This is a genomic window from Xanthobacter sp. NM-59, from assembly GCF_021401125.1.
Lineage (GTDB): Bacteria > Pseudomonadota > Alphaproteobacteria > Rhizobiales > Xanthobacteraceae > Xanthobacter.
Genome location: NZ_JACBFQ010000003.1, coordinates 114,073 through 228,529, shown reverse-complemented (window position 1 = coordinate 228,529; position 114,457 = coordinate 114,073). Strand labels below are relative to the sequence as shown.

96 protein-coding genes and 1 other RNA gene (1 of these 97 cut by a window edge) are annotated in these 114,457 nt (G+C 68.3%); 60 read left to right on the top strand and 37 right to left on the bottom strand.

The window, feature by feature from the left end:
• Positions 1–644 carry the 3' portion of an ABC transporter permease gene (locus L0966_RS08845; protein ID WP_234051525.1) on the top strand. It extends 526 nt beyond the left edge of the window, so 644 of the gene's 1,170 nt are visible here — the last part of the coding sequence; the start codon falls outside the window, past its left edge; it ends in the stop codon at positions 642–644.
• A 204-nt stretch (positions 645–848) separates the two neighbouring features.
• On the opposite strand, the gene L0966_RS08840 is transcribed toward L0966_RS08845, so the two are convergent.
• From L0966_RS08840 to L0966_RS08830, 3 genes are all read right to left on the bottom strand, one after another.
• Positions 849–1,295: an Rrf2 family transcriptional regulator gene (locus tag L0966_RS08840; protein ID WP_234051524.1), complete on the bottom strand. Its 447-nt coding sequence runs from the start codon at positions 1,293–1,295 to the stop codon at positions 849–851.
• Positions 1,296–1,364: 69 nt separating this feature from the next.
• Positions 1,365–1,964, bottom strand: a complete 600-nt coding sequence (locus L0966_RS08835) for a septation protein A (protein ID WP_234051523.1) — start codon at positions 1,962–1,964, stop codon at positions 1,365–1,367.
• A 145-nt stretch (positions 1,965–2,109) separates the two neighbouring features.
• Entirely contained in the window at positions 2,110–2,781 is a 672-nt protein-coding gene (locus tag L0966_RS08830; RefSeq protein ID WP_234051522.1) for a biosynthetic peptidoglycan transglycosylase, read from the bottom strand.
• A gap of 194 nt (positions 2,782–2,975) precedes the next feature.
• Here L0966_RS08830 and L0966_RS08825 point away from each other — a divergent pair, with 194 nt between their 5' ends.
• Together L0966_RS08825 and L0966_RS08820 are read left to right on the top strand one after the other, a co-directional pair.
• Positions 2,976–3,902: a polyprenyl synthetase family protein gene (locus L0966_RS08825; protein WP_234051521.1), complete on the top strand. Its 927-nt coding sequence runs from the start codon at positions 2,976–2,978 to the stop codon at positions 3,900–3,902.
• A 443-nt stretch (positions 3,903–4,345) separates the two neighbouring features.
• Positions 4,346–5,713, top strand: coding sequence for an NAD(P)/FAD-dependent oxidoreductase (locus L0966_RS08820; RefSeq protein ID WP_234051520.1), 1,368 nt, complete (start codon positions 4,346–4,348; stop codon positions 5,711–5,713).
• Between the two features lie 18 nt (positions 5,714–5,731).
• Here the strand turns inward: L0966_RS08820 and L0966_RS08815 are convergent, their stop codons facing one another.
• Positions 5,732–6,448, bottom strand: coding sequence for a sulfite oxidase-like oxidoreductase (locus L0966_RS08815; protein WP_234051519.1), 717 nt, complete (start codon positions 6,446–6,448; stop codon positions 5,732–5,734).
• Between the two features lie 209 nt (positions 6,449–6,657).
• On the opposite strand from L0966_RS08815, the gene trxA reads away from it, so the two are divergent.
• Together trxA and L0966_RS08805 are read left to right on the top strand one after the other, a co-directional pair.
• A complete protein-coding gene (trxA, locus tag L0966_RS08810) occupies positions 6,658–7,602 on the top strand; it encodes a thioredoxin (protein WP_234051518.1) in 945 nt (314 codons plus the stop codon).
• A 28-nt stretch (positions 7,603–7,630) separates the two neighbouring features.
• Positions 7,631–8,299 (top strand): LON peptidase substrate-binding domain-containing protein, encoded by a 669-nt coding sequence (locus tag L0966_RS08805; protein WP_234051517.1) that lies wholly within the window; start codon positions 7,631–7,633, stop codon positions 8,297–8,299.
• A gap of 44 nt (positions 8,300–8,343) precedes the next feature.
• Here L0966_RS08805 and L0966_RS08800 read toward each other — a convergent pair whose 3' ends face one another.
• Positions 8,344–8,691, bottom strand: a complete 348-nt coding sequence (locus tag L0966_RS08800) for a DUF6476 family protein (RefSeq protein ID WP_234051516.1) — start codon at positions 8,689–8,691, stop codon at positions 8,344–8,346.
• Between the two features lie 28 nt (positions 8,692–8,719).
• Between L0966_RS08800 and L0966_RS08795 the strand changes: the two genes are divergently transcribed.
• Both L0966_RS08795 and rpoH read left to right on the top strand, forming a co-directional pair.
• Complete coding sequence (locus L0966_RS08795; protein ID WP_234051515.1) at positions 8,720–9,808, top strand: RluA family pseudouridine synthase; 1,089 nt, start codon at positions 8,720–8,722, stop codon at positions 9,806–9,808.
• A gap of 108 nt (positions 9,809–9,916) precedes the next feature.
• A complete protein-coding gene (gene rpoH, locus L0966_RS08790; protein ID WP_234051514.1) occupies positions 9,917–10,900 on the top strand; it encodes an RNA polymerase sigma factor RpoH in 984 nt (327 codons plus the stop codon).
• A 182-nt stretch (positions 10,901–11,082) separates the two neighbouring features.
• Here the strand turns inward: rpoH and L0966_RS08785 are convergent, their stop codons facing one another.
• The 4 genes from L0966_RS08785 to L0966_RS08770 form a co-directional block, all read right to left on the bottom strand.
• Positions 11,083–11,559, bottom strand: a complete 477-nt coding sequence (locus tag L0966_RS08785; RefSeq protein ID WP_234051513.1) for a DUF1178 family protein — start codon at positions 11,557–11,559, stop codon at positions 11,083–11,085.
• Positions 11,556–12,440, bottom strand: coding sequence for a carbon-nitrogen hydrolase family protein (locus L0966_RS08780; protein WP_234051512.1), 885 nt, complete (start codon positions 12,438–12,440; stop codon positions 11,556–11,558). The genes L0966_RS08785 and L0966_RS08780 overlap by 4 nt, the downstream gene beginning before the upstream one ends.
• 309 nt (positions 12,441–12,749) lie before the next feature.
• A complete protein-coding gene (gene grxC / locus L0966_RS08775; protein WP_234051511.1) occupies positions 12,750–13,004 on the bottom strand; it encodes a glutaredoxin 3 in 255 nt (84 codons plus the stop codon).
• A gap of 67 nt (positions 13,005–13,071) precedes the next feature.
• Positions 13,072–13,863, bottom strand: a complete 792-nt coding sequence (locus L0966_RS08770) for a ComF family protein (RefSeq protein WP_234051510.1) — start codon at positions 13,861–13,863, stop codon at positions 13,072–13,074.
• A gap of 138 nt (positions 13,864–14,001) precedes the next feature.
• On the opposite strand from L0966_RS08770, the gene mutL reads away from it, so the two are divergent.
• Positions 14,002–15,906 (top strand): DNA mismatch repair endonuclease MutL, encoded by a 1,905-nt coding sequence (gene mutL / locus L0966_RS08765; RefSeq protein ID WP_234051509.1) that lies wholly within the window; start codon positions 14,002–14,004, stop codon positions 15,904–15,906.
• Positions 15,907–16,337: 431 nt separating this feature from the next.
• Here the strand turns inward: mutL and L0966_RS08760 are convergent, their stop codons facing one another.
• The 7 genes from L0966_RS08760 to tkt form a co-directional block, all read right to left on the bottom strand.
• The gene (locus L0966_RS08760) at positions 16,338–17,126 is read right to left on the bottom strand and encodes an inositol monophosphatase family protein (protein ID WP_234051508.1); all 789 of its coding nucleotides are present in this window, start codon (positions 17,124–17,126) and stop codon (positions 16,338–16,340) included.
• 168 nt (positions 17,127–17,294) lie between these two features.
• Positions 17,295–18,644 carry a tetratricopeptide repeat protein gene (locus tag L0966_RS08755; protein ID WP_234051507.1) on the bottom strand — a complete coding sequence of 450 codons (1,350 nt, stop codon included), beginning with the start codon at positions 18,642–18,644 and terminating at the stop codon, positions 17,295–17,297.
• Positions 18,641–19,270, bottom strand: coding sequence for a thiamine phosphate synthase (locus L0966_RS08750; protein WP_234051506.1), 630 nt, complete (start codon positions 19,268–19,270; stop codon positions 18,641–18,643). The genes L0966_RS08755 and L0966_RS08750 overlap by 4 nt, the downstream gene beginning before the upstream one ends.
• Positions 19,271–19,393: 123 nt before the next feature.
• Positions 19,394–20,419 (bottom strand): class I fructose-bisphosphate aldolase, encoded by a 1,026-nt coding sequence (locus L0966_RS08745; protein WP_234051505.1) that lies wholly within the window; start codon positions 20,417–20,419, stop codon positions 19,394–19,396.
• 109 nt (positions 20,420–20,528) lie between these two features.
• The gene (gene pgk / locus L0966_RS08740) at positions 20,529–21,731 is read right to left on the bottom strand and encodes a phosphoglycerate kinase (protein WP_234051504.1); all 1,203 of its coding nucleotides are present in this window, start codon (positions 21,729–21,731) and stop codon (positions 20,529–20,531) included.
• Between the two features lie 21 nt (positions 21,732–21,752).
• Positions 21,753–22,760, bottom strand: coding sequence for a type I glyceraldehyde-3-phosphate dehydrogenase (gene gap / locus L0966_RS08735; protein WP_234051503.1), 1,008 nt, complete (start codon positions 22,758–22,760; stop codon positions 21,753–21,755).
• Between the two features lie 102 nt (positions 22,761–22,862).
• Positions 22,863–24,854, bottom strand: coding sequence for a transketolase (gene tkt / locus L0966_RS08730; RefSeq protein WP_234051502.1), 1,992 nt, complete (start codon positions 24,852–24,854; stop codon positions 22,863–22,865).
• A 494-nt stretch (positions 24,855–25,348) separates the two neighbouring features.
• Between tkt and L0966_RS08725 the strand changes: the two genes are divergently transcribed.
• The 6 genes from L0966_RS08725 to L0966_RS08700 all read left to right on the top strand — a co-directional run bounded on the left by L0966_RS08725 (position 25,349) and on the right by L0966_RS08700 (position 28,611).
• Entirely contained in the window at positions 25,349–25,609 is a 261-nt protein-coding gene (locus L0966_RS08725) for a DUF4164 domain-containing protein (protein ID WP_234051501.1), read from the top strand.
• Between the two features lie 6 nt (positions 25,610–25,615).
• Positions 25,616–25,999, top strand: a complete 384-nt coding sequence (locus L0966_RS08720; RefSeq protein WP_234051500.1) for a cell division protein ZapA — start codon at positions 25,616–25,618, stop codon at positions 25,997–25,999.
• 92 nt (positions 26,000–26,091) lie between these two features.
• Positions 26,092–26,245, top strand: a non-coding RNA gene (gene ssrS, locus L0966_RS08715) — 6S RNA.
• A gap of 15 nt (positions 26,246–26,260) precedes the next feature.
• Positions 26,261–26,875 carry a 5-formyltetrahydrofolate cyclo-ligase gene (locus L0966_RS08710; protein ID WP_234051499.1) on the top strand — a complete coding sequence of 205 codons (615 nt, stop codon included), beginning with the start codon at positions 26,261–26,263 and terminating at the stop codon, positions 26,873–26,875.
• A 3-nt stretch (positions 26,876–26,878) separates the two neighbouring features.
• On the top strand, positions 26,879–27,703 hold the full coding sequence (locus L0966_RS08705; protein ID WP_234051498.1) for a TIGR00282 family metallophosphoesterase: 825 nt from the start codon (positions 26,879–26,881) through the stop codon (positions 27,701–27,703).
• A 155-nt stretch (positions 27,704–27,858) separates the two neighbouring features.
• On the top strand, positions 27,859–28,611 hold the full coding sequence (locus L0966_RS08700) for a YebC/PmpR family DNA-binding transcriptional regulator (protein ID WP_234051497.1): 753 nt from the start codon (positions 27,859–27,861) through the stop codon (positions 28,609–28,611).
• Positions 28,612–28,958: 347 nt separating this feature from the next.
• On the opposite strand, the gene L0966_RS08695 is transcribed toward L0966_RS08700, so the two are convergent.
• The gene (locus L0966_RS08695) at positions 28,959–29,438 is read right to left on the bottom strand and encodes a MerR family DNA-binding transcriptional regulator (RefSeq protein WP_234051496.1); all 480 of its coding nucleotides are present in this window, start codon (positions 29,436–29,438) and stop codon (positions 28,959–28,961) included.
• Positions 29,439–30,164: 726 nt separating this feature from the next.
• Here L0966_RS08695 and L0966_RS08690 point away from each other — a divergent pair.
• The 30 genes from L0966_RS08690 to L0966_RS08545 all read left to right on the top strand — a co-directional run bounded on the left by L0966_RS08690 (position 30,165) and on the right by L0966_RS08545 (position 65,241).
• Entirely contained in the window at positions 30,165–32,894 is a 2,730-nt protein-coding gene (locus tag L0966_RS08690) for a tetratricopeptide repeat protein (RefSeq protein ID WP_234051495.1), read from the top strand.
• Positions 32,895–32,994: 100 nt separating this feature from the next.
• Positions 32,995–33,522 (top strand): crossover junction endodeoxyribonuclease RuvC, encoded by a 528-nt coding sequence (ruvC, locus tag L0966_RS08685; RefSeq protein WP_234051684.1) that lies wholly within the window; start codon positions 32,995–32,997, stop codon positions 33,520–33,522.
• Positions 33,523–33,735: 213 nt separating this feature from the next.
• Positions 33,736–34,167, top strand: coding sequence for a DUF1772 domain-containing protein (locus L0966_RS08680; RefSeq protein ID WP_234051494.1), 432 nt, complete (start codon positions 33,736–33,738; stop codon positions 34,165–34,167).
• An 83-nt stretch (positions 34,168–34,250) separates the two neighbouring features.
• The gene (gene ruvA / locus L0966_RS08675) at positions 34,251–34,868 is read left to right on the top strand and encodes a Holliday junction branch migration protein RuvA (protein WP_234051493.1); all 618 of its coding nucleotides are present in this window, start codon (positions 34,251–34,253) and stop codon (positions 34,866–34,868) included.
• Between the two features lie 120 nt (positions 34,869–34,988).
• Positions 34,989–36,032 (top strand): Holliday junction branch migration DNA helicase RuvB, encoded by a 1,044-nt coding sequence (ruvB, locus tag L0966_RS08670; RefSeq protein ID WP_234051492.1) that lies wholly within the window; start codon positions 34,989–34,991, stop codon positions 36,030–36,032.
• 58 nt (positions 36,033–36,090) lie between these two features.
• The gene (gene ybgC, locus L0966_RS08665) at positions 36,091–36,636 is read left to right on the top strand and encodes a tol-pal system-associated acyl-CoA thioesterase (RefSeq protein ID WP_234051491.1); all 546 of its coding nucleotides are present in this window, start codon (positions 36,091–36,093) and stop codon (positions 36,634–36,636) included.
• Between the two features lie 368 nt (positions 36,637–37,004).
• Positions 37,005–37,727 (top strand): protein TolQ, encoded by a 723-nt coding sequence (tolQ, locus tag L0966_RS08660; RefSeq protein WP_370640689.1) that lies wholly within the window; start codon positions 37,005–37,007, stop codon positions 37,725–37,727.
• 4 nt (positions 37,728–37,731) lie between these two features.
• Entirely contained in the window at positions 37,732–38,190 is a 459-nt protein-coding gene (gene tolR / locus L0966_RS08655) for a protein TolR (RefSeq protein WP_234051490.1), read from the top strand.
• A 10-nt stretch (positions 38,191–38,200) separates the two neighbouring features.
• Positions 38,201–39,187, top strand: a complete 987-nt coding sequence (locus tag L0966_RS08650; protein ID WP_234051489.1) for a cell envelope biogenesis protein TolA — start codon at positions 38,201–38,203, stop codon at positions 39,185–39,187.
• Between the two features lie 137 nt (positions 39,188–39,324).
• Positions 39,325–40,662, top strand: a complete 1,338-nt coding sequence (gene tolB, locus L0966_RS08645; RefSeq protein WP_234051488.1) for a Tol-Pal system beta propeller repeat protein TolB — start codon at positions 39,325–39,327, stop codon at positions 40,660–40,662.
• 391 nt (positions 40,663–41,053) lie between these two features.
• Positions 41,054–41,545: a peptidoglycan-associated lipoprotein Pal gene (gene pal / locus L0966_RS08640; RefSeq protein ID WP_234051487.1), complete on the top strand. Its 492-nt coding sequence runs from the start codon at positions 41,054–41,056 to the stop codon at positions 41,543–41,545.
• A gap of 289 nt (positions 41,546–41,834) precedes the next feature.
• Positions 41,835–42,779, top strand: coding sequence for a tol-pal system protein YbgF (ybgF, locus tag L0966_RS08635; protein ID WP_234051486.1), 945 nt, complete (start codon positions 41,835–41,837; stop codon positions 42,777–42,779).
• Positions 42,754–43,779: a tRNA lysidine(34) synthetase TilS gene (gene tilS, locus L0966_RS08630; protein WP_234051485.1), complete on the top strand. Its 1,026-nt coding sequence runs from the start codon at positions 42,754–42,756 to the stop codon at positions 43,777–43,779. Before ybgF ends, tilS begins: the two co-directional genes overlap by 26 nt.
• Positions 43,780–44,069: 290 nt before the next feature.
• Positions 44,070–45,992 carry an ATP-dependent zinc metalloprotease FtsH gene (ftsH, locus tag L0966_RS08625; protein WP_234051484.1) on the top strand — a complete coding sequence of 641 codons (1,923 nt, stop codon included), beginning with the start codon at positions 44,070–44,072 and terminating at the stop codon, positions 45,990–45,992.
• Between the two features lie 861 nt (positions 45,993–46,853).
• Positions 46,854–47,342, top strand: a complete 489-nt coding sequence (locus L0966_RS08620) for a GNAT family N-acetyltransferase (RefSeq protein WP_234051483.1) — start codon at positions 46,854–46,856, stop codon at positions 47,340–47,342.
• Between the two features lie 373 nt (positions 47,343–47,715).
• Positions 47,716–48,000 (top strand): YtcA family lipoprotein, encoded by a 285-nt coding sequence (locus L0966_RS08615; RefSeq protein ID WP_234051482.1) that lies wholly within the window; start codon positions 47,716–47,718, stop codon positions 47,998–48,000.
• A gap of 2 nt (positions 48,001–48,002) precedes the next feature.
• Complete coding sequence (gene mdtN, locus L0966_RS08610; RefSeq protein ID WP_234051481.1) at positions 48,003–49,049, top strand: multidrug transporter subunit MdtN; 1,047 nt, start codon at positions 48,003–48,005, stop codon at positions 49,047–49,049.
• The gene (locus L0966_RS08605; protein WP_234051480.1) at positions 49,033–50,931 is read left to right on the top strand and encodes an FUSC family protein; all 1,899 of its coding nucleotides are present in this window, start codon (positions 49,033–49,035) and stop codon (positions 50,929–50,931) included. The genes mdtN and L0966_RS08605 overlap by 17 nt, the downstream gene beginning before the upstream one ends.
• 182 nt (positions 50,932–51,113) lie before the next feature.
• Entirely contained in the window at positions 51,114–52,688 is a 1,575-nt protein-coding gene (locus L0966_RS08600; RefSeq protein WP_234051479.1) for a TolC family protein, read from the top strand.
• A gap of 48 nt (positions 52,689–52,736) precedes the next feature.
• A complete protein-coding gene (locus L0966_RS08595; protein WP_234051478.1) occupies positions 52,737–53,252 on the top strand; it encodes a hypothetical protein in 516 nt (171 codons plus the stop codon).
• A gap of 511 nt (positions 53,253–53,763) precedes the next feature.
• A complete protein-coding gene (locus L0966_RS08590) occupies positions 53,764–55,041 on the top strand; it encodes an amidohydrolase/deacetylase family metallohydrolase (protein ID WP_234051477.1) in 1,278 nt (425 codons plus the stop codon).
• Entirely contained in the window at positions 55,038–55,895 is an 858-nt protein-coding gene (locus L0966_RS08585) for an alpha/beta hydrolase (protein ID WP_234051476.1), read from the top strand. Before L0966_RS08590 ends, L0966_RS08585 begins: the two co-directional genes overlap by 4 nt.
• Entirely contained in the window at positions 55,892–58,285 is a 2,394-nt protein-coding gene (locus L0966_RS08580) for a xanthine dehydrogenase family protein molybdopterin-binding subunit (protein WP_234051475.1), read from the top strand. Before L0966_RS08585 ends, L0966_RS08580 begins: the two co-directional genes overlap by 4 nt.
• Positions 58,282–59,160, top strand: coding sequence for a xanthine dehydrogenase family protein subunit M (locus tag L0966_RS08575; RefSeq protein WP_234051474.1), 879 nt, complete (start codon positions 58,282–58,284; stop codon positions 59,158–59,160). The genes L0966_RS08580 and L0966_RS08575 overlap by 4 nt, the downstream gene beginning before the upstream one ends.
• The gene (locus L0966_RS08570; RefSeq protein ID WP_234051473.1) at positions 59,157–60,341 is read left to right on the top strand and encodes a 2Fe-2S iron-sulfur cluster-binding protein; all 1,185 of its coding nucleotides are present in this window, start codon (positions 59,157–59,159) and stop codon (positions 60,339–60,341) included. Before L0966_RS08575 ends, L0966_RS08570 begins: the two co-directional genes overlap by 4 nt.
• Before the next feature lie 85 nt (positions 60,342–60,426).
• Positions 60,427–61,578: an ABC transporter substrate-binding protein gene (locus L0966_RS08565; protein ID WP_370640688.1), complete on the top strand. Its 1,152-nt coding sequence runs from the start codon at positions 60,427–60,429 to the stop codon at positions 61,576–61,578.
• Positions 61,579–61,849: 271 nt separating this feature from the next.
• Positions 61,850–62,722 carry a branched-chain amino acid ABC transporter permease gene (locus tag L0966_RS08560; RefSeq protein ID WP_234051472.1) on the top strand — a complete coding sequence of 291 codons (873 nt, stop codon included), beginning with the start codon at positions 61,850–61,852 and terminating at the stop codon, positions 62,720–62,722.
• Positions 62,719–63,750 carry a branched-chain amino acid ABC transporter permease gene (locus L0966_RS08555; protein WP_234051471.1) on the top strand — a complete coding sequence of 344 codons (1,032 nt, stop codon included), beginning with the start codon at positions 62,719–62,721 and terminating at the stop codon, positions 63,748–63,750. The genes L0966_RS08560 and L0966_RS08555 overlap by 4 nt, the downstream gene beginning before the upstream one ends.
• Entirely contained in the window at positions 63,747–64,544 is a 798-nt protein-coding gene (locus L0966_RS08550) for an ABC transporter ATP-binding protein (protein ID WP_234051470.1), read from the top strand. The genes L0966_RS08555 and L0966_RS08550 overlap by 4 nt, the downstream gene beginning before the upstream one ends.
• On the top strand, positions 64,537–65,241 hold the full coding sequence (locus L0966_RS08545) for an ABC transporter ATP-binding protein (RefSeq protein WP_234051469.1): 705 nt from the start codon (positions 64,537–64,539) through the stop codon (positions 65,239–65,241). Before L0966_RS08550 ends, L0966_RS08545 begins: the two co-directional genes overlap by 8 nt.
• Positions 65,242–65,385: 144 nt before the next feature.
• On the opposite strand, the gene L0966_RS08540 is transcribed toward L0966_RS08545, so the two are convergent.
• From L0966_RS08540 to L0966_RS08505, 8 genes are all read right to left on the bottom strand, one after another.
• Entirely contained in the window at positions 65,386–66,189 is an 804-nt protein-coding gene (locus L0966_RS08540; protein ID WP_234051681.1) for an ABC transporter ATP-binding protein, read from the bottom strand.
• A 17-nt stretch (positions 66,190–66,206) separates the two neighbouring features.
• On the bottom strand, positions 66,207–67,055 hold the full coding sequence (locus L0966_RS08535) for an ABC transporter permease (RefSeq protein ID WP_370640687.1): 849 nt from the start codon (positions 67,053–67,055) through the stop codon (positions 66,207–66,209).
• Between the two features lie 62 nt (positions 67,056–67,117).
• On the bottom strand, positions 67,118–68,113 hold the full coding sequence (locus L0966_RS08530) for an ABC transporter substrate-binding protein (protein WP_234051467.1): 996 nt from the start codon (positions 68,111–68,113) through the stop codon (positions 67,118–67,120).
• 61 nt (positions 68,114–68,174) lie between these two features.
• Positions 68,175–69,650 (bottom strand): aldehyde dehydrogenase family protein, encoded by a 1,476-nt coding sequence (locus L0966_RS08525; protein WP_234051466.1) that lies wholly within the window; start codon positions 69,648–69,650, stop codon positions 68,175–68,177.
• Entirely contained in the window at positions 69,647–71,260 is a 1,614-nt protein-coding gene (locus tag L0966_RS08520; RefSeq protein WP_234051465.1) for a GMC family oxidoreductase, read from the bottom strand. Before L0966_RS08520 ends, L0966_RS08525 begins: the two co-directional genes overlap by 4 nt.
• A gap of 389 nt (positions 71,261–71,649) precedes the next feature.
• Positions 71,650–72,189, bottom strand: coding sequence for a MarR family winged helix-turn-helix transcriptional regulator (locus L0966_RS08515; protein ID WP_234051464.1), 540 nt, complete (start codon positions 72,187–72,189; stop codon positions 71,650–71,652).
• A gap of 161 nt (positions 72,190–72,350) precedes the next feature.
• Positions 72,351–73,724, bottom strand: coding sequence for a diguanylate cyclase (locus L0966_RS08510; RefSeq protein WP_234051463.1), 1,374 nt, complete (start codon positions 73,722–73,724; stop codon positions 72,351–72,353).
• A 529-nt stretch (positions 73,725–74,253) separates the two neighbouring features.
• Positions 74,254–75,153, bottom strand: a complete 900-nt coding sequence (locus L0966_RS08505; protein WP_234051462.1) for a LysR substrate-binding domain-containing protein — start codon at positions 75,151–75,153, stop codon at positions 74,254–74,256.
• A 147-nt stretch (positions 75,154–75,300) separates the two neighbouring features.
• Between L0966_RS08505 and L0966_RS08500 the strand changes: the two genes are divergently transcribed.
• The 5 genes from L0966_RS08500 to L0966_RS08480 all read left to right on the top strand — a co-directional run bounded on the left by L0966_RS08500 (position 75,301) and on the right by L0966_RS08480 (position 79,553).
• Positions 75,301–76,095: a transporter substrate-binding domain-containing protein gene (locus tag L0966_RS08500; protein WP_370640685.1), complete on the top strand. Its 795-nt coding sequence runs from the start codon at positions 75,301–75,303 to the stop codon at positions 76,093–76,095.
• A gap of 35 nt (positions 76,096–76,130) precedes the next feature.
• Complete coding sequence (locus tag L0966_RS08495) at positions 76,131–76,793, top strand: amino acid ABC transporter permease (protein ID WP_234051461.1); 663 nt, start codon at positions 76,131–76,133, stop codon at positions 76,791–76,793.
• A gap of 5 nt (positions 76,794–76,798) precedes the next feature.
• Positions 76,799–77,449 carry an amino acid ABC transporter permease gene (locus L0966_RS08490; RefSeq protein ID WP_234051460.1) on the top strand — a complete coding sequence of 217 codons (651 nt, stop codon included), beginning with the start codon at positions 76,799–76,801 and terminating at the stop codon, positions 77,447–77,449.
• On the top strand, positions 77,436–78,164 hold the full coding sequence (locus L0966_RS08485) for an amino acid ABC transporter ATP-binding protein (protein ID WP_234051459.1): 729 nt from the start codon (positions 77,436–77,438) through the stop codon (positions 78,162–78,164). Before L0966_RS08490 ends, L0966_RS08485 begins: the two co-directional genes overlap by 14 nt.
• Positions 78,165–78,302: 138 nt before the next feature.
• Complete coding sequence (locus L0966_RS08480; RefSeq protein WP_234051458.1) at positions 78,303–79,553, top strand: allantoate amidohydrolase; 1,251 nt, start codon at positions 78,303–78,305, stop codon at positions 79,551–79,553.
• Between the two features lie 193 nt (positions 79,554–79,746).
• Here L0966_RS08480 and L0966_RS08475 read toward each other — a convergent pair whose 3' ends face one another.
• Positions 79,747–81,078 carry an aspartate aminotransferase family protein gene (locus L0966_RS08475; RefSeq protein WP_234051457.1) on the bottom strand — a complete coding sequence of 444 codons (1,332 nt, stop codon included), beginning with the start codon at positions 81,076–81,078 and terminating at the stop codon, positions 79,747–79,749.
• Between the two features lie 156 nt (positions 81,079–81,234).
• Between L0966_RS08475 and L0966_RS08470 the strand changes: the two genes are divergently transcribed.
• From L0966_RS08470 to L0966_RS08440, 7 genes are all read left to right on the top strand, one after another.
• Positions 81,235–81,783, top strand: a complete 549-nt coding sequence (locus L0966_RS08470; RefSeq protein WP_234051679.1) for a cupin domain-containing protein — start codon at positions 81,235–81,237, stop codon at positions 81,781–81,783.
• Positions 81,784–82,014: 231 nt separating this feature from the next.
• Positions 82,015–83,577 (top strand): cytochrome ubiquinol oxidase subunit I, encoded by a 1,563-nt coding sequence (locus tag L0966_RS08465; protein ID WP_234051456.1) that lies wholly within the window; start codon positions 82,015–82,017, stop codon positions 83,575–83,577.
• Positions 83,543–84,727, top strand: coding sequence for a cytochrome d ubiquinol oxidase subunit II (gene cydB / locus L0966_RS08460; protein ID WP_234051455.1), 1,185 nt, complete (start codon positions 83,543–83,545; stop codon positions 84,725–84,727). Before L0966_RS08465 ends, cydB begins: the two co-directional genes overlap by 35 nt.
• Before the next feature lie 11 nt (positions 84,728–84,738).
• A complete protein-coding gene (locus tag L0966_RS08455; RefSeq protein ID WP_234051454.1) occupies positions 84,739–84,990 on the top strand; it encodes a hypothetical protein in 252 nt (83 codons plus the stop codon).
• 83 nt (positions 84,991–85,073) lie between these two features.
• Entirely contained in the window at positions 85,074–86,837 is a 1,764-nt protein-coding gene (gene cydD, locus L0966_RS08450; protein ID WP_234051453.1) for a thiol reductant ABC exporter subunit CydD, read from the top strand.
• Entirely contained in the window at positions 86,834–88,507 is a 1,674-nt protein-coding gene (gene cydC, locus L0966_RS08445) for a thiol reductant ABC exporter subunit CydC (protein WP_234051452.1), read from the top strand. Before cydD ends, cydC begins: the two co-directional genes overlap by 4 nt.
• Before the next feature lie 138 nt (positions 88,508–88,645).
• A complete protein-coding gene (locus L0966_RS08440) occupies positions 88,646–90,268 on the top strand; it encodes an ABC-F family ATP-binding cassette domain-containing protein (RefSeq protein ID WP_234051451.1) in 1,623 nt (540 codons plus the stop codon).
• 4 nt (positions 90,269–90,272) lie between these two features.
• Here the strand turns inward: L0966_RS08440 and L0966_RS08435 are convergent, their stop codons facing one another.
• A complete protein-coding gene (locus tag L0966_RS08435; protein ID WP_234051450.1) occupies positions 90,273–91,517 on the bottom strand; it encodes an alpha/beta fold hydrolase in 1,245 nt (414 codons plus the stop codon).
• An 830-nt stretch (positions 91,518–92,347) separates the two neighbouring features.
• Here L0966_RS08435 and L0966_RS08430 point away from each other — a divergent pair.
• Together L0966_RS08430 and L0966_RS08425 are read left to right on the top strand one after the other, a co-directional pair.
• On the top strand, positions 92,348–93,604 hold the full coding sequence (locus L0966_RS08430; protein WP_234051449.1) for an efflux RND transporter periplasmic adaptor subunit: 1,257 nt from the start codon (positions 92,348–92,350) through the stop codon (positions 93,602–93,604).
• A 28-nt stretch (positions 93,605–93,632) separates the two neighbouring features.
• Positions 93,633–96,785, top strand: coding sequence for an efflux RND transporter permease subunit (locus L0966_RS08425; protein WP_234051448.1), 3,153 nt, complete (start codon positions 93,633–93,635; stop codon positions 96,783–96,785).
• A 166-nt stretch (positions 96,786–96,951) separates the two neighbouring features.
• Here the strand turns inward: L0966_RS08425 and L0966_RS08420 are convergent, their stop codons facing one another.
• The 4 genes from L0966_RS08420 to L0966_RS08395 form a co-directional block, all read right to left on the bottom strand.
• Positions 96,952–98,268 carry an HlyD family type I secretion periplasmic adaptor subunit gene (locus L0966_RS08420; protein ID WP_234051447.1) on the bottom strand — a complete coding sequence of 439 codons (1,317 nt, stop codon included), beginning with the start codon at positions 98,266–98,268 and terminating at the stop codon, positions 96,952–96,954.
• Positions 98,265–99,992 carry a type I secretion system permease/ATPase gene (locus tag L0966_RS08415; RefSeq protein WP_234051446.1) on the bottom strand — a complete coding sequence of 576 codons (1,728 nt, stop codon included), beginning with the start codon at positions 99,990–99,992 and terminating at the stop codon, positions 98,265–98,267. The genes L0966_RS08420 and L0966_RS08415 overlap by 4 nt, the downstream gene beginning before the upstream one ends.
• A 130-nt stretch (positions 99,993–100,122) precedes the next feature.
• Positions 100,123–103,275 carry a cellulase family glycosylhydrolase gene (locus L0966_RS08400; RefSeq protein WP_255684193.1) on the bottom strand — a complete coding sequence of 1,051 codons (3,153 nt, stop codon included), beginning with the start codon at positions 103,273–103,275 and terminating at the stop codon, positions 100,123–100,125.
• Positions 103,276–103,433: 158 nt separating this feature from the next.
• Positions 103,434–104,183: a hypothetical protein gene (locus L0966_RS08395; protein ID WP_234051445.1), complete on the bottom strand. Its 750-nt coding sequence runs from the start codon at positions 104,181–104,183 to the stop codon at positions 103,434–103,436.
• Between the two features lie 278 nt (positions 104,184–104,461).
• On the opposite strand from L0966_RS08395, the gene L0966_RS22495 reads away from it, so the two are divergent.
• On the top strand, positions 104,462–105,574 hold the full coding sequence (locus tag L0966_RS22495) for a sensor histidine kinase (protein WP_370640674.1): 1,113 nt from the start codon (positions 104,462–104,464) through the stop codon (positions 105,572–105,574).
• Positions 105,559–106,287 carry a LytTR family DNA-binding domain-containing protein gene (locus L0966_RS08380; protein WP_234051444.1) on the top strand — a complete coding sequence of 243 codons (729 nt, stop codon included), beginning with the start codon at positions 105,559–105,561 and terminating at the stop codon, positions 106,285–106,287. Before L0966_RS22495 ends, L0966_RS08380 begins: the two co-directional genes overlap by 16 nt.
• A gap of 288 nt (positions 106,288–106,575) precedes the next feature.
• Here L0966_RS08380 and L0966_RS08375 read toward each other — a convergent pair whose 3' ends face one another.
• From L0966_RS08375 to L0966_RS08350, 6 genes are all read right to left on the bottom strand, one after another.
• A complete protein-coding gene (locus tag L0966_RS08375) occupies positions 106,576–107,274 on the bottom strand; it encodes a LytTR family DNA-binding domain-containing protein (protein ID WP_234051443.1) in 699 nt (232 codons plus the stop codon).
• Positions 107,262–108,299 (bottom strand): sensor histidine kinase, encoded by a 1,038-nt coding sequence (locus tag L0966_RS08370; protein WP_234051442.1) that lies wholly within the window; start codon positions 108,297–108,299, stop codon positions 107,262–107,264. Before L0966_RS08370 ends, L0966_RS08375 begins: the two co-directional genes overlap by 13 nt.
• A 190-nt stretch (positions 108,300–108,489) precedes the next feature.
• On the bottom strand, positions 108,490–110,262 hold the full coding sequence (locus L0966_RS08365) for a methanol/ethanol family PQQ-dependent dehydrogenase (RefSeq protein WP_234051677.1): 1,773 nt from the start codon (positions 110,260–110,262) through the stop codon (positions 108,490–108,492).
• 294 nt (positions 110,263–110,556) lie between these two features.
• Entirely contained in the window at positions 110,557–111,030 is a 474-nt protein-coding gene (gene ybaK / locus L0966_RS08360; RefSeq protein WP_234051441.1) for a Cys-tRNA(Pro) deacylase, read from the bottom strand.
• A 142-nt stretch (positions 111,031–111,172) separates the two neighbouring features.
• Positions 111,173–112,195: an LLM class flavin-dependent oxidoreductase gene (locus L0966_RS08355; RefSeq protein ID WP_234051440.1), complete on the bottom strand. Its 1,023-nt coding sequence runs from the start codon at positions 112,193–112,195 to the stop codon at positions 111,173–111,175.
• 140 nt (positions 112,196–112,335) lie between these two features.
• Entirely contained in the window at positions 112,336–114,033 is a 1,698-nt protein-coding gene (locus tag L0966_RS08350; protein ID WP_234051439.1) for a methyl-accepting chemotaxis protein, read from the bottom strand.
• Positions 114,034–114,457: the final 424 nt, after the last annotated feature.

Below are 114,457 nucleotides of genomic sequence, written 5' to 3'. Positions count from 1 at the left end.
TGAAGATCCGGGTGGCGTTCAACCAGGGGCTCGAATCTTCCTGGTTCACCGGCACCATGGGCCTCATCACCAACATCACCATGCTGTCCGTGCTCCTGGCTGGCGCGGCGCTGATCCGCGAGCGTGAGCACGGCACGCTGGAACATCTCCTGGTGCTGCCGGTTCATCCGTCCGAGATCATGCTGGCCAAGATCTTCGCCAATGGCACGGTGATCCTTCTGGGCTCCACCTTCTCCATCGTGGTGGTGCTGAAGATGGTGATGGGCATGCAGATCGCTGGCTCGGTGCCCTTGTTCCTTGTGGGCACGGCGCTCTACCTGTTCTTCACGGCGGCACTGGGCATTTTCCTGGGCACGCTGTCGGGCTCCATGCCGCAATTCGGGCTGTTATTCTTCCTCATCGTGCTGCCAATGAACATGCTGTCGGGCGGCTTCACGCCCCTGGAGAGCATGCCCCAATGGCTGCAGACGGCCATGCAGGCCTCGCCTTCCACCCAGTTCGTGGCGTTCGCCCAGGCGATCCTCTATCGCGGGGCGGGCATGGATACGGTGTGGCCGCGCTTTCTCGCCACCTTCGCCATCGGCATGCTGTTTTTCATGGTGGCGCTGGTGCGCTTCCGCAAATTCCTCGCCGCCCAGCAGTGAGGGCGGTGGAGCGGGCGCCGTCGGCTCCCGCACACAAGGAGCTATGCGGGCGAGGCGGGCACCGGTTCGCGTGAAGAAAGCGCGCCAGCTCAATGGGCTGGAGCTCTGACTCGATTCCGTGAAACGCGGAGGCCCGCAGCGAGCTCCATTCCGCCTGGCAGAGTGGCCGCCAAGATCTACTGGCGCCAGCGGATCTCGCGGCCCTCAGATATAGTCGACGAACGAGGTCAGAGCCTCGTGCGACATGTCGCGCATCTGCGCCAGCGTCGTGGTGTCGAGCACGGTGCCGATGGCGTCGCGCACGCGCACCATCAGGATGCGGACCTCGCAGGTGGCCACGTCGCAGTCCTCGCACGGCTCATAGGCGTTGCGGCTGGCGCAGGGGAAGGGGGCGAGCGGCCCATCGAGGGCGCGGATCATGTCGCCCACCACGATGTCTTCCGGCGCCTTGGCGAGCCGGTAGCCGCCGAGCTTGCCCTTCTTGCTGGCGAGAAAGCCGGCATTGCGCAGCTCGCCCAGGATGACGTCCAGGAACTTCTTCGGAATGTTGTTGCTGTCGGCGATGTCCGCCACCTGGGTGGAGGCGCCCGCCGGCAGGCGCGCGAGATGCACCGCCGCCTTCAGCCCGTATTTGCCTTTTTTCGTCAGCATTCCTCGCCCTCTGATGGGCTTATGGGGATAGCGGGCGATGGCGTCAACCGCGTTCTCCCGCGCTCGCGCTCAATTGTGCGGGGCGAGATCCTCGGCCTCATCCTTCAGCTCGTAGCGCGCCATGAGCGGCGCCTGGGCCATCGCGAAGGCGAAGGTGAGCGGCAGGTAGCCGAAGGACTTGAAGGCGACCCAGGTATCCGTGGAGAAGTTGCGCCACACGATCTCGTTGGCCACCGCCATCACCAGGAAGAAAATGCCCCAGCGGATGGTGAGGGCCCGCCAGCCCTCGTCCGTCAGCTTCACCATGCCGTCGAAGACATAAGGCAGCAGCGGCTTTTTCGCCACCAGGCCACCCAGCAGCAGCACGCCGAAAACGGCATTCACGATGGTGGGCTTCAGCTTGATGAAGTGGTCGTCCTGCAGCCACAGGGTAAGCCCGCCGAACACCAGCACCACCCCGGCCGACACAAGGGGCATGACCGCGATGCGCCGCGCCAGCACCCACATCAGAGCCAGGGCGGCGAAGGTGGCCACCATGAAAACGCCGGTCGCCACATAGATGCCGCCATAGCCGTTGGCGGCGAAGAACAGCACCAGCGGACCCACCTCCAGGGCGATCTTCAGGATGGGGCTGATGGCGGGGCGGGGCGCGGCGGGGGCTCCGGACATTGGGGCTTCAGGCGTTGGGGCTTGGGGCATTGGGGCGGTGTCTCCTTGCGCCCATGTGGCGACAAAAAGGGGCACAATCAAGCTCGCCGCGCCGCCTGCGCCATTTCGCGCGCCGGCGCATGGGTGGCTCCGGCTCGGAAGGCTCCTAATCGCGCAGCCCGAGGCAGGCGATCATGTCCGGCGCCTCGCGCGGCACCCGTGCCTGGAGGCGATCGGCGAGGCGCAGCAGGCCGGGGCCGGGATTGGCGGCGCTGCGGCGTCGAGGGTTCGGCAGCATCACCGCCAGCCGGGCCGACTGGGTGGCATTGAGGCGCGCCGGCGGGATGCCGAAGGACGCCTGCGCGGCGGCGGCGACCCCGAAGGTGCCATCCGGCCCCCATTCGGCGATGTTGAGATAGATTTCCATGATGCGCCGCTTGCTCATGACGAGGTCGAGCCAGAGCGCCAGCGGCATTTCCAACAGTTTGCGCGGCACTTCGGGGTGTTGCCACAGGAACAGGTTCTTCACTACCTGCATGGTGATGGTGGAGGTGCCGCGCAGGTCCTCCAGGTCGTCCGCCCGCTCGGCCATGCGGCGCATTTCGGTGATGTCGATGCCGTTATGGCTGCAGAAGCGCGTGTCCTCGGAGGCGACCACGGTGCGCACCAGGGTCGGCGAGATCTGGGAAATGGGCGTCCAGATGCGCTCCACCCTCTGGCCGCTCGCCAGCCGGTAGAGCATGAGGGTGGAGGCGGGATTGCTGAAATTGTAGAGCACCGCCAGAACCATCGGGATGGCCAGAAGCGCCAGCGCGAGCTGGGCTAGGAACCGGATCATCGCAAGTCCTCTCGCGGTCGCCTTTCCATGCCGGTGGCCCCCGCTCCGGCGGCCACGCCGTTCGGCCGCGCCGGAAGCGGGCGCCTTGACCTTGCCTCCTGGTTGGGGCACCCGGATCGATGCGTCAACCGGGGGAAGGTGCATCGCCTGTGGTTCCGGCCGCCCGTCCCCGCCCGCTGCACGAAGGTTCCCCCGTGACCCCATCGCTCGCTTTGCGCCTTGAAGCCGCCGCCACCGTCACCGAGGTTCGCCTCGCTGCCGCCCTTGCCGATCCAGCCTTGCCGGGGGAGGGGGAGCGCCCGGCCCGCCTCTTGGCCGCCATGCGCCACGGGGCCCTCGGTGGCGGTAAGCGGCTGCGGCCGTTCCTGGTAATCGAGGCGGCCGCGCTGTTCGGCCTTCCGGTGGAGGCGTCGGTCACGGCGGCCGCGGCGGTGGAGTGCGTGCACTGCTATTCCCTGATCCACGATGACCTGCCGGCCATGGACAATGACGACCTGCGCCGGGGCCGCCCCACCGTGCACAAGGCGTTCGACGAGGCGAGCGCCATCCTCGCCGGTGATGGCCTGCTCACTCTGGCCTTTGACCTGCTGGCCGGCGAGGATACCCACCCCGACCCGACCGTGCGGCTGGAGCTGGTGCGGGGCCTCGCGCGCGGGGCCGGGCTCGGCGGCATGGTGGGCGGGCAGATGCTGGACCTTGCGGCCGAGGGGCGCTTCGACGGCGGGCGGCCGCTGGCGCTGCCGGTGGAGGCGATTCGCCGGCTCCAGGCCATGAAGACGGGCGCGCTGCTGCTGTTTTCCGTGGAGGCGGGGGCGATCCTTGGCCGCGCCGACGCCACCGAGCGCGCCGCCCTGGCGGCCTATGGGCTGGCGCTGGGCGCGGCGTTCCAGATCGCCGACGACATCCTCGACGTGGAAGGCTCCGCCGATGCGGTGGGCAAGAAGGTGGGCAAGGATGAGGCGGCCGGAAAAGGCACGCTGGTCTCCCGCCTCGGCCTGCCCGCGGCGCGGGACGAGCTGGCCGGCCTGGTGGCCCAGGCCGAGGCGGCCCTGGCCGGGTTCGGCCCGCGCGGCGACACCCTGAAGGCGGCGGCGCACTTCGTCGCCGAGCGCAAGAGCTGACTCCGAGGGGCGGAGATCCGGGGGAGGCGCAAGCGGCCGTGGCATGTGGTCCCGCGCCCAGGCCGCCAAGACCGGTCAGCCCCAAGACCGGTCGCCCCCCCCCAGGACCGGTCCCCCCCAAGCTCGATCGACGCCCCATGGGGCCGATCGACTGTGGCTAGCCGTGGCGAAGGTTAGGTCCCGCCAGCGGCTGTTCCGCACGTCCTGGCCCTCCCCCCGCGCGCTGGGGCGGGGCCCGAAGGTGGGGGAGAGCCCGGCGAGGCGGGGACGGGTCGCCGGGAAAGGCCAGTCCACCTTGAATGCCAGCCTCCCGCCCTATCGCGGAGGCCGTGCCGCAGTCCCAGCGCGCGGAGGAGGGGCGCCCGTTGCGCGCCTGTGGTTCCTGACGGTTGATCATGCCCAGCCCCTCGCCCGCGTGCGGGGGGCGTGATAGGTTGCGCGCCGTGTCGAAGCTGCCCTCAGATCCCCTGTCGCACGCCCTTGATCGCCCGCTCGACCGCCGCCGCCTGCTGAGGGCTGGCGCGGCGCTGGCGCTGGCCGGCGTGCCTTATGCCGCGCTGGGGCAGACCTCCCAGCCGGACGTCATCATCATCGGCGCGGGCGCCGCCGGCATCGCCGCCGCGCGCAAGTTGGCCGAGGCGGGAATCAGCTACACCATGATCGAGGCGGCCCACCGCGTGGGCGGGCGCGCCAGCACCGACAGCGGCACGTTCGGCGTGCCTGTCGATCTGGGTGCGAACCGCCTCGATTTTCCCGCCGCCACCCCGCTTCCCGCCCTCGGCCGCGCCGCCGGGCTGGAGGTGACCGCCGCGCCCGAGGCGGGCCGCCTGTATCTCGGCGGCAAGGAGGCGCGTGATCCCGAATATGAGGATTTCGTGGGCGCCGTGCGCCGGGGCGAGCGGGCTATCGTGGCCGCCGGCGATGCCGGGCGCGACATGCCTGCCACGCGGGTGATGCCGGAGCTCGGCCCCTGGTCGGCATCGGCGCGGTTCGTGGCCGGGCCGTTCCTGCGTGCGAGGGACCTGGAAGACGTCTCCACCGTGGATGTCGCCCATGCGGAGGAGCGCGGCGGCGCCAGTGTCTGCCGCCAGGGCATCGGCACGCTGGTGGCGAGCCTCGCCACGCCGCTCGCCGTGCAGCTGGACACGGCCGCGCGCTCCGTGGAATTCACCAGCCGGCAGCGTGTGGTGGTGGTCACCGGGCGTGGCAGCCTCACGGCGCGGTTCGTCATCGTGGCGGTGCCGCCCAGCCTCCTGGCCGCGGGCAAGCTGCGCATTCCCCAGCTGCCGGCGCGCCAGCGCGCGGCGGCGGAGAGGATTCCGCTCGGCATCTTCAATCACATCGTCTTTGAATGGCCCGGCGCGCCCGCCGGCTTCCTGCCCGACGAAACCATCTTCTTCCGCACTGAAGGGGCGCAGGCTTATGCGCTGCGGGCCCGCCTGGCGGGCAGCGCCCTCTACAGCCTGGAGGTGGGCGGGCGGTTCGCGCAGAATGTGGAGAATGCATCACCGCAGGGGGTGCGCGCGGTGCTGGCGGAGGCCATCGCCCGCGAATTCGGCGCCGATGCGGCCCGTCGCATCGGCCGCGTCCACAGCACGGCCTGGGGCCGCGAGCCGCTGGCGCTCGGTGCCATGTCGTGCGCCCTGCCGGGGGCCGGCAATATGCGCCGCGCCTTCCTGGAGGTGGTGGCGGGGCGCCTGCTGTTTGCCGGTGAGCATGCCCATGAGAGCCTGTGGGGCACCGTGGGCGGGGCCTGGCAATCGGGAGAGAGGGCCGCCGCGCAGGTGGCGACCCTTCTTAAGGCGCCGTGAGGCTGGGCGCCCTTGTGCTCAGTCGTCGGAATAGCGCTCCTCGGCCCAGGGCTCGCCGCGCATGTGGTAGCCGCGCCGCTCCCAGAAGCCGGCCTTATCGGCGGTGAGCACCTCGATCTTGCGCAGCCACTTGGCGCTCTTCCAGAAATAGAGGTGGGGCACCACCAGCCGCGCCGGCCCGCCATGGACGCGGGTGAGCGCTTCGCCCTCCCAGGAATGGGCCACCAGCGCCAGGGGATCGGCGAAATCCTCGAGCAGGAGATTCGTGGTGTAGCCGTCGTGGCTGCGCAGCATCACCGCGCGCGCATCGGCGGTGGGGCGCACCAGATCGAGGATGGCGCGGGTGGAGACACCTTCCCAGGCATTGTCGTAGCGCGACCAGGTGGTGACACAGTGGATGTCGCTGACGAAGCGGGTCTGCGGCAGCGCCATGAAGGCGTCCCAATCCCAGGAGGCCGGAGCCTCCACCGCGCCTGTGACATCGAGGCGGAAGGCCGCGAGCGGCACCTGCGGCTGCTCGCCCAGGTCCAGCACCGGCCAGTCGGTCACCAGGTGCTGGCCCGGGGGCAGGCGCTCCTTTCCCGGCGCGTCGCCATGGCCGGTGATGAAGCGCCGTTCCTCCGCCCACCGGGTCTTGGAGGTCGTCAGCTTGGTGGGCACGGCCGGGCCGGCATCCACCGGAAGGGGGTGGTTGTCGCGCGCGGGCGTTGAATGTTCACTGCTGTCTTCGCTCATGGGGGCAGCTCCAGGCGCGAGGGAGAACATATCATAGCGCCAGAATGCGGCGATGCGCGATCGCACGATGGCGACGCGCGAGCGTGCCTTACGCTCGCGAAGGGAAAAGGCTAGAAGGCGGGTGGAGCGATTGCGCGTCGCCGTCGCCGCCCCATCTAAGGGACGAAGCGTGGCCGCGACATCGCGGGCAGGGATCGAGGAGCCGACACATGCTGTTCAATCAGCCGGGCGCCAACGGCGCGGCAGCGGGCGCGGGCAATGGCGGAGCGGCGCCCGCCGGCGACATCATCGATGTCACCACCGAGAGCTTCATGAAGGATGTCATGGAGGAGTCCAAGCACCGCCCGGTGCTGGTGGACTTCTGGGCGCCCTGGTGCGGCCCCTGCAAGAGCCTCGGCCCGATCCTCGAAAAGGTGGTGAAGGCGGCCAAGGGCAAGGTGCGCCTCGCCAAGATGAATATTGACGAGCACCCTGTCATTCCCGGCAAGCTCGGCATCCAGTCCATTCCCACCGTCTACGCCTTCGTGGGCGGACAGCCGGTGGACGGCTTCATGGGCGCGCTGCCGGAAGGCCAGGTGAAGGGCTTCATCGAGCGCCTCCTGAGTGGCGGTGGCGGCGCGGAGGGCGCGGATGTCGCCGAGGTGCTGGCCTCCGGCGAGGCGGCGCTGGCCCAGAACGACCTTGCGGGCGCGGCCGAGATCTTCGCCGCCGTGCTGGGCGAGGACCCCGCCAACCTTGCGGCCCTCTCCGGCCTGGTGCGCACCCAGGTGCAGGCCGGCGCCCTTGAGCAGGCGAAGGCGACGCTTGCGTCCGTTCCCGCCGACAAGCAGAACGACCCGGCCATCTCGGCCGCCCGCGCGGCGGTGGAGCTGGCGGAGCAGGCGGCCGCGCTGGGCGATCTCGCCACGCTCGAGGCCAAGGTGGACATCGACCCGGCGGACTATCAGTCCCGCTTCGATCTGGCCCTGGCGCTCCATGCCCGTGGCCGCCGCGAGGACGCGATGGTTCACCTGCTCGACATCGTCAAGCGCGACCGCGCCTGGAATGAGGACGCCGCGCGCAAGCAGCTGCTGCAGCTGTTCGAGGCCTGGGGCCCCACCGACCCCCTCACCCTGACCGGCCGCAAGAAGCTGTCGGCGATCATGTTCGCCTGAAGGCCCTAGACGCGAAGGATCTCGACCCTTGGCTTCCAACAAGACATACCTGTCGCCGGCGGATCTGCCGCCGGTGATTCCGGTGTTCCCGCTCACCGGCGCCTTGCTGTTGCCTCGGGCCGAGTTGCCGCTCAACATCTTCGAGCCGCGCTACCTCGCCATGGTGGACGACGTGCTGGGCGGCTCGCGCCTCATCGGCATGGTGCAGCCGGACGAAACCGTGCCTGCCACCGGTCGCGGGCCGGCGCTGCACAAGGTGGGCTGTGTCGGCCGGCTGACCGAGTTCAGTGAAACCGGCGACGGGCGATATCTCATCACGCTCACCGGCATCTGCCGCTACCGCGTGATGGAGGAGCTGGACGTCACCACCTCCTACCGCCAGGCGAAGATCGACACGGCGCCCTTCGGCACCGATTTCGCGCCCGCGGGCGAGGCTGAGGTGGACCGCTCCGCGCTGCTGGAGGCGCTCGCGGCCTTTCTCGACGCCAATCAGCTCGAAGCCGATTGGGAGGGCATCCGGCAGGCCGGCACCGAGACGCTGGTGAACACCCTGTCGGTAATGTCGCCCTATGGGGCGCTGGAAAAGCAGGCCCTGCTGGAGGCGGAGACCCTGAAGGCGCGGGCCGACATGCTGGTGGCCATCACCCAGATGCTGCTGGCGCGCATGCCGGGCGATGGCGAGGGCTCGTTGCAATAAGCGGCTTTGGCGGGCGCGCTGGCCCGCCAGCGGCGGCTGGCGCCTCAGGGCTCCACGGCGAAGCGGAGCTTGCCGGCGGGCGCCAGGGTGTGCAGATCGAAGGTGCGGATCTCGGTGGAGCCGTTGATGTCGAGCACCACCACCACGGCGTCTCCGGAAACCGCGGTGGAGGTGATCTTCGCGCCCTTGGGCAGCAGCGCGGTGACCTCGCCGGTGGCCAGCGGCTTGGCGCGCATCATACGGTAGCTGATGACGCCGAGAACCGCCGCGACGCCCAGCACCATCACCAGGATGGACATGCTGGAAAAGCGCCGGAACTTGGTGATGACCCGCTCCTGCTCCGGCGTCAGCGCCTCTTCGGGGGTGTCGGGAGGGGGCGGGCGATGGAACATGAGCGGACCTTTGGCGGACCTGTGGTGAATGAAGAAGACTGACGCGCGGATGAAGCATGATGATGTCGCGGACGACATCCTCGATGACGGTCTCGATGGCGAGGCCGCGATCGAGCTCACCCTGACGGCCGGGGCGGAGGACCAGGGCGCGCGGCTCGATCGCGTGCTCGCGCGCCTCGCGCCCGACCTCAGCCGCACCCGCATCCAGCGCCTGGTGGCCGAAGGGCGGGTGAGCGCCGGCGGGCGTGTGGTAGGCGACGCGGCGGGACGGGTCAATGCCGGCGATGTCTTCACCTTGTTGCTGCCGCCCCCCGAGCCGGCCGAGCCGCAGCCGGAGGACCTGCCCCTCACCGTGGCCTATGAGGACGACCAGCTGATCGTCATCGACAAGCCGGCGGGCCTCGTGGTGCATCCGGCCCCGGGGCACGCCTCCGGAACGCTGGTGAACGCGCTGCTGCACCATTGCGGGGAGAGCCTGTCCGGCATTGGCGGGGTGAAGCGGCCGGGCATCGTGCACCGCATCGACAAGGACACGTCCGGCCTGCTGGTGGTGGCGAAGTCCGACAAGGCCCACCAGGGCCTGGCGGCCCAGTTCGCCGATCACGGCCGCACCGGGCCGCTGGAGCGCGCCTATCTCGCCTTCGTGTGGGGTGTGCCGGAGCTGCGCGGCACGGTGGATGCGCCCCTCGATCGCCACCCCACCCACCGGCAGAAGATGGCGGTGCGCGCCAGCGGGCGGCATGCCATCACCCATTGGCAGGTGCTGGAAACCTATGCGGGGGCCGATGGCACCGCGGTGGCCAGCCTCGTGGAATGCCGCCTGGAGACGGGCCGGACTCACCAGATCCGCGTCCATATGGCGCATGCCGGCCATCCGCTGCTGGGGGACGAGGTCTATGGCCTGGGTTTCCGCACCAAGGCGGCGCGGCTCGATCCCGCCGCGCGCGAGCTGCTGGCTGGGCTGGGGCGCCAGGCGCTCCATGCCGCGCGGCTGGGCTTCGCCCACCCGGTGACGGGGGAGCATCTCTCGTTTGAGAGCGAGCTGCCGGCGGACCTTTCCGCCTTGCGCGAGGCCCTGTCCATTTCGCACCGCACTCGCGATGACGTGAGGAATTGAAGCCTGTTCGGGCGCGCTGTCATTATGTATGGTTGAAAGTTGCGGCGGGCGTCACGCAGCTGCGCGCGGTCGCCCGCATCGGGACCGCAGAAACAGGAGGCATCCTCCATGGCCCAGGCCAAGACCATGAGCATCCCCTCCGCCGAGGGGGGGCTGACGCGGTATCTCGAAGAGATCCGCCGGTTTCCCATGTTGGAACCCGAACAGGAATATATGCTCGCCAAGAGCTGGCGCGAGCACGGGGACCGGGAAGCCGCTCACAAGCTGGTGACGAGCCATCTGCGCCTCGTGGCGAAGATCGCAATGGGCTATCGCGGCTATGGCCTGCCCATCTCGGAAGTCATCTCCGAGGGCAATGTGGGCCTCATGCAGGCGGTGAAGCGGTTCGAGCCCGAAAAGGGCTTCCGCCTTGCCACTTACGCCATGTGGTGGATCCGCGCCTCCATTCAGGAATACATCCTGCGCTCGTGGAGCCTCGTGAAGATGGGCACCACGGCGGCGCAGAAGAAGCTGTTCTTCAACCTGCGCAAGGCCAAGAGCCAGATTTCCGCCCTCGAGGAAGGCGACCTCAGGCCCGATCAGGTGGCGCAGATCGCCACCAAGCTGGGCGTGAGCGAGCAGGAGGTGGTGGACATGAACCGCCGCCTCAGCGGCGACGCCTCCCTCAATGCCCCCATCCGCGAGGATTCCGAGGGCGGCGAGTGGCAGGACTGGCTGGTGGACGAGCGCCTGGACCAGGAAGAGCAGCTCGCCGAAAGCGAGGAGCTGGACAATCGCCGCGCTGCCTTGGCCGGCGCCCTCTCCGTGCTTAACGATCGCGAGCGCCGCATCTTCGAGGCGCGCCGCCTGTCGGAAGATCCCATGACGCTGGAGGATCTCGCCTCCGAGTTCGGTGTCTCCCGAGAGCGCGTGCGGCAGATCGAGGTGCGGGCCTTCGAGAAGGTGCAGAAGGCGGTCATGGACCGCATGCGGAGTTCCGAGGGCGATGTGGATGGCGATCTGCCGGCCCCTCCGGCGAAGGCGCCCCGTTCCACGGCCAATGCGGGCTCCGGCAAGCTGGCCGCAGGCAAGGCGGCTCCCGCTCCGGTCTGAGCGGGGCCGCGGTCTGGCCACGCGCCGCGCCAAAGGCCTTAGATTGCCTGCGATTGTGTGGGGTGCCGCACCGGCGGGATGCGCCTTTCCGCGCCCTCGCGGATGGGCAATGGGCGTCATCCGGAGCGCTTCCCGCTTGAAACGCGGGCCTCGTCTGATGTCACGAAGGAAGCCGGTGCGGCTCAGTTGCGCTCGTCGGGCAGGATCGGCAGGGGGAAGACCTCGATCTCGTCCTCGTGCAGGGACTTCACTTCGTCAGGCGTGGCTTCCCCATAGATGGAGCGATGCTCCACCTCGCCCTCATGCATCTTGCGGGCGAGATCCGCGAACTCACCGCCCACATAATCCGACGTCTTCACCACATGCTCGCGCAGCCGGCGCATGAGATCGCGCAGCTCCGCCTCGGGCTGGGACAGGACGGGAAGAGCAGGCGCGCCCTCGGGTGCGGCCTCCGGCGCCGGGGCGGTAGCCTCGGCTGGGGGGCGGGGCTGGTCGGTGCGTGCCACGGAAGGGGCCATGATGGCCTTTTCCACGTCGGTGGAGCCGCAGGCCGGGCAGCTCACGAGCTGGCGCGCGCGCTGGTTCTCATAGCTGGAGGAGGAGGGGAACCAGCTTTCAAACCGGTGCCCCGCCGCGCACTGCAGCGCATAGAGAATCACGACGCGCTCCCCACCACGTGCAGCCGGCCCGCCGGCTGGGCGTCGGCCACCTCGAAGCGCCGGCCATTGGTGAGGGAGGGGATGCGCGCACGCGCCATGGCGACCTCCTTCATGTCGATTTCCGCCAGCAGGAAGCCCGGCTCCGCGCCGCCTTCCGCAATGACGCGGCCCCACGGGTCAACCACCAGGGAGTGGCCATAGGTTTCGCGGCCATTCTCATGCCGACCGCCCTGTGCGGCAGCCAGGACATAGGCGCCGTTCTCGATGGCGCGGGCGCGCAGCAGCACATGCCAGTGGGCCTCGCCAGTGGGCCGCGTGAAGGCGGCGGGCACGGTGAGCACCTTGGCGCCCGTTTCCGCCAGGGCGCGGTAGAGGGCGGGAAAACGCAGGTCGTAGCAGATGGACAGGCCCATGCGGATGCCGTCCACACCTGCCGTCACGGCGCGCTCGCCGGGCCTGTAGGCGCTGGATTCGTGGTAGCTTTCGCCATTGCCCAGATCCACGTCGAACATGTGGATCTTGTCGTAGCGGGCGGAAATCTCGCCCTCCGGATCGATGATGAAGGCACGGTTCACGGCCTTGGTCTCGGAAACCTTGAGGGCGAGAGAGCCAATGTGCAGGTGGATCTTCAGCTCGCGCGCCAGCTCCCGCATGGCGGCGAGGGTCGCGTCGTCCTGCTCCTCGGCCAGAAGCTCGAACAGCCGCCCGCGGTCCAGCTCCATGATGTTGGTGGTCTCGGGCGTCTGCACATAGCGCGCGCCTTCCCCGGCCGCCGAGCGGATCAAGGCCGCCGCCGCCTCGCGATTGGCAGCGGGATCGCGGCCCGTCCGCAGCTGCACCAGGCCGACGCGCAGGGTTTGGGCGGTGTCGAGGGAGGTCATTCAGGTTGCCTTCGCTATCTGCGGGCGTTTGCGTGGCATTGCCCCAACACATTGGAAGATAGTGAGCGCCCGCGCATTTTGCACGGGGCGTGGCGCGTGATCCGATCACCCGCGGCCCGCTCCGCGCGGCCTGGGCGCCAGCGCTGGACAGGGCCCGGCGCCTGACCCGGGATGGCGGCTGATGGGCCCTCGCAAAGAAGTGATGGCGGGACCCCGAAGACCCCGCGCGACAGCCTGGCCTTGCCGGGCTGTTCTCTCGCCGCCGGTGCCCCTGGAGCGCGGCTGCGCGCTCCTCCGGCGGCGAAGCGGTTACGCGGCGAGGGAATCGAGCTCGCCGGCGCGGTCCAAGGCATAAAGGTCGTCACATCCGCCCACATGGGTATCGCCGATGAAGACTTGCGGCACCGTGGTGCGGCCTCCAGCGCGGCGGGACATCTCCTGCTGGCCTTCGGCATCGGTGGTCACGTCAACCTCGGTGAAGGTCCAGCCTTTGCGGCGCAGCAATTCCTTCGCGGAGTGGCAATAGGGACACCAGCTCTTCGTATAAATGACAATCTGCTTCATGGGTCGTCACATTCGGGGCCTGTGAAACGGCAGAGGCGCCGTCACGAAAGTGACGTATCATAAGGCTTCATGCGAAGTCGACAACACGCGCGAACGTGAGCGCGTCCACATGGGTAGCGCCGGCGCGGCGCAAAGCGCGGGCGCACGCATCCAGGGTTGCGCCGGTCGTGTAGACGTCATCCACCAGCAGAATGCGCCGCCCGGCCAGCGTTGATGCCGCATCGCGGCATGGCGCGAAGGCATCCGCCACATTGGCCTGCCGCTCGCGCCGGCCGAATTTGGTCTGGGAAGGGGTGGCGCGGCGCCGGCGCAGCAGGTCCACCTGCACCGCGGCACCCTCCGCCGGGGCAAGCCGGCGCGCCAGCACGGCGGCCTGGTTGAAGCGCCGCCGCCACAGGCGCAGCGGATGCAGCGGCACCGGCACGATGAGGTCTGCCTCGGCGATCAGCTCGCGCCCGGCCAGGGCCATCAGGCGGGCCATGGGCACCGCCACGTCGAGCCGGTCTGCATATTTCAGGTTGTGCACCAGTCTGCGGGCCACGTCGCCGAACAGCACGGCGGATCTCGCGCGATCGAACGCCGGAGGATGGTCGACCGCCTCGGCGGAAAGGCGAGGGGCGGCGGGCCCGCCACCGTCGCCCTTCCCTTCAAGGGCGGGAAGGGGCGCGCCGGTGCGCTCGCACACAGGCGGGGTGATGAAGTCCAGAGCACTCCAGCAGCTGGGGCACAGTCCGCCTGCGTCGCCCGTGATCCGTCCGCAGGCGACGCAGGTCGGCGGCAGGGCGAAATCAAGCACCCCGGATGCCACCCGCCGCGCGGCGGCGCCGGCCCGCTTCAGCCGGCAGGAGAGCCCGTCCATTCCCAATGCCCCGTTCGGGTGGATCATGGCTGGCGCGCGCGCCTGCTGTAAAGGCGGGGATGGCGGGCGCGGCGTCCGTTCCCGCGCCATGATCCGCGTTAACATCCGCCTGTCCTCCCCTTGAGTCGCCCGGTGCCCATGACCATTCGCCGCCTTCCCCCCATCCTGATCGACCGCATCGCCGCCGGCGAGGTGGTGGAGCGGCCGGCGGCCGTGGTGAAGGAGCTGATGGAGAACGCCATGGATGCCGGCGCCACCGCGGTGGAGGTGGTGATTCACGGCGGTGGCCGCGAACTGGTGCGCATCACCGACAATGGCAGCGGCATGGGGCCGAACGACCTGGCCCTCTGTGTGGAGCGCCACGCCACCTCCAAGCTGGAGGGGGAAGACCTTTTGGCCATCTCCACCCTGGGTTTCCGGGGCGAGGCGCTGCCTTCCATCGGCGCCGTGGCCCATCTCGCCATCGCCAGCCGGCCCCGGGGCGCCGCCCACGCCTTCGAGGTGCGGGTGGATGGGGGCATTGTGACGCCGCCCCGACCGGCCGCGCTGGGCGAGGGCACGCGGGTGGAGGTGCGCGATCTGTTCTTCGCCACCCCGGCGCGGCTCAAATTCCTCAAGTCCGATCGGGCGGAGACGACGGCCGCGGTGGACGTGGTGCGCCGCCTGGCCTTGGCGCGGCCGGATGTGGCGGTGACCCTGGTGGCCGAGGACAAGCCGGCTGTCACCTGGCCCGCCCGCCCCTGCGATGCCGAGGGCCGGGCCGCCCGCCTCGCCGACGTGCTGGGCGCCGAGGTGGGGCGCAACGTGATCGCGGTGGAGGGCGAGCGCGGCGGCGTGGTGCTGGAGGGGCTGGCCGGGCTGCCCAGCTATTCCAAGGCCAATTCGCTCAGCCAATATCTGTTCGTGAATGGCCGCCCGGTGCGCGACAAGCTGCTGATGGGCGCCATTCGCGGCGCCTATTCCGATCTTCTGCCCTCGGATCGCTATCCGGTGCTGGCGCTGTTTTTCTCCCTGGATCCCAGGGAAGTGGACGTGAACGTGCACCCGGCGAAAACCGAGGTGCGCTTTCGCGACGGCGGCAATGTGCGCGCGCTGATCGTGCGCACCCTCACCGATGCGCTGGCGGCGCGGGTGCCGCGCACCGCTGCCACCATCGCGGACCGGCTGGTGGCCCTGGCCCGGACCCCGGAGCTGGAGCCGCCCGCGCCGGCGCTCGGCGCGCCCCAGCCGGGCCCGGCCGGGCCCACGACGGATTGGCGGCGCGCTGCGGCCTTCGCGCCCCGGGGGGGCTATGACTGGCGGTCCTCCGTCTCCCGTCCCGGCGAGGCCGCCAGTTTCGCGGAGACCGATGGCGCGGGCTATGCGCCGCGGGCGCAGGAGCCGGCGCAGGGCTCCTTCGACATCGCGCCCCCCTCCGCCGACGCGCGGGCCGATGCGGCGCCGGTGCAGGCGGGGGATCTCGATCGCCCGCTGGGCGCGGCGCGGGCGCAGCTGCACGAGACCTACATCGTGTCGCAGACCCGCGAGGGCTTGGTGCTGGTGGATCAGCACGCCGCCCATGAGCGGCTGGTCTATGAGAAGCTGAAGGCGGGGCTCGATCGCGACGGCGTCGCACGCCAGGGCCTGCTCATCCCCGCCGTGGTTGATCTCGACCCCGCCGACGCGGAGCGCCTGGGGGAGAAGGCTGCCGACCTTGCCGCCCTCGGCTTGGTGGTGGAGCCGTTCGGCCCCGGGGCGGTGCTGGTGCGCGAGGTGCCGGCGCTGCTGAAGGATGCGGATGTGAGCCGGCTGGTGCGCGATCTCGCCGAGCATGCCGCCGAGTGGGACGACGCCTTGCCCCTGGAGCGGCGATTGCTGCATGTGGCCGCCACCATGGCCTGCCACGGTTCGGTGCGCGCCGGCCGTCGCCTGCGGGTGGAGGAGATGAACGCTCTGCTGCGCGAGATGGAGGCCACCCCCAATTCCGGGGAATGCAATCACGGCCGCCCCACCTTCGTGACGCTCTCCCTCAAGGACGTGGAAAAGCTGTTCGCCCGGCGGTGAGGCATGGCGGGGCCGGAGGCGGACCCTGCAAGCCTGTCCCGCTTCGCGAAACCGGGGAAAGGGCTGGGGTGACCGAGCGGCCGCGTGATTTTCACGCGAGCTCCTATCCCCGCGCGAAACCACTGCCGATCCCGCCCACCAGCCGGCGACATGTGCCGGCTCCCGCCTAAGAGCGGGTTCGGGAGCGGTCTTGAACGAGGCGGATGCCAGTGCGCGTGTGGAAAACGCGCACGCTCAACGCGTCACGGCATTTCCCCGCCTCAGGGTATTCCCTCGCCGCTGCGAAACGGACGTGGCCCAGGGGGGCGCGTGCAGCCTGCGCGGGCTCGACCTCGGGCTCCAAAAAGCGCGAGGCCCAGAAAGCCCAAGGTCTTGGAGATGCGAGGTCCGGAAAACGGGAGGCTCAGGAGATGCGTGCCCGGACCTTTGGATCAGGCGCTCTTCAGCAGCCGTTCCAGGTCGCGGTGGATCAGCTCGTTGCCGGCGAGCACATGGCCCTTCTCCAGCACCTTGTCGCCGCCGTCCATGTCGGAGGCGAAGCCGCCCGCCTCACGCACCATCACCAGGCCCGCGGCCATGTCCCAGGGGGCAAGGTTGCGTTCCCAGAAGGCGTCGAAGCGGCCGGCGGCCACCCAGGCGAGGTCGAGCGCGGCGGAGCCGGTGCGGCGCAGGCCCGCCACCTGCTTCTGCACCACCGAGAGCTCGCGGTTGAACTGCTCGTGGTCACCGCGGCCCATGTGCGGCAGCCCGCAGCACACCACGCATTCCGCCAGCCTGCGCCGCCCTGCGACGCGCAGGCGCCGGTCATTGAGGTAGGCGCCCTGGCCGGCCTCGGCCACGAACAGCTCGTCATTGGCGGGGTTGAAGATGACGCCGGCCATGGGCACGCCATTGCGCACCAGCGCTACCGAGATGGCGAACATGGGGATGCCGTGCAGGAAATTGGTGGTGCCGTCGAGAGGGTCCACCACCCACTCATTGGCCTCGTCGCTCCCCTCCACGCGGCCGCGCTCCTCCATCAGGAAACCGTAGGTGGGGCGCGCCTTCGACAGCTCCGTGAACAGAACGTCCTCGGACTTGCGGTCGGCGGCTGAAACGAAGTCGGCCGGGCCCTTGGTGGAGACCTGCAGCTGCTCCACCTCGCCGAAATCGCGGATGAGGGCGCGGCCGGCCTTGCGGACGGCCTGGACCATGACGGTGATGAGGGGCGAGCGGATCATGCGCGGACTCTGATGGTGGGGCCGGCGGTACGCAAAGGCGGGTGCGGGCCGAGGATGTGTTGTGCCGACGTGTGCCCGCCTTGGGCTGCCACGTCAAGGCGGCTGGGCCGCTGCCGGCCTCAGCCCGCGGCTTTGCGCAAACGCGTTTCCGCGAAAGCTGAAAATGGCCTAGGGCTTGGCCGGCGGTGACTTGTCCGACGGCGGTTTGGCCGGCGGGGGCTTGGCAGGACTCGCGTTCGCGGGCTTTGCTTGCGCAGGCTTTGCGGGCGCGCTCTTGCCATCGGCCGGGGCGGTCTGGCCCGGCACGTAGTGCGTCTTTGCGTCGGCAGGCTGGTCGGCGCCCCAGCGGCGGGCCTGGTCCTCCGCCTTCTGGCGGTCGGCGGGGCTCAGCTTGTCCGCCACGCCGTCGAGCATGGGATCGCCGAGTCCGCGGCTCTTGGCCATCAGGTGCCAGGTGACGGCGGCCACCGGGTCGGGCGCCACGCCGCGGCCGGCGGCCAGCAGCCGGGCATAGCGGTTCTGGGCAATGGCATTTCCGGCGAGGGCGGCCCTGCGGAACATGGCCGCCGCCGCCGCTTCGTCCTTTGGCACGCCGATGCCGTTGAACTGCATGATGGCGAATTCCACCTGTGCCGTGACATGGCCCAGGTTGGCGGCGCGACCCATGAGCTGGGCGGCGCCGGGCAGGTCGCGCTCCACCCCATTGCCCGACTTCAGCAGAACCGCCAACGCGTACTGGGCGTCTTCGAGATCGCGTTCCGCGGCGATCTCGAACCAGTGGGCGGCCTGCTTCATGTCCTTCTGGACTTTGCGGCCCTGCATGTAGAGCAGGCCGAGATTATAGGCGGCGGCGGCGTTGCCCTTGTCGGCCGCCTTGCGGAACATCCTGGCGGCCTCCTCCTCATCGGCGGGCCGGCCGTCGCCGGTCAGGGCCATCAGGCCGAGCGCGAACTGGGCGTCGGACGAGCCTTTGTCCGCGGCCTTTTGATACCACTCGATGGCCTTCTTGGGGTCGTGGGGCACCCCGAAGCCGTGGGTGTAGAGCTCCGCCAGCAGCGTCATGGCCACCGGGTCGTTCTGCTCCTTGATGCGCCTGAGCGCTTCGTGGAACGCCGTGATGTAGAAGCCGCGCTGATAGGCGCCAAAGGCGAGGTCGCCGCTGCCGCCCATGGTATCCAGTTGCGGATAACGGCCGAGTGCGGCGGGAGACTGCCCGAGATGGCCGGGCCCGGCGGGCTGTGGCTGGGTATCCGCCTTCGGCGCGTCCGCGCCTTTCTGGTCGCCCTTCTGCTCGCCCTTGCCGTGGGGCGTCTTCGCAGGCTTGGTCTTGCTGCTGTTCTCGGCAAGCTGGATCGGGCGCTGGGCCCAGGCGGGCACCGCCAGCGGGCCGAAAGCGAGGAGGAGGGCGAGCGGGCCTGCCCAGAGCCTCAGGAGGGAATGGGTGTTCAGGCCCCGGTGTGCGGGAGCACCGTGCTGTCCGGTGGCCATTCCCCTGGGAGAGGGCGGACGGGTCATCATGCCGGGCCCGCGGCCGGGTCCGCCGCAGTCGAATCGATAATGGCCTGTGCCGCCGCGATGGTGGCGATGCCGTCCACGCCGCCGGTCCATTCCGCTCCGAGGGCGATAAAGTCGGCCCCGGCGCGGGCGAGGGCCTCCACTTCGTCGAGGGAACGGGCGACGGCGGCGCAGGGCACCTCGAACAGGGGGCTCCACCACGCCACCAGCGCGCAGGCGCGCGCGAAATCACTGCCGTCGAGGGAGCCGAACATCACGTAATCGGCGCCGCTTTCCCCGGCTTCCATGGCCTCGTGCCGGCCGGTGAGACCGCCCGCGCCGACAATGGCGTCCGGCTTCAAGCGCTTGACGGCGGCAGGCAGGCTGGTTGCGTCCTCGACGTGCATGCCGTCCAGGCCGGCCGCCTTGGCGGTATCGGCGTGATCCTCCAGCAGCACGGCGCAATCGGCCTTCTGGAGCGGCTGCGCCAGTGCCCGCAGGCGCGCGGCATCGGGCACCGCCGCGCCGCCGCGCACCACGACGGCGGCCACATCGCCCGCGGCGACCCGCGCCGCCGCCTCCCCGGGGGGCAAAGCGGAGGAGAGAATCAGCATCAGGCGGGCGCGAATGGGATCGGCGGATTGGGACATGGCAGGATCGGTCGGCCAAGAAAGGGGCAAATTGGCGGCGGCGGCCGCGAGTGCGCGCATCCGGGCATGAAAAAGGGCCGGCGGAGGCCGGCCCCTCATCTGCGGATGAATTCGGCCCGTGGATCAGGCGGCCTTCTTGCCTTCCAGCTCCGCGGACCACAGGCCCTTGGAGGCCAGCGAGTTCATGCGCGCGCGGTGGGTGAAGGCGGCCTGGGCGGCGGCCACGTTCTCGACTTTGCCCGACCACGCCTTCTGCGGCGCGGCCTGTAGGGCGCGGCCGTAGGAATAGGTGAGGGCCCACGGCAGGCCGCCCAGCTTCACCATGGCGTCGAGATGGGCGGTGGCCTCCTCGTCCGACTGGCCGCCGGAAAGGAAGGCGATGCCGGGAACCGCGCCGGGCACGCAATTCTTCAGCAGGCGCACGGTCTTCTCGGCCACCTCGGCCACCGAGGCCTGCTTGGCGGCCTTCTTGCCGGGCACCACCATGTTGGGCTTCAGCACCATGCCTTCCAGGCGGACGCGCTGATGGAAGAGCTGGTTGAAGGTCTCCTTCAGCACGAGCTGAGTGACCTCGTAGCAGCGGTCGATGGAGTGGTCGCCGTCCATGAGCACTTCGGGCTCGACGATCGGGACGATGCCGGCTTCCTGGCACAGGGCCGCATAGCGTGCCAGCGCCTGGGCATTGGCCTCGACCGCGCCGCGGGAGGGGATGCCGGCGGCGATGTCGATCACCGCGCGCCATTTGGCGAAGCGGGCGCCCAGATCATAATATTCCTTCAGGCGACCGCCGAGGCCGTCGAGGCCCTCGGTGATGGTCTCGCCGGGGCAGAAGGGCAGCGGCTTGGCGCCGGCATCCACCTTGATGCCCGGCAGCGCGCCCGACTGGGCGATGAGGGTGACGAGCGGGGTGCCGTCGGCGGCCTTCTGGCGGATCGTCTCGTCATAGAGGATCACGCCGGAGATGTAGTTCTGCATCGCCTCGGTGGAGCGGAACAGCAGCTCGCGGTAATCGCGGCGGTTGGCTTCCGTGGACTCCACGCCGATGGCGTCGAAACGCTTCTTGATGGTGCCGGTGCTTTCATCGGCGGCCAGGATGCCCTTGCCGCTGGCCACCATCTTCTGAGCGTTCGTGTCGAGCTCAGCCGTCATGTTTGTTCGTCCTGCCTTGGCCGTCTGTGGGATCTTCGGTAACGCTGGGGGAGTTTCCACAACTCGCCCCCGCGCGCAAGCGGGGCGGCCCGAGGGCCGCCCCTTGTCATCAAGCCGATGCGCCGGGCTTCAGGGCCTCAACGCCCGGAAGAGCCTTGCCCTCCAGCCATTCGAGGAAGGCGCCGCCGGCGGTGGAGACATAGGAGAAGTCGCAGCCCGCCTTGGCGTGGTTGAGCGCCGCGACCGTGTCGCCGCCGCCCGCCACGGACAAGAGCTTGCCAGCCTTGGTGAGGGCCGCCACCTCCTGCGCCACGGCAACCGTCGCGGCATCGAAGGGGGCGATCTCGAAGGCGCCGAACGGGCCGTTCCAGACCACGGTCTTCACGCCCTTCAGCTTCTCCTTCACCAGCGCGACGGTGGCGGGGCCGGCGTCGAGGATCATCTCGTCGTCGCCCACATGGTCCACATCCACCACGCGGTGGGGGGCATTGGCCTTGAACTCGGTCGTGACGACGGCATCCACCGGCAGCACGATCTCGCACTTGGCCTTCTTCGCCTCCTCGAGAATGGCCCGGGCGGTGTCGCCGAGGTCATGCTCGCACAGGGACTTGCCCACCTTGTGGCCCATGGCGGCCAGGAAGGTGTTCGCCATGCCGCCGGCGATCACCAGGACATCCACCTTGTGCACGAGATTGCCGAGCAGCTCGAGCTTGGAGGACACCTTGGCGCCACCCACCACGGCCAGCACCGGACGCTCGGGAGCCTCCAGCGCCTTGGTGAGCGCGTCCAGCTCGCCCTGCATGCAGCGGCCCGCATAGGCCGGCAGGATGCTGGCGATGCCGGCGGTGGAGGCATGGGCGCGGTGCGCGGTGGAGAAGGCGTCGTTCACATAGACGTCGCCGAGGCTGGCGAGCGCCTTGATGAAGTCCGGCGCGTTCTTCTCCTCACCCGCATGGAAACGGGTGTTCTCCAGCACGATCACGTCGCCGGAGGCGAGGCGGGAGATGGCGTTAGCCGCCTCCTCGCCCACACAGTCGGAGGCGAACGCCACCGAATGGCCGAGCTGGGCCTCCAGCGCCTTGGCGAGCGGGGCGAGAGACTGGCTCTCGTCCCGGCCCTTGGGGCGGCCGAAGTGGGAGAGGAGAACCGCCTTGCCGCCCTTCTGCGTGATGGCGCGGATGGTGGGCAGGATGGCCTTGATGCGGGTGTCGTCGGTGACGCGCCCGCTCTCCATGGGAACGTTGAGGTCGACCCGGACCAGAACCCGCTTTTCAGCGAGGTCGGCGTCGTCGAGGGTGCGGTAGGCGATCATTGTCGCGCCTCCCTTACCCGATCAACCGAGCTTGCCCATGGCGACGGCGGTGTCGCTCATGCGGTTCGAGAAGCCCCACTCGTTGTCGTACCAGGACAGCACGCGCACCAGCGTGCCTTCCATGACCTTGGTCTGGTCCAGGTGGAAGGTGGAGGAGTGAGGGTCGTGGTTGAAGTCGATGGAGACGTTGGGCTGGTCGGTGGTGCCGAGAATGCCCTTCAGCGCACCATTGGCCGCCGCGAGGATGGCCTCGTTGATCTCTTCCTTGGTGGTGGCGCGCTTGGCGATGAACTTGAGGTCGATCACCGAGACGTTCGGGGTCGGCACGCGGATGGAGGTGCCGTCCAGCTTGCCCTTCAGCTCCGGCAGCACCAGGCCCACAGCCTTGGCGGCGCCGGTGGAGGTGGGGATCATGGACATGGCCGCCGCGCGGGCGCGGTAGAGGTCCTTGTGCATGGTGTCCAGCGTGGGCTGGTCGCCGGTGTAGGAGTGGATGGTGGTCATGAAGCCCTTCTCGATGCCGATGGCATCGTTGAGGACCTTGGCCACGGGGGCGAGGCAGTTGGTGGTGCAGGAGGCGTTGGACACCACCAGGTGCTCGGCCGAAAGCTTGTCGTGGTTCACGCCGAACACCACGGTGAGGTCGGCGCCGTCCGCCGGGGCGGAGACCAGCACGCGCTTGGCGCCGGCGGTCAGGTGCGCGGAGGCCTTCTCCTTCGAGGTGAAGATGCCGGTGCACTCGAGGGCGATGTCGACGCCCAGCTCCTTGTGGGGCAGCTCGGCCGGGTTGCGCACGGCGGTCACCTTGATGGGGCCGCGACCCACGTCGATGGTGTCGCCGGCCACCTTCACCTCGCCCGGGAAGCGGCCGTGAACGCTGTCGAAACGCATGAGGTGGGCGTTCGTCTCGACCGGGCCGAGATCGTTGATCGCCACCACCTCGATATCGGTGCGGCCCGATTCGATAATGGCGCGCAGCACGTTACGGCCGATGCGACCAAAACCGTTGATGGCCACCTTGACGCTCATCTTTCATCCTCCTTAAGCCGGCTTGCCAGCACGGCTCGATCTTGTGGGCGCGGCTGCGGACATCCGCGCCGCTGCGATTTTCGCGCCCGCCGTGCGCGGAACTCAGGCCTGCCGGAGCTTTTCCAGGGCGGCCTCGGCCACCTTCTCCGCAGTGATTCCGAAATGGGCGAAGAGATCCTTTGCTGGCGCGCTGGCGCCGAATGAGGTCATTCCCACGAAGGCGGCATCCGAACCGACGATTTCGTCCCATCCCATGCGGATGGCGGCTTCCACCGCCACCTTCACGGGCGCTTCCCCGATCACCTTCGCCCGCTCTGCGGCGGACTTCGCGAGGAAAAGTTCGAATGAGGGCACGGAGACCACGCGGGTGGCGACACCCTGGGCCTCCAGAATCTTCTGAGCGTCCACCGCCAGCGAGACTTCCGAGCCGGTGGCGAACAGCGACACCTTGGCCGGCCCGCTCGCGGGGCTGATCTCATAGGCGCCGGCGGCGCTCTTGTTCTCTTCCGTGGCGTCGGCCCGCAGCAGAGGCAGGTTCTGGCGCGTCAGGATGAGGGCGGAAGGGCCCTCCGTGTTCTCAATGGCGATCTGCCAGGCTTCCGCCGTTTCCACCGTGTCGGCGGGGCGCAGCACGGTAAGGTTCGGGATGGCGCGCAGGGCGGCCAGATGCTCCACCGGCTGGTGGGTGGGGCCGTCCTCGCCGAGGCCGATCGAATCGTGCGTGAGCACATGGATCACCCGCTCGCCCATGAGGGCGGCAAGGCGGATGGCCGGACGGCAATAGTCCGAGAACACCATGAAGCCGCCGGAGAAGGGCACAAGGCCCTTGTGCAGCGCGATACCATTCATGGCCGCGGCCATGCCGTGCTCGCGCACGCCCCAGTGCATGAAGGAGCCGGAGAAGTCGTCAGGGGTGATCGACTTGGCGCTCTTCGCCTTGGTGTTGTTGGAGCCGGTGAGGTCGGCCGAGCCGCCCAACAGCTCCGGCACCACCGGCACCAGGGTGTCGAGCACCGCCTCGGACGACTTGCGGGTGGCGACGGCGCCGCCGGCCGCGACCGCCTTGGCCTTGGCGTCCACCACCGCGGCCTTGAAGCCCGCCGGCAGGGTATCGGAGATACGGCGCTCGAATTCGGCGCGCAGCTCGGCGGGGGCGGCGGCGAGCCGCGCTTCCCAGGCCGCGCGATCCGCCTGGCCCCGGGCGCCGGCGGCGCGCCAGTCGGCGGCGACGTCCTGCGGCACCTCGAACGGGCCGGCCTCCCAGCCGAGCGCGGCGCGGGTGGCGGCCACCTCGTCCTTGCCCAGCGGCGAGCCGTGCACCTTCTCGGAGCCCGCCTTCTTGGGCGAGCCGAAGCCGATGGTGGTGCGGCAGGCGATGAAGGTGGGCTTGTCGGAGGCCTTGGCCGCCTCGACCGCCGCGAAGATGGCCTCCGGGTCGTGCCCGTCCACCTCGGCGGTGGCCCAGCCGGAGGCGGCGAAGCGCGCCAGCTGGTTGGTGGAGGTGGAAATGGAGGTGGGGCCGTCGATGGAGATGCGGTTGTCGTCCCACAGCACCGTCAGCTTGGAGAGCTTCAGGTGGCCGGCAAGGTCCGCCGCCTCCTGGCTGATGCCCTCCATGAGGTCGCCGTCCGAGCACAGCACATAGGTGCGGTGGTCCACGAGATCGGAGCCGAAGCGGGCGGCGAGCGCCTTTTCGGCGATGGCCATGCCCACGGCGGTGGCGATGCCCTGACCCAGGGGGCCGGTGGTGGTCTCGATGCCCTCGGTGACGAAGTTTTCCGGATGGCCGGGCGTCAGCGAGCCCAGCTGGCGGAAGCGCTTGAGCTCGTCAATGGTCAGCTGCTTGTAGCCCGTGAGGTGCAGCACCGAATACAGGAGCATGGAGCCGTGGCCGGCGGAGAGCACGAAGCGGTCGCGGTCGGCCCAGCGCGGCGCGGTCGGGTCGAACCTCAGAACGCGGCTGAACAGCACCGTCGCAATGTCCGCCGCACCCATGGGCAGCCCCGGATGCCCGCTATTGGCGGCTTCCACGGCGTCGATGGACAGGAACCGGATGGCGTTGGCCATACGATCGTGGCGGGTGCGGTTCGACATGAGCCCCTCAAAAATTGCGGCACGCGCGGGCGGCCCTCCGATGGGCCGCGCCCAGGTTCTGCTCCATCCATTGGAGCAGAAGTGTGGCCTGGTCGGCGGGCGCCTGCCTTGGCGGCTGTCTAGATAGCAGCGCTCGCGGGGGTGTCAAACGCACATGCTCCCTGCCGTCAAGCCGGTTGCGGTGCAAGATGGGCGCGCTTGTTCGTCGCGGCGATTGCCGATAGGGCATTGCTCGCCTTCAGCGGGTGCCGGAGGAGCGCCTCGGGATGGGAATATACCGCACCGCGGCAAGGCCTTCAGCGGGGCTTCACCGGTGGGCGCGCGGGTGCTGGGTGGTCAAGATGCTGGCAACGACCTGGTAAGCGTGACGCGAAATTTCGCCCGTTCATTCTGGTTGACAACCTCGGGAGCGGTGGCGCGCTGGCCCTCGACTCAGCTACACTTTTGCCATGTACGCGCTGAAGCAACGCCCCCCGATCGAGGACGCCCCCATTATGGCGGCGACCCGGCGCCTCAATGCGGCCCTCGATTCGCTGGTCGACGCCCTGGATCGGCGGCGCGACGCGGATCGTCATCAGGCCGCCTTGCAGGCGCAGCTCCATGCCCTGGGCAATGACCGGGCGCGGCTTGCGGCTGATCTCGACCGTGCGCAATCCGAGGCGGGGCAGGTGGGCGAGGTGGCGCGCGAGGTCACGCGCCGCCTGGACGTGGCCATGACCACCATCCGCGACGTGCTCGCGACCCACGGCGGCTGATCGCCCATGCCCCATGTCTCCGTCACCATCGCCGGTCGCCAGTATCGGATGGCCTGCGACGAAGGGCAGGAAGACCATCTGGTGCGGCTGGCGCACGACATCGACAGCCGCATTTCCCAGCTGCGCACCGCCTTCGGCGAGATTGGGGACCAGCGGCTGGTGGTGATGGCTGCCATCACCATTGCCGACGAGCTGGCCGAGGCCCGCGGCCGCATCCGCGCCCTGGAGAGCGACATCGAGGGCCAGCGCGACGCCCGCGCCTCCGCGCTGGAGCGGATCCACGAGAGCGAGAGCGAGGTGGCCCGCACCATCGAGGAAGTGGCGGAGCGCATCGAGCGCCTGGTGGCCGAGCTGGTGCCCACCGAGCGCGGCACCGTGGGCATGGGCTGACGCGCGGCGCGCCCGGCTCTTTCCGCGCTCTGCGCGGGATAACGTGCGGGCGGGGGCTGGCGCCGGCGAACAAAGCTTCCTACATTGGCAAAGCGGGGCTGCGGGGTGCGTTAGGAGACTATTCCCCGGGGCCTTATCGATCCTTAAGGGAGCTGTCCCTGACCTCGTCCCAGGACTTGGACACACGGCGCCCACCTACGTTGTAGGTTTCCCGGGATCGACCTCCGACGGCTTTGTGGCTCCGCACGTTTCATGCAAACCATGACCTCCCCTGAAGAGCTGAGCGCCGAAAAGGCCCGCTTGCGCGCCGCCGCGCTGACGCGGCGGGCGGAGATGGGCGGTGTCGCCCGCGCCCATGCGGCCGGTGAGGCTGCGCTTCACGCTTTATCCGCGGTGCCGGAGCTTCGCGCGCCGCGGGGCCGGCGCATCGCGCTGTTCGCCTCCTTCCGCGACGAGATTGACACCCTTCCCCTTGCGCGCGCGCTGTGGGCGCGCGGCGCCGATCTGGCGCTTCCGGTTATCGTGGGGCGCGGCCTGCCCCTGTTGTTCCGCCATTGGCGGGAGGGGGCTGAGCTGGAGCCGGCGGGGGCCTTCCGCATTCCCACCCCGGGCGCCGACTGCCCGCAGGTGGTGCCGGACGTGCTGCTGGTGCCGCTGGCCGCCTTCGACCGGCGCGGGCTGCGCATCGGTTATGGCGGCGGCTTTTACGATCGCACCCTCGAGGAGCTGCGCCGGCACCGGCCAGTGAAAGCCATCGGCTTCGCCTTCGCCTGCCAGCAGGTGGATGAGGTGCCCGCGGAACCCCATGACGAACCGGTGGATGTGATGGTAACTGAAGCGGAGGGGTTTTCCTGCGGTGAAGGGCACGGGGTCTGAGTGATGCGCATTCTCTTTCTCGGCGATGTGATGGGGCGGCCCGGGCGGGAGATCGTCACCTCGCGCCTGCCCGGCCTTGTCGCCTCCTGGAAGCTGGACCTGGTGGTGGTGAATGCGGAGAACGCCGCCGGCGGCTTCGGCATCACCGAGAGCATCTATGAGGACCTGCTGGCCGCCGGGGCCGATGCCATCACTCTCGGCAACCACTCTTTCGACCAGCGCGAGGCCCTCATCTTCATCGAGCGCGCGCCGGCGCTGGTGCGCCCCCTGAACTATCCGCCCGGTACGCCCGGCCGCGGCGCCGCGCTGGTGGAGGCCAAGAATGGCGCGCGGGTGCTGGTGCTCAACGTGATGGGCCGCATTTTCATGGATCCGCTGGACGACCCCTTCGCCGGCCTCGACCGCGCCCTGGATGGCGCGGTGCTGGGCGAGGTCGCGGACGCGGTGGTGGTCGACGTGCACGCCGAGGCTTCCAGCGAGAAGCAGGCCATCGGCCACTATTGCGACGGCCGCGCCTCCCTGGTGGTGGGTACCCACACCCATGTGCCCACGGCCGATCACCGCATCCTGTCCGGTGGCACCGCCTTCCAGACCGATGCCGGCATGTGCGGCTGCTATGACGGCGTGATCGGCATGGACAAGGAAGAGCCGCTGCGCCGCTTCACCCGCAAGCTCGCCTCGGGCCGGTTCGAGCCGGCGAACGGGCCGGCCAGCATGTGCGGCGTGGCGGTGGAGACCGATGATCGCTCGGGTCTTGCGGTGAAGGTCGCGCCGGTGCGGCTCGGCGGCAGCCTGGGCGAGACGCGGCCCGCCTTTTGGGAGAGCTGAGGCGCTGACCTAAGGGGAGCTGCGGCGCGCGCGCACCCCACCTTGCCCATCTCCCCGGCTCCCGCCTATAAGGCCGGCTCCAGTCAACGCAATCGATCCGAGCGGCGCCGCAGCGGCGGCGCGCGGGATCGGTCTATCAAGGGATGGTGACGGCCATGGCCGGGCATTCACAATTCAAGAACATCATGCACCGCAAGGGCCGTCAGGACGCGGTGCGCTCCAAGTTGTTCTCCAAGCTCGCGCGCGAGATCACGGTGTCGGCCAAGATGGGCCTGCCCGATCCCAACATGAATGCGCGCCTGCGCGCCGCCATCCTCGCGGCCCGCGCCGAGAACATGCCCAAGGACAATATCGAGCGCGCCATCAAGAAGGCCGCCGGCGCCGACATGGAGAACTACGAGGAGATCCGCTACGAGGGCTACGGCCCCGGCGGCGTGGCGGTGATCGTGGAGGCGCTGACCGACAACCGCAACCGCACCGCCTCCGAAGTGCGCTCCTATTTCACCAAGTCGGGCGGAAACCTGGGTGAAACCGGCTCGGTGTCGTTCGGTTTCGATCGGGTGGGCGTGATCGAGTTCGAAGCTGCCAAGGCCGATGCGGATGCCATGATGGAAGCCGCCATCGAGGCCGGCGCCGACGACGTGTCGTCCGACGAGGATGGCCACGAGGTGGTGTGCGCGGCTGAAAATCTGGCGGAGGTGCAGAAGCAGCTCGAAGCCAAGTTCGGCGAGCCGCGCAAGGCAGCGCTCGTGTGGCGCCCCCAGAACACCGTGGCGGTGGACGACGAGACGGCCGAAAAGCTGCTGCGTCTGGTGGAAAACCTGGAAGACAATGACGACGTGCAGACCGTGACGGCCAATTTCGAGCTGTCCGAAGCCATGCTCGCCAAGCTGAGCAGCGAAGACTGAGATCTTGCGCCGGCCCGCTGCGGTGGGCCGGCGGGACTGCCCGCTGCAGCAAAGCTGAGAAGCGCCGTTGCGGCGCATTCGCTGTCGGGGGGGCGTTCGTCCGTCCCGCTGCGGCGCCGTGCCGATGGGGAGAAGCGCGGTGCGCCCGCCGCCGTGAGCTCTCCTGAGGGCCCGCGGCATCAGCCGAGCCCTGAGCGAGAGAAGGCGTGCGCGGCTTCTGGGACGCCCTCGGCACCGCTGGCGGGCGCCCGAGTGGCTTGAGAGCCGATTCCTCAGGCGCCGGGCGCAGAGGGGCACCGCTCAAACTCTCGGAAAGGGCCGGAGGCAGGGCCTCCGGCCGCAAGGCTTCAGGCCGCAGCGAGGCTGTCGGCGATACCCTTCAGCTCGTGAATGGCGGCATCGATCTCGGTGCGCTGGCGCTCGAGCTGCGCCAGCTGCCTCAGGCAGCGCTCGCGGGTGAGGGCAAGGCCGCCGGCGGCGCCGCTCTCGCCGGCCGCGGGCACATTGCTCACCGCGGGAACGCCGGTCTTGGCCGCCACCAGGGCGCGGATCTCAGCCAAGGTGAAGCCGAGCTGCTTGCCCTTCAGGATCACCGCGAGCCGCTCACGGTCGGCCACCGAATAAAGACGGGTCATGCCGTCACGGCGCGGCGCCAGCAGGCCCTTGTCTTCATAGAAGCGCAGGGCCCTCAGGGTCGTGCCGAATTCGCGGGCGAGATCGCCGATGGTGAAGACCTCTTCCATGGGGGAGGCCGGCGGAGCCATGGTCCCGGCCGGCGCGGCGTGGCCCGAGGTGTGGGCGACATCGTAGGTCGTCGTTACATCCATAAATGGTCACTCCCGTCTCACGGCGCCTGGGCGCCCGTGGGATTGCGCTTGGCGCGGCCGCACCAGCTTGCGCCTGCCGGTGGGCCGCGAGTTTCCTTGTGTCCGCGCCGGATGGTCGGCGGGGTCTGCCAGTCGGTGGAGCCGACGCGAACTGGCGCCCACGGCACCGCGTCCAACGGCGGTGTGCACATCGCGGGAGATCAAAGGGCTTTCGCCCGGGCTCGCCTTGGCCGCTGGTGGAAGCTGTGCCGGCGGCAATGCCCTCCGGTACCGCGCCCCTGGATGGTCGAAACCACGGCGCAAGCGGGCAGAATGATTTCCGCTCCGTCACGTCGAATTTTGTAGCGCACGGCATCGCCCCGCCGGGAGAGTCAACGGGCTACCGTAGGGGAAAGTAACCGTTACCTGACGCTGAAAAACCGTCAGAATCCGCCGTTTAACCGCGCATTTACCATATCGGCCGGATGCTGAATGAAGCGAATCACGCATTGCGGTCATGGTATGAAAGCACCCTCTCGGGGCTCTCCCAGCCGCAGGGAGGCGGGCATGGAGCGGACGGAGCGGACACAGCGGATGGCATCGGCCAATGCCGCGGCTGCACCTCGGCGCGGCTTGGGAGGTGGTCATCCGGGAGCGTCGGCGCCGGCAGGTGCCGGCCCGGAGGAGGATCGCGGCTGGGTTTCGCCGCCCATCTCCGATCCCGTCATCGCGGCTATCGAGGAGCCCATGCGGCTCCCCAACGGGAAGGCTCCTCCGGCATGGAACCCCCGCGACCGTGACCCGTCCGCCTCCTGGGTCCACCCGACGGCGGCCCGTCAGGCTGCGGCTCGGGGCGAAGCCGTTCACACGGAGCCCCTCGACGCACTGCGTTCCGAAGTCGGCGAGCTGCGGGCGCGCCTCTCACAGGCCGCGCCCCGGCGCGCGGTGGTGGAGATGGACCGCGCCATTACCCTCCTGCATCACCGGGTGGAGGACATGCGCGGGGCAGGCTTCGGCGCCGGCCACGAGGAGATGGCCTACCTGGCGGAAGAGCTGCTGGAGCTGCGCACCGCGCTTGACGAGATGCGGGCGCCGGAGCGGTTCCAGGCCTTGTCCGCCGGTGTCGAGATGCTCTCGCGCAAGATCGATATTCTCAACGCCCGCGCCGTGGATCCGGTGGAGGTGGCGCGGCTGCAGGCGCAGTCGGCCGAGCTGAAGTCGCTGGTTTCGCGCACGATGTCGGGTGCCGCGCTGCAGCCGCTGGCGGAAAGGCTTGCGGTCTGCGCCGAGGAGGTCAGCCGCAGCAGCAGCGAGGCGGCCCAGCGCGTGGTGCAGGCCACCGAGAGCTTCGAGCGCAATGCCGAGGCCATCATTTCCCGCGTCGATGCCTACGAAGCCAACCTGCGCGCCGAGCAGGGCGCGGTGGCCGAGGACCTGCGCCGGCACATGGACGCGAGCATGGAAGCCAATGTGCATGGCATCCATGATCGGCTCGACAAGGTCTCTGAATACCTTTCCTCCCTCCCGCCGGCCGTGGCTTCCGAGCTGGCGGGGCACCTTGCGCCGCTGCTCGACCGGCTTGACGGCGCGCGCGGCGAGGCGCCGGCGGCGAGCCCGCTGGCGGAGGTTGTGGAGCACCACTTGCTGGTGCTGACGGAACGGTTCCAGGATGCCCATGCCCGCCTGGAACGCCTGGACGATATCGAGGCCCTCCTCGCGGACATGAGGGAGGAGATGCACCGCGTCCATGCGGCTTCGGCGGAAGCCACGCAGGAAGCGGTGGAAGTGGCGGTGGAAGCCGTCAGTCGCAAGGTTTCCAGTGATCCGGCAGGCCAGGCGGTGGTGGGGCTCAAGCGTGGCCTTGCCGCCCTTGAAGCCCGGCAGGAGCATGTTGAGCGTCGCGCCTCGGAGATTCTGGGTGAGAACCTGGCGCGCGGGCTCGAAGACCGCACCGTGGAGCTGGGCCGGACCAGCGACAATGAATGGGTGGCCCACGCCTGCGTGGTCGACGAGACGCCGCGGCCGGAAGACGTATTCTATGACGACGCGCAGGCTTATGAGGCCGCGACCGGCCAAGCTGCAGTGCAAGATGGCGCGGCTCCGGATGCCGCCGCCTGCGAGCCTCGCGGCTATGAAGACACCGCCTATGACGCCCCGGCCTATGATGTCTCCGCCGCAGCCCAGGACAATGGCGCGGGCGAGCAGCTGAGCACGGATGAGGGGCGTGAGCCCTTCGTGTCCGCGCCGGATGAAGAGTCCTTCCGGCCGTTCGCGCCGAACGGGGCCGAGGCCGCGCCGACCCCGCGCATGCCCCATGATTTCTTCGCGGAGCCGGGCTTCGCGCCCGATCCGCAGCGTATGGCAGCGGCGCCGGATCTGGGCGAGGTGCGACCCGATCCGGTGATTCCGCGGACGAAGAAGGTGCGGCGTGGCCGCAGCACCGCGGATGTGCAGATTCCCGGTCGTGCGGCCGGTTCGGGCACGCGCCCGCGGGTCGATCGCAATCGCGCGGCGGCCCGGCGCCCCATGGCGGCGCGCCTTTCGCCGGCGGTGATCGCCGCAGCGGCGCTCGTGATCCTGGCCACGGCCACGGCGGGCACCGCCTGGACCCACCGCGACGCCATCAAGGCCGAGGCCTCCCGCCTTATGGGTGAGGTGGGCAATCCGCTGGCGGCGCTGAGCCCGAGCGGGGGCACGACCGGCAAGGCCGCAGGGGCGGCCACGGCCGATGCCGCCAAGTCCACGGCGGACCTGCCGGCGCCCACCGGCCCGCAGCCGCTGCGCACGGCGGCGCTGGAGGGCAACCTGGCGGCGGCCTACGAAGAGGGGGTGCGCTTCGCCGATGGCGTGGGCATTCCGCAGGATCTTGATGCGGGCATCAAGTGGCTGGGCTATGCGGTCTCGCGCGGCTATGCGCCGGCAGGCTACCGGCTCGGCAGCCTCTATGAGAACAATCTGCGCAATGTCGACGAGGCCTACCGCTTCTATAAGTGGGCGGCGGAGCAGGGCAATGTGCGGGCCATGCACAATCTGGCGGTGCTCTACAGCCAGGGAATCGAGGGCAATCCCGATTGGGGCGAGGCGCTCAAGTGGTTCCGCAAGGCGGCGGAGCTGGGGTTGAAGGACAGCCAGCACAATCTGGGCATCATCTTCGCCCGTGGCTTCTCCGGCACCAGCGATCTCACCGAGGCGCTCACATGGTTCAACATCGCCGCGCGGCAGGGCGACCAGGACAGCGCCGAGAAGCGCGATGCCCTCGCCCGCGAGGCGGACCAGGCCACCCTGGCGCGCGCCCGCAAGGCGGCTGACGCGTTCGTCGCCAAGCCCATGAACGAGGCGGCCAATGTGGTCGTGGTTCCTCCCGAATGGAACGCCAGCGAGGCGGGCGAGCACGTGGCGTCCAATGGGTTGGGCGCCAACACCCTGGTGGCCAACAACATGTTGTTCTCGGGCAACCCTCTCGGCAGCAAGCACTGAGGGTATTCCGGCGGCGTTTGCGCCGTCGGGTGCATGAAACGGCATCCTGGGCGCGCCCGGGGGCTTTCCTTGACGAGGCGGGCGGCGCACCCTGATGTCCATGACCGTAACCCCGATTCGTCCCAACCACGCCGTGCGCATCCTCGGCCTGGACCCCGGCCTGCGCCGGACCGGCTGGGGGGTGATCGAGGCGGATGGGCCGCGCCTGCGCTATGTGGACTGCGGCGCCATCCTGCCGCCTGAAGACGCCCCGATGGGCGATCGTCTCGCCGAGCTGCACCACGGGCTGATGGCCGTTCTCGACCGCTATGAGCCCGATGAGGCGGCGGTGGAGGAGACCTTCGTCAACATGAACCCGTCCTCCACCCTGAAGCTGGGCCAGGCACGCGGCGTGGTGCTGCTGGCCCCCGCCCTCAAGGGGCTGAGCGTGGCGGAATACGCCCCCACTCTGGTGAAGAAGAGCGTGGTGGGCGCGGGCCGGGCCGAGAAGGCGCAGATCCGCATGATGATCACCATCCTGCTGCCCCAGGCCGCGCCGAAGAGCGAGGATGCCGCCGATGCCCTTGCGATCGCGGTCACCCACGCCCATCATCGCGGCGCCGCGGCCCGCGCGCTGAATGTGCTCTAGGGCGCTTTCGAGCGAAGTGGATTCCGGCGCGCGTGAGAAAAACGTGTCAACTCAACAGGCTGGGGCATTCCGCTGATCTCGCGGGGCGGGCGCATGCTCCGGGGCGTTTTCGAGCGCCATGCTCGGGCGAGCGATCGAGGGCGTGTCCGAGCCGCCGCGCGGCGGGGACAGGCTCCAGGCCGGCGGCGCCTGGCGGGGGTGGGGGACCGGCGGATGATCGTGGGGCATCTGGCGCTTCTGGTGGCGGCCCTGTTCACCGGGGCGGCGCTCTATATCAACGTGGCGGAGCAGCCGGCACGGCTGCGCCTTGCCGCACCGGCGGCGCTGGGCGAATGGAAGCCGGCCTATCGGCGCGGCGCGGCCATGCAGGCGAGCCTTTCGCTGCTGGGCTTCGTGCTCGGCGCCGGCGCGTTCTGGATGACCGGCAACTGGCAGTGGCTGGCGGGCGGGGTGCTGCTGCTGGCCAACTGGCCCTATACCTTCATCGGCATCATGCCCACCAACCGGCGCCTCATCTCCACGAAAGAGGGGGAAGCGGGCGAGGACACGCTGCGGCTGATGGCCAATTGGGGGCAGCTGCACATGGTGCGCACCGGCCTCGGCGCGGTGGCGAGCTTCGTCTTTCTGTGCGCCGCGATCCCGTGAGGCGGCCGCGCGGGTGCGGGCAGGAGAGCGGGAAGGCGCGCGCCGCCATTGGCCACGGCCGGTCGGCGAGCTGGGGAATTTGAATGATCGGCAAGCTTAAGGGCGTGGTGGACACCGTGGCCGAGGATCACCTCATCCTCGATGTGCACGGTGTCGGCTATCTGGTGCACTGCTCCGCCCGCACCCTGCGCGACCTGCCGCGCATGGGAGAGGCGACCAGCCTCGTCATCGAGACCCATGTGCGTGAGGACATGATCCGCCTTTACGGCTTCGGCTCGGAGGCGGAGCGGGACTGGTTCCGCCTGCTGCTGACGGTGCAGGGCATCGGCACCAAGATTGCCCTGGCGGTGCTCTCCACCTTGCGCCCCAGCGAGCTCGCCCAGGCGGTGACGCTGGCCGACAAGACCATGATCGCCCGCGCCCAGGGCGTGGGCCCGCGGGTGGCCACGCGCATCGTGACCGAGCTGAAGGACAAGGTGCCCGGTGGCCTGTCGTCGGATCTCGGCCTGCCCTCGCTTGGTGGCGAGAGCGTGGTGGCCGCAGAGGGTGGTGCGGTGGCGGACGCCATTTCGGCCCTGGTCAATCTGGGCTATGGCCCGCCCCAGGCCCATGGCGCCATCGCCGCCGCCATGCGCGAGGCGGGCGAGGACGCCACCACCGAAAAGCTGATTCGCCTGGGCCTCAAGGAGCTGGCGAAATAAGGACTTAGGGCCGCTGTTTGGCGATCGGCCCCCGTCATGGCACTTTCGGGGTGATTTCACCCCAGGGTGATGCAGCGCGATCCACGGGGCCTCCGGCCGTCCGTGCCACAGGCATTCCATATGAACACTCGCCGCCTCGTTTCAGGCGAAAAGCGCGAAGACGACGCCGAGCTCCACCTGCGCCCCCAGATGCTGGGCGAGTTCGTGGGGCAGGCCCAGGCGCGCGCCAATCTCGACATCTTCATCAAGGCCGCCCGCGCCCGCGGCGAGGCGCTGGACCATGTGCTGTTCGTGGGCCCGCCGGGCCTGGGCAAGACCACGCTGGCGCAGATCATGTCGCGGGAAATGGGGGTGGGCTTCCGCTCCACCTCCGGCCCGGTGATCGCCAAGGCGGGCGACCTCGCCGCCATTCTCACCAACCTGGAAGAGCGCGACGTGCTCTTCATCGACGAGATCCACCGGCTCGCCCCGGCGGTGGAGGAAATCCTCTACCCCGCCATGGAGGATTATGAGCTGGACCTCGTCATTGGCGAGGGGCCGGCGGCCCGCTCGGTGAAGATCTCGCTGCCGAAATTCACTCTGGTGGGCGCCACCACGCGCTCGGGCCTGCTCACCACGCCGCTGCGCGACCGATTCGGTATTCCCATCCGGCTTCAGTTCTACACGGTGGAAGAGCTGGAAAAGATCGTGGTGCGCGGAGCCAAGGTGCTGGGCATCGCCATCGTGCCCGACGGCGCCACCGAGATCGCCCGCCGCGCCCGCGGCACGCCCCGCATCGCCGGGCGCCTGTTGCGCCGGGTGCGGGATTTCGCGCTGGTGGCGGAGGCCAAGGCCATCGACCGAAAGATCGCGGACCGTGCTTTGTCTGCCCTGGAGGTGGACAGCGCTGGCCTTGATGCCATGGACCGGCGCTATCTCACGGTGATCGCGGAATATTATGGCGGCGGTCCGGTGGGCGTGGATACCCTGGCGGCGGCCCTTTCCGAGCCGCGCGACGCCATCGAGGAGATCGTGGAGCCCTATCTGGTGCAGCAGGGCTTCATCCAGCGTACTCCGCGCGGGCGCATGCTGACCGCCATCGCGTTCCGCCATCTCGGCCTGCCGGAGCCCAAGCGGGAGGCGGAAAACCCCGCGAACTTGCCTTTGTTCGAGGATGAGGGGTAGGTGTGCGCCCGAAGGCGGCGGCTGCTTCTTCGGCCGCGCAGCAATTCGGGACGACGGCATGAAGACGGATCTTTCGGGCGAGCGGACCGTGGCGCCGGGCGAGCTTGAGGCCCATCCCCATCTGGCGGGGCGGCTCATTCCAGGCGGCCACGAGCTGACGCTGCGCGTCTATTACGAGGACACCGACTTCTCGGGCATCGTCTACCACGCCAATTACCTGAAGTTCATGGAGCGCGGCCGCTCCGACTACATGCGCCTTCTGGGCGTGGTGCAGGGCGAATTGTTCGCCCAGGCGGCCGAGGAGGCCCCGGGCTTCCATTTTGTCGTCCGCTCCATGCAGATCGACTTCCTCAAGCCCGCCAAGATTGATGACGTGCTGCACGTCGAGACCCTGTCGAAGGATGTGGCGGGGGCGTCCATCACCCTGTCCCAGAAGGTGAAGCGGGGCGGTGAGCTGCTGGTGTCCGCCATGGTGCGGGTGGCCTTCGTCTCCCAGGGCCGCGCCAAGCGCATCCCCGACTCCCTGCGGCAGGCGACTCTCGCCGATGCGCGCGCGGCGGATGGTGACGCTGGGGAAGAGGCGAAAACAACGGCTAAGTCCTAGCTCCGGGTGCTTCGCTAACCTGGCCTTAAGGCTGTTCGTGCCTAGGTTTTTGCCGAGCCTTGCGGCGTTTTCTTCGCGCCGCAGCACGAAAGAGCGCTCCCGTCAAAGTTTGGACAGAGTCCCCCGCTCAAACACCGGGATACTTTGGACAAACGGGCGGAGTTGTCCCGCGCAGCGAGGAGCTGCGTGCAGCGGAGCCGAGAATGAACGATCAGATGAGCAGGCGCAGCCGGGCGCCTGCGATTGCGTCGCCTCTTCCTGTCCGGGTTCCGGCATTTGCGGGCCGCGCCCTTCGTCCCCTGGCCACCGTCGCGCTTCTGGCCCTGGGCCTTGTCGTGCTGGGCGCCGCGCCGACCCTGGCACAGGACATGGGCGCCGTGCCCACGCCGCCGGTGGCCGCCGCGCCCATGGCCGCGCCTGCCGCGGACATTTCCTTCCTTGGCCTGTTCCTGCAAGCCCACTTCGTCGTGAAGCTGGTGATGCTGGGCCTCATCGCCTCGTCCGTCTGGGTGTGGGCGATCATCGTCGACAAGACCATCCTGTTCGGCCGCAACAAGCGCGAGATGGATCAGTTCGAGCAGGTGTTCTGGTCGGGCCAGAGCCTGGAAGAGCTGTATCGCACCCTCTCCGGGCGCAACAATCACGGCATGGCCGCCATCTTCGTCGCCGCCATGCGCGAGTGGAAGCGCACCTATGAGGGCGGCGCCCGCTCGCTCACCGGGCTTTCGCAGCGCCTCGACAAGGTGATGAACGTGACCATCGCCCGCGAGGTGGAGCGGCTCGAATCGCGCCTGCTGGTGCTGGCCACCGTGGGTTCGGCGGGCCCCTTCATTGGCCTGTTCGGCACGGTGTGGGGCATCATGACCTCGTTCCAGTCCATCGCGGCGTCGAAGAATACGTCGCTGGCCGTGGTGGCGCCGGGCATCGCGGAGGCCTTGTTCGCGACCGCCATGGGCCTCATTGCGGCCATTCCCGCGACCATTTTCTACAACAAGTTCATCTCCCAGACGGGCCGTCAGGCTCAGCGCCTCGAAGGCTTCGCGGACGAGTTCTCCGCCATCCTATCGCGGCAGATCGACGAGCGGGGCTGACGCCATGGGCATGGGAGGAGGAGGCGCTTCGGGGTGGCAGAGCCGGCGCTCGCGCCGCCGCCCCACCCACGTGATGGCCGAGATCAACGTGACGCCCATGGTGGACGTCATGCTGGTGCTGCTCATCATCTTCATGGTGGCCGCGCCCATGCTCACGGTCGGCGTGCCCATCGACCTGCCGCAGACGCAGGCCAGCGCCGTGAACCAGGACAACAAGGAGCCCATCACCCTCTCGGTGAACGACAAGGGCCAGATTTTCCTGGGCGACAGCGAGATCAAGTATGACGACCTCGTCACCAAGCTGCAGGCCGTCACCCAGGCGCGCGGCGGCATGGAAGAGCGCATCTTTGTGCGCGGCGACAAGAAGGTGGATTACGGCACCGTGATGCGGGTGATGGGCCGCCTCTCGGGCGCCGGCTTCAAGAAGGTGGCGCTTGTCACCGAAGTGGATCAGGGGAGCTGAAGTCACGGCCATGAAACCGGGCCTTGCGGCATCGACGATCGCCCATGCGGCCATCCTCGTTCTCACCCTGGTGTCCTTCACCAGGGCGAAGCCGTTTGAGCCCATGCCCGAATCCATGCCGGTGGACGTCATCTCCGCCAGCGATTTCACCAAGCTCACCAAGGGGTCGAAGACCGCGCCCAAGGCGGAGAAGCAGAAGCAGGTGGCCGAGCAGGTGGCCGAGCCAACCCCTGTGGAAGACGCCAAGCTGAAGGTGAGCAAGGATGCGCCGGTGGAGGCTTCCGCGCCGCCGCCGCCCGCGCTCGCGCCCGCTCCCAAGGTGGATGTGCCGCCCGAGCCGCCCAAGCCCGTGGAAGCCCCGCCCAAGCCGCCGGCGCCCCAGAAATCGGTCGAGGCCCCGCCCAAGCCCGAGCCCAAGGTGGACGAGGCGCTGAAGAGCGAGCCCAAGAAGGAAGACAAGCCGAAGGAAGAGCAGCCCAAGGAAGAGGCCAAGGTGGCCCCGACCCCGCTGCCGCCCAAGAAACCTGCGCCGCCGCCACCGCGCCCGGTGCAGGCGCAGCAGGCGCCATCGCGCGAGTTCAATACTGACCAGATCAAGGAACTGCTCGACAAGCGCACCCCCACCCGCCGGGTGGCCAGCGCCCAGGAGACGTCCACCACCTCGTCCCTCGGCGCGCCTTCCGGACAGGCGGCAACCTTGAGCATGAGCGAGATTGACGCCTTCCGCGCCCGCATGCGGCAATGCTGGAACACCACCGGCATTCCGCCGCAGGAAAACGTGTTCGTGGACATCCGCGTGGACTTCAAGATGGATGGCACGCTGCGGATTGAACCGACGGTGATCGGCGGCAGCGCCTCCACCTATGGTCCGGCGGTGGCCCGCACGGCGGTGGCCGCCTTGGTGCGCTGCCAGCCTTTCACCATGTTCCGCAAGGAGACCTATGCGCAGTGGAAGAGCATGGATCTGACTTTCCGGCCACAGGAGTTTGAGCGGTAATGCCGCTTGACCCGGTGAAGGCGCTTTTTGTCATGGCGCGTTCGCGCTTCGTCTTTTAACTCTTTTCGTCCGTCTATGGCCGCCGCGCGGTTTCCTTCGCAGCACAGCGGCCGAACCCCAGAGGCCCCGAGACCGTGATGCCCCCGTTCGACCGCTTCGGATCCGCGCTGACACGTCGCCGCTTCGTCGCCGGCGCAGGAGGTCTCCTCGCCGCCGGCGCCACCCTGGGCGCGCTGCCGGCTCTCGCCGCCACGAAGCTCGACATTACGGGCGGCACCCCGCAGCCGATCCCGATCGCCATCACCGATCTGCTCGGCGAGACCGAGATGGGGCGGCAGATCTCCGGCGTCATCACTTCCGATCTGAAGCGCTGCGGCCTGTTCGCGCCCATCGATCCCAAGGCGTTCGTGGAGCAGATCTCCAATCCCGACACGCCGCGCTTCCAGGATTGGCGCGTCATCAACGCCCAGGCGCTGGTCACCGGGCGCGTCACCCGCCAGTCGGACGGGCGCTTCCAGGTCATGTTCCGCCTGTGGGACGTGGTGGCGGGCCAGCAGCTCACCGGTCAGCAGTTCGTGGCCCAGCCGGAGAACTGGCGGCGCATCGCCCACATCATCGCCGACGTCATCTATGAGAAGCTCACCGGCGAGAAGGGCTATTTCGATACCCGCATCGTGTTCGTGGACGAGAGCGGACCCAAGGAACGCCGCATCAAGCGCCTGGCCATCATGGACTGGGACGGCGCAAATGTGAGCTATCTCACCCGCGGTGATTCGCTGGTGCTCACCCCGCGCTTCTCGCCCACCAGCCAGGAAATCACCTACATGTCCTACGCCCAGGGCGAGCCCCGGGTGTTCCTGCTCAACATCGAAACCGGGCAGCGCGAGGTGGTGGGCAATTTCCCGGGCATGAGCTTCGCGCCGCGATTCGCGCCCGATGGCCAGCGCGTCATCATGAGCCTGCAGCAGGGCGGCAATTCCAACATCTTCGTCATGGACCTGCGTTCCAAGGCCACCACCCGCCTCACTGACACTCCGGCCATCGACACGGCGCCCTGCTATTCGCCGGATGGCCGGCAGATCTGCTTCGAGAGCGATCGCGGAGGCTCCTCGCAGATCTATGTCATGAACGCGGACGGCTCGGGCCAGCACCGCATTTCCTTCGGCACGGCGCGCTATTCCACCCCGGTCTGGTCGCCGCGCGGCGACTGGATCGCCTACACCCGCCAGGCGGAAGGGCGATTCGCCATCGGCGTCATGCGGCCGGACGGCTCGGGCGAACGCGTGCTGACCGAGGGCTACCATAATGAAGGCCCCACCTTCTGCCCGAACGGCCGGGTCATCATGTTCTTCCGCGATCCGGGCGGCGCTTCCGGCCCCTCGCTCTACACGGTGGACGTGACCGGATATAACGAGCAGCGCGTGCCCACGCCGAGCTACGCCTCGGATCCCGCCTGGTCGCCGCTGCGGTCCTGAGCCGGCATTTTCGGTGTGACCGGCGCGCCACAGTCGCGCGCCGCATTGGCTTCGCCCCTTCGTGTGCACAAGGTTGCCATGATGCCGCCCCAAGGCGGCAGCACCAAGGGAACATTCAAGGTCGGCGCTGCGAAGCCGCCAGCCTTCTTGAAATCAAAGCGATGGGAAGCGCCCGTGAGGGCACGTCTGCGGCCTTGCGGCCGCCGGCTATCCCACGCGCGTTGAGATCATGCGTGAAACCTGAGCGTCAACGGATGAGAAACCATAGCGCCCAGTATTCGGCAGGGTCTCGTCTTGGGGGTGCGCGACGGTGGGCGCACGGAACATTCGCTTAACCGGCGAGCGGCTAGATGAGCCCATCCGGTTTGCGTTGAGATAAGGAGACACCGGAATGCGTTTTCTTGAGGTTGTTCGCGGCTTCCGGTTCGCGGCTGTGTTCGGTTTCGCGCTGGCGCTGGCCGCGTGTGCCAACAATCAGAATCAGAATGCCGGCATGGGCGGAGCGGGCGGCCCTCCCGGTTCTCCGCAGGAATTCGTGGTGGCGGTGGGCGATCGGGTGTTCTTCGAAAGCGATCAGACCGACCTGACCCCCCAGGCCCGCGCGACCCTTGATCGCCAGGCCCAGTGGCTCCAGCAGTGGAACCGTTACACCTTCACCATCGAAGGTCATGCCGACGAGCGCGGCACCCGCGAATACAACATCGCCCTCGGCGCCCGCCGCGCCCAGGCCGTGCGTGATTACCTGGCCGCCCGTGGCATCGACCCGGCCCGCATGCGCACCATTTCGTATGGCAAGGAACGCCCGGTGGCCATCTGCAACGACATCTCCTGCTGGTCGCAGAACCGTCGTGCTGTGACCGTGCTGAACGCCGGCGGCGCCTGAGCCGCTCGACGCTAACCGGATGTGCGCAAGGCCGGTGCTCTCCCGGGCACCGGCTTTCGCCTTTCTCCCCCGGTGCCTGTGAACGCCGCGGTGCGGGTCACACTTTGGACGCGATCGCCGCTTTATGCTGCAAGGCACGTGCGGCCGCTGTCTTTGCCTTTGGGAACAAGCTGTTGGCGGGCCTGAGCGGGCCCTGCCGGCGCCCCTTGCCGAAGCGGGATTCGGGCGCGCGGAAGCCGGTTGCGACCGGTTCGTGCTTTAAGACCCAGCGAGCCCCGTTGCGAGCCCCATGCCTTTGATTCTGCCCTCTTTCCGGAAGATCCGCGCGGCGTTGCCGGCGGTGGTCCTCGGTTTCGCCATGGCGGGCCCGGCCGCGGCGCAGCAGGACAACAACATTTTCGGCAATCTCTTCAAGCCGCCGGCTCCAGTGCAGGACCCGGGCCACGGGGCGGAGGCCTCCGAGGCCGTCATGCGCCTCGATCGCATGGAGAATGCCTTGCGCAACCTGACCGGCCAGGTGGAGCAGCTCCAGTATCGCAATCAGCAGCTTGAAGCGCAGGTGAAGCGCCTGCAGGACGAGGCTGACGCGCGCGCGGGTGGCCGTGGCAGCGCGGGTGCCGCGGCCGTTCCCGCCGTGGGCGGTGCCGTGAGCCGACCCATGCTGCCTCCGGCCGCGCCGGCAAAGCGCTCCGACGCGTTCGATCCCCATGCCGATCCCGCGGCGCCGGGCGTGCCGCAGCCGCTGGGCTCGCCGTCCAGCGCCTCCGCAGGGCTCTCGCGCCCGGTCGGCGAGGGGGACGCCGGCTCATCGCTGGCCGGCACCCAGGTCGCCGCATTGCCCTCCGGCGGCGGCACCGCGCGGGACCTCTACGACCAGGGCCAGAACCAGCTGCAGCGCCAGGACTATGCGGGCGCGGAGCAGACCTTCCGTCAGATCATCCAGGCTCATGCCGGCGACCGGATCATTCCGGACGCCACCTTCATGCTTGGGGAAAGCCTGTTCCTGCGCAAGAATTACGGTGATGCCGCCGCCTCCTTCCTGGAGGTGTCGACCAAGTATCCGAACTCCGTGCGCGCTCCGGAATCGCTGCTGCGCCTGGGCCAGTCGCTGGCGGGGCTGGGCGAGAAGGAAACCGCGTGCGCCACCTTCCTGGAGGTGGACCGCAAGTATCCGCGCGCGCCATCCGCCATCCGCCAGGCGGTGGAGCGTGAGCAAAAGCGTGTCGGCTGCTGAGGCCGCGCGCGCTCTCGATACCGCCGAGCGCGATCGCCTGCTCGCGGGGTTCAGCTCCTTTCCCTCTATCCTGATCGCTGTTTCCGGCGGGCCGGATTCCACGGCGCTGCTGTGGCTCGCCGCCCATTGGCGCGCCGCGCAGCCCTGGGGGCCGATCCTGTGCGCCGCCACCGTCGACCACGGCCTTCGCCCGGAGGCCGCGGCGGAAGCGCAGGGCGTGGCACGTTTGTGCGCGGATCTGGGCGTGCCGCACCGGACCCTGGTGTGGGAGGGGCCGAAGCCGGCGCATGGCCTCCAGGCCGCTGCCCGAGACGCGCGCTACCGGCTGCTGTTCGCGGCGGCGCGGGAGGTGGGAGCACCGGCCATCGCGCTCGCCCATACGCAAGACGATCAGGCGGAGACCGTGCTGTTCCGCCTCGCCCGAGGCTCCGGCCTTTCCGGCCTGGCGGCCATGCGGGCGGTTTCGGAACGAGAGGGCGTGGCGCTGCTGCGCCCACTGCTGGGGGTCGCCAAGGCGCGGCTGGTCGCGACCCTGGAGGAGGCAGGCGTGCCTTTCGTGCGCGACCCGGCCAACACCGATCCCCGCTTCACCCGCGCCCGCCTGCGCCAGCTCGCGCCGCAACTGGCGCAGGAGGGGTTGGATGCCCGCCGGCTGGGCCAGTTCGCGCTCCGCGTGGCGCGGCTCGACGCGGCCGCCGAGGTCGCTACCGACACGGCCGCGCTCGGCCTGATCCGTGAACCCGAAGCGTGGCACCTGCCCACGGAAGTCTTCTCAAGCCTGCCGGAGGAGGTGGCTTTGCGCCTTCTCGGCCGCTGCGTGGCCGCCATGGGGCGGGAGGGACCGGTGGAGCTCGGCAAGCTGGAGGTCCTCACCGAGGCCCTGCGCGATCACCTTGCCGCGGGCGGCGGCGCTTTTCGTCGCACTTTGGCGGGGGCGCTGGTCGCCGTCCGGCGTGGGCGCGTAAGCGTGATGCCGGCCCCGCCACGCCGCGGAGCCTGATTGCCGGGGCGATTTTCGCGTGAGGCAAGCGCGTGAGGCCGCCACCCACCCGCCTTCGAGCGCCGGCACCCGCTTGCCGGCCGCATCCTCATCCCTGTCCGGAACGCGCGATCGTCACCGCGATTTCACTCCCGATCGCGCCCCTTTGCCTTGGCAACGCCCGAGTGCGCACCTAAATTAACGGCAAGACGGTGCGGGAGGTGTCGCCGCCACGGGTGTCCTATGGGATATTCATTCCCTAAGGGTAGCTTGAGCGAAGCAGAGCTTTCGGCTGTCCCCACGAGGGTTCAATGAACGCCAACCTACGAAATTTCGCCCTTTGGGTGATCATCGTTCTGCTGCTGCTCGCTCTGTTCTCCCTGTTCCAGAGCCCGGGCCAGCGCACCAGCGCGAACGACATCTCCTTCTCGCAACTGCTCTCGGACGTGGATCTCGGCCGCGTGCGCGACGTGGTGATCGAGGGGCCGAACATCTCCGGCACCTTCACCGACGGCCGCCAGTTCCAGACCTATGCGCCGAGCGACCCCTCGCTGGTGCAGCGGCTGTATGGCAAGGGCGTGCAGATCACGGCCCGTCCCCCGTCGGACAACGTGCCGTGGTTCGTGAGCCTTCTGGTGTCGTGGCTGCCCTTCATCGCCCTTATCGGCGTGTGGATCTTCCTGTCGCGCCAGATGCAGGGCGCCGGCGGCAAGGCCATGGGTTTCGGCAAGAGCCGCGCCAAGCTGCTCACCGAGGCGCATGGCCGCGTGACCTTCGAGGACGTGGCGGGCATCGACGAGGCCAAGAGCGACCTCACCGAGATCGTGGAATTCCTGCGTGATCCGCAGAAGTTCCAGCGGCTTGGCGGGCGCATCCCGCGCGGCGTGCTGCTGGTGGGCCCTCCCGGCACCGGTAAGACGCTGCTGGCCCGCGCCATTGCGGGTGAGGCCAACGTGCCGTTCTTCACCATTTCCGGCTCGGACTTCGTGGAAATGTTCGTGGGCGTGGGCGCCAGCCGCGTGCGCGACATGTTCGAGCAGGCCAAGAAGAACGCCCCGTGCATCATCTTCATCGACGAGATCGACGCGGTGGGTCGCCACCGTGGCGCCGGCCTCGGCGGCGGCAATGACGAGCGCGAGCAGACCCTCAACCAGCTGCTGGTGGAGATGGACGGCTTCGAGGCGAATGAGGGCATCATCCTCATCGCCGCCACCAACCGTCCGGACGTGCTCGACCCGGCGCTGCTCCGTCCCGGCCGCTTCGACCGTCAGGTCATCGTGCCGAACCCGGACGTGGTGGGCCGCGAGCAGATCCTGAAGGTGCATGCCCGCAAGATCCCGGTGGCGCCCGACGTGAACCTGAAGGTGATCGCCCGCGGCACCCCCGGCTTCTCCGGCGCGGACCTCGCCAACCTCTGCAATGAGGCGGCGCTGATGGCGGCCCGGCGCAACAAGCGCATGGTCACCATGCAGGAGTTCGAGGACGCCAAGGACAAGGTGATGATGGGCGCCGAGCGCCGCTCGCTGGTGATGACGGAAGAGGAGAAGATGCTCACCGCCTATCACGAAGGCGGGCATGCCATCGTCGCCCTCAACGTTCCGGCCACCGACCCGGTGCACAAGGCCACCATCATTCCCCGTGGCCGCGCGCTGGGCATGGTGATGCAGCTGCCGGAGCGCGACAAGCTCTCCATGAGCTACGAGCAGATGACCTCCCGCCTTGCCATCATGATGGGCGGGCGCGTGTCGGAAGAGCTGATCTTCGGGCACGACAAGGTCACCTCCGGCGCGGCTTCCGACATCGAGCAGGCCACCCGCCTCGCCCGCATGATGGTGACGCGCTGGGGCTTCTCCGCGGATCTCGGCACCGTGGCCTATGGCGACAACCAGGATGAGGTTTTCCTGGGCATGTCGGTGTCGCGTCAGCAGAACGTGTCCGAGGCCACCGCCCAGACCATCGACCGGGAGGTGCGCCGCCTGGTTGACGAGGGCTATGCGGAGGCGACGCGCATCCTGACCGAAAAGAAGCAGGACCTCGAAACCCTGGCCAAGGGGCTGCTCGAATACGAGACCCTTTCGGGCGATGAGATCGTGGACCTGCTGAACGGCAAGGAGCCCAACCGCGAGAGCGTGATCGAGCCGGCCAATCCGCGCGGCTCGGCCATTCCCACGCCGAAGAACCGGCCGCGCCCCGGCGGTGCCGGCGGCTCCATCGAGCCCCAGCCCCAGGCCTGAGGCTGCCTCCCACCGCCGCCCTTTGAGGGCCGTTGGGAGAGGGAATAAAAGGGGCCGGCGAGCAGCTGCTCTCCGGCCCCTTTTCTTTGTCGCCGCTGTCGCCGCTGTCGCCGCTGTCGCCGCTGTCGCCGCTGTCGCCGCTGATCCTGCGCCTGGTGGTGCGAGCGGCGGGCCTTCGGGCGCGGAAGGCAGGAGATGGCCTCAAGCGCCCTTGGGGCGCGAGCTCGTCCCGCTGCGGCCGTTGGTCAATCGACACTCCGTACCCGCGAGGAGGCGTATTCCGGGCCCAGCTGTTTCCTATGCCGCGCCCCTTTCTTGCTCGCGTGGGAGAGCTGGGGAGGGGCGATATGTCCGGGACGGGGCACGGCTGGCGGCGCGGCGGAAGGGCGATGTGCACGGAAAATAAGCCCGCCCTGAACGCTCATCTTCTGCCCCACCGAGGGGGCCGGTCTCCCCGCCTCACCCTCGTCCGCAAGCTCAGGACGGAACGGGCCCTATGCCGGATCGGGTTCTTGAGTGTCCGTCGAGCCCGACCGCTGGCCCCCGGCGCGGAGGCTCTGCCGGGAAAATTCTTCATGGATTTTGTGTCCCTGAATTTGGGGCGGCGAACCCATGGCCCGCGCGGATGGAAGAATGGCCAAAGGCGCAACAGTGCGGCTCCTCGCCAGGGGCAGTGCCGATGCCGGCCGGAAAGGGCCCCTTCCGGCCGTGGATCCCGGTTCCGGCTCCTCGTCCAGAGGCGAGCCTTCGCGCCTGTGATTGGCGGGTTGCCGCGCGCCCCCTGGCGCATCAAGCTCTGCATCCAGCGCTATGGGATGGTGGGCCGGCCCGGCTGGCCGGGTGCGGCGGGAGGGGAGCGTCATGGAGGCAGGGCAGGCGGCCGGCGAACAGGAGATCACCCTGCGCCCTCTCGAACGGGACGATGCCGAGGGCCTTGCGCTGCTTCTCGCGCGCTATGGGGATGCGCTACGCCATGCCCGCGAGCCCAGCGCGCCCGATGTGGCCGCCGCAGCGCGCCTGCTGGCGGATCCGGTCGCTGAAATCCTGGGGGCGTTCGTCCATGGCCAGCCGGTGGCGTTCGCCGTGTTCTTCGATCTGCCGGAGGCCATTTCCGGACAGCGGGCCGGGCAGCTGGACGACCTCTTTGTGATGCCCGAAATGCGTGGCCGGCGGCTGGCGGAGCAGCTGATTCAGTCGGTGGCGGCCGAAGGGCTGGCGCGCGGCTGGGTGCAATTGCGCTGGCTCGCGCCGCAGGACAATGACGGCGCCCGCCGCGCTTACGAACGCTTCGCCGAGGCTGCGCCGTGGGCGAGCTATGTGCTGTGGTTGGGCGACGGCGCCCGCTGGTGAGGGCGGCGCGCCGATGCCCGCGGGATGCGCTCCGCCAATGCGTCCCGCCACGAGGCGGCGGCGATTCGCGCGGCCATTCCCTTTGCTGGAGGGGAAGAGCCGGGGGCGGCTTCGGTTCGCCGGGCGGCTTTCAGGCCAGCATTTTCCTCCTGGCATTCGGGCGCTTGGCCCTCGGCGCGTTCGCCGGCAGGGAGGGGCGGCTTGTCCCCCCAGCCGGGTTCCGTTACCAATCCGTTAAGGCTTGGCCGTTGTTCCGTTCGTTCATCTCCTGCCGAGGGTGCCTGTCCTGTCCGATCTCGTCCGCCGGGGAAAGCTTGGTGCCGCGCTACCTGGCGCCGGACCTGAAATCGGGCGCCCCGATCCCGGCGCGCGGTTGCGTGGCCTCGCTCACCGGTTCGCCCGCCAGTCGGTGCTGTTCGGCGCCGCGGGCTTTCTTGCGGGCTGCGCGCCGGCGGGGGCGCCATCCCTTCCGTTCTTTGGGGCCTATTTCCCCTCATGGCTCGCTTGCGCGCTCGCGGGAATATTGGGCGCCGTGCTGGTGCGCCTTGTGTTCGTGCGCCTTGGGGTTGATGACGCATTGCCCTTCCGCCTGCCCATCTATGTGAGCATCGCCGCCGGCCTCGGCTTCCTGGTGTCCCTCCTGGGCTTCGGACGATAGCCATGGATGAGGACGTGAAACCCCATTCGCGCCGCCTGGGCATCATCGTCAGCCTGGTCGCGGTTGCGGCCGCGGTGGTGTTCGGCTGGCGCTACTTCCGCAATGCGGAGTTGAACCCGCTGTCCCAGGATGCGGTGATCACCGCCGATGCCGCGAACATCGCCGCCGCCGTCCCTGGCCGCATCGAGAGGTTCGGGGTGAAGGAGAATGGCGCGGTGCGCAAGGGTGAGCTGCTGTTCGCCCTCGATCCCATTTCCTACCGCCTGCAGAAGGAGCAGGCGGCGGCCGACCTGAAGATGGCGGAAGCTGCCCTTGCCGATCGCCAGCGCGCGGTGGAGGCGGAGCGTTCCAACGCCATCATCGCGCGCGAGCAGGTGATGCGGGCCCGCTCCAACCTCGACCTCGCCACCCAGACCCTGGCGCGGCTCGAGGCATTGCGGCCCAAGGGCTATGTGAGCGCACAGCAGGTGGACGACGCGGCCACCGCCAAGCGCGACGCCGAGATCAGCCTGAAGCAGGCGCTGCACCAGCAGGCGGCGGCCGATGCCCTGGTGAGCGACGTGGCCGCCGCGACCGCTTTGGTGGAGGCGCGCCGCGCGGCCCTCGCCTTGGCCGAGCGGGCGCTGGCCAATACGCAGGTGCATGCGCCGTTCGATGGCAAGGTCGTGGGCCTTGCGGTCGCGGCCGGTGAGTTCGTGCTGCCGGGGCAATCCGTGTTCACGCTCATCGATACGGGGGCGTGGTTCGTCTCCGCCGGCTTCCTGGAAACGGAGCTGCCGGGCATCGCGGTGGGCGATTGCGCCACCGTCTATGCGCTGGCTGATCGCACCCGGGCCATTCGCGGGCGGGTGGAGGGCATCGGCTGGGGCGTGGCCTCCGAGGAGCTCATCAACCTGCCGCGCAAGATGCCTATTGTGCCTAAGACCCTGGACTGGGTGCGCGTGGCGCAGCGTTTTCCGGTGCGTATCCGCCTCATGGAGCCACCGGACGAGCTGATGCGCGTCGGCGCCTCGGCCACCGCGACCGTGCATCATGGCGGCGGCTGTTGAATCCCCCTGGCGGGGTGTCGCCCGCCAGGCCTGGCGCGATCTCCAGCCTTTCCCAGGCCGCTTCGCCCTGACCTGGCGGGTGGCGCTGCTGTGCGCCATCGTGGCCGGCATCGCCATGGTCTACAAGGTGCCGGAAGCCGCCATCGGCTGCTATCTGGTCATCTTCCTGGCGCGGCCCAGCGGGGCGGAATGCGTGGGGCAGGCCATCGGCCTCATCGGCCTTGCCAGCGTCGTGGTGCTGGCCATGGCGCCGGTCATCCAGCTCACAGCCGATTTTCCGCTGTTGCGCATCGTGGTCATCGCCCTCACCTCATTCGGCTTCGTGTATCTGGGCGCGGCCTCCCAGCTGGGGGAAACGGGCTCCATCATCGCGCTGGTCATCGGCTTCGTGCTCACCTTGGTGGACCAGCTCCCGGTGGGCGAGGTGGCGACGCGGGGCCTGCTCTATGCGTGGCAGATGGCCGTCATGCCCATGGTGGCGATGATCGCGTTCTATCTGGTGCTCGGCAGCTCGCCCCATCGCCTGCTGCGGGAGCTGGTGGCGCGCCGGCTCGTGGCCGCCGCCGGGGCTCTGGAGCGGCGGGAGCCGGAGCGTCTTGATGATGAGTTGGCGGAGGGCCTCGCCGATGCCGACCAGCAGGTGATGCTTGCGCGCCTGTTCCACACTGCGCCGGCGGCCCGTGTGGCGTGGCTCGCCGGCGCGGCTGCCAGCAGCTATCGCCTGCTGCTGGCGGTGGCGGCGCTGCCAGCCGACCTTGCCGCGGAGGCGCGGGCGGGGCTCGCCGAGAGCTGCCGCGCCGCGGCCGCCGCCATTTCCGCTGGTCGCCGCCCGGCCGCCGCGGATGAGCCTGAGGCGGTGGAGGCCGATGCCTCGCCCGCCGGCACGGCGCGGCGCCTGCTCGCCGGGTTCTCGCAGCCAAATGGGGGGACGGACGCGGTGGCCGCCAAGCCGCCTTTCCTGGCGCCGGATGCCTTCACCAATCCCGATTACCAGCGCTACGCCCTGAAGACGACGGCCGCCGCCATTTCCTGCTACATCATCTATTCGCTGATCAACTGGCAGGGCATCCACACGGCCATGATCACCTGCTACGTGGCGGCGCTGGGCACCACGGGGGAGACCGTGCACAAGCTGGCCCTGCGCATTTGCGGCTGCCTGGTGGGGGCGGGGCTGGGGTTCGCCTCCATCCTGTTCGTCATTCCCCATCTGTCGTCGGTGGGCGGGCTGATGGCGCTGGTGTTCGCGGGGGTGCTGGTTGGCGCCTGGGTGTCCACCGGCAATGAGCGGATTTCCTATGCCGGGGTGCAGGTGGGGCTCGCTTTCCTGCTCACCATCCTCAGCGGCTTCGCGCCGAGCCTGGACATGGATTCCGGGCGCGACCGGGTGGTTGGCATCCTGTTGGGAAATCTGGTGGTCTATGTGATCTTCACCGGCATCTGGCCGAAGAGCGCGGTGGTGGATGCGCGCGAGCATCTGGCGCAGGCCCTGCGCGGCCTGTCGCGCCTCGCCGCCATGCCGCCAGCCGCCCGCCGGATCGCCACGAACGACGCGGCCCTGGTCGAGACCGAGGTGGATAAGGCCTTCAGCCAGCTCCGCCTTCTGCCGTTCGAGCCGCGCTCGGAGCGCCCTTCGGCGGCGCTGCAGATGCGGATGCGGGGGCTGGTGCGCGAGATCAAGGCCATGCTGCCGCCGCTGCTGTTCGCATCGGAGCTGGAGGAGGGGGTGTCGCGGCGTCTGGATCAGCTAGCCGCCCGGGTCGCCCCCGGCGGCGGGGCGGAGCGCGGCGACGATGACACCGGCGCGGCGATGCGGGCCGAGACCGCGGAGCCGGGCGGGCCGATGCCGCATCTTGCGCAGATCGAACGGCTGGTGGCGGGGTGATGGCAATGGCGCGATCCGAGGCGCGGCCGTTACGGCGCCCGACGATGGGGAAGGACCCGCGAGTGGGCATCGGCGGATGCGCCGCGACCCCGCTCGGGGGCGCAGCGCGCGAGCGCGGCTGGGCGCCGCTCTGGCGCCAGGGCGAGCGGTTTCGGGCGAAGTGGATGCAGGTTTGCGTGAAGATGCCGCGCCAACTCAAAGCGCTCGGGCGCCTGCTGAGGGCGGGGGCGATGGCGGTTTCGTGCCTGGCGCTCGGGGCCTGCGCGCTGAGCGCGCTCGACAGCGCGCCGCAGTCCCCCTCCGAGCCCTGGACCCCACCGGGGGAGGCCTCGGCCGGGCCGGCGCCGGCCGGCGATGTCAACGCGGCTACAAATGGCGCGGCGCCTTCCGCTCCGCCGGTGCGCGACTTCTCGGTGCGGCCAGACCCGCAGGTGGGCGAGGTGAAGGCCACGCCGGACATTCCGCGCGACAGGACGCTGAGCCTGCCGGAGCTGATCGATATCGCCCAGAACCAGAACCCGCAGACGCGGGTGGCCTGGCAGCAGGCGCGGCAGGCGGCGCTCGCGACCGGCATGGTGGAAGCGACCTTCCTGCCTTACATCTCGGCCAATGTGATCGGCGGCTACCAGAAGTTTTCGGCGCCCCTGCCGGTGACCATCGGCGGCGTGAACGAGGCCAGCACCAAGATTAACGGCATCTCCCCGCAGATCGCCCTGCAGTGGCTGGTGTTTGACTTCGGCCAGCGCAACGCCCTGGCTGATGCCGCCCGCCACAATGCCGATGCCACCAACGTGCTGTTCAACGGGCTGCATCAGAAGATCATCTTCGATGTGACCCGCAATTACTTCCTCTATGGCGCCGCCCGCAGCCGCGTGGGGCTGGCCGAACAGAATCTCGCCAACAGCCGCAAGATCGAGGATGCGGCCAATGAGCGGATGGCGAAGGGGCTCGGCACCACGGTGGAGGTGGCCCAGGCCCGCCAGCAGGTGGCCCAGGCCCGCTTCGGCCTGGTGCAGGCGCAGGGGGGCGAGCGCGATGCCTATCAGGCGCTGCTCGCCGCCATGGGCGTTTCCCCCATGACGGAGCTGAAGGTGCGGGCTGCGAGCGGGCGGCGCCTGCCGGAGAGCGTTGATGCGCCCACGGAGAAGATGATCTCCGCCGCGCTCGCCCAGCGGCCGGACGTGCTGGCGGCCTTTTCCGCCATGAAGGCGACGCGCTCGGGCATCACGGCGGCCGAGGCGGCCTTCATGCCCAAGGTGTTCCTGGGCGCGGTGGCGGCCACCGGCAACACCAACCTCAGCGCCACAGGCCTGCCCACCATCGGCCAGCAATCCGCCGCCTCAGGCGTGATGCTGGGCGCCACGGTGCCGCTTTATGATGGCGGGCTGCGCGCGGCGCAGCTCAAGAACGCGGAATCCCTCGCCGACGCCACCGAGGCCACCTACCAGAAGGCCAAGGACGCCGCCGCGCGTGAGATTGTGGTGAGCGCCAACACCCTGCGCTCGGCGCTCGCCTCCTACCGCGCCGCCACCGCGCTGGCGGATGCGGCCGCGGTGACCTACGACGCCGCTCTCGATGCCTATCGCACGGGGGTCGGCAACATCACTGTGGCGACGGCCGCCGATAGCGGCCTGCTGACGGCCCGGCAGGCCCAGGCCGATGCCCATGCCGCCTCCCTGGTCGCTGCCGCGAACCTTGCCTTCGTGCTCGGCGCCATGACCTCGCGCGAGGTGCCGTCAACCCTGGTGGGGCCGTGAGCGCCCCCCGGCGGCGCCCGTCCGCGCGCGGGCGCGTGGGGAGGCGTCATGCCCGCTGATTCCGCGCCGCGCCGTCGCGGTCGCCGCAACCTGTTATTTGCGCTGCTGCGGATCGCGTTCCGGATCCTCGTCGGCATCATCATCATCGTCGATGAGATCGTGCGGCCGCTCTACCAGCCGCTGGTGCGGCGCCTCGCGGCGCTGGGGCTGGTGCGCCGGTTCGAGCATTGGGTGTCGCGCCTGCCGCCGCTGGCGGTGCTGGTGCTGATCGGCGTACCCTATGCGGTGGTGGAGCCGGTCAAGTTCCTGGCCATGCTGCATATCGCCAACGGCCATGTGCGCACGGGCACCCTGGTGCTGCTGCTGGCCCATCTGGTGAGCTTCGTGCTCATCGAGCGCGTCTATTCGGCCGGTCGCGCCCAGCTGATGACACTGCCGGCCGCCGCCTGGGTCATCACCACGACCGGGATGGTGCGCGACCGGCTCTATGCCTCGCTGCGCATCGCCGAGCTGAAGGCGCGGGCCCGGGTGATCTGGCGCTGGGTGCGCCGCCACCTGCATTGATCGCGATCCGCTGATCCTGCCAACGCCCCGATCTGACGACCCGTAGGAGAGCATCGCGCCGGCGGGGCCGCGCGCGCGTTTGCCCCAGCCTTTGGCGGGTGTGGCCCGCCGCTGGCGCCGCCGCGACGGGTGGATTGCACGCTGTTCTGCATTGCTGCCTTCCTGGGCGCCAGTTTGCATAAAATTGGAGCAATTCAAGCTGCCCGCAGCTGCGCCAGCGCGGCTCAAGGCGCGCATGGAGGGCGATGGCGCTCCGCGTTTGGAGACAATTTGCATGCTTGCCGGGCGACGGTGCCGTGAGCGCAGGCAGCGGAAGTAAACCCCCGTCACCGCGCCACCTTCGGCCCTCGGAGCCCGCCGTTACGTCGGCTGTCGCAGCGTCATTCGCGGCCGGTCTCAAACCCTTTCGCTTGATTCATGTCAATCGTTGGCATGCCCCCTGCATATTGAGATGCGAAGCATGCTTCGTAATTGAGCGGTCACGGATCGCTCGCCGACGACGGAGAATTTTATGGTTAAGTCAGTGGGTTACGACATCCTTCTGAAGGGTGGGCGGGTGATCTGCCCGGCTTCGGGGCGTGATGGCGTGTTCGATGTGGCTGTGCGCGACGGACGGGTCGCCGCCATTGAGGAGACCATTCTTCCGGCGAGCGCCAACACCGTGATCGACGTCTCGGGCAAGCTGGTGCTGCCGGGCATGATCGATACCCACGGTCACTGCTACCAGTATGTGAGCGGCCGCTTCGGGCTGGATCCGGACATGGTGGGCGTGCACTCCGCCGTCACTTCGGTGGTGGATCAGGGCGGCGCCTCCTGCATGACCTTGCCGGGCTTCCGCAAGTTCATGGTGGAGCCGAAGAAGACCCGCGTTTATTCCTTCCTCTCCGCCTATCTCGTCGGTGGCCTGGAAGGCCATTACTATCCGAACCTCTACAGCCCTGAATGCGTGGATGTGGACGCCACCGTACGGGCCGCCATCGCGAACCGCGACCTGGTGCGCGGCATCAAGGGGCATGCGGAAATCGGCGGCTTCGCCCGCTGGGGCATCAAGGTGATGGAAATGGCGGTGGAGATCGCCCGCCGCGCCGAGATCCCGCTCTATGTCCATTTTGGCGCCCTGTGGGGCCTGCCGGCGAGCGGCACCAATGGCGAGGATGCGGACACCATCCTGGACCGGGTCATTCCGCTCCTGAAGGAGGGCGACATCCTGGCCCATCCGTTCACGCGCAATCCGGGCGGCTTCGTGAACCGCGACGGCAAGGTGCACGACGTGATCAAGGCGGCCCTCGATCGCGGCCTGAAGATCGATGTGGGCCACGGCAGCCACTTCTCCTACCGCATCGCCAGGAAGGCCATCGCGGCCGGCGTGGTGCCCCACACGCTGGGCGCCGACATGCACGGCTACAACACCTATGTGCCGGCCCCTCCCGGCACCCCCGCCGAGCATCCCGACGACGAGAATCATCCCTTCAAGGGCCAGGCCCGCTTCAGCCTCACTCAGGCGATGAGCTCGATGATGGCCCTGGGCCTGCCGCTGGAGCAGGTGGTGCCCATGGTCACCGCCAACCCTGCCGCCATGCTCGGCCTTTCGGATCGTCTCGGCGCCCTGAAGGTGGGCTATGCGGCGGACATCTCGGTGCTCGACGACAATCGCGGCAGCTTCCTGCTGCGCGACAACGAGGACACCAAGGTGGTCACCGATCGCCTGCTGACGCCGGCCTTCTGCCTGCGCAATGGCGAGCGCTTCGACGCTGATGCGCCGATCCTGCCGGAAGTGGTGGCGGCGTGAGCGCGCCCGCCACGCAGAAGGCTCCGCAAGAGGTCTGGGACACCCTGTCCCAGACCGAGCGGGATGCCGCCTACAACAACAATGCCGCGGTGGCCGACAGCGCGGACTGGGTCGCCGCGCGCGATGTGGCGGCGGCCGCCTATCGCGCCGCACGTCCGGAGGGGCTCGACATCGCCTATGGCCCCGGCGGGCGCCAGAAGCTGGACCTGTTCTCCGGCGCGGCCGGTGCCCCCACTCTCGTGTTCCTCCATGGCGGCTACTGGCAGCGCAATTCGCGCGAGGTGTTCGCCCATTATGCGCAAGGGCTCGCCGCTCACGGCTGGTCGGTGGTGCTGCCCAGCTATTCGCTGGCGCCTGAGGCGCGGCTGGCCGACATCGTGGCCGAGATTGGCGCCGCGCTCGATTTCCTGGCGCGCGAGGGTGGGCGGCTGGGTGTCACCGGGCCGGTGGTGCTCTCCGGCTGGTCGGCCGGCGCGCAACTGGCGGTGATGCAGCTCGGCCATCCGCTGGTGACGGCGGGCCTCGCCATTTCCGGCGTGTATGAGCTCGCCCCCATCCGCGACACCTTCCTGAATGGGGCGCTTCAGCTCTCGGACGAGGAGATTGCGACCCTTTCTCCGCTGCGCCTTCCGGTCTGCGGCAAGCATCTCGCCATCTCCTACGGCACGGCCGAGGTGCCCGCGCTGGTGCACGATTCCGAAGCCCTCGCCGCGCGCCGCGTGGCGGCCGGCGCGCCGGTTTCGGTGCTGCCCATCGCGGGGGCCAACCACTTCTCCATCCTCGAAGAGCTGCGCGACCCGGAAGGTCGCCTGACGCGCGCGGCCCTCGATCTCGTCAGCGGAAGGACGGCATGATGAAGGACGTCACCCAGCCGGGCGAGGGCGTGGGCGCGCGCCTGCCCCGCAAGGAAGACGACCGGCTGATGCGCGGGCGCGGCCAGTATATCGCTGACATCCGCTTGCCTGGCATGCAGGACGTGGCCTTCGTGCGCAGCCCGCTGGCCCATGCGCGCATCCGCGGCATTCACGTGCCGGAGGACCTGAAGGGCCGCGTCTTCACCGCCGCCGACCTCGACGGGGTGAAGAACATCCGCGCCGTGTCCGGCCTGCCCGGCTTCAAGGTGTCGGAACAGCCGGTTCTGGCCACCGACAAGGTGCGCCAGGTGGGTGAGCTCATCGCCATGTGCGTCGCCCCCACCCGCGCCGAGGCGGAGGACATGGCCGCTCGGGTGGAGCTGGACCTGGAGGAGCTGCCGGCCCTCCACGACATGCTGGAGGCGCGGAAGCCCGGCGCCGCTCTGGTGCACGAGCATTGGGGCGACAACGTCTTCCTCGAATCCCTGGTGAATGTGAACATCGAGGCCGCCTTCGACGCCCCGGTGAAGGTGACGCGCACCATTTCCACGGCCCGCCAGTGCATGGCGCCCATCGAGGGGCGCGGCACGGTGGTGCATCTCGACCATCGCATGGACCAGCTCGTGGTCTATACCGCGAGCCAGATGCCCCACATCGTGCGCTCGGGCCTCTCCGAATGCCTGGAGCTGGACGAAGGACAGATCCGCATCATCTCCCCCGATGTGGGCGGCGGCTTCGGCTACAAGGCCATTCTGCTGTCGGAGGATGTGTGCCTGGCCTGGCTGGCGCGCAAGCTCGGCGCCCCGGTGCGCTGGCTGGAGGATCGCCGCGAGCACCTGACGGCCAACGCCAATTGCCGCGAGCACCATTACGAGCTGACCCTCTATGCCGAGCGCGATGGCACGCTGCGCGGCATCGATTGCGAGGCCACCGTCGATAGCGGCGCCTATTCGGCCTATCCCTTCTCCGCGTGCCTGGAAGCCGCGCAGGTGGCCTCCATCCTGCCGGGGCCCTATGATTTCCCCTCCTATCGCTGCCGCACCTGGTCGGTGGCCACCAACAAGTGCCCGATCCTGCCCTATCGCGGCGTCGCCCGCACCGGCGTGTGCTTCGCGCTGGAAGTGGCGCTGGATGCGCTCGCGGCGGAGCTGGGCCTGCCGCCGGAAGTGGTGCGCCTCAAGAATCTGGTGCGCCCGGAGCAGATGCCCTTCGACAACATCACCAAGAAGCACTTCGACAGCGGCGACTATCCGGAAGTCCTGAAGCGGGCGCTCATCGCCATCGACCCGGAAAAGGTGCGCGCGCGCCAGAAGGCGGGTGAGCCGGACGGCCGTCGCATCGGCCTCGGCCTGTCCATCTATTGCGAGCAGGGGGCGCACGGCACCTCGGTCTATTCCGGCTGGGGCATTCCCATGGTGCCGGGCCACGAGCAGGCCGGCGCGCGCCTCACCCCCGATGGCGGGCTCGAACTGCGGGTGGGCGTCCACTCCCACGGCCAGAGCCTGGAAACCACCTTGGCCCAGGTGGCCCACGAGATTCTCGGCATTCCGGTCGCCCGCACCCGCGTGTTCTATGGCGACACGGCCATGACGCCCTATTCCACCGGCAGCTGGGGCTCGCGGGTGATGGTGATGGCCGGCGGCGCGGTGGCCACCGCCTGCACGGAGCTGTCCGAGCGCATCCGCCGCATCGGCGCCCACATGCTGCAGGCGGACCTCGCGGATGTGCGGTTCGAGAACGGGCGCGTCATCGGCCCCCATGGCGATGTGGGCGTGAACGAGATCGCTCACACCTGGTATCGCCGGCCCCAGGACCTGCCCGCCGACGTGGATGGCGGCGGCCTGGAGGTGACTTCCGGCTACAAGCCTCTGCGCGACAGCGGCACCTTCAGCTACGCCACCCACGCGGTGGTGGTGGCGGTGGATCCCGAGATCGGCGAGGTGGAGCTGCTCGACTATGTCATCGTGGAAGACGGCGGCGTGCTGGTGAACCCCATGGTGGTGGATGGCCAGATCCTGGGTGGCCTCGCCCAGGGCATCGGCACCGCCCTCTATGAGGAGATGGCGTTCGACAGCTCCGGCCAGCCGCTGGCCTCCACCTTGGCGGACTATCTGCTGCCCGGGGCGCCGGAAGTGCCGGCCCCCTTCATCGGCCACATGGAGACGCCTTCGCCCTACACCCGCTTCGGCGTGAAGGGCATCGGCGAGGGTGGGGCCATCGCCCCGCCTGCGGCCATCGCCAACGCGATCAATGACGCGCTGCGTCCCCTGGGCGTGGAGATGATGCGCTCGCCCGTCACCCCCCGGCGGATCGTCGAGCAGGTGCTTGCCGCCCGCGAGGCCGGCCTTGTCGAGAAGCAGGGCGCCTCGGCCAACAGGAGCGCCGCATGAAGCCCGCCCCGTTCGAGATCGCCCGTCCCCGTGAGATCGAGGCCGCCGTGGCCCTGCTGGCGGAGGGCGGAGACGGCGCCAAGGTGATGGCCGGTGGCCAGTCCTTTGGGCCCATGCTCAATCTGCGCCTCGCCCAGCCCTCTTTGGTGGTGGACATCACCGGCATCGCCGCGCTCAAGAGCGTGCGGGAGGAGGAGGGGGCTATCGTCTATGGCGCCCTCGTCACCCATGCGGACGTGGAGGATGGGCGCGCGCCGGATGTGGGCGCCCATGTGCTGAGCCGCGTGGCCGCGGGCATCGCCTATCGGGCGGTGCGCAATCGCGGCACCATGGGCGGCAGCCTCGCCCATGCCGACCCCGCCGCCGATTGGGTGAATGCCCTTTCCGCCCTCGGCGCGGATGTGGAGATCGCCGGCCCCTCCGGTCGCCGCTGGCTGGGGCTGGGGGATTTCCTCACCGGCGCCCTGTCCACGGCGCTCGGCGCGGGCGAGATGCTGGTGGCGGTGCGCGTGCCCAAGGTGCCGGCGAGCGCCCGTTTCGGCTACGCGAAGCACTGCCGCAAGGTGGGCGAGTTCGCCCACGCCACCGGCGCGCTGCTGGTCGACCCGCAGAAGGGCACGGCCCGCGCGCTGATGGGCGCCATCGACGCGCCCCCTCTCGTCATCGCCGATGCGCGGGAGCTGTTCGGCGGCCGCGTGGATGCGGGCTTCGCCGGCCGCTTCGATGCCACCGCCGCCGCCATCGCCCTGTTCGACGCGGGGGTGAGCGATCCGGTGGAGCGCCACATTCACGTCGAGGTGTTGCGGCGCGCGGTGCGGCAGGCCGATGGCCTCTTCTCCCCCCAGTCATCCCCCAGTTCCAGGAGCGCCGCATGAACGCCCCCTTGCGTGCATCCGGCACCACCCGGACCGTGGCCCTGACCCTCAACGGACGCGCCGTGGCGGCCGATGTGGAGCCGCGCACCAATCTCGCCGACTATGTGCGCGACGCGCTCGACGCCACCGGCACCCATATCGGCTGCGAGCATGGGGTGTGCGGCGCCTGCACCGTGCTGGTGGATGGAGAGCCGGCGCGCGCCTGCCTCTCCTTCGCCGCCACCTGCGCCGGCGCGCAGGTGACCACCATCGAGGGCCTCGACGACGACGAGGTGACGAGCGAGCTGCGCGCCGCCTTCAATCGCGAGCATGCCTTGCAATGCGGCTTCTGCACCCCGGGCATGCTGGTGTCGTCGCGCGACTTGGTGCTGCGCCTGGCCGAGCCCGATGAGACGCGCATCCGCTACGGCCTGGCCGGGAATTTGTGCCGCTGCACCGGCTATGCGGGCATCGTGAAGGCCGTGGCCTCGGTCATCGCCGACCGGCGCGCCCGTGGCATCGCGCCGGTGACCGAGGCGCGGGCCTTGGGCCCGGTGGGTGCGCGCTCGGGCGAGGCGGTGGCCACGGTGCCGCTGGTGGTGGAAAAGGCCGCGCCGCCGGCCGCCGCCACCATGACCATCTCCACCGATTTCAAGCCCGCCAACAGCTTCGAGCAGAGCTTTGAGCTCGCCTTCCCGCCCGAGCAGGTGTTCGCCTTCTTCGCGGACATTCGCGAGGTGGCGGCCTGCCTGCCCGGCGCGGTGGTGGAGGCCATGCCCGAGCCCGAGCGGGTCGAGGGCGGCATGAAGGTGAAGCTTGGTCCCATCTCCACCACCTTCCGCGGCACCGCGCGCGTGACCCGGGACGAGGCGACCCAGAGCGGCGTCATCCTGGGCGCGGGGGCTGACGGGCGCTCCTCCACCCAGGGCGAGATCCGCTACCGGGTGCTGGAGGGCGCGGCCCCCGGCACGGCGCGGGTGGACCTGACGGTGGGCTACACGCTGAAGGGCCCGCTGGCCCAGTTCGGCCGTCCGGGCCTCGTTCGGGAGGTGGCGGGCCGGCTGATCGCGGAGTTCGCCGCCCATCTCGAGGCCCGGCTGAAGGGCGCCCCGGCGCCCGCGGCCTCCAGCGGCGGCGTCAATCCGCTGCGCCTCCTGTTCTCGCTCCTCGCCCAGCGCCTGAAGGCGCTGATCGGCGGGTAGCGCCTTCGTTCCCCTTTTCCCAACCAAGTTCCTTTTTCCCAACCAAGTCCCTTTTGCCCCGAGAAACTGGAGTTCAAACATGCAGATGACCCGCAGGACCACGCTGGCCGCCATGGCCTTCGCGCTGATGTGCTCCACGGCCTTCGCCGCCGACGACACCATCAAGATTGGCGTGAACGAGCCGCTGACCGGCGCCTTCGCGGCTTCCGGCACCTATGTGACCAACGGCGCGAAGATCGCCGCCGACGAGATCAACGCCAAGGGCGGCGTGCTCGGCAAGAAGATTGAGCTGGTGATCGAGGACAACAAGAGCAACCCGACCGAGGCTGCCGCCGTGGCGGAAAAGCTCATCACCTCCGACAAGGTTCCGGTGATGATGGGCGCCTGGGGTTCCAGCCTGACGCTGGCCACCATGCCGAAGCTGGAAGAATACTCGGTGCCGATGCTGGTTGAGACCTCGTCCTCCGGTAAGATCACCACCCAGGGCAATCCCTATGTGTTCCGCATCGCCCCGCCGTCGGCGGTGGAGGCGGAGGCGTTCGGCCCCATCGCCGCCAAGCTCGGCATCAAGAAGGTGGACTTCCTGGTCATCAACAATGACTGGGGCCGGGGCGCTGCCGCCGACTTCTCCAAGCTGCTGAAGTCCAAGGGCGTCGAGGTGGGTCTCATGGAGACCATGGACCAGTCGTCCCAGGACATGAGCGCCCAGCTCGCCAAGCTGAAGGCTTCCGACGCCGACACCATCATGATCACCGCGGCGGTGGACCAGCTCACCCTGCTGTTCAAGCAGATGGCCGCTCTGGGCCTGAAGAAGCGCATCATCACCACCGGCGGCTCGCAGAACCCGGACCAGATCGTGGCCCAGGCCGGCGCCACCGCCAACGGCACGATGCATCTCGTCACCTTCGCTCCCTGGTGGCCCGAGAAGAGCCCCAACCCGCAGGCGGCCGAATACTTCATCAACGAGTGGAAGAAGCGCGGCTACGACTTCGCCGGCACCACCGAGAGCTTCCGCGGCTATGACGGCATCCGCACCATCGCGGCCGCCATCCAGGCCGGCGGCGCCACCGATCCGGCCTCCATCGTCAAGGGCTTCTGGAAGGTGGACCTGAAGGGTCTCAACGGTCCCATCAAGTTCGAGAAGGCCGGCCCGGCGGGCAAGGAGAGCGGGCAGAGCAAGCCCGAGGTCTATCTGATCGAGATTTCCGAAGGAAAGATCTCGCCCGTCAAGCTCTGAGCCATCGCCGCTTCCCGCTCCCCGCAAGGGAGGGGAACGGGGCGAGGGGCGGCTCCCATGCCAACTGCCTGGCAGCGGCGCCGCCCCCTCGCTCTCCTGCATTGCCCTTGCCGGCGCGGTTCAGCCGCCGCGCCGCGCTTGCCCCGAACGACCCTAGAACAGGCTCGGCAAGCACCGGTTCGCCGAACCTGTTCCAACTCACCGTGAGAGCACAAATCCGAACGCAGCACCGCGTCATGCTTCTGCTGGATTGGCTCTAAGGACAGGCCGGATGGACCAATTTCTACAACACATCGTCAACGCATCGGTGCTTGGCGGCACCTATGCGCTCCTCGGCATCGGCCTCACCTTGATCTTCGGCATCATGAACGTGGTGAATTTCACCCACGGGGCCATTTATACCTTCGGTGCCTACGCCATGTATCTGGCGGCGGTGGCGCTGGGGCTCAACTTCTTCGTGGCGCTGCCGGTGGCGGTGGTGGCGGGCCTCATCATGGGCGCGATCATCGAATTCGCGCTGCTGCGCCCGCTGCGCCGGTCCGACATCGACACCACCATGCTGGTGATGATCGGCACCGGCATCATCCTGCAATCGGGCACCCTGTGGATCTTCGGCGGCGTCGCCAAGGCCGTGCCCACGCCCTTTCCCACCGAGCCGCTGGTGATCGGGCCGGTCTCGCTCTCCTATGTGCGCCTGTTCGTGTTCTTCGCGGCGCTGGCGCTGATCGTGCTCACCTATTTCACCATCAACGGCACCAAGCTCGGCCGCGCCATGCGCGCCACCTTTCAGGATCATGACACGGCCGCGCTCATGGGCGTGAACGTGTCCCTCATCTACACGGCCACCTTCGCCATCGGCTCGGCGCTGGCGGCGGCCGCGGGCGCGCTGCTGGGCCCGGTCTATGTGGTGTTTCCGCAGATGGGCGACCTGGCCGCGGTGAAGGCGTTCGCCATCGTCATCCTCGGCGGGCTGGGCTCCATTTCGGGCGCCACCATTGGCGGCTTCATCCTGGCCTTCGCGGAGGAGATCGGCGCCGGCTACATCTCTTCGGGCTATCGCGACGCCATGGGCTTTCTCATCATCATCGCGGTGCTGCTGGTGAAGCCCACCGGCCTGTTCGCCCGCGCGGAGCGGATCGGATGACCAAGCTTCTCGCCCCCCTTTTCCTGGTGGCGGCGGCGCTGCTGCCGCTGGTCCTTAAGGATCCCTATCTGCTCAACGCCCTCATCATCACGGGCATCTTCACCATCTGCGCCATGAGCCTCAATCTGCTCCTGGGCTTTACCGGCCAGCTGAGCCTGGGGCACGTCGCCTTCTTCGGCATCGGCGCCTATGTGAGCGCGCTCACGGCGCTTGGGTTCGATGTGGGCCTGCCGTTCGGCCTCCGGGTGACCTATGAGGGCGGGGACCCCATCGTGGGCTTCCTGCTCGCGATCGTCATCACGGGGCTCACCGGCTTTCTCATCGGTCGGCTGTCGTTCCGGGTGCGCGGGGCGTATTTCGTCATCGTCACCATCTCGTTCGCCGAAGTGGTGCGGCTGGTGGCGCTGAACTGGGTGGAGCTGACCCAGGGGCCCCTGGCGCTCACGTCCATTCCCAACATGACGCTGCCGCTGCCCGGCCTCGGCGAGCTTACGCTGCGCTCGAAGGTGGAGAACTATTATCTGGTGCTGGTGGTGGCGGCGCTGAGCTATCTCGTGGTCGGCGGCCTCGTGGCCTCGCGCTTCGGCCGGGCCATGCGCGGGCTGAAGGAGAACGAGTCCCTGGCGCTGTCGCTCGGCATCAATGCCACGCGCACGCTCACCATCGCGGCCACCATCTCGGCGGCCATGGCGGGGGCGGCCGGCAGCCTCTATGCCCACTACATCCGCATCATCGATCCCGACGTGTTCCTGTTCTCCTACACGGTCACAATGGTCATCATGGTGGTGGCGGGCGGCAAGGGCACGCTGGCGGGGCCGCTGGTGGGCGGGCTGATCTTCGGCCTGCTGCCGGTGGCGCTGCGCCCGGTGATGGCGCCTGAGGCGCAGTGGATCGTCTATGGCGCCATCCTCATCGCCATCCTGTTCGTGATGCCCAAGGGCATCGTCCCGGCCCTCGAGACCCTGACGCGCCGCAAGGCGCCCAAGGCGGCGCCGGGCAAGCCCCTCGAAGCGGGAGCCCGCCCATGAGCACCATCCTCAATGTGGAGCATGTGGGCATGCGCTTCGGCGGGCTCACGGCCATCTCGGACCTGCATTTCGATGTGCACGAAGGCGAGATCCTGAGCCTTATCGGACCCAATGGCGCCGGCAAGACCACGGCCTTCAACATCATGTCGGGCTTCTTGAAGCCCACCCAGGGCCGGGTGGTGTTCCGCGGCCGCGATCTCGCCAAGACGCGGCCCAATGAGATCACCCGCCTGGGCCTTGCCCGCACCTTCCAGCGCACCAGCGTGTTCGCCGACGACACGGTGCTCGACAATGTGCTGATCGGCCTGCACCGCTTCGGCAGCCCGGGCCTCCTGGACCGCCTTCTGCCCACCCCCGGCGCCCGCGCCGCGGAGAAGGCGGCCCGGGCCCGGGCGGAGGAGATCATCGATCTCGTCGGCCTGTCCCATCGGGCGCAGGAGCTGGCCGGCTCGCTGTCCTATGGCGAGCAACGGCTGGTGGGCTTCGCTTTGGCGCTGGCCACCGAGCCGCGCATGCTGCTGCTGGACGAGCCGGTTTCCGGCATGAACGCGTCCGAGACCCAGGGCTTTGTGCGTCTCATCCGCAAGGTGCGGGGGGAGGGGGTCTCCATCCTCCTCGTGGAGCACGACATGCCCATGGTGATGGAGGTTTCGGACCGCATCGTGTGCCTCAATTACGGCCGCCTCATCGCCGAGGGCTCGCCGGCCGAGATCCGCAACAATCCGGCGGTGATCGAGGCCTATCTCGGCAAGAGCGCGGCGCGGCTGGAAGAGAAGGAGGCGGCCCATGCTTGAGATTTCCGATCTCGTCTGCGGCTACGGCCAGGTGACGGCCCTTCGGGGCATTTCGATCAAGGTCGAGCGGGGCCAGCTGGTGGCCCTGGTGGGGGCGAACGGGGCGGGCAAGTCCACCACGCTGCGCACCATTTCCGGCCTCGTTCCGGCCCGCTCCGGCACCATCCGCCTCGATGGCGAGGACGTGACCCGCGCCGGCCCGCAGAAGATGCTGCGCATGGGGGTTGCCCATTGTCCGGAAGGCCGGCGGGTGTTCCCGCACATGAGCGTGGCCGACAACCTCGCCATGGGGGCCTATCTGCGCAGCGGCGATTCCAGCCTGCGCGAGGACTATGAGCGCATCTATGAGAGCTTCCCGCGCCTTGCGGAGCGGCGCCACCAGATGGCCGGCACCCTTTCCGGCGGCGAGCAGCAGATGCTGGCCATCGGCCGGGCCCTCATGTCCCGCCCGCGCCTGGTGCTGTTCGACGAGCCGTCCCTCGGCCTCGCGCCGAACATCGTGGAGCAGATGTTCTCCATCATCGGCGGCATCCGCGATGCGGGCACCACGGTGCTGCTGGTGGAGCAGAACGCCTTCGCGGCGCTGGAGCTGTGCGATTACGCCTACCTGCTGGAAGCCGGCAGCATCGTGATGGCGGGGCAGGGCGCCGAGCTCATCGGCGATCCCCACGTGCGGGCGGCCTATCTCGGCGGGTGACGGCCACGGCCGGGCGGCGCTGGAGCGGAACCAGGGGCGGGAGCGATCCCGCCCTTTTTCGTGCCCGGCCCCCGGCGCAAAAAAAAGCCGGCACCCGAGGGCGCCGGCCAGTCATGGGGGGGTGATGAACGCGGAAGAGGGGTGTCAGGATGGCAGCCTTTGGGCCGCCTCGCGGATGGCCCGCAGAACCTTGTGCTGGAGGGCGAGAAAGTCCTCGCTCTCCACGATTTCCGGCGGGCGCGGGCGGGGCAGGTCCACCTGGAACGTCTCGCGCACGCGGCCCGGGCCGATGCCCATGACCACGATGCGGTCGGAGAGGTAGACCGCCTCCTCCACGTCGTGGGTCACGAACAGCACGGTCAATCTGTGCTTCTCCCACACCTCGATGAGCAGCTCCTGCATCTGCTGGCGGGTGAGGGCGTCGAGGGCGCCGAAGGGCTCGTCCATGAGCAGCATCTTCGGCCGGTAGGAGAGGGCGCGGGCGATGGCCACGCGCTGCTTCATGCCGCCGGAAAGCTCGCTGGGATAGGCATTGGCGAAGTGCTCCAGCTTCACGAGGGCAATGTGTTCTTCCGCCACGCGGCGGCGCTCGGCCGCCTCCATGCCGGCGGCCTGTAGGGCAAATTCGACGTTCTGCCGGGCGGTGAGCCAGGGCAGCAGCGTATAGGACTGGAACACCACGCCCCGGTCGAGCCCCGCCTCGAACACCGGCGCGCCGTCGATATGCACCGGGGAATAGTCCCCGGTGCCGCTCGTGGGATCATCGAAGGTCTCGAGCCCGGCGACGATGGACAGCAGGGTGCTCTTGCCGCAGCCGGAGGTGCCCACCAGGGAGACGAACTCGTTGGTGGCAAGGTCGAGATTGATGTCGCGCAGGATCTCGATCTGCTGCGCGCCGGCGCCGAAGCTCTTATTGAGATGGCGGATGGCCAGCTTTGGGGTGGCCATGGAGGTGGCGGGCGCGGTCATCGTCCCCTCGTGGTGTAGCGGAAGAGGTGGGTGGCGGCCGCCTTCATGAGCTGGTCGGTGAGAAGCCCGAGCACGCCCAGAAGCAGGATGTAGCCGAAGATGGTGTTGGTCTGGAAAAACCGTTGCGCCACCACGATGCGGTAGCCCAGGCCCGAGGTCGCGGCCACAAGCTCGGCCACAACCAGCCAGGTCCACGCCCAGCCGAGGCTGATGCGCAACGTGTCCCAGATGCCCGGCATGGCGCTGGGCAGGATGATGCGGCTGATGATCTTGCGGTCCGGCAGGCCCAGCGTGCGGCCGAGGCCGATGAAGTCCTTGGGCACCCGCTTCACCACGTCCATCACCAGCAGGACCTGCTGGAAGAAGGTGCCGATCCAGATGATGAGGAACTTCTGCGCGTCCCCGGTGCCCACCCACAGGATGGAGAGCGGCACGAAGGCCACCACCGGCATGTAGCGCACGAAATCCACCAGGGGCTCGATGGCCGCTTCCCAGGTGAAATAGCTGCCCACCAGCAGCCCCAGCGGGATCGCCATCACCGAGGCGATGAGGAAGCCCACCATGATGCGGTAGATGGAAATGCCCATGTCGTTCCAGAGCGTGCCGTCGGCGGCGAGCTTGCCGAGCTGGGCGATGACGCTCATGGGCGAGGGCAGGAAGATGGGGCGCACCACACCCGCCGCCGCCGCCGCGACCCAGCAGAGCGCGATGGCGCCGAACACCAGCACCGCGATGCCGGCGAAGCGCCCACGGCTGATGGGCGCCCGCAACCCTCCGCGCCGCCGCTTGCGACGGCGCGGACCGGGCCGGATGGACGGCGGTGCGGCATTCGGGGTCGGGTTCATGGCGGAATGGGCCAATGTCGCCTCACCTGTGTTGGGGCCGCGAAGGCCGCCGTCCAGGGCCGTCACGGGACGGCCTTCACGAAGTCGACGATGATGAAGTCACCTGCCGCCACCGGCTTGTCCAACAGGCCGGCCTTCTGCGAGGCATCGGCCACGTCGCCCAGGGTCTTGGTGGCGAAGGAGCCGGGCAGGGCGTCCTTGTTCTGGGTCATGGAGTAGAACACCACGCCGTCGAAGGCGGTCTTCAGCTCGTCCACGCTGGCGCCCACCGCCTTGGCGATGATGGCGCGGCCACCGGCGACGTCGGCGTTGTAGTCCTTCAGCGCGGCGTCCCAGGCCTTGAGCAGGGCGAGCACCTGGCCGGGCTTCTTCTTCAGGGTTTCCTCACGCACAACCAGCACGTCGGAGATGAGGCCGGGATTGACGCCGGCGGTGTAGAGCAGCTTCAGCTTGGGGTCCTGCTGCATGGCGGTGGACAGATAGGGCTCATAGGTCACCGCCACTGGCACCTGACCGGCGATGAGCGCGCCACCGGCATTGGCGGCGGGCATGGGCACCTGCTCGATGTCGGCGATGGAAAGGCCGTTGGCGGCCAGCGCGTACTGCAGCAGCACGTCGGAGGTGGCGCCCTGCTCGTAGGCCACCTTCTTGCCCTTCAGGTCCTTGATGGAGGTGATGTCGGGCCCGGCGAGGATGGCATCGGCGGTGGTGGAGACGTCGAGCAGGGCGACGATCTTGATGGGCAGGCCGGCCGCCTTCATGCTCAGCGCTGCATTGGTGGGCACCGCCGCCACGTCCAGCGCGCCGCTGGCGACCGCTGCGTTGATGTCCTTCTGCTCGACGAAGTTCTCGATCTTGACGTCGGTGAGGCCCTCTTTCTTGTAGAGGCCCTTTTCCGCCGCGATGTGCAGCGGGCCATAGCCGAGCCAGGGCTGCACGCCCACGGTGAGGGCACCCGCCTCGGGCTTGGCCGGGATCTCGGCGGCGCGCGCGGGCAGCGCGGCCAAGGCAACGAACGCCGCGAAGAGGGCGCTCTTCATGATCGGGGCAGTCATCATGCGCAACGGTCCTGTGTTGAGGCTGCGCTCGGGCAGCTGGGGAAAGGATTGAGGTCAGGGGTCAGAAAGAAAATTCGCGCTGGCCCATCTGGATGGTGATCCACTTCTGCTCGGTCAGCTCTTCCCAGGACGAGCGCCCGCCTTCGCGGCCGAAGCCGGAATTCTTCACGCCGCCGAACGGCACATGGGGCTCGTCGGAGATGGTGCAGTCGTTCACGTGCACCATTCCGGATTCCAGCCGCAAAGAGAGGTCGAACGCCTTCTGCAGGTCGTTGGTGATGACGGCAGCGGACAGGCCATAGGCGGTGTCGTTGGCCACCTTCAGCGCCTCCTCGGCGTCGGCCACGCGGATGATGGAGACCACGGGGCCGAAGCTCTCCTCGTGGTAGATCCGCATGTCTGCCGTGACGCCGGAGAGCACGGTGGGCTGGAAATAGCGGCCCTCATGGGTGCCGCCGGTGAGCACCTGGGCGCCCTTTTCCCTGGCATCGGCGAGCTGGGTGTCGATGAAGGCGCACTGGCTCTCGCGGATCAGCGGGCCGATGACCGAGGTGGTGTCGCGCGGGTGGCCCACCGGAACGGTCTTCGCCTTGGCCACGAAGCGCTCCACGAAGGCGTCGAAGATGGGGGCTTCCACGATCACCTTGGAATTGGCCATGCACACCTGGCCCTGGTGCAGGAACACGCCGAAGGCGGCCGCATTCACCGCATAGTCCAGGTCCGCGTCCTTCAGCACGATGAGCGGGCTCTTGCCGCCCATTTCCAGGCAGAACTTCTTGAGATGCTTGGCCGCTTCCACCGCCAGGTGGCGGCCCGTGCGGGTGGAGCCGGTGAAGGTGACGAGCTTCACCCGCGGGTCGGCCATCATGATGTCGCCCACCTCGGCGGGCACGCCCGGCACCACGTTCAGCACGCCGGCCGGCAGGCCCGCTTCCTCGAACAGATCGGCGATGAGAGCGCCGGAAATGGGCGTCTCCTCCGAGGGCTTCAGCACGAAGGTGTTGCCGGCCGCGAGCGCGAACGCGATCTTCTTCATGGAGAGCAGGAAGGGCGAATTGAACGGCGCGATGCCCGCCACCACGCCCAGTGGCCGGCGCACCGACATGGAGATCTGTCCCGGCTGGGTGACGGGCATGGTCTCGCCCATCACATGACGCACGTCGCCGGCGGCGCTGCGCAGGCAGTCGGTGACGTAGTCGATCTCCCACAGGGCCTTGTTGAACACCGAGCCGCATTCGTCGATCAGCATGTCGCGGATCTCGGGGGTGCGCTGCTCGATCACGTCGGCGACCTTCAGCAGCATCTTCTCGCGGGTGCTGGCGAGGCTGGAGCCCCAGGCCGCGAATGCCTCGTGGGCGGCCTCGATGGCGCGCGTCACCTCGGCGGCGCCGGCCTGCTGGGTGCGGGCGAACAGGCTGCCATCGGCCGGGTTGATGCTGTCGGCCGTGATGTTGCGGCTGGAGGCGACCCACTCGCCATTGATGAACAGCTTGTAGGTGCGAACGCCGTCGATGACGTCATAGGAAGCGGGATTCATGCGCAGGCTCCGTCGCATTCCGGGGCTTTCAGGGAGGAGGATGAGGAAAGGTCGCGGGCGATGAGATCGGCTGCGCGCTCGCCGATGAGCACGCAGGGCGCCAGCGTGTTGCCGCCGGCGATGGCGGGCATGATAGAGCCATCGGCCACCCGCAGGCCGGCGATGCCGTGGACCTTCAGCGAGCCGTCCACCACGGCCATCTCGTCGCGACCCATCTTGGCGGTGCAGGTGGCGTGGAAATAGGTGCCGGCGGCATTGCGCAGGAAGGTCACCATCTCCGCCGGGTCCAGCGGGCCGGGCATCAGCTCGCGTTTCACGAACGGCTTCAGCGCTTCCGAATGGCCCATGGCGCGGCAGATCTCGATGCAGCGGATGAGGGCTGTCACATCCTCTTCCGCGCTCAGGAAATTGGCCTCGATGCGCAGCGCATCGTCCGGGCCGGCGCCGGTCAGCAGCACCTGGCCCCGGCTCTTGGGCCGCAGCAGGCCGGGCGCAAGGGTGAAGGCGTGGGCGGGGTCCACCGGCAGATTGTAAGCGGGCCGGGTGATCTCGGAGCCGAAGGCGCACTCCTCCAGCATGGGCTGGAGATCCGGCGCGGGCAAAGACGGGTCGCTTTTGCAGAAGAAAGTGAACTCGGCCGAGTTGTTTCGCGGCGGCTCGGGGGTTCGATATTCGAACACGCAGCCCGCCACCAGGATGTGATCCTGAAGATTCTGCCCCACGCCCGGCAGATGCCGGGCCAGCGGAATGCCGAATTGCTTGAGGTGCGCGGCATTGCCGATGCCGGACTGCATCAGCACCTTGGCGGTGTTGATGGCGCCCAGGGACAGCACCACCTCGTGCCGTGCCCGCACCGTGTGCACGGCCCCGCCCCGGTCGAACTCCACCGCCGTGGCGCGGCCGTTCTCGATGCTCACGCGCCGCACGCGGGCGCCGGTGACCACGGTGAGGTTCGGCTGGTGGCGGCGCGGGGCCACATAGGCCGAGGCGGTGGTGATGCGCGAGCCGTCGCGGGCGATGTTCACATTGGCGATGGCGGCGCAGCCGTCACCGGCCAGGGCCTCGGCATTGTGGTCCGCGACCTTGGGAATGCCCTGTTCCTCGGCCGCGTCCAACAGGCCGTGCACCACCGGAATGGGGTTTTCCGGCAAGGTGATGCGCATGGGGCCGTTCGTGCCGCGCAAAGGCGAGGCGGGGCCGTCCCACTCCTCGATGCGCTTGTAGATGGCGACGGCGGATTCATAGCTCCAGCCCGCATCGCCGCTCTCGGCGGCCCACAGGTCGAAATCGCTCTTGTGCCCGCGCGCCCAGACCAGGCCATTGATGGCCGACCCGCCGCCCATCACCCGGCCCATGGGCAGGGGCGCGCGGCGGCCATTGAGGCCGGTGCAGGGCTCTGAGCGGAAGTCCCAATCGCGCTCCGAGGCGATGTTGCGCATCCAGATGCGGGGGTTACGCACCTCCTCAACGTCGCCTTCACCGCCGGCTTCCAGCAGCAGGACCTTGAGGTGGAGGTCGGCTGCAAGCCGCCCCGCCACCACGCATCCGGCGGCTCCCGCGCCGCAGACCACAATATCGAAGCCTTCCTGGAAGGCCGGCGCATCAAGCATGAGTATTTCCCTGCGCGATGTCCGCGTTCGCGGAAAATCATCAGTATACCGCCGAACTATTGCATGCAGTGTGCCATCCATCCGGTCGGCGGCCAAAAGGCAGAGCCGGCAAGGGCTTGCGCAGAAATGTGAGGATGGGGGCCGGCGGCGGCGCTAAGCCGCGCGAGCTGCTCTGCTTACAAGATGCGCATAATGCGTCGCTTTTGCGTGCACGATGCGATGCCGTGGTGAAAACGGCGTCACCAGGCCGTGGCACGGCGGCGTCCGCGCAGGGGCGCGGCGGTTGGGAACGCAGGTGGGAGAGCTGGCGGGCAAGCACGCGGCACGCCGCTCTGTTGGCGGTGCGGGGGCGGCTCAAGCCATAAGCGGGCGCGCCCGAAGCCTGGCGCTCAGGGCTCGCCGAGACCGCCCACGGGCGAGCGGCTGATGTCGTTATTGGCGGCCACCAGCAGGCGCAGGGACTTGAGGAAGCGCTCGCGTTCCTCGGGCGGCAGGGCGGCGACGGTGCGTTCATGGGCGCGGGCGGCGCTGTCCTGCACCCGCTCCAGCAAGGCGCGGCCGGCTTCGGTGAGGCTCACCAGCTTCATCCTGCGGTCGCGTGGCGAGATGGTGCGGGTGATGAGGCCACGCGTTTCAAGGCGCGCCACCACATCGGCAATGTTGGTGCGGTCGAGGCCGACGGCGCGCGACAGGGCGATCTGTTCCACCGTTCCCATCTGGTCGAGGGCGGTGAGCACGGAATACTGCACGGGCGTGATGCGCTCGGCGGAGCATTCCTCGTTGAAAAGGGCCAGGTGGATCTGGTGCAGGCGCCGGATGAGGAAGCCCGGGCGCTCCTCCAGGTCCTGGATGCGCCACTCCCGCTGCGACGGGCCGCCTTTTCCGCTGCTCTTCGGGGCCTCGGCGTCTTCAGGAGAGGATTTCACCATGGGATCATCTTTTCCGCATGGACGGGAAAGGGGCGCGGCCCGCCGGCACTGCCAGGAGGATGAGTCCTGCCGTGCCGACGATGATCCACCGCTACAACGAAATGCCGCCGAGGGCCAGCGCCGCGCCCCTCGCCTGGCGCGGGGCGGCGCCGGCCAGTGGCCTACGCCACGCCGGCGGGAGCCTCCTGGGCGATGATGGTGCGGTTGCGGCCGCTGCGCTTGGCGGCATAGAGGGCGCGGTCGGCGGCATCCACAAGCTGGACGTAATCCGGGTGGCCGCCATAGGTGGCCACGCCGATGGAGGCGGTGACCTGAATGTGGCTGCCATCGGAAAGGCGCAGCTGGCGCTCGGCGAGGCGGGTGCGCACCCGCTCGGCGATGTCGAAGCCTTCCTCCACCTTGGCTTCCACCAGTGCGATCAGGAACTCCTCGCCGCCATAGCGGAAGACGAAATCGTTGAAGCGCACGGTGTCCATCACCACATCGGCCACCTGCTGCAACACCAAGTCGCCCGTGGAATGGCCCCAGCGGTCGTTGATCTGCTTGAAGTGGTCCACGTCCACCATGAGGATGGTGAACGGCGAACCGGTGGTGGCGGCGATGGAGATCTCGCGCCCGAGAATGGTGGGCAGAAAGCGCCGGTTGAGCGCGCGGGTGAGCGGGTCACGCCCGCCCTCGACCCCGGCGATGCCCTGAAACAGGTCTCCCAGCACGAACTTGATCTCATCCACCAGTGCGCGCAGCCGTGCCAGTTGCAGGCGCAGCTCCTCGCCGCCCTTGGTCCGCGCCTCATGCAGCTTGGGCAGCACGATGTTGTCGATCTGCTTCAGGTTGCCATAGATGACCTCAAGCCCCGGCGCACCCTGGAAGATGAGGCCCGCGCGGTGGTGGAACCACAGGCCGAAGGGCGATTTGCCGAGGGGCATAAGGTTGGCATTGGAGCTGGAATCGAGCAGCGGAAACAGCACCGATTGCAGCCACTCCATCAGGGCGGCATTCTGCGTTTCGCGCGTCACCGACACATCCTGCCCTACGGCGAACAGCCGGAACGCCTCGTCCACCTGGGCGCGGCGCATGGAGCCCTGCATGTAGGCCTCGCTCATGAGGCCCATGGCCCAGTCCATCCGCGCATCCACGAAGACCATGGCTGAGGCCAGGCCGGCACGGTCCAGGTCGCTTTTCACCAGAAGGTCGGCCATTTCGGCCTTCAACAGGGCCGCGCCCTTGATGACGAGGCCAAATGGCAGCTTGATGCGGGCATGCACCTCGCCGATCTTCCTCTGGGTCTCGGCCTCCGGGGCCGCGAACAGATCCAGCAGCCATTGCTTGAGGGAATGGACCAAGCGCGTTTCCACCATCTGGTGGCTCAGGAAATTGGCGCCCTCCGGATCCTCCATGAACGTCTCATAGAAGATGCCCACCAGCTTCGTCGCATGGGTGGTCATGAGCTTTTCGATGATGGCGTGCGTGTCCGAGGCGGCCTCCGGGCGCGCGTACCAGTTTGCCACCGGCCCGTTGAGATCGGAGCTCTGCATGGTGATGACCCTTATGTGGAGCGGCGGAAAACGGTGCCGGGCATCCGGAATGCCCCGCGCCACGCCGGTTCAAGTTGCGCAATATTTTCCCCTGACGATAGTTTTGCTCCATGGGGAAGCGCAAGCACCCAGCCGGAGCGCGGAAGGGGCGGCTCGTGGATCTGGTCGCGGCAAGCCGCCCGACCTCGTCCGCAGGTGCTGGGATCGGCTGGCAATGGCTGGTGGTGGCTTCACCCGCGGCCCCGCGTCGTCTTCCGCAGGCGATGTCTTTCGCGCGGCCGCGCCCCACTATGTCACCCGCAACCTTGCCCGGATGCCCCCGTTGCAGCACCATCGGAAAGGGTTGTTGTCGTGTGGGTCATGTTGAGGTGGCTTATGTTTTGAGAATATATTTTATTTGATATGGATCAAACAAATATATTGAGTGTTTCCTCGTGTGAAAGTGACCATATGCGCGCTTGTGTCTCAGGGCTCTCACGGTCCATGTGGGTGATTACTTTGCGGAAGTTAGCCAAAATTCGCGCCAAGTTTAGAGTGATTCACTCCGCCAGCGCAGGAATTCGTGGACGGCAGGGGATTGCTCCCGCAGGCGATAGATCATGTATACATCTGCCACCAAAACCGGCGTGACTGGGCGGAACACCACCTCGTCGCTGGTGAAGCGCGCGGTGGAGGATGGCACCAGGGCCACCCCGAAGCCGGCGGCGATGAGGCTGGGAATGGACTGGGAATCCACCACCTGCTGCGAAACCCGCGGCAGAAAGCCGGCTTCCACGCAGCTTCTCTGGATATAGCGCGCGAATTCCGAAGATTCAGGGTGCAGCATCACATGTTCGTCGTCGGCCAGATCCGCGAGGGCCACCACGGGCTGCGCGGCGAGCGCGTGGCCGAGGGGCAGGATCACCGAGATGCTTTCGCGCCACGCCAGGGTGCAGCCCAGCTCCGGGTGCCGGGCCACTGAGCGGTCCAGGCCGATGTCGGTGCGGTTGAAGCTGATGTCGGTGCGGTGCTCCAGCACGTCCTTCACCTGCAGGGCGGGGGCCTGCTCGTAAATCACCGTGCGCACCTGCGGCGCCTGGCGCCGGTAGTCGGCGAGCCAGCGGGCAAGGCCGCCGCGCAAAATGGTGCCGGTGGCGCCGATCTCGATCTTGCCCGAGTGGCCCGCGCCCACGGACATCACCTGCTGCTGTGCCCGTTCCGCCTGGGCCAGCAGGGCGCGCGCCTGGGCCTCCATCTCCTGGCCGGCGGCGGTCAGCTCCACGCGCCGGCTGGTGCGGGCGAACAGGCGCGTCTTCAACCCCGCCTCCAATTGGGCGATGGCCTGGGAAAGGGGCGGCTGCGACATGTTCAGGCGCTGCGCCGCGCGGGTGAAGGAGAGCTCCTCCGCCACCGCCAGGAAATAGCGCAGCTGTCTCAGATCAATATCCATGGCATATCAATCTAGTTCAATCATATATTGGACATATTCATACGCCGGAGCGACAGTCGCATCAACGCTCGGCACCGAGGGGCATTCCCCCTGGCGACACGGGCGACCTTCCAGGCTGTTTCGGGGATAAGGATGTCTTCCATGAACATGGTCATGCGCGCTGCCGCCAAATGCACGGCTCTCGCCCTTGCCGGCGCGGTCTTCGCCTCCGCCGCTCTGCCGGCCCAGGCCGATACGCTCGCCGAGATCGAGAAGGCGAAGGTGATCCGCATCGCGGTGCCGCAGGACTTCGCGCCCTTCGGCTCGGTGGGGCCGGACCTTCAGCCGCGCGGCTATGACATCGACATGGCCAATTACATCGCCAAGCAATTGGGCGTGAAGGCGCAGCTCGTTCCCGTCACCAGCGCCAACCGCATCGCCTATCTGCAGACCCACAAGGTGGATCTGGTCATCTCCAGCCTAGGCAAGAATCCCGAGCGGGAGAAGGTGATCGACTTTTCCGTGCCTTACGCCCCCTTCTTCTCGGGCGTCTATGGCCTGAACGGTGACGGCGTGACAGCGGCGGCGGGCCTCTCGGGCAAGACGGTGGGCGCCACGCGCGGCGCCATCGAGGAACAGGAGCTGACCAAGCTCGCCCCCGCTGACGCCACGGTAAAGCGCTTCGAGGACAACAACGCCACCGTTTCCGCCTTCATTTCCGGCCAGGTGGACTATATCGCAACCGGCAATACGGTGGCCGCCACGGTGGCGGAGAAGAGCCCCAGCCGCAAGCCGGAGTTGAAGTTCGTCATCAAGGACAGCCCCTGTTATGTGGGTCTGAACAAGGATGAGCCGGCGCTGCTCGCCAAGGTGAATGAGATCATCACGAAGGCGAAGGCGGATGGCACGCTGGCCAAATTCTCTGAAACCTGGCTGAAGGCGCCCTTGCCCGCCAATTTCTGAGCCCGCACCCCAGCTGATCGCCAGGGAGCGGAGCCGTGATCCAGCAACTGAACTTTGGCGATCTTCTTCCCTATTGGGATGTGTTCGCCCGGGGACTGGTGTTCACCATCGTCCTCACCCTCACCTCCACCGTGGCGGGGCTCGCGCTCGGCACGGCGGGGGCCTGGGCCCGCACCTTCGGGCCGAAATGGGCCGGCGCGGTGACGCGGGTCTATGTGGAGATCATCCGCAACACGCCGTTTATCGTGCAGCTTTTCTTCATCTTCTTCGGGCTTCCGGCCCTGGGGGTGAAGTTGTCGGAAGATGTGGCCGCCTTCATTGCCATGGTCATCAATCTCGGCGCCTATTCCACCGAGATCATCCGGGCCGGCATCGAGGCGGTGCCCAAGGGCCATCTGGAGGCAGGCGCCTCCTTGGCCATGAGCCGGTGGGAGATCTTCCGCCACATCGTGCTGAAGCCGGCGCTCATGAAGGTTTATCCAGCACTGTCCTCGCAGATCGTCATTGTGATGCTCGGTTCGGCGGTGGTGTCGCAGATCTCGGCGGAGGATCTCACTTACGCGGCCAACTATATCCAGTCGCGGAACTTCCGGGCGTTTGAGGTCTATATCGTCGCCGCCTTTCTCTATCTCCTGCTCGCCATTGGCCTGCGCGCGCTTCTGCGCGGCATCGGCCGGGCGATGTTCCCGAAAGGGTGAGGGCCATGAGCGATTTCAGCTTCTGGATCATCCTGCAAAACCTGCTGCTGGCGACGCGCTGGACCATTCTTCTGTCGCTCATCGCCTTCGTCAGCGGCGGCTTCGTGGGGCTTTTGCTGCTGCTGGCCCGTGTCTCTCACAGCAAGACGCTGCGTGTTCTGTCCATCGGCTATATCGAGCTGTTTCAGGGCACGCCGCTGCTCATGCAGCTCTTCCTGTTCTTCTTCGGCGTTGCCTTGTTCGACATCGAGGTGAGCCCCTGGGTCGCGGCCTGGCTGGCGCTCACCTTCTGGACCTCCGCTTTCCTCGCCGAGATCTGGCGCGGCTGCGTGGAATCCATCCCCAAGGGCCAGTGGGAGGCCTCTGAGAGCCTGGCGCTCACCTACTGGGAGCAGATGCGCTACGTCATCCTGCCCCAGGCGCTGAAGATTGCGGTGGCGCCCACCGTCGGCTTCTCGGTGCAGGTGGTGAAGGGCACGGCGCTCGCCTCCATCATCGGCTTCGTGGAGCTGACCAAGGCCGGCACCATGCTCAACAACGTCACCTTCCAGCCCTTCCTCGTCTACTCGCTGGTGGCGCTGATCTACTTCGCCCTTTGCTTCCCGCTGTCCTGGTATTCCAAACGTCTGGAGGGTCGCCTCAATGTCGCTCGTTAGCATCAGGGACGTGCGCAAGAGCTATGGCGCGCAAGAGGTCCTCAAGGGCGTGTCGCTGGATGTGGGGCGCGGCGACGTGGTGGCCATCATTGGCCGCTCGGGCTCGGGCAAGAGCACGCTCCTGCGCTGCATCAACGGGCTGGAGACCTATCAGGCCGGCGCCATCACGGTGGATGGCATGGCGGTGGGCGACGGCAAGACCGATCTGCGCACCCTGCGCCGCCACGTGGGCATGGTGTTCCAGCAGTTCAACCTGTTCCCCCATTTGACGGCCGGCGAAAACATCATGCTCGCCCCGACCGTGGTCGTGAAGGAGCAGAAGGGCGAGGCCCGCGCCATGGCCGAGGCGCTGCTGGAAAAAGTGGGGCTCGCCGGCAAGTTCGACTCTTATCCAAGTCAGCTCTCCGGCGGCCAGCAGCAGCGCGTGGCCATCGCACGCTCGCTGGCCATGCGCCCCACCGTACTGCTGTGTGACGAGATCACATCGGCCCTCGATCCGGAGCTGGTGAACGAGGTGCTCAAGGTGGTGGAGCAACTCGCCAGTGAGGGCATGACCCTGATCCTGGTGACCCACGAAATGCGCTTCGCGCGCGAGGTGGGCACCAAGCTGGTCTTCATGCACCAGGGCCGCGTGCACGAGGAAGGCCCGCCCAAGGCGCTGTTCGCCAATCCCGCGACGCCCGAGCTGGCCCAGTTCGTCGGGCACCAGAACTAGGCGCGAACGACCGCCGGCAGCGCGCTGCCGCTTGAGACCCAAGACATCGGCATCCGCTCCGCGCCTCACGCGGAGCGGCAAGGAGCCCTCGTGCCCCGAATGGAGAGGCAGGCCATGAACAGGGGAGGATATCGCACCATGGAGCGAGCGCATATGGCGCGGCCCGCCGAAATGGCGGCGCGCATCGTCCGCCGCATCGCGGAACTGGCCCGCATCTCGGAGCGGGACGGGGAGGTGACGCGCATCGCCTTCTCGCCCGAGCACCGCCGGGCGGCAGACCTCATCCTCGGCTGGATGCGCGAGGCCGGCATGGCCGCGCGCCTCGACGAGATCGGCAATGTGGTGGGCCGCTATGAAGGCGATGCGCCGGGCGCGCCGGCCCTCATGGTCGGCTCCCATTACGACACCGTGCGCAATGCCGGCAAATGGGACGGACCCTTGGGCGTCATCACCGGCATTGAATGCGTGGCAGCGCTGTCGGCAGTGGGCACGCGCCTGCCTTATGCCATTGAGGTGGTGGGCTTTTGTGATGAGGAAGGCGTGCGCTTTTCCTCCACCCTGCTCGGCAGCCGCGCGGTGGCGGGCACCTTCGACGAAGGCACGCTGGAGGCCAGGGACGCCCACGGCGTCTCGGTGCGCGCGGCCATGACCGCCTTCGGTCTCGATCCGGCGCGGGTGGGCCGCGCGGCGCGGCGGCGTTCGGACGTGCTCGCCTATCTCGAACTGCATATCGAGCAGGGGCCGGTGCTGGAGGCGGAGGGCCTACCGGTGGGCGTCGTCACCGCCATCAGCGGGGCCAGCCGCTTCCGGGTGGAGCTGGAGGGCATGGCGGGCCATGCCGGCACCGTGCCCATGACGCTGCGGCGCGATGCCCTGGCGGGCGCCGCCGAATGCGTGCTGGCGGTGGAGGAGCTGGCGCGCGCGGGGCTCGGCGTGGTGGGCACCGTAGGTCAGATGGAGGCGCTGCCCGGCGCCACCAATGTCATTCCCGGCCGCGCCGTCTTCACCATCGACATCCGCGCCGCCGACGATGCCCAGCGCCGCGAGACGGTGTCCGACGTGGTGGATGCCATTGACGAGATCGCCGCCCGCCGGGGCCTGAAGGCGCGCATCATCAAGACCCATGACAACGGCACCGCCCAGTGCGCCCCCTGGCTGCGGGCCCAGCTCGCCGAGGCGATCCGAGGGGCCGGCCACCGGGTGCTGGAGCTGCCCAGCGGGGCGGGGCATGACGGCATGGCCATGATCGACCTTACCGACATCGCCATGATTTTCGTGCGCTGCCGGGGCGGCATCAGCCACCATCCGGCCGAGCATGTGGATGAAGAGGATGTGGCCGCCGGCGCCGATGTTCTGCTCTCGGCGCTGGCGCATTTCGTGCCGCGATGAACGAAGCCCGGCCGCGTTTCCGCCGCCGGGCTCCAACTCTCACAACGCAGGGCGGGGCGGCTTACACCATCGGCCCCGGTCTTCGACCGTCGCCAGGTGGGTCACGCTCAAGCGCTGCGCGGGCGTAACCAAAGGCCCGAGATGAGAGGCCCATGAGCAAAGGCTCATGACTCACGTTCAGGGGCCTTTGGCATCAGGCTGTCCGGCGGATGGCGTCGGCCACGCGGTCGGCGATCTCCGCGATCTGCTCCTTCTCAATGATGAGGGGCGGGGAGATGGCCAGCACGTCGCCGGTGGCGCGGATGAGCACGCCCTTCTCGAAGCAATCCAGGAAAACCTCATAGGCGCGCGCGCCGGGCGCGCCGGGTCGAGGCTCCAGCTCGATGCCGGCGACCAGGCCGATATTGCGGATGTCGATGACGTGGGGCAGGCCCTTCAGGGCGCGCATGGTCTCCTGCCAGGTCTCGGACAGCTCACCGCCGCGGGTCAGCAGCTTTTCCTCGGCATAGACCTCCAGCGTGGCGATGCCGGCGGCGCAGGCCACCGGATGGCCGGAATAGGTATAGCCGTGGAACAGCTCGATGGCGTTTTCCGGCCCGGTCATCAGCGCATCGTGCACGCCGCGCTTCACGAACACGGCGCCCATGGGAATGGTGCCGTTGGTGATGCCCTTGGCGGTGGTGACGATGTCGGGCGTGACACCGAAATAATCGGTGGCAAAAGGCGCGCCCACGCGGCCGAAGCCGGTGATGACCTCATCGAAAATAAGCAGGATGCCGTGCCGGGTGGCGATCTCGCGCAGCCGCTCCAGATAGCCCTTGGCGGGCAGGATCACGCCGGCCGAACCGGACATGGGCTCCACGATGACGGCGGCGATGGTCTCCGCGCCATGCAGCGCCACCAGGCGCTCAAGGTCATCCGCCAGCTCAGCGCCGTGCTCGGGCAGCCCCTTGGTGAAGGCGTTGCGGGAGACGTCGAGGGTGTGGCGCATGTGGTCCGCGGGGATCTGCGGGAACATGCGGCGGTTGTTCACCAGCCCGCCCACCGAGATGCCGCCGAAGCCGACGCCGTGATAGGCCTTCTCGCGGCCGATGATGCGGGTGCGGGTGCCCTGGCCGATGGCGCGCTGATAAGCGATGGCGATCTTCAGCGCCGTTTCCACCGATTCGGATCCGGAGCCGGTGAAGAACACGCGGTCCATCTGCGCGTCCGGCCCGCCGGGCGCGATGGCGGCCAGCTTTTCCGCGAATTCGAAGGCGATGGGGTGGCCCATATTGAAGCAGGGCGCGTAATCCATAACGGACAGCTGGCGCTCCACCGCCTCGGCGATGCGGCGGCGGCCGTGGCCGGCATTCACGCACCACAGGCCGGCGGTGCCGTCCAGCATGCGGCGGCCGTCATCGGTGGTGTAGTACATGCCCTCAGCCGCCGCGAGCAGGCGCGGTGCCGCCTTGAACTGCCGATTGGCGGTGAACGGCATCCAGTAATTCGAGAGGCTCGGCGTGTTGGGCTTGCCGGTGGTCATGATGATCCCCTGGTTCGAGGTGGAGCAGGCAGACCACGCCGCAAAACGCGCAACAAGTCCTTTTTTCAAAATAAATAACCCATTGAAAATACGAGGCCCAGGTGTAGCCTGTTGCGCATCACGCAACGACTGCAACAGCCGGTGGGGGACTTGGCCGTGGCGGAGGATCTGGGCGGGCGGCTGCGTTATGTGCGCGAGCTTCACAAGCTCTCGCAGCGGGAGCTCGCCAAACGGGTGGGGGTGGCCAATTCCACCATCTCCCTCATCGAAGCGAACAAGAGCAATCCCTCCGTCGGCGCCTTGAAGCGCATCCTCGACGGCATTCCCATCAGCCTGGCGGACTTCTTCGCCATCGTGCCCGCGCCGCCGAAAAAGGCGTTCTACCGGGCGGACGAACTGGTGGAGATCGGCAAGGGGCCCATCTCCTTCCGCCTGGTGGGGGAGAGCCTGTTCGGCCGCAGCCTTCAAATATTGAAGGAGTGCTACCAGCCCGGCGCCGATACCGGGGTGATTCCCCTGGAGCATGACGGCGAGGAGGGGGGCATCGTTCTCAGCGGACGGCTGGAAGTGACGGTGGGAGCGGAGCGCCGCATCCTGGGGCCCGGCGACGGCTATTATTTCGAAAGTCGCCGGCCGCACCGCTTCCGCTGCGTGGGCCCGGTGCCGTGCGAAGTGGTCAGTGCCTGCACGCCGCCGACCTTCTGAGCCGCGCCTCTCCCGAAGCCGGCGAACAACCTGTGTTTGAAGCGCTATTTAAACTGCAAGCATCGCGTCGAGGCAAGCCGTCCCGATGACGCAGCTTAAAATGGTGTTAAGTGGTTGACGAATCCGAGAGGTATCACCCATTCTCCCGGTACGATCTGGGAGTCTTGTCATCCGTCCGGGGCCCTTTTGGGTCACCGGCGGGTACGCCGTCGCGCAAGGGGGGGGCTTGTGATGGTGAACGACCTTGTCGTGGATTTGTCGCGGATTCAGTTCGCGGCCACGGCGCTCTACCACTTCCTCTTTGTGCCACTGACCTTGGGCCTCACCGTGCTGCTCGCGGTGATGGAAACGATCTACGTGACCACCGGTCGCGAGATCTACAAGTCGATGGCGCAGTTCTGGACCAAGCTGCTGCTCATCAACTTCGCGCTCGGCGTGGCCACTGGCCTCACCATGGAGTTCGAGTTCGGCACCAACTGGTCCTTCTATTCCAGCTTCGTCGGCGACACCTTCGGTGCCCCGCTGGCCATTGAGGGCCTGATGGCCTTCTTCCTGGAATCCACCTTCATCGGCCTGATGGTGTTCGGCTGGGACCGCATGTCGAAGGGGCAGCACCTGTTCGTCACCTACCTGGTGGCGCTGGGCTCCAACCTCTCGGCGCTGTGGATCCTGGTGGCCAACAGCTTCATGCAGCATCCGGCCGGTGCCAGCTTCAATCCGGTGACCATGCGCATGGAGCTCGACAGCTTCGGCGCCCTGTTCTTCAATCCGGACGCCCAGGCCAAGTTCGTGCACACGGTGCTCGCCGGCTACATCACCGCCGCGGTCTTCGTGTGCGGTGTCAGTGCCTGGTACATGCTGCGCGGTCGGCACCTGGAGTTCGCCAGGCGCTCCTTCCGCGTCGGCGCCATTTTCGGCCTGCTGGGCGCTCCCGGCGTCATCACCCTGGGTGACGCGCTCGGCTATGTGGGTGCCCACGTGCAGCCCACCAAGCTGGTGGCGATGGAAGCCCTGTGGACGGCCGACAAGCCGCCCATGCCGCTGACCCTCATCGCCTTCCCCGACCAGGAACAGCAGCGCAACCTGTTCCCGGTGGAGATTCCGGCGATGCTGTCGCTGCTGGTCACCCATTCGTTGAGCGGAACCCTGCCGGCCGCGGACCAGCTCGAAGCCCAGGCCATGGATCGCATCCGCAATGGCATCCCCGCCGTGAAGGCGATGGAGACGTTGAGCGCGAATCCCAACGACGCCGCGGCCCTGGCGCAGTTCCAGGCCCATGCGAAGGATGTGGGCTACGGCTTCCTTGTGCAGCGTTATGCGGCCGACGGCGATGTGATGAAGGCCACCGACGCCGACATTGCCCGTGCCGCGCGCGACACCATTCCCGAAGTGTGGCTGGTGTTCTGGTCGTTCCGCGTGATGGTGGGCATCGCCTTCCTGCTGCTGGCCTACATGGTCCTCGCGGCGCTGATGTCTCTGACCAACAAGGTGCAGACCCAGCGCTGGTTCCAGTGGATCGCGGTGCTGATGATCCCGGTCCCGTACATCGCCTGCGAGTTCGGCTGGGTGGTGGCGGAGGTGGGGCGCCAGCCCTGGACCGTGTATGAGCTGCTGCCCACCTGGCTGTCGGCCTCGACCCATAGCGTCGGCTACATGGTCTTCTCGCTGACGGGCTTCGTGCTGCTCTACACGATCTTCGCGATCGTCGAGATCTTCCTGATGGTGCACTTCATCCGCAAGGGCCCCGAGGAGCCCGGGCATGTGGGTGCGGTTCGGCTGGCGGGGGCCTACTGAGATGGAAGGCTTTGCTTTCGAGGCGTATGCCGTTCTCAAGGTGCTGTGGTGGGTGCTGCTGGGCGTCCTGCTCACCGGCATCGGTGCCATGGTCGGCATGGACATGGGCGTGGGCACGCTGCTGCGCTATGTGGGCCGCACTGATGCCGAACGGCGCGTGGCGCTGAACATCATCGGCCCCCACTGGGACGGCAACCAGGTGTGGTTCATCCTCGGCGGCGGCGCCATCTTCGCCGCCTGGCCGCTGGTGTATGCCACCGCCTTCTCGGGCTTCTACATCGTCATGCTCGTGCTCCTGTGGAGCATGATCGTGCGGCCTCTCGGCTTCGAGTATCGCAGCAAGATGCCGTCCGAGCGCTGGCGCGCGGTGTGGGATGCCACGCTCTTCATCAGCGGCTTCGTGCCCATGCTGGTGTTCGGCGCCGCCATCGGCAACGTGCTGCAGGGTGTTCCATTCCACTTCGACTGGCGGCTCACCTCCTACTATACGGGCAGCTTCATCTCTCTCTTCAACCCGTTCGCCATCCTGTGCGGGCTGATGTCGGTGTCGCTGGCCATCTATATGGGCGGCAGCTGCCTGGCGAGCGGCTCAACCGACCCGGTCTCGGCGCGGGCCCGCAAGGCCGCGATCACCTTCGGCATCGTGGCGCTGGTGGTCTTCTCCGTCGCTGGCCTGTGGTTCTCGACCATGAGCGGCTACGAGCTGGTGTCGGGTCCGGCGCCGGAAGCGGCGCAGACGCCTCTCCACCAGCAGGTGGCCTATGTGCCCGGCGCGGCGCTGGCCAACTATTTCCGCCATCCGGTGCTGTGGGTGTTCCCGGGTCTCGCTTATGCCGCGATCATCGTGGGCGTGCTCGCTCACCTCGGTCGCCGGCCCCTGGTGGGCTGGTGGTTCGGCGTGCTGGCCTGGATCGGCGTCATGGGCACGGTGGGAGCGGCCATGTTCCCCTTCCTGATGCCGTCGATCTCGAACCCGTCGCATAGCCTCAGCATCTGGAACTCGGGTTCGAGCCTGCGGACGCTGTCGTGGATGCTGGGCTTCACGCTAATCTTCATGCCGCTCATCATCTGGTACACCAGCTGGGCGTTCTGGGTGATGCGTGGCAAAATCGATCCGAAGCAGATCGAAGCCTCCGACCACGCGCTCTGAGGAGACCAACCATGCTCCTGAATTACATCATCGCCCTGGTGGTCGCGGGTCTTGCCGTCCTACTGGGGATCATCATCGGTGATTATGGGCCCTGGTACATGTGCTGGTTTCTCGGCACGGGCTTCATGATCCTCGTCGCCTCTTCCGCCGGCGTGCTGTTCGAGGCGCAGGAAGATGCGGCCAATGCCTCCGCCGAGGGGGATGTGGTGGGCGTCGTGGCGGGCAACGCCCCCACACGTCCGGTTGGCGGAACCCACGCCTGAACACCGCGGATCTCCCTTCCTCGGTCTCGCAGGACGCCTTGTCGGGCGCGGCCTCCGCCGCCGCGCCCCAAAACGCCGACGCCATGGCCGACACTTCGAACCCGCCCCATCGGCCGAGCCGGGTGGTCGAGCGGTGGCTGCGTGGGCAGGCACAGGCTGCCGCCGGCCGCTCGATCCGCCGGGCGGCTGTGCTCGGTGCGCTCGCGGCGGCGCTGGTGGTGCCGCAGGCGTGGCTGCTGGCGCACGCGATCACGCCTGTCGTCATGGCGGGTGCCGGTTTCGCATCGGTCTTGCCGTGGCTGTTGCCCATTCCGGTGATTTTGCTTCTGCGCTTCTTCCTCGCCTCCACCGCAGATCGCGGCGCCCTCGGGGCCGCCGCGCGGCTGAAGGCCCAGGTTCGCGCCGACCTGCTGCGGCACCTTCAAGCCCTCGGTCCCGCCCGCCTTTCCGGGCGGGCGTCGGGTGAGGCGGCCACTTTGGTGGTGGAGGGGGTGGATGCGCTTGAGCCCTACGTGGCCCGCTTCCTCGCCCACGCCGGCATCCTGGCGGCGCTGCCACTGATCATCCTCGCTGTGGTGCTCCCGAGCGACTGGATTTCGGGCGTTGTGCTGCTGGTGACGGCGCCGGTCATTCCCCTGTTCATGGTGCTGCTGGGTCTTGGCGCGGAGCATGCGAGCCGTAAGCAATGGCGGCGCCTCACCCGGCTGTCTGCCCAGCTGCTCGATGGCCTGCAAAGACTGACGACCCTGAAAGCGCTCAATGCCAGCGGGCGCGAGGCGGAGCGTCTTGCGCAGGCTTCGGAGGATTATCGTGTCAGCACCATGGCGGTGCTGCGGATCGCGTTCCTGTCGTCGCTGGCTCTGGAATTCTTCGCAACTGTGGCCATTGCCCTGGTTGCGGTGCTGATCGGCTTTCGGCTGCTGGACGGGGATCTGGGCTTCGAGGCGGGTTTCTTCGTGCTGCTGTTGGCGCCTGAATTCTACGCGCCGCTCCGCCAGCTCGGCGTGGACTATCATGCCCGCATGGAAGCCCTGGCGGCCGCCGAGCGGATCGTCGACATTCTGAACGAAGAGCCCGAGCCGGAAGGCACCCTGCAGCCGACTCTTGCCGCGCCGCTCACGCTCCAAATGGAAGACGTCTCCTTCGCCTGGGAGCCCGGGCGGCCGGCGGTCGAGAACGTCTCGCTGCGCCTGGAGCCGGGCGAGATCACCGCCCTTGTGGGGCCAAGTGGGGCGGGCAAAAGCACGCTTCTGGCGTTGCTGCTCGGCTTTATCCGCCCGCAGGCCGGGCGCGTGAGCGCCGCGGGCTACGACCTTTCCGCCATAGAGCCGGAATACTGGATGCGCCATGTGGCCCTGGTGCCCCAGCGGCCGCATATGTTCGCAGGCACCGTGCTCGACAATATCCGGCTCGGCGACCCTGCCATTACGGCGGAGGCCGCGCGCGCGGCTGCGGGCCTGGCGGCGGCGGACGGCTTCATCACCGCCTTGCCCCAGGGCTACGACACGCCATTGGGCGAGCATGGGCAGACCCTCTCTGGCGGGCAGGTGCAGCGCATCGCTCTTGCGCGTGCCTTCTTGAAGGCGGATGCGCCGTTGGCCGTGCTGGACGAAGGCACCGCGGGCCTGGACCGCGAGACCGAGGCCGTCGTCACCGAGGCCATTCGCCGTCTCGCGCCCAACCGGACGAGCTTGGTGATCGCCCACCGGCTGGCCACGGTCCAACTCGCGGATCGCGTGATCTTCATGGATGGCGGGAAGATCGTGGAGCAGGGCCGGCGCGAGGCGCTGGAGGCGGATGGCCACCGCTTCGCTCAGCTGTTGCGGGATGCGGGGTTGCAGCCATGAGCGCGGATGTGGCGATCATGCGCCGGCTCATCGGCCTCGCGCGGCCCTATCGTGGCTGGATGGTGCTTGCAGGCGTGGTGGCCAGCATCACCGTGCTGGCCAGTATCGGTCTCATGACCGTCGCCGGGTGGTTCATCGCGTCCATGGCCATTGCCGGGGTGAGCACCGGCATCATGAATTATTTCCTGCCGTCGGCGGGGATCCGGTTATTCGCCATCCTGCGAACCGGCGGGCGCTATGGCGAACGGCTGCTGAGCCACGAGGCGACCTTCCGGCTGCTGGCGGGCTTGCGATTGTGGCTGTTCCAGCGGCTGGAGCCGCTGGCGCCGGCCGAGCTGATGGACAAGCGGGGCGCCGACCTCGCCACCGGCCTTCAGGCGGATGTGGACACGCTGCAGCATGCCTATCTGCGCCTTGGCGCGCCGATCGCGGTGGCGGTGGCGTGCTGTGTGGTCGTGGTGGCGGTGCTGCTGGCGCTGCATCCCGCGACCGGCCTTGTGGTGGGGGTGCTTCTGGTCTGCGCCGGCGCGGTGGGGCCCGCCCTCGCGCGGCGCGCGGCGGCGGCGCCCGGGGCGGACGCGGTGGCGTTGCGCGCGCAGTTGCGCGTGGCGGTGGTGGATGCGCTGCAGGGCGCCACGGATTTGCGGGCCGCGGGCGCGGTAGAGCGACAGCTGGCGGCGATTTCGGCCCAGAGCGAGGCGCTGGTGGAGGCGCAGCGCCGCGCCTCCATTTCCGGCACATGGGCGGAAGCGGCAGTGGGGCTGTGCGCGGGCTTTGCGCTTTGGGCGGCGGCATTGCTGTCCGCGGCGAGTGTCGCGGCCTCGGGACTGGCGCCGGCCATGGTGCCGGCGCTGACCCTGGCGGCCCTCGCGAGCTTCGAGGCGGTGGCCCCGCTTCCGGCGGCCATGCAGCGGTGGGGCGAGGTGATGGCCGCCGCGCGCCGGCTGTTCGATCTTGCGGACCGCACCCCCGCCATCGTCGCCGGCCCGGAGCCTTCGCCGGTTCCGCAGGATGGCGGCCTGGATTTCTCGACGGTTCGCCTGCGCTATGGCGCCGACGCGCCGCTGGCGCTCGATGGGCTCGACCTCACCATCCCCAGCGGCCGCCATGTGGCCCTTCTCGGGCCGAGCGGCGCGGGCAAGAGCTCCGTCGGCCGGCTGCTGCTGCGGTTCTTCGAGTATGAGGGTGAGATCCGGCTGGGCGGCCATGATCTGAGGCGCTACCAGCCTGAGGATCTGCGCCGGCTGGTGGGTGTCGCGGCCCAGGATGCGCAGCTTTTCAACGGCACCATCCGCGACAATCTGCTGATCGCCGCGCCGGACGCGGACGAGGGGGCCATGGGGCGCGCGCTGGAGCAGGCGCAGCTTGCCGCTTTCGTGACGGAGCTGCCGGCCGGGCTCGACACCTGGATCGGCGAGGGCGGCGCGCGGCTGTCGGCGGGGCAGGCACGCCGGCTCGTGGTCGCGCGCGCATTGCTTCGGGCACCGCTGATCCTGGTGCTTGACGAGCCCACCGAAAATCTCGATGCCACCACCTCGCGCCGCCTGCTCGCTTCGCTGGCCCAGGCCACGGCCGGGCGAACGGTGATCCTCATCACTCACGATCCGGTTGCGGCATCCGAGTTCGCGGACGAGATCGTGCGGATCGAGGCGGGGCGGCGCGTGGCGTGAACGCGCCTGCAGGCTGAGATCACGCCGTTCTGAATGCTGGCCTGCAACGCCGCCGGTGGGCGGGAGCCCGAGCTTGCCCTTTCCCCCGCGAGCTACATGGCCTATGGCCCGCGCCAACGTGTCCCGAGATTCCAGCCCATGATTCGCCTCGACAATATCGGCAAGCAAAACGGAAAGCAGATCGTCTTCATCGAGGCCTCGGCCGCGCTCCTGAAGGGCGAGAAGGTGGGGCTGGTGGGCCCCAACGGCGCCGGCAAGACCACCTTGTTCCGCATGATCACCGGCCAGGAGCCGCCCGACGAGGGGCAGGTCTCCGTGGATCGGGGCGTGACGATCGGGTATTTCAGCCAGGATGTGGGCGAGATGGGCGGCCGCAGCGCCCTCGCCGAGGTGATGGACGGCGCGGGCCCGGTGAGCGCCGTCGCTGCCGAATTGAAGGAGATCGAGGCGGGCCTCGGCGATCCGGACCGCGCCGATGAGATGGAGGCGCTGGTCGAGCGCTATGGCGAGGTGCAGGCCCGCTTCGAGGAGCTGGGCGGCTACGCGCTGGAAGGGCGCGCGGCCGAAGTGCTCGCGGGCCTCGGTTTCAGCCAGGAGATGATGGACGGCGATGTGGGCCGGCTTTCGGGCGGCTGGAAGATGCGCGTGGCGCTGGCCCGCATCCTGCTCATGCGCCCGGATGTGATGCTGCTCGACGAGCCCTCGAACCATCTCGACATTGAAAGCCTGATCTGGCTCGAAGCCTTCCTGAAGGGCTTTGACGGCGCGCTGATGATGACCTCCCATGACCGCGCCTTCATGAACCGCATCGTCAACAAGGTGGTGGAGATCGATGGGGGCGTGCTGAACAGTTATTCGGGCGATTATGAGTTCTATGCCCAGCAGCGCGCCATGAACGAGAAGCAGCAGCAGGCGCAGTATGAGCGCCAGCAGGCAATGCTGGCCAAGGAGATCCAGTTCATCGAGCGCTTCAAGGCCCGCGCCTCCCATGCCGCCCAGGTGCAGAGCCGGGTGAAGAAGCTGGAGAAGATCGACCGGGTGGAGCCGCCGCGCCGGCGCGAAAGCGTGGCGTTCGAGTTCGCCGCCCCGCCGCGCTCGGGCGAGGACGTGGCCAGCCTGAAGGGCGTGCACAAGAGCTATGGCAGCCGGGTCATCTATGAGGGGCTCGATTTCTCCATCCGCCGCAAGGAACGCTGGTGCGTGATGGGTGTGAACGGGGCCGGAAAATCGACCCTTCTGAAGCTGGTGGCGGGCGCTGCCGAGCCCGATCAGGGCAGTGTCGCCATCGGCGGCAGCGTGAAGATGGGCTACTTCGCCCAGCATGCCATGGATCTCCTGGACGGCGAGCGCACTGTGTTCGAGACCCTGGAAGACGCCTTTCCCCAGGCCGGGCAGGGGGCGCTGCGCACGCTCGCGGGCTGCTTCGGCTTTTCCGGGGACGATGCGGAAAAGCGCTGCCGGGTGCTCTCCGGTGGTGAAAAGGCGCGGCTCGTGATGGCCAAGATGCTGTTCGACCCGCCCAACTTCCTGGTTCTGGACGAGCCCACCAACCATCTCGACATGGCCACCAAGGAAATGCTGGTGGCCGCGCTGGCGGATTATGAGGGGACCATGCTGTTCGTCTCCCATGACCGCCACTTCCTGGCGGCCCTCTCCAACCGGGTGCTGGAGCTGACCCCGGACGGCATTCACAATTATCCGGGCGGCTATACGGAATACGTGGCGCGCACCGGCCAGGAGGCCCCGGGCCTCAGGAATTGAGGCGCTATAGGCTGTCGAACCACGCCTTCCACAGCGGCACCGCGGTGGCGTAGGTGCCGCGGTGGTCCGTCTGCCCGGTGGAGAGGGCCTCCACCCTCGTGTTACCGCGACCCATGGCGCGCTGATAGGTCATCACCAGCTGTCCAAGCCCGGGCGAGATGATCTCGTCGGCTTCGCCATAATAGTTGCGCACCGGGCTTTGGATGACCCAACGATAGGCGTGGGCCTTGTCTTTCAGCAGGCGCCCATAGGCGGAGGCCGCAAACACCTCAGGCTTGAAGTATTCCGGCTGGATCAGCGTGTGCAGATCGGTTGGGATCTGCGCCTCTTCGTAAGGCTCGCGCTCGTAGATCTTGCGGGCGATGTCGTAGCTGTCTGCGGTGAACAAGGCGTGGGCAAGGCCGGGAATGCCGTAATAGTGCTCGTAGGAAAAGGCGGTGAGGATGAATAAAGTGGGCACCCAGCTCGCGTCATTCTTGCGCGGAAAGTTCAAAAAGCCGTTCAGCCCCAGGAAGATGTCCGGTGGGGCGCTGGCGGTGGCCGCACCGGCGACGGGCACCCCGGCGCTCTCCAGCTTCTCCAGCAACGCCATGGTCACGAACCCGCCCTGCGACCAGCCGCCAAGAACCAGCTTGGTCGTGGAGATCTTCAGGTGCGCCAGTACGGCGCGGGCGGCCATCAGCATGTCGAAGGTGGCCTGCTGCTGGCTCTCCTTCACCAGATAGCCCTCTGGCTCCTTGCTGGCCCCCATTCCGAAATAGTCTGCCCCAATAACCACATAGCCCTGGCCGGCGAACTGGGCGAGGGCAAGGCGGGTTTCCACCGACTGGTCAGGGAAGGAGGGTACCTGCTCTTTCCCATACACGGTGCCGTGCTGGTAGGAGAGCATGGGAAAGCTGGTCGCGGCGGTGTCGGGAATGGCGAGGAGGCCGCTCGCGACGATGGGCGCGTTGCCGCGCTCGGGCACCACCGATGTGTAGGAGACGCGATAGAGCCGCACCGCGTTGCGCGCCGGTGAGGTGGACACCTCCACGCCGAACTGTTGCGGGGCCTCTTGGATGAGGATCTGGTTCAGCCGGTCCGCGTCCCAGCGGCCGATGAGCTGGTAGCTGACGCCGGATGTCACCTCGGTGGGCGGCGGTACAGCTGCTGCCAGGGTTTCCGCACCCCGGCCGGTGCTGGGGGCCAGCGTTGCCAGGGCTCCGAAAGCCAGGGCGGCGGCCGTGCACAATGTTCGCAACAGTGACATGAAACCTCCCGGGGCCCCCACATTTCTGTCTGATACCAGAGCGCGGTGGGGGTGGCACGCCCGGTTGCCGGTCTCCTCTCGGGGACTTTCCTTGCCAGAAATCGGGATGTCACTCCGGGCGGGGGCCGTTCTGAACCCGGCCCTTCAGCGCCCCGCACTGGCAGGGGGAGCCTTCCTCCAGCGGTGCCATGCCTGGGTGTGGCGGGGGCGGAATGGGGCAGGGCTTGGCCGCTGCCTGGCCCGATACGGCCACCGGAACGCATAGGGGCCGGGGGTGAAAATCGGGCCCGGGGCCCGCCCCCGGCTGAGCCAGCGCGGCGCCGGCCGCAAGGCACGCGCCGCCGAGGATAAGGAAGCGAAGCATCGGGTCAGCCTTTCCTGGAAGTCAGCCGGATATGCCTTCGTGGGCCGTCGCCGGGCGCCGTGAGAGGGCGTGTCGGTCGCCGGTGGTCAGCATAGCTGGCGCTGGGGAAAGCTGAAGAGCGGCTTTTGCGAAATAACGTAACTGGTGTTTCCTAACATTTCCGCCGCTCATGCTTTTCAAAATCAAGTAATATCCCATGCAGCGGGGCTGGTGGCTGCTGCGGTCGACGGCGGGGCGCCCGCGCGCGATGTCATCGCCGTGACGCGTTGCAGGGCGGGACGACGCGCGGGGCATTGGCAACGGTCCCGCGCACGAAAATGGGCCGATTGCACGCGGGTGTGCCATTTCCTGTGGCGAGAGGTAGGTGCGTCCATTAAGAGCTGTGACTTGGCTGGCATGTCAGGGCCGGCTAGGTCTTGGGCGGAGACCTCTCGTTTGACGGTGCAGCGGGACGGAGCTCGACGACATGAAGCGGGGGCATGGATTTGCGCGCACGGCTGGCGCCGGCGTGTTGGCGGCCGCGGCTGCGCTGCTGCTGGGCGGATGCAATGAGAAAAACGCCTATGAGGCGCCGCCCGCCGCGAAGGTGACTGTCGCCTCGCCGGTGCAGATGCCGGTGACGCTCTATTCCGAATTCACCGGCAACACGGTGGCGGTGAAGGCGGTGGACCTTGAGGCACGGGTGGAAGGCTTCCTGACCGCCATCGATTATCGCGACGGGGCGGTGGTCAAGAAAGACGCCGTGCTGTTCGAGATCGAAAAGGCGGAGTACGCGGCCAAGGTTGACCTGCAAAAGGCGGCGCTCGACAGCGCCCGCGCCACGCAGGCCAACGCCCAGCGCGAGTATGACCGCCAGGCGGCGCTCGGCGAGCGCGAGGTTTCCAGCGCCCGCACCGTCGATGTGGCGAAGACCGCGCTCGACACCGCCACGGCGCAGGTGGCCTCCGCCGAGGCCAGTCTGCAGCTGGCCGAGACCTCCTATGCCTACACCACGGTGCGCGCGCCCTTCGAGGGCGTGGTGACGCGGCATCTGGTGGATGTGGGCGCATTGGTGGGCGGGACGGGGGCGACGAAGCTCGCCACCATTCTCCAGGTCGATCCCATCGACGTCTATTTCAACATCTCCGAGCAGCAGCAGCATGACCTGCTCGCCGACCTCGCCAGATCGGGCAAGAGCGCCCAGGGGATCCTGAAGGCGGAAGATGCGCTTCCGGTGGAAGTGGCCCTGCAGCCGGACCTCGCCTTCCAGTATAAGGGGCGGATTGATTATATCGCGCCGCGGATCGATGCCACCACCGGCACGCTGGAGGTGCGGGCCTCCCTGGAAAATCCTCAGCTGAGGCTCACGCCCGGCCTGTTCGTTCGCGTCCGGGTGGCGACCGGCACCATTGAAAATGCCCTGCTGGTCAATGACACCGCCGTTCTGTCCAACCAGGTGGGCAGCTATGTGATGGTGGTGGGCAAGGACAATGTGGTGCAGCAGCGCCAGGTCACCACTGGCCCGGTGGAAGGCCAGCTGCGCGTCATCACGAAGGGGCTGAAGGCCGATGACAAGGTGGTCATCGGCTCCATCCAGCGCGCCGTGGCCGGCAACACGGTGAACCCGGTGGCCGGCGCCATGGCCGCGCCGCCGGAAGGCCCCAAGCCCGCGCCCGCGGCGCTGACCGGTGCCGATGGCGGCCCCGGCGCCAAGACGAGCCCGGCCACCAAGACCACCCCCTGACATAACCGGCAATTTGGAAGGCGAAGCCATGTTCTCGCGCTTCTTCATCGAACGGCCGGTGCTGTCCAACACCCTGGCTTTTCTTATTGTTCTTCTGGGCGCTCTCTCCCTCATGAGCTTGCCCGTATCGCAATATCCCAACGTGGTGCCGCCCACGGTCTCGGTGACGGCGAGCTATCCGGGCGCCAGCGCCCGCACGGTGATGGACACCGTGGCCCTGCCGATCGAGCAGCAGGTGAATGGGGTGGAAGGCATGATCTACATGCAGTCCACCAGCGCTTCCGACGGCACCTATTCCCTGGTGGTCACCTTCGAGATCGGCACCGATCCGGACATGGCGCAGGTGCTGGTGCAGAACCGAGTTTCGCTGGCCACGGCGCAATTGCCCTCTGCCGTCTCCACCCAGGGGCTGACGGTCAGGAAGAAGTCGACTTCCATCCTTCAGTTCGTGAATCTTTATTCTTCGGATGGGCGCTTCGATAATCTCTTCCTCTCCAATTACGCCACCATCAGCCTGCAGAATGAGCTGGCGCGCCTGCCGGGCGTGGGGGATGTGACGGTGATGGGCGCGGGCGACTATGCCATGCGCATCTGGCTTGATCCCGACCGGCTGCAGAGCTTCGGGCTGACGCCGTCCGACGTGGTCACCGCCATCTCGCAGCAGAGCACGGAGGTGACCGCCGGCCTCGTGGGGGCGCCGCCCACGCCGGCCATGGTGAATTTCCAATATGTGTTGAACGTCACCGGCCGCTTCAGCGAGGCTAAGGACTTCGAGACCATCGTCGTCAAGGCCGCGAGCGGCAATGGCGGGCGCATCGTGCGGGTGGGCGACGTGGGGCGCGTGGAGCTGGGCTCGGCGGCCTACGGCCACACCGCGACGCTGAACGGTATGCCCTCCGCCGCCATCGCCATCTCGCAGCTCACCGGGGCCAATGCGCTCACGGTGGCGGAGGCGGTGAACGCCAAGATGAAGGAGCTCTCGAAGACCTTCCCGCAGGGGCTCGACTACAAGGTGTCCTTCGACAGCACCAAGTTCGTCATCGCCTCCATCGACGAAGTCTACGAGACCCTCATCATCGCCGCGGTGCTGGTGCTGCTGGTGATCCTTATCTTCCTGCAGGACTGGCGGGCCATGCTGGTGCCGGCCACCACCGTGCCGGTGACCATCATCGGCGCCTTCGCCGCCATGGCGCTCATGGGCTACACGGTGAACACCACCAGCCTGTTCGCCTTGGTGCTCGCCATCGGCATCGTGGTCGATGATGCCATCGTCATCGTGGAAGGTGTGGCGCGCCATATGGATGACGGCCTGTCCAGCCATGAGGCGGCGGTGAAGGCCATGGGCGAGCTCACCGGGCCCATCATCGGCATCACTCTGGTGCTGATGGCGGTGTTCCTGCCGGCGGCGACGCTGTCGGGGCTCACCGGCAAGATGTATCAGCAGTTCGCCCTCGTCATCGCCGCCACCGCGCTTATCTCCGCGGTGAATGCGGTGACGCTGAAGCCTACCCAATGCGCCCTGTGGCTGCGCAAGTCCGTGCCGCCGGAGGAGCGCAATATCGTCTACCGCGCTTTCAACGCCGTCTATGGGCGCTGCGAAGCCGCTTATACGGCGCTGGTGCGCCAGCTGGTGGCCTTCGCGCTGCCCACCACGCTGGTGGGGCTCGCCTTGATCGGCATCGCCTTTTACGGGCTCTCGCGGGTGCCCACGGGCTTCCTGCCGGAAGAGGACCAGGGCTATTTCATCGTCAATCTCAGCCTGCCCGATGCCGCCTCCTCGGCGCGCACCGACGCGGCGGTGACCGCGGCCGTGAAGCTGGTGGAAAAGGTGCCGGGTGTGGAGACGGTCATCGGCGTGTCCGGCATTTCGCCGCTGGACAACAATGCCACGCTCTACAATGCCGGCATGCTCTATGTGGTGCTGAAGGATTGGGACCAGCGCAAGACGGCTGATCTCAGCATCGCCAGCATTTCGGGCAAGGCCCGCGCCGCCCTCGATGGCCTGGACACGGCGGTGGCGCAGGTGATGCTGCCGCCCCCCATCCAGGGCGTGGGCAATGCCTCGGGCTTCACCATGATGGTGGAGCTGAAGGACGGCAGCTCGGACTTCGTGGCTCTGCAGAACGCCGCCCAGCAGATGGTGGAGAATGCCTCCACGCAGAGCGGCCTGTCCCACGTGGCCTCCACCTTCAACGGGCAGGTGAAGCAGTTGCGCCTGGTGGTGGACCGCGTGAAGGCCGAGGCCCTGGGCCTCACCGTGGGTCAGGTGTTCCAGGCGGTGGAATCCTATATCGGCTCCACTTACGTGAACCAGTTCACCAAGTTCAACAATGTGTTCCAGGTCTATGTGCAGGCGGATGCCCCGTTCCGGCTCCAGCCCGGCGACGTATTGAAGCTGAAGGTGAAGGGCGCGGATGGGCGGATGGTGCCCCTCGGCACCGTCGCCCGCATTGCCGACGAGGCGGGCCCGGCTCTGGTCACGCTCTACAATCTCTATCCGGCCGCGACGGTGGTGGGCAGCCCGGCGGCGGGCTTCAGTTCCGGCGAGGCCATGACCCTCATGGGCGAAGTCGCCGCGAAGTCGCTGCCGCCCTCCATGGGCACGGCCTGGACCGCCATGTCCTATCAGGAACAGGTGGTGGGCCAGCAGATCTATTATGTGTTCGCCGTGGCTCTTCTGCTCGTCTACTTCGTGCTGGCCGGGCAATATGAAAGCTGGGTGCAGCCGCTGGCGGTGATCCTGGCCGTGCCGCTCACCTTGCTGGGTACGGTGGTGGCGCTCGATCTCACAGGGATGTCGAACGATCTCTACACGCAGATCGGCATCGTCCTGCTGATCGCGCTCGCCGCCAAGAATGCCATCCTGATCGTCGAATATGCCCGCGAGAAGCGCGCCGAGGGCCTGGAGCCCGCGGCTGCCGCGGTGGAGGCGGCGCGGCTGCGGTTCCGGCCCATCCTAATGACCTCGTTCGCCTTCATCTTCGGCATGCTGCCGCTGGTGTTCGCCTCTGGGGCCGGGGCCGGGGCGCGTGTGTCGCTGGGTGTCGCGGTGGTCAGCGGCATGCTGGCGTCCACGGGCCTTGCGGTGCTGTTCGTGCCGGCTTTCTTCACCGTGCTGGAACGGCTGCGGCCGGGGCGGAAGGCGGTGAACGCAGATGTCACCGGGCGCGGCGCGAACTGACGGGCGCGCGGCCTCTCGGGGCATCCGTGACCTGTCGGCAGGGCAGGCCCGGATAGGTGAGGGTGTCGCGCCTTGATGAGCGAGGCGCCCGCCGTGGAGGGCGGCGGGCGCGCTCTGCCGGCGCCAAGGGGATCGGCACCGGTGTCCTTCGCACCAGCCGGGCGGCTCAGCGCTCGCGGAAGGCCTTGGCGATCTGGTCGTGCAGGGGCTTGGCGATGTATTCCAGCGGCGTGCGGTCCACGGTCTTCACGAACACGTCGGCCTGCATGCCCGCCGCCACGCCGTGGGGCGCCAGCCGTGCCAGCTCCTCTTTCGGCACCGCCAGGCGGATGGTGTAGTAGACGGCCCCCGTCTGCTGGTCGCGGCTGGTGTCGGGGGCGATGCGCTCGACCTTTGCCTTGAGCTCCGGCGTGGTGCGCTGGTTGAAGGCGCGCACCTTCACATGGGCCATCTGGCCGGGCGCGATCTGGTCGATATCGGTGGGGTTCACGCGCGCTTCCACCTGCAGCGTATCCTGGGCCGGCACGATGAGCATGGCCGGCTCCGCCGGGGTCAGCACCCCGCCCACCGTGTGCAGGGCGAGCTGGTGAACATAACCCGTCACCGGCGCGCGGATCTCGATGCGCTTCAGCTGGTCCTCGGCGGTCACGCGGCGCTCGGTGAGCTCCGCAATCTTGCTCTCCACCTCCTGGAGCTCCTGCATGACGTCCTCGCGCAGGCCGGCATCAATCTGGATGATCTGAAGATTGGTCTCCGCGATCTTGCCTTCGGCCTCCGCCACCGCTGCGATGAGCCGTCCCTTCTGCCCGTCCAGCTCGGCGGCGTCGCGCTCCAGAACGGCCTTGCGGCTGATGGAGACGAGGTTCTTCTCATAAAGCCCGCGCACCCCCTCCAGCTCCTCGGCGATGAGCACGCTCTGGCGCGCACTGGCCTCCTGCTGGGCCTTGAGGCCGGCAATCTCGTCGCCCAGCTGTCCGATGCGCTTGATGAGCTGCGCCTTCTGCCCCTCCCGCGCCTCCCGGCGGGCGGAGAAGAGGCGCTCCTCGGCGGCGATCAAGGCGGCGATGTCCGGGGCAGTGCCGCGCGGCTCCAGCTCGGGCACCGGGCCCATGGCCGCGCGGCCGTCGCGTTCCGCCTTGAGGCGCGCGCGGCGGGCGGATAATTCGTCGAGCTGGTTGGAGATCATCTGGAGATTGGCGCGGGGAATGGTGTCGTCGAGGCGCAGCACCACCGCGCCCTGCTGCACCAGGTCCCCCTCGCGCACCTCGAGGGCACCGACGATGCCGCCTGTGGGGTGCTGGATCTTTTTCACATTGCCATCCACCACGAATTGGCCGGGCGCGACCACTGCCCCCGAAAGGGAGGTGGTGACGGCCCACACGCCGACGGTTCCGGCGAACAGGGCGATGGCGGAGCCGCCGGCCAAGGCCAACCGCCGCAGGGCGCGGCTGGCCTCATGGCGGGGATCGTGCGGGCTGCTCATGAGGCCACCTTCGGCTGGGGGATGCGGGAGACGCCGGCCTGTCGCGCCAGGGCTTGCAGAACCTCGTCTTTCGGCCCGTGGCTCTTGATGGCGCCATCGGCCATCACCGCCACCAGGTCGACGCCGGCAATGGCCGCCTGCCGATGGGTGATGACGACGATGATGCCGCCGCGCCCGCGCACGCCCTTCACGGCGGCGGTCAGAGCCGCATCGCCATCCTGGTCGAGGTTGGAATTGGGCTCGTCCAGCACCACCAGGAACGGGTCCCCGTACAGCGCGCGGGCAAGGCCGATGCGCTGGCGCTGGCCGGCGGAAAGGGCCGCCCCACTTTCGCCGATAGGCGTGTCATAGCCCCGCTCCAGGCGCAGGATGAGCTCATGGGCACCGGCTGCGCGCGCCGCTGCGACCACGGCCTTTGAGGCGGCGTCGGGGTCGAAGCGGGCGATGTTCTGCGCCACCGTGCCGTCGAACAGCTCGACATCCTGGGGCAGGTAGCCGATGTGGCGGGCCTCCTCACCCCATTGATCGAGGGCGGCGCCATCGAGGCGCACATCGCCCTTCAGCGCCGGCCACACGCCCACCAAGGCGCGGGCGAGGGTGGACTTGCCGGAGGCGCTGGGGCCGATGATGCCCAGCCCCTGGCCAGCCTTGAGGGTGAGGCTCAGCCCCTTAAGGATGGGCGCCTGCCTGCCGGGCGCGGCGACGATGAGATTTTCGACCGCCAGGTGCCGGCTGGGCGGCGGCAGGGCCAGGGAGCTGCTTGTGGCCAGGGCCGGCATGTCGAGGGTGCGTTTCAGGCGCGCAAGGCTCTGGCGGGCGGCGACGAAGCCCTTCCAGTTGGCCACCGCGATCTCGATGGGCGCGAGGGCGCGGGACGTCATGATAGAGGCTGCGATCATGGCGCCGCCGGAAATCTCCCCCTCAATGGCGAGATAGGCGCCGAGGCCCAGCACCGCCGATTGCAGCGCCATGCGGAACACCTTCGCCGCGGCGCCGGCGGCGCTGGTGATGTCCGCGCCGGCCAGCCAGTCGCGCATGTGCCGGCCGTGAGCCTCAAGCCAGAGGCGGGCGAAGGCGGGGCCCATGCCCATGGCGGTGATGGCCTCCGCATTGCGGCGGCTGGCATTCACCACGCTCTCGCGTACGGCGCGGCTTTCGAGCTGGGCCCGGGTGGCGGCGCGGCTCTTCATCTCGGTGAGCGCGGTGAGGGCCAAGATGACGAGCCCGCCGAACAGCGCCAGCCCGCCGAGCCAGGGATGCAGCAGGAAGCAGCCGGCGATGAAGAGCGGCATCCACGGCATGTCGAACAGAGCGGTGGGGCCGAGGGAGGCCAGGAAGGCGCGGATCTGGTCGAGATCGCGCACCGGCTGGCCCGCCTGTTCCGAGCGCCAGCCGAGCACGGACAGTCGCCGCACCGCCTCGAAGGCGGCGGGGGCGACATCGGCGTCGAAGCGGGCGCCGATGCGGGCCAGCATGCGCACCCGCACCGCATCGAGGAAGCCTTGCAGGGCGAAGGCGCACAGCAGCAGCGCCGACAGGCCGATGAGGGTGGGCACCGAATGGGAGGTCAGCACCCGGTCATAGACCTGGAGCATGTAGAACGAGCCCGACAGCATCAGCAGATTGATGACGGCGGAAAACACGCCGACCGTCGCCAGCGCCCCCCGGCAGGCGGCGAGGGCCGCGCCGACGCGCGAGGCGGGGGAGGGGGAAAGGGGCTTCAAGGGCGATCCTCCGGGGCGGGGGCGCACCGTCTCCTCGCCGGCGCGCGGCGATCGCTCGGGAGGAGGCGGTGCGTGAAAAGGGTGGCCGGCGGCGCGAAAGCCGCCGGCCCATCCTGGCGAGGTGCGGGCCTCAGACCAGGATGCCAAACTGCGACGCGTCGAACCGGCCGGTGCCGGCGATGGAGAAGGTGAGATCGTCATTGGCGCCGATCACGCCGTTGCCGTCCGTATGGCCCAGCACATAGCCATCGGCCGTGTGCGAGAGGATCTCGGCGCCGCTCACGCTTGTGATCTCGAACGGCGTGTCGATCTCCACGCTCCAGCCGGCGGTGGCCTCGCCCCCATTGTGCAGGGTCACGTCGGCCGTAAAGGCCGTGTCGCTGGTCGACAGGTGGGACAGGGCCGCCGTCAGCAGCACGTCGTTCGCCAGTTCGGCGGAGGCGGCCGTGAGGCTCGCCTCGCTGGCGATGGCGGCGCCGTTGACGGTGAGGCCACTGGCGACCGCTTCCGCTCCGCCGGGCGAGGCCTGGAAGCCGAAGGTCACGGGGCATCCCGCATCCACGTCGCTGTTCCAGGCGGCGTTGCGGATCACATAATGGTCGCCCACATGGCTGACGATTTCCGCATTCCAGATGTTGGAAATGTCGAAATCGGCGTCAAAGGCGACGGTCCAGCCGTTGAGATCCGCTTCCGGGGTCAGCGTCATGCTGCCCACGAAGCCCGCGCCCCAATCGTCATTGACGGTGAAGGCGAGCTGGTCACCCGTGCGCGCGGCGTCGTCATTGACGATGGTGCCGGTGGCGCTGCCATCGGCGATGGTGGCCCCGGTGGCGCCGGTGAGCACCACGGTGAAGCGCTCATCGGCTTCCACGGTGGAATCGCCGATCACCGGCACATGGATGGTGGCCTGCGTCTCGCCGGCGGCGATGGTGAAGGTGCCGTCCATGCCGGTATAGTCCACGCCCTCGGTCGCGGTGCCGCCGGCGGTGTGATAGCTCACGGTGATGGCCTCCTCGGAGGCGGCCGAGAGGCTCACGGTGAAGGCAAGGGTGCCCGCCGCGCCGGCCTCCCCCTCCGCCGCCTGGGCATCGGCGATGGAGAGGCTGGGCACACCGGGGCCGGCGCCGTCATCGTCGGCGATGGTCGCGACGCCTTCCGCGATGCCGATCACCGCGCCGTCCGCATCGGTGAGCACCAGGGAGAAATGCTCGTTGCCCTCCACCGCCGTGTCGGCGGTCACGGGGATGCTGACCACCTTGGTGGTCTCCCCCGCCGCGAAGGTGATGGTGCCGCTCGATGCGGTGAAATCGCTGGAATCCGCGGTGCCGGCAACGGTGTGATAATCCACCGTGACGGTTTCGCTCGCCGCCTGCGAGAGGGAGATCACGAACAGCGCGGCGTTGGCATCCCCGCTTCCCACGTCGCCCGAGCCGTCGCCGAGGTCGAACTCGATGGGTTCGAGATAAGCGAGCTTTTCCGTGTGCACGGTGCGCCAGTCGTCGGCCAGGATGCCGCCGGTGTCGCCCGAATTGGGGTTCCACGACCAATAGGTCCAGCTGATGCCCTCGTCGCCGGCCGGAATGTCGGTGGTGCCGTCATTGTTAAAGTCACCGGACAGATAGGAGGTCAGGGCCTCCAGCCAGGGCGCGTCCTTGGGGTCCTCCAGCTTGGTGCCAAACTCGCCGATATAGACCGGCGCGATGTTTTCTTCGTAGATATAGCCCCACATCTCCCGGAACTTCTCCGGCAGATCCGCCGCGAAGTCGGACGACTGGAACCAGGGCTGGGCATAGACGGAATTGCCATAGTCATGGGCCGAATAGACCAGCTTGTTGTCCACTTCGAGCGCGATGGGCCGGTCGCGCACGCCCATGAGATTGCCGCCCCACCAATAGCTTTCGCCTTCATAGGTGCCCACGCCCTCCACGAAGATGAGCCAGTTGGAATTCACCTCGCCAATGGCATTGCCGGCGCGCTCGGCCGCCGCCGCCCAGTCGGTGGCGCCGCCGCCGCCCCAGGTGCCGTTGTAAGGCTCGTTGTGCAGATCGGCGCCGATGACGGCGGAATTGTCCGCATAGCGCTCGGCCAGCATCTGCCAGTCGGAGATCCATTGGGCCTCGGAATGCGCGGCGTCATACCAAAGGCCATTCTCGGACGTGCCGGCGCCCGAGGATGAGCGATGGTGGTCCAAAATGATCTTCATGCCGATCTCGTCGGCATAGTCCACGATCTTGTCCATGATCTCCAGGGGCGTGAGGCCCTGAAGATCGGGATTCTGCGAGTAATCGATGCCCGACGCCGTGGTGGCATGCAGCATGTCGGAGGAGAAGGGCAGGCGGATGGTGTTGAAGCCCAGCTCCTTCATCTGGTCCATCATGTCGGTATAGCTGCGGGTCCACAGGCCGTTCGGGGAATTGTTCGTGCCCTCGAAGCCGAACCAGTTGACACCCGCGATCTTCACCGAATTGCCGTCGGCATCCACGATCTGGTTGCCGGAGGTGGAGAACCAGCCATCGGCCGCATCGCCCGATCCGGTGCCGGGATTGCCCTCCACCACCGTGGTGCCGGACACCGAGACGGTGGGCAGCACGGCGGGCGGGGCGACATCGTCATTGGTGATAGTGCCGGTGGCGCTGGCATCGGCCAAAGTCGCGCCGGAAGGGGAGGAGAGGCTGAGCGTGAGCGTCTCATTGCCTTCCACCGCGGTGTCGCCGTGCACGGCCACGCGGATGGTCTTTTCCGTCTCGCCGGCGGCGAAGGTGAGGCTGCCGCTCTTCGCGACATAGTCCTCGCCCGCAGTGGCGCTGCCGTCGGCGGTGGCGAAATGCACGCTGACATCGGACGCGGAGGCCGCCGACAGGCTCACCGTGAAGGTGAGATAGGAGGTGCCGTCATCGCCTTCGGTCACCTGGGCGTCGGTGATGGCGAGGGCGGGCAGCTCCGGCGTGGGATCACCGCCGCCGTCCACGGCCGTGCCGTTGAGGACGAAATCGCTCACGGTGGCGGTGGCGCCGCCCGGGGAGGCCTGGAAGCCGAAGCTCACCTCGCCAGCAGCGGCCACGGTGCCGTTCCAGGCGGCGTTGCGGATCACATAATGATCGCCCACATGGCTGACGATCTCCGCATTCCAGATGTTGGAGATCTCGAATGGGGCGTCGAACGCCACGGTCCAGCCATCGAGGGCGGCCTGGGCGGTCAGCGTCATGTCGCCCACGAAGCCGGCGGTCCAGTTGTCGCGGACGCTGAAGCTGATGGTGTCGGTGCTGTTGGTGTCGTCGTTCATGATGGTTCCGGTAGTGGTGGCGAGGCTGGCGCCGCTCGCGTCGGAGAGCGTCAGCGTAAGGCGCTCGTCGGCTTGTGCCGTCGTGGCGCCGATGACGGGGATGGGGACCTCCGCCCGGATTTCGCCCGGCGCGAAGGTGAGGGGCCGGATTGGGCGACCTAGCCGCTGCCGGCGGTGGCGTGCGCGGCGTCGCCGGATGGCGGCGCGCCGGTGCCGGCCGCGGTGGGCCAGCGCCCGGTGGCGATGGTGCGGTGCGCGATGACCAGCGTCTCCGGCAGCGCAGTGAGGCCGAGCTGCGACCAGACATGGTCTTCCCGCGCCTGGGAGCCGGTGAAGAGGAAGGTGCCGGCGGACAGCTCCGCCATCTTCATGTGGCGCGGGACAGGGGGCTGGCCGGTGGCCGGGTCGCCGATGACGGAACCCCCGGTTCTGTCCATCGTGAACAACTGCTCGCGGCTGCCGTAAGTGCGGCAGTCCCCCACGTCGGTGGCGGGATCGAAGGTGACGCGGTCCAGCTGCCCCGCCTTACGGGAGCGGGCATAGACCGTGTGCGGGGCCGCCTCCTGGCCCTGTTTCGACGCCAGGGTGCCGCTGAGGCCCATGCGCAGATGGTGGTTTTTCACCGGCACGAAGCTGTCCACGGTGAGCCGGCCGAGCGACACGCCCTCGATCGGCACCGCCCGTCCGCTCCCGGGATCGGTGAAGGCGAGGCCCTCGGCCCGGTCCTCGACGATCAGGTCGTGAACGGAAGAGGAGCCGAGATCCAGCTGGTCCGCCGTGGGGTCGAACCCGGTGATGGTGCTGAGCGGGCCATTGGTGGGCAGTGTCACGGAACCGATGCGACCCGGCTGGCCCGCCGCGCTCGCGCCCGGCAGACCTTCAGGACCGCGCGCAGAAGTGTTCGCCATGTCCATCGCTGTGGTGCTCCGTTTCCTGTCTCGAAGCGAGCAGATGGCATGTCTTCCCCAGATGATCATCGCGCCGGGCCGCGCTAGTCGATGAGCGCGGCAGAAAAGTCGATGATCGTGGCAGGTGGCCCCATGGGCTGGCCCCGCGCACCAAAGGCGGCGATGGCGCCGGCGCGGCCTTTTTGTGGCGGGATTCGAGCAATTGACGCTGGTGGCGCTGGTGAATACTGATCGATGGGGGAGGTCGTCCGCATGCTGGGCGGCCCGGAGGGGCTGCGGTGGACGCTGGCGGAGTAACGGCAGGGGCGGCCATCGCGCCGACGCGAGAGCCGCGAGCCTCATTCTGGACCGCGCAACTGGTCGGCTGGGGCCTGTTCGCCGTGGTGGACCTGGTGAACCGCCAGCTGCTCTATGGTGCGCTGCCGGAAGCGGTGGTGCTCACCCTTATTGCCTATGCCGCGTGGGTGCTCCTGTCCGCGGGCCTGCGCTGGCTCTACGGGCGGTTGTGCGCCGAGGGCCAGCTGAACCTGCGCACGGTGGGCCTTGTGACGCTGTTCTCGCCGCTTGCGGCGGGGCTTGGGCTCGCGGGTATCGGCGTGGTGCGGAGCGCCTTGGGGTGGCGCGTTCCCGATTGGGATCCCCTGGAGCAGGTGATCCTGCCCCTCGCGCACTATAGCCTGGCCTTCCTGGCCTGGAGCATCTGCTATTTCTGGGTGCGGGCGGAGCAGGCCAGGCAGCGCGCGCGTGAGCGGGCGGTGGCGGCGCGGATGGACGCGCTGAAGGCCGAGATCCGCTCCCTTCAGCTTCAGCTCGATCCGCACTTCCTGTTCAACGCCCTCAATGGACTGGCGGAGGAGGTGCCGGAACATCCCGATGCCGCCTTGGCCATGATCCGCGACCTCACCCAATATCTGCGCCACCTGCTGGCGGGCATTCGCCACCCGGTGGTGTCGGTCGCGGCGGAGGTGGAGGGACTTTCCGCCTATCTGCGCATCCAGAAGGCGCGCTTCGGCGAGCGGGTGCAGGCGGTGGTAGAGACGGATCCAGCGGTCGCCTCCTGGCCGATCGCCAACCTGCTGCTGCAGCCTTTGGTGGAAAACGCCTTCGAGCACGGCGACCGCTCGCGGCGGCTGGACGTGCGCGTGGCGGTGGCGGCGGAGGGGCAGGCGCTGCGGGTGGAGGTGTCGAACACCGGCCGCCTCGCTGCCGCGGGGGGTGCCGCGCGCCATCATGGCATCGGCCTTGCGAATGTGTGGCGGCGGCTTGACGTCCATTATCCCGGCCGCCACACTTTTGCGCTGCAGCAGGCCCCCGGTGATGATGGCGCGCCCGGCGGAGGGCGCGTCGTCGCCGTGCTGCGACTGGAGGGGGAGCCGTGCTCCGCGTTCTGATTGCCGATGACGAGCCGCTGGCGCGGCGCGCCATGCGCCGCCTGGCGGCCGGGCGGGACGATGTGGAAATCGTCGGCGAGGCGGAGAGCGTGGCGCAGACGCTGGAGCTGATCGCCGCCACCCGGCCCCACCTTGTCTTCCTGGACATTCGCCTGAATGGCGGGGATGGCTTCGACCTGCTGGCGGCGGTGGACGAGCCGCCGAAGGTGATCTTCGTCACCGCCCATGCCGAATATGCGGTGGAGGCGTTCGCCGTGGATGCGGTGGACTATCTGCTGAAGCCGGTCGCGCCCGAGCGCTTCCATGCTGCCCTCGACCGCGTGCAACGCCAGCTCTCCGGCGAGCGCAGGGAGACCGGCGAGTTGATCGAGCTGCGATCCGCCAACCGCGTGGTGTTCTCGGCGGTGGCGGACATCGTGGCGGTGCGCGCGGAGGGGGATTTCAGCCATGTCCTCCTGTCCGCGCGGCCGGCGGTCATGATGCTGCGCAGCCTAGGCCAGTTCGAGACGCTGCTGCCGTCGCCCCCCTTCTTCCGGTTGGGGCGTTCGCTCATCGTCAATCGGGACCGCGTGCGCAGCGTCGATGCCCGCAGCCGCGATGCGGTGCGCGTGACCCTGCTGGGATTGGTGGAACCCCTTATTATCGGCCGGGCCGCCGCGGCACGCCTGCGCGAGGCCATGGACGGGGCGACCGGCGCGGGCCCGGAGGGCTGAGGCCACGCTGTCGGGGCAGGGGACGCCCCCCGTTTGGATCCCTCTCATCACCCGCGCCAAGGGTGCCTGAATGCAGCGGTTCCGCCTCTCAGGCGCGCTTGAGCCGTTGCGGGACACTATTCCGGTCGCACTCCAGCCGCGCGGCGCCCGTGCCGGAGCACGCCCGCTTGGGCCGGGATGCGGTGCTCAGGCTGCTTCAGCTTTTCATGGAGACGTCGAAGCCACCTATCCTTCTGTTTTCGTGCGTATCCTTTATGCGAACCGGTTCCCGCGGCGCGCGGAAGGGCTCTAGGCGCCGGCGTCCTTCAGCCGGCGCGCGGCGGCCCGGCCGAGGGAGAGGCAATGGGCCTGCGGCCCGAGCACCAGCCGCGCGCGGCCGCCTTCCATGTTCTCCACCCGCTGCACCTGCCCCATATTGACGATGAGCGAGCGGCTGAGGCGGCGAAAGGGCGGGTCGGGCAGCTCGGCCTCGAACTGGCCGAGCAGGCGGCAGACCAGCAATTCCTTCTCGTCGCTCACGAGGATGCGGGTGAAATCCCCTTCCGCCGTGAGGGAGAGAATGCGGCTCTGCGCCACCATCACGTGCCGGCCTGGCATCTGGATGCGCAGCTTGCGCTCCTGGTCGGCCCGGTGGGCGCGCCGCTCGCGCAGGCGCTGGAGGGTGAGGGCGAGGCGTTCCGGCTCCACCGGCTTCAGCAGATAGTCCGCCGCCTCCACCGCGAAGGCTTCCACCGCATAGCTGCTATAGGCGGTGACGAACACGATATCCGGCCTCACCTCGCCCTGGGTGAGAACCTCGAAGCCCTTGCCGTCCCCCAGCTCCACATCGAGGAACAGGATGTCCGGGCGCACGCTGGCAAGGCTGTCGCGCGCTTCCGCGAGGCTGCCGGCCTCGCGCGCCACCATCAGGTCCGGATGGGCCGAAAGGAGCCGCTTGAGGCTGCGGCGGGCCGGCGGCTCGTCGTCCACCACCATCACGCGAAGCATATGGGTCCCTTGAGGCTCATGCGGGCCACCACCAGCGGCCCTTCCTGGCCAATGGCGAGGTGGTGCCCGCCCGGATAATGCAGCTCCAGCCGGCGGCGGATGTTGACGAGGCCGAGCCCCGAGCCGGGGCCGCTGCGCGGCGCATAGGTGCCCGGATTGGTGATGACCACCGACAGAACATCCTCATGCCGCCGCACGGCGACATCGATCCGCAGGGGCGCGCCGGTGGTGGGCCTAAGCCCATGCTTCACCGCGTTTTCCAGCAGCCCCTGGAGGATGAGGTGCGGCACCGGGAAGTCTCCGGCCTGCGGGTCGAGATCGACGGTGCAGGTCAGGCAATCGTCGAAGCGCAGCTCCTGGATGCGCAGATACGAGCGCGCCGCCTCGATCTCGTCGGCGAGGGGGCAGACGGAGCGCTCCTTGTGGTCGAGGCAATAGCGCATGTAGCCGGCGATCCGCCGCACCATTTCCAGCGCGATTTCGGGCCGCTCGGGGATTTCGGCGGTCAACGTGTTCAGGGCGTTGAACAGGAAGTGCGGATCGAGCTGCACCTTGAGCTGCTGCAGCTCCGCCCGCGCGGCCGCCGATTGCGCCTCGCTGCGCCGAAGATGCTCGGTGCGCGCGGCCACATCTGCGGTCAACCAGAAATAGCCCAGCGCCCAGCCCAGGAAGATGCTGGTGTAATACAGCATCGGCACGATGCGGCCGCCGAAGGCCCGCTGGAACTCCCCTTGGGAGAAGGACAGGGCCCGCAGCCCTTCCGCCGCCGCCATCTCCACTGCCCCGCCCGCGATGGCGGCGACGATGACCAGAGGAATGAGCCGAAACGCGGGAAATTGCGGCCGCGGCCGGCGGCTGAGGAATTCGTGGGCGAGGCTGGTGAGCACGAAGCCGATGGAATCCAGCAGCAAGGTGAGGATCACGGCGTCCGCGAAGCTGCCGAAGAACAGCGTTCGCGTGGCGATGCCGAGCATGGAGATGAAGAGCCAGGCGGCGAGATTGGCCTTCCAGAAGGGCGTGGACAAGGCCCCCGTCCCCGGGATGGGCACGCCCGCCTGCTGTCTGTCTGGCCACCCGCCCGCGACCGTCATCGGCAATTCCGCCCCGCGCCCCGGGCGCGCCCTTGTGCGCCCGGCCTGTGTGCCTGCTCCCCTGTGTTAGTGCATGGCTGGCGGGTCTGCCAAGGTGTCTGGAGTGTCCAGCCCGCAGGGCGGCTCACTCGCCATCGGGCAGGGCGAACACCGTGAGCTGGCCGCCCAGCGCGGTGTAGCTGTTGAGCGCCGCATAGGCCTCGTTGGCGCCCGAGCCGTCATCCGGATCGGTCAGCCCGGCGGCAAGGCCGATGCCGGCCCAGCCGCCCACACCGGACAGCACCGCGATATATTGCCGGCCCTTATACATGTAAGTGGTGACGTTGCCGACGATGCCGGAAGGGGTCTTGAAGCGGTAGAGCTCCTTGCCCGTGCGCGCATCCACGGCCTTCAGATAGCCTTCCAGCGTGCCGTAGAAGACCACGTCGCCGGCGGTGGCGAGCGCACCCGACCAGACCGAGAACAGCTCCGGATTGGACCATGCGGGCGCCCCTTTCGCATCGTCCCAGGCGATGAAGGCGCCGGTGCGTCCATCGCCGCCGGGCGCGGGATACATTGAGAGGGTGGCGCCGACATAAGGCTGGCCGGCGGTGTAGTCCACGTGGAACGGCTCGTAATCCATGCACATATGGCTGGTCGGCACGTAGAAGAGCCGGGTTTTCGGGGAATAGGCCGCGGGCTGCTGGTTCTTGGTGCCGAGGGCGGCGGGGCAGATGCCGGAATAGGTCTCGTCCTCGCCCCGCGCCTGGGTGGAATAGGCCTCGTTCACCTGCGGGCGGCCATAGGTGGGGCTCGCTTTGTCCAGGTCGATGCGCGAGGCCCAGTTCACCGCGGTGTCGTACTTCTCCGCCCGCAGCAGGGCGCCGGTCTCGCGGTTCAGGGTGTAGGCGAAGCCGTTGCGGTCGAAATGGGTGAGGAGGGGCGTGGGCTTTCCATCCACCGGCTGGTCGGTGAGGATCATCTCGTTGACGCCGTCATAGTCCCACTGGTCGTGGGGCGTCATCTGGTAGACCCATCGCGCCATGCCCGTATCCGCGTCGCGGGCGAAGATGGACTGGCTCCATTTATTGTCGCCCGGCCGCTGGGTGGGGTTCCAAGTGGAAGGGTTCGCGGTGCCGTAATAGATGAGGTTCAGCTTCGGGTCGTAGGCGAACCAGCCCCAGGTGGCGCCGCCTCCGGTCTTCCACTGGTCGCTCTCCCAGGTCTTGAGGGAAGAATCCTTGCCGATGGGGCGGCCCAGCTCCGTGGTTTTTTCCGGGTCCACCAGCATGTCTTGGTCGGGCCCGGTGGAATAGGCGCGCCACAGGCGCTTGCCATCCTTCAGGCTGTAGGCGGTGAGGTGGCCGCGCGCGCCGAACTCCGCTCCGGCGATGCCGACAATCAGCTTGTCTTTCACCGGCATGACGGTGGCGGTGTTGGATTCGCCCATCTTCGGGTCGCCATTCACGGCCGACCACCTTTTTGCGCCGGTGCGGGCGTCGAGGGCGACGATGGTCGTGTCGGCCTGATGCAGGAACACCATGCCCTGGGCATAGGCCAGGCCGCGATAGACGAGGTCGCAGCACATGACGCCGGCCACCTCGCGGGATTGCCGCGGCTCGTATTTCCACAGGATGCGGCCGTCATGGTCCAGATCGAGGGCATAGACCACGTTGGGGAAGGGCGTGTGCACATACATGACGCCGTCGACGATGAGGGGCGCGCCCTCATGGCCGCGCAGCACGCCGGTGGAAAAGGTCCAGGCCACCTTCAGCCGGCCGACATTGCCGGCATCGATCTGCGCCAGCGGCGAATAGCGCGTGTTGGCGTAATCAAGGGTTTGCAGCACCTGCTCCCGCCCTTCGGCGGTCCGCTCCAGCACGTCGTCATTGGCGTGGGCGCCGCCGGCGAGCGGCATGGCGATGGCAATGGCTGCCAGCGCCAGCCGGCGCTGAGAACGCAGTCTCCGGAAAATGGCCTCATCCTCCCGATTGCCGCGTCTTGAGCGCGCGGCTTTCAGTGTCATGCCACCGGCTCCGGCTTTCGCCCGGCGACGGGTGGGTTCGCTTGAGCGTCGCCAGGGCTGTCGGCCCATGAGGCTGTCCCACGGGGAGCGCTGGCCCTTGCGGCGCAGTGTCGAGGCCCGACTGTGGCGCCCGGCGGGCGGGCGCGCAATATCACGTAACGGAGCCTGGGCGGTTCCGCGCCCGGATCAGGCCACCACGGTGGCGACGGTGGCGTTGAGGACCCGCACCGCATCGCGGGGGTCTAGGCGCACCTGGAGCCCGCGCTGCCCGCCATTGATGAAGACATGGGGGTGGGCCAGGGCCTGTTCCTCCATCACCACCCGCGGCGGGCGCATCTGGCCGAAGGGGCTGATGCCACCCACCTTGTAGCCGGCGATCCGCTCGGCCTCGGCCGGCTTCATCATCTGCGCCGACTTGCCGCCGAAGGCCGCCGCCAGCTTCTTCATGGAGACTTCGCGGTCGGAAGGCACGATCACGCAGGCGGGGCGGCCATCCACCAGGGCCATCAGGGTTTTCAAAACCCGCTCGGGCGCCTCGCCGATGGCCTCGGCCGCCTGCAGCCCGATGCGCTCGGCATCGGGATCGTAATCATAGGTGTGCAGGGTGAAGGCGACTTTCGCCTGTTCCAGCATCTTGGTTGCGCGGGTCGCCTTGGACATGGCCTTGTCGAGAGCGTTGCCGAGCGAAGCGGGAACCGGTTCGCGTGAAGGAAACGCGTAAAAGCAAGAGGACGGACTGTTTCGGCGTGTCCGTGAGACACCGGAACAATCTATTGCCCGCAGGCGCGCCCGCGCAAGCGGTTCAGCGCCAGCCGAGGGCCGGCGCCACGTGCTTCAGGATCATCTCGATGACATGGGCGTTGTAGTCGACGCCGAGCTGGTTGGGCACCGTCAGCAGCAGGGTATCCGCCTCGGCGATGGCCTCATCCTCCGCCAGTTGCTTCACCAGCACGTCGGGCGCGGCGGCATAGCCGCGGCCGAAGATGGCGCGGGTCCGCTCGTCGATGAAGCCCACCTGGTCCTGCTCCTGGCCGCCGCCGCCGAAATAGGCGCGGTCGCGGTCGTCCACCAGAGCAAAGATGCTGCGGCTGACGGAGACGCGGGGCTCGCGGCTGTGGCCGGCCTCCTTCCAGGCGGCGCGATAGGCGCGGATCTGGCTGGCCTGCTGCACATGGAAGGGCAGGCCGCCTTCGTCGTCCTTGAGGGTGGAGCTCTGCAGGTTCATCCCGATGCGGGCGGCCCATTCGGCCGTGGCGTTGGAGCCGGCGCCCCACCAGATGCGTTCCAGCAGCCCTTCCGAATGGGGTTCCAGGCCCAGCAGGCCCGGCGGGTTGGGGAACATGGGGCGCGGGTTGGGCTCGGCGAAGCCCTTGCCGCGCAGCATTTCGAGGAACACCTGGGTGTGGCGCCGGGCCATGTCGGAGGCGTTCTCGCCCTCCGCCGGCGCGTAGCCGAAATAGCGCCAGCCGTCGATCACCTGCTCCGGCGAGCCGCGGCTGATGCCGAGCTGGAGTCGGCCGCCGGCGATGAGGTCGGCCGCGCCCGCGTCCTCGGCCATGTAGAGCGGGTTTTCATAGCGCATGTCGATGACGGCGGTGCCGATCTCGATGCGCCGGGTGCGCGCGCCCACCGCCGCCAGGAGCGGGAACGGGGAGGCCAGCTGCCGGGCGAAGTGGTGGACGCGGAAATAGGCGCCGTCCGCCCCCAGCTCCTCCGCCGCCACCGCCAGCTCGATGGATTGCAGCAGCGCATCCGAGGCCGAGCGCGTCTGCGAGTGGGGGGAGGGCGTCCAGTGCCCGAATGAGAGGAAGCCGATCTTCTTCACGATGCGTCCGCGCGAAGGGGGAGGGGCGCGCAGGCTACGCCGGCCCGCGGGAAAATGCACCCGCGGGCGGCAAGCGATGCCGATATCGTGTTGCCCTGGCCCGTCTCGCCTGGGTGGCCTTCCCGCGGGCGCGGGCCTTCTCAGGCGGCGGCGAGATCCTTCACGAAGGCGTCGACCACATTGCGCAGGTCGCTGGCCTGAGTGGACAGTCCGTTGGACAGGCCCAGCAGTTCGGCGGAGGAGGAGCCGGTGGTTTCCGCCGCCTGACCGACGCCGGTGATGTTCTGCGCCACCTCGCTGGTGCCGGCGGCTGCCTGCTGGCAGTTCTGGGCGATCTCCGAGGTTGCCACCCCCTGCTGCTCCATCGCGCCGGCGATGGCGGTGGCGGTTTCCTTGATGGTGGTGATGACGCGCATGATCTCGGCCATGGACGTCACCGTGCTGTCGGTCGCTTCGCGGATCTCGCGGATCTTGGAGGCGATCTCGTCGGTGGCCTTGGCGGTCTGGTCGGCCAGTTGCTTCACCTCGGTGGCCACCACCGCGAAGCCCTTGCCGGCATCCCCGGCGCGCGCGGCCTCGATGGTGGCGTTCAGGGCCAGCAGGTTGGTCTGGGCGGCGATTTCCCGGATGAGGTCCAGCACCTCGCCAATGTCGACGGCGGCCTTGGCCAGATTGCCGATATGGGCGTTGGAGGTCTCCGCCTCGGTGAACGCCATGTCGGCGACGCTGGCGGAGTGGGCCACCTGCCCGTTGATCTCGCGCACCGAGGCCGCCATCTCTTCCGAGGCGGAAGCCACCGTCTGCACATTGGTGGACGCCTCCTCGGAGGCCGCCGCCACGGCCTGGGCCTGGCGCGAGGTTTCCTCGGCAGTGGCGGACAGGTTCCGCGCCGCCGTCGCCACGTCGCCGGAGGAGTGCACGAAGCCGGCCACCAGTTGCTGCATGTGGGTGACGAATTCCTCGGCCAGCTTGCTGCGGCGAAGGATCTGCGCCTTGGACTTCTCCTCCGCCTCGGCCTGGGCGGCGCGCATGCGGGCCGCCTCCTGCAGCTGGCCGCGCAGGCCGACGAGGGACTTGGCGATGGCGCCGACCTCGTCGTGGCGATCGGCGTGGGGCACCTCCACGTCCAGGTTCCCGTGGCCCAGCGCGGACATGACATTCATGGAATCGGTGACGGGCGCGACGATGAAGCGCCGGGTGATGAGCACCGCCAGCAGCACCACCAGCAGGGTGCCGAGGCCCATGCCCACCGTCACCATCCAGGCGGTGCGGTTGGCGAGGGCGGTGGCAGCCGCGTTCTCCGCTTCCATCGCGGCGGTGAGGCGCTTGTTGATGCCGGTGGTGGAATTGGCGAGGTCGTCGATCTTGGGCGAGCAGGTGGTGCGCATCACCTGGCCGACACGGGCGATGTCCTCGGCGGAGCGGGCGGCGGCGGCGGCGCGCATGACCTCGCCGCAGTCCCCGTCCATGGTCTGCTTCACGCGCTCGACCACCCGCTCCATGTCCGGTGCGAAGGCGGGAGCTTCCGCTTTGATGAGGTCGGTGCGGGTCTTGTAGTCCTTCAGCACCTGCTCGATGAGCCGGTTGGCGGCGGCGTCCTCCTCCGGCGTCTGGCCCACGAGCAGGCGGTAGATGCCGATTTCCACCTGTCGCAGCAGCCGGTTGGAGCGCGCGAGATTGGCGATGGCGGGTGCCGGTCCCTCAATGATGTTCGTGCCGACGGCGTTGATGGCCGTCATCTGGGACGATGCGTAGAGGATCGCGCCGAACGACAGCACGGCCAGCAGCAAGAGAAGGCTGACGACCTTGCCCGTCAGCGACAAGTTCTTGAAAGACATTCCATCCCCCCAGGCCCGCCGAAGCCGGCCGTGAACCGCCCCATGATGGTGTCACGGCCCCTCGCCGCAACACCATGCAGCGCCCCTTGGCGGCGGGAAACCGAATCCACCCCGGCAACACCCGTCGTCCACAAGCTGCGCGGGCGCGGAGCCTAACGGAACGGCGGGGTCGCAGGAAGTCCGTGAAATACCCCATCGCCGGCCGGCGCGCGCATGTCGGGGCGCCTCTCCAGGTCCGGGCGGCGCCCCGGGCGGCCGCTTTACGCCCGCGTTACGCATCCGGCGCGTTTCCACCTATCGCCTTTATGCGGGCGGGGGGTAGCTCCAGCAGCATCGGCAATGGAGCCATCATCATGGAAGCATTCATTTATTTCACCGGCGGGCTGGCCCTCTTCGCGCTCTGCTCCGCCGCTGTCCTGGCTGC

Excerpts from the sequence above, each read along its gene's own strand:
- L0966_RS08840 (WP_234051524.1), bottom strand. The coding sequence starts at position 1,295 with ATGCTGACGAAAAAAGGCAAATACGGGCTGAAGGCGGCGGTGCATCTC.
- L0966_RS08835 (WP_234051523.1), bottom strand. The coding sequence starts at position 1,964 with ATGTCCGGAGCCCCCGCCGCGCCCCGCCCCGCCATCAGCCCCATCCTG.
- L0966_RS08830 (WP_234051522.1), bottom strand. The coding sequence starts at position 2,781 with ATGATCCGGTTCCTAGCCCAGCTCGCGCTGGCGCTTCTGGCCATCCCG.
- L0966_RS08815 (WP_234051519.1), bottom strand. The coding sequence starts at position 6,448 with ATGAGCGAAGACAGCAGTGAACATTCAACGCCCGCGCGCGACAACCAC.
- trxA (WP_234051518.1), top strand. The coding sequence starts at position 6,658 with ATGCTGTTCAATCAGCCGGGCGCCAACGGCGCGGCAGCGGGCGCGGGC.
- L0966_RS08800 (WP_234051516.1), bottom strand. The coding sequence starts at position 8,691 with ATGTTCCATCGCCCGCCCCCTCCCGACACCCCCGAAGAGGCGCTGACG.
- L0966_RS08795 (WP_234051515.1), top strand. The coding sequence starts at position 8,720 with ATGAAGAAGACTGACGCGCGGATGAAGCATGATGATGTCGCGGACGAC.
- rpoH (WP_234051514.1), top strand. The coding sequence starts at position 9,917 with ATGGCCCAGGCCAAGACCATGAGCATCCCCTCCGCCGAGGGGGGGCTG.
- L0966_RS08780 (WP_234051512.1), bottom strand. The coding sequence starts at position 12,440 with ATGACCTCCCTCGACACCGCCCAAACCCTGCGCGTCGGCCTGGTGCAG.
- grxC (WP_234051511.1), bottom strand. The coding sequence starts at position 13,004 with ATGAAGCAGATTGTCATTTATACGAAGAGCTGGTGTCCCTATTGCCAC.
- L0966_RS08770 (WP_234051510.1), bottom strand. The coding sequence starts at position 13,863 with ATGGACGGGCTCTCCTGCCGGCTGAAGCGGGCCGGCGCCGCCGCGCGG.
- mutL (WP_234051509.1), top strand. The coding sequence starts at position 14,002 with ATGACCATTCGCCGCCTTCCCCCCATCCTGATCGACCGCATCGCCGCC.
- L0966_RS08760 (WP_234051508.1), bottom strand. The coding sequence starts at position 17,126 with ATGATCCGCTCGCCCCTCATCACCGTCATGGTCCAGGCCGTCCGCAAG.
- L0966_RS08755 (WP_234051507.1), bottom strand. The coding sequence starts at position 18,644 with ATGATGACCCGTCCGCCCTCTCCCAGGGGAATGGCCACCGGACAGCAC.
- L0966_RS08750 (WP_234051506.1), bottom strand. The coding sequence starts at position 19,270 with ATGTCCCAATCCGCCGATCCCATTCGCGCCCGCCTGATGCTGATTCTC.
- L0966_RS08745 (WP_234051505.1), bottom strand. The coding sequence starts at position 20,419 with ATGACGGCTGAGCTCGACACGAACGCTCAGAAGATGGTGGCCAGCGGC.
- pgk (WP_234051504.1), bottom strand. The coding sequence starts at position 21,731 with ATGATCGCCTACCGCACCCTCGACGACGCCGACCTCGCTGAAAAGCGG.
- gap (WP_234051503.1), bottom strand. The coding sequence starts at position 22,760 with ATGAGCGTCAAGGTGGCCATCAACGGTTTTGGTCGCATCGGCCGTAAC.
- tkt (WP_234051502.1), bottom strand. The coding sequence starts at position 24,854 with ATGTCGAACCGCACCCGCCACGATCGTATGGCCAACGCCATCCGGTTC.
- L0966_RS08725 (WP_234051501.1), top strand. The coding sequence starts at position 25,349 with ATGGCGGCGACCCGGCGCCTCAATGCGGCCCTCGATTCGCTGGTCGAC.
- L0966_RS08720 (WP_234051500.1), top strand. The coding sequence starts at position 25,616 with ATGCCCCATGTCTCCGTCACCATCGCCGGTCGCCAGTATCGGATGGCC.
- L0966_RS08710 (WP_234051499.1), top strand. The coding sequence starts at position 26,261 with ATGACCTCCCCTGAAGAGCTGAGCGCCGAAAAGGCCCGCTTGCGCGCC.
- L0966_RS08705 (WP_234051498.1), top strand. The coding sequence starts at position 26,879 with ATGCGCATTCTCTTTCTCGGCGATGTGATGGGGCGGCCCGGGCGGGAG.
- L0966_RS08700 (WP_234051497.1), top strand. The coding sequence starts at position 27,859 with ATGGCCGGGCATTCACAATTCAAGAACATCATGCACCGCAAGGGCCGT.
- L0966_RS08695 (WP_234051496.1), bottom strand. The coding sequence starts at position 29,438 with ATGGATGTAACGACGACCTACGATGTCGCCCACACCTCGGGCCACGCC.
- L0966_RS08690 (WP_234051495.1), top strand. The coding sequence starts at position 30,165 with ATGCGGCTCCCCAACGGGAAGGCTCCTCCGGCATGGAACCCCCGCGAC.
- ruvC (WP_234051684.1), top strand. The coding sequence starts at position 32,995 with ATGACCGTAACCCCGATTCGTCCCAACCACGCCGTGCGCATCCTCGGC.
- L0966_RS08680 (WP_234051494.1), top strand. The coding sequence starts at position 33,736 with ATGATCGTGGGGCATCTGGCGCTTCTGGTGGCGGCCCTGTTCACCGGG.
- ruvA (WP_234051493.1), top strand. The coding sequence starts at position 34,251 with ATGATCGGCAAGCTTAAGGGCGTGGTGGACACCGTGGCCGAGGATCAC.
- ruvB (WP_234051492.1), top strand. The coding sequence starts at position 34,989 with ATGAACACTCGCCGCCTCGTTTCAGGCGAAAAGCGCGAAGACGACGCC.
- ybgC (WP_234051491.1), top strand. The coding sequence starts at position 36,091 with ATGAAGACGGATCTTTCGGGCGAGCGGACCGTGGCGCCGGGCGAGCTT.
- tolQ (WP_370640689.1), top strand. The coding sequence starts at position 37,005 with ATGGGCGCCGTGCCCACGCCGCCGGTGGCCGCCGCGCCCATGGCCGCG.
- tolR (WP_234051490.1), top strand. The coding sequence starts at position 37,732 with ATGGGCATGGGAGGAGGAGGCGCTTCGGGGTGGCAGAGCCGGCGCTCG.
- L0966_RS08650 (WP_234051489.1), top strand. The coding sequence starts at position 38,201 with ATGAAACCGGGCCTTGCGGCATCGACGATCGCCCATGCGGCCATCCTC.
- tolB (WP_234051488.1), top strand. The coding sequence starts at position 39,325 with ATGCCCCCGTTCGACCGCTTCGGATCCGCGCTGACACGTCGCCGCTTC.
- pal (WP_234051487.1), top strand. The coding sequence starts at position 41,054 with ATGCGTTTTCTTGAGGTTGTTCGCGGCTTCCGGTTCGCGGCTGTGTTC.
- ybgF (WP_234051486.1), top strand. The coding sequence starts at position 41,835 with ATGCCTTTGATTCTGCCCTCTTTCCGGAAGATCCGCGCGGCGTTGCCG.
- ftsH (WP_234051484.1), top strand. The coding sequence starts at position 44,070 with ATGAACGCCAACCTACGAAATTTCGCCCTTTGGGTGATCATCGTTCTG.
- L0966_RS08620 (WP_234051483.1), top strand. The coding sequence starts at position 46,854 with ATGGAGGCAGGGCAGGCGGCCGGCGAACAGGAGATCACCCTGCGCCCT.
- mdtN (WP_234051481.1), top strand. The coding sequence starts at position 48,003 with ATGGATGAGGACGTGAAACCCCATTCGCGCCGCCTGGGCATCATCGTC.
- L0966_RS08605 (WP_234051480.1), top strand. The coding sequence starts at position 49,033 with ATGGCGGCGGCTGTTGAATCCCCCTGGCGGGGTGTCGCCCGCCAGGCC.
- L0966_RS08600 (WP_234051479.1), top strand. The coding sequence starts at position 51,114 with ATGCCGCGCCAACTCAAAGCGCTCGGGCGCCTGCTGAGGGCGGGGGCG.
- L0966_RS08595 (WP_234051478.1), top strand. The coding sequence starts at position 52,737 with ATGCCCGCTGATTCCGCGCCGCGCCGTCGCGGTCGCCGCAACCTGTTA.
- L0966_RS08590 (WP_234051477.1), top strand. The coding sequence starts at position 53,764 with ATGGTTAAGTCAGTGGGTTACGACATCCTTCTGAAGGGTGGGCGGGTG.
- L0966_RS08580 (WP_234051475.1), top strand. The coding sequence starts at position 55,892 with ATGATGAAGGACGTCACCCAGCCGGGCGAGGGCGTGGGCGCGCGCCTG.
- L0966_RS08575 (WP_234051474.1), top strand. The coding sequence starts at position 58,282 with ATGAAGCCCGCCCCGTTCGAGATCGCCCGTCCCCGTGAGATCGAGGCC.
- L0966_RS08570 (WP_234051473.1), top strand. The coding sequence starts at position 59,157 with ATGAACGCCCCCTTGCGTGCATCCGGCACCACCCGGACCGTGGCCCTG.
- L0966_RS08565 (WP_370640688.1), top strand. The coding sequence starts at position 60,427 with ATGACCCGCAGGACCACGCTGGCCGCCATGGCCTTCGCGCTGATGTGC.
- L0966_RS08560 (WP_234051472.1), top strand. The coding sequence starts at position 61,850 with ATGGACCAATTTCTACAACACATCGTCAACGCATCGGTGCTTGGCGGC.
- L0966_RS08555 (WP_234051471.1), top strand. The coding sequence starts at position 62,719 with ATGACCAAGCTTCTCGCCCCCCTTTTCCTGGTGGCGGCGGCGCTGCTG.
- L0966_RS08550 (WP_234051470.1), top strand. The coding sequence starts at position 63,747 with ATGAGCACCATCCTCAATGTGGAGCATGTGGGCATGCGCTTCGGCGGG.
- L0966_RS08545 (WP_234051469.1), top strand. The coding sequence starts at position 64,537 with ATGCTTGAGATTTCCGATCTCGTCTGCGGCTACGGCCAGGTGACGGCC.
- L0966_RS08540 (WP_234051681.1), bottom strand. The coding sequence starts at position 66,189 with ATGGCCACCCCAAAGCTGGCCATCCGCCATCTCAATAAGAGCTTCGGC.
- L0966_RS08535 (WP_370640687.1), bottom strand. The coding sequence starts at position 67,055 with ATGAACCCGACCCCGAATGCCGCACCGCCGTCCATCCGGCCCGGTCCG.
- L0966_RS08530 (WP_234051467.1), bottom strand. The coding sequence starts at position 68,113 with ATGATGACTGCCCCGATCATGAAGAGCGCCCTCTTCGCGGCGTTCGTT.
- L0966_RS08525 (WP_234051466.1), bottom strand. The coding sequence starts at position 69,650 with ATGAATCCCGCTTCCTATGACGTCATCGACGGCGTTCGCACCTACAAG.
- L0966_RS08520 (WP_234051465.1), bottom strand. The coding sequence starts at position 71,260 with ATGCTTGATGCGCCGGCCTTCCAGGAAGGCTTCGATATTGTGGTCTGC.
- L0966_RS08515 (WP_234051464.1), bottom strand. The coding sequence starts at position 72,189 with ATGGTGAAATCCTCTCCTGAAGACGCCGAGGCCCCGAAGAGCAGCGGA.
- L0966_RS08510 (WP_234051463.1), bottom strand. The coding sequence starts at position 73,724 with ATGCAGAGCTCCGATCTCAACGGGCCGGTGGCAAACTGGTACGCGCGC.
- L0966_RS08505 (WP_234051462.1), bottom strand. The coding sequence starts at position 75,153 with ATGGATATTGATCTGAGACAGCTGCGCTATTTCCTGGCGGTGGCGGAG.
- L0966_RS08500 (WP_370640685.1), top strand. The coding sequence starts at position 75,301 with ATGGTCATGCGCGCTGCCGCCAAATGCACGGCTCTCGCCCTTGCCGGC.
- L0966_RS08490 (WP_234051460.1), top strand. The coding sequence starts at position 76,799 with ATGAGCGATTTCAGCTTCTGGATCATCCTGCAAAACCTGCTGCTGGCG.
- L0966_RS08485 (WP_234051459.1), top strand. The coding sequence starts at position 77,436 with ATGTCGCTCGTTAGCATCAGGGACGTGCGCAAGAGCTATGGCGCGCAA.
- L0966_RS08480 (WP_234051458.1), top strand. The coding sequence starts at position 78,303 with ATGGAGCGAGCGCATATGGCGCGGCCCGCCGAAATGGCGGCGCGCATC.
- L0966_RS08475 (WP_234051457.1), bottom strand. The coding sequence starts at position 81,078 with ATGACCACCGGCAAGCCCAACACGCCGAGCCTCTCGAATTACTGGATG.
- L0966_RS08465 (WP_234051456.1), top strand. The coding sequence starts at position 82,015 with ATGGTGAACGACCTTGTCGTGGATTTGTCGCGGATTCAGTTCGCGGCC.
- cydB (WP_234051455.1), top strand. The coding sequence starts at position 83,543 with ATGTGGGTGCGGTTCGGCTGGCGGGGGCCTACTGAGATGGAAGGCTTT.
- L0966_RS08455 (WP_234051454.1), top strand. The coding sequence starts at position 84,739 with ATGCTCCTGAATTACATCATCGCCCTGGTGGTCGCGGGTCTTGCCGTC.
- cydD (WP_234051453.1), top strand. The coding sequence starts at position 85,074 with ATGGCCGACACTTCGAACCCGCCCCATCGGCCGAGCCGGGTGGTCGAG.
- cydC (WP_234051452.1), top strand. The coding sequence starts at position 86,834 with ATGAGCGCGGATGTGGCGATCATGCGCCGGCTCATCGGCCTCGCGCGG.
- L0966_RS08440 (WP_234051451.1), top strand. The coding sequence starts at position 88,646 with ATGATTCGCCTCGACAATATCGGCAAGCAAAACGGAAAGCAGATCGTC.
- L0966_RS08435 (WP_234051450.1), bottom strand. The coding sequence starts at position 91,517 with ATGTCACTGTTGCGAACATTGTGCACGGCCGCCGCCCTGGCTTTCGGA.
- L0966_RS08430 (WP_234051449.1), top strand. The coding sequence starts at position 92,348 with ATGAAGCGGGGGCATGGATTTGCGCGCACGGCTGGCGCCGGCGTGTTG.
- L0966_RS08425 (WP_234051448.1), top strand. The coding sequence starts at position 93,633 with ATGTTCTCGCGCTTCTTCATCGAACGGCCGGTGCTGTCCAACACCCTG.
- L0966_RS08420 (WP_234051447.1), bottom strand. The coding sequence starts at position 98,268 with ATGAGCAGCCCGCACGATCCCCGCCATGAGGCCAGCCGCGCCCTGCGG.
- L0966_RS08400 (WP_255684193.1), bottom strand. The coding sequence starts at position 103,275 with ATGAACGACGACACCAACAGCACCGACACCATCAGCTTCAGCGTCCGC.
- L0966_RS08395 (WP_234051445.1), bottom strand. The coding sequence starts at position 104,183 with ATGGCGAACACTTCTGCGCGCGGTCCTGAAGGTCTGCCGGGCGCGAGC.
- L0966_RS08375 (WP_234051443.1), bottom strand. The coding sequence starts at position 107,274 with ATGCTTCGCGTGATGGTGGTGGACGACGAGCCGCCGGCCCGCCGCAGC.
- L0966_RS08365 (WP_234051677.1), bottom strand. The coding sequence starts at position 110,262 with ATGCCGCTCGCCGGCGGCGCCCACGCCAATGACGACGTGCTGGAGCGG.
- ybaK (WP_234051441.1), bottom strand. The coding sequence starts at position 111,030 with ATGTCCAAGGCGACCCGCGCAACCAAGATGCTGGAACAGGCGAAAGTC.
- L0966_RS08350 (WP_234051439.1), bottom strand. The coding sequence starts at position 114,033 with ATGTCTTTCAAGAACTTGTCGCTGACGGGCAAGGTCGTCAGCCTTCTC.